Source organism: Microbacterium ureisolvens (assembly GCF_019511645.1).
GTDB classification, from domain to species: domain Bacteria; phylum Actinomycetota; class Actinomycetes; order Actinomycetales; family Microbacteriaceae; genus Microbacterium; species Microbacterium ureisolvens_A.
Genome location: NZ_JAEUAX010000006.1, coordinates 227,142 through 327,755 on the forward strand (window position 1 = coordinate 227,142; position 100,614 = coordinate 327,755).

Below are 100,614 nucleotides of genomic sequence, written 5' to 3' on the forward strand. Positions count from 1 at the left end.
GCGCGAAGATCATCGCGAGTGAGGACTCCTGCATGGTCACCGCCGTCGGAATGCCGGTGCGGGCGGCCCAGGAACTCGACGGTCGCTTCGGCGACGAAGCCGTCCCGCCACTCGCCGAGCACGGCGTCGATCCGTGCCTCCCGCGTAGCGCCCCGCTGCGAGGCCGCCACCAGGCGCTCGAGCGCGCTACCCCAGACAGGATTCCGGAACGGCTCTCCCACTGAGGGCGCCCGGCCCGCCGGCATCCAGATCGCCGCGGAGGTAGGCCAATGCTCGCGGAACAGACCTCCGACGGTTCGGACGACGCCCGCCCATCGCTCCGAGACCGGCACCCCTCGGTAGGCGTAGTCGATCGCATACGCCACGACGTCGGAGAACTCCCACGTGCCCAGATCGCGCAGCAGTTTCAAGAGCGCGGGGACCGCCCCCGGGACTGCGGCAGCCAATCCGCCTGCCCCAGGCACGGCATCCAGACCCTGTTCGAGGAAATGATCGATCGTCGCGCCGGCTGGCGCCGGCCCTTGACCAGAGAGCACGAGTGGTCGCTCGCCTCGCAACGAGACCAGCCCGACCAGGTCACCACCAGGTCCATTGAGGTGGGGTTCCGCTATGTGCAGGACGAAGCATCCCGCCACCGCCGCGTCGAACGCGTTACCCCCGCGTTCGAGCACGCTCTGAGCGGCCCCCGTCGCCAGCCAATGCGTCGACGCACTCATGGCGAACCCGCCGACGAGGGTAGGGCGCGTGGTGAAGTTCGCCGGGCGTGACCAGATTGAATGCAACATGAAGGTATTGTATGCATACCGCCAGAAAGGATTTCCACGTGGCACGAGTATGGGGAATGGTTGCGACGGTCTTCACGCCGGATGGAGAACTCATCGATCACGACTCGCAGGGGCGGCTCGTGAAGCATCTGGTCGCTGCGGGCTGTACCGCGCTCGGCGTGTTCGGTCCGATCGCGGAAGCGGAGACGCTCTCCCGCGCGGAGAGGCAGGCGATCATCGCCACGGTACGTCGCGCCGCACCATCCGTTCCTCTGGTCATCGCGATCCCTCCGACCCGGCTCGACGCCCCCGCCGCGCCGGAGTTCGATACGGAGTCGCTGCCTCCCGGGAGCGCCCTGCTGTTGCCCTGCGCACGCAGATCCGCCCGCGAGCTCATCGCGGACGCCGAACGCTGGCGCGCCTCATGGGGCCTGGACATCGCCTTGGAGGATCGTCCCGGTCCCGACCGCCAGGTGCTGCCGGTGCCGGAACTCGTCGCGGCGGTGAGCAATGGACGGATAATCGCCGTGAAGGAGGAGGCGCCGGTCAGCGTCGAGCGGGTGCGGGCGCTCCGCGAAGAGACGGCCGCCGTCGTCCTGGCTGGCAACGGTGGTGCCGCGGCGCTGGACGAGCTGCTCGCGGGCGCCCAGGGTCTCGTCGCAGGAATCTCACGTCCTCACGAGATCGTCGCGCTCGCACACGCGTGGGAGCAGGGCGATGTCGACCGTGCAGCGCTGATCCACGCTCGCATCGCGGCCCTCATCGCGTTTGAGTCCCACTCCGCCCGCAGTGTCGGCATCCGGAAGGAGACCTGGGCGCGCCAGGGAGTGATCGCATCGGCAACGGTTCGGCGTCCGGGCGCGGACTGGATACCGCATCTCGAACCACACCTCGAGATGCACCACCGTCTTGGGGGGACCCTGCCCAGATCGACCAGGTGACCCGTCAGCGCAGATGTGCCGCGATCACTCCGAGAACGGGATCCGGATACTCGAACGCGAGTGCATGCCGAGCCCCAGGCACGGGCACGAGAGCCGCTCCGGGGATCGCCTCGGCGATCTCCACCCCCGCGGAGTACGGGATCACGGGGTCGTCCGTCCCATGGATGACCGTCGTCGGGACGTGGATCTTCGACAGTGCCGGGAGTGTGTCATGAGCCGACAACGCCCCCATGCGGCGAGCCCGCTGCTCAGGCGTCCGCGCGACGATCGTCGCTCGGACCGCTGCGACGATCTCTGATTCAGCGGCCGCCGAGTCGCTGAGAGCCCCACTGAGCGCCCACCGCTCGCGCTCGCCCGCGGGAACCGCCCGTGACCGCTCAATGTAATCGAGAACCGGTTCCGGTGAGGCCGTCGTAGCGACGAGGATGAGTGAACGGACCCGGTGGGGGTGCCGAAGCGCCAGATGCTGGGCGAGCGCGCCACCGAACGACGTTCCGACGACGTGGACGGCGTCGAGCCCGAGCGCGTCGAGCAGGTGGGCCGCGTCGTCAGCGAGATCACCCATCTCGTAGGCCAGGTCGACGCCCTCGGGCGCGGCGGTCGCCGGCTCGAGGTCCCGCTGGTCGTACGAGATGGCTCGAACGCCAGGCGGCAGCCGCCTGATCAGGTCGACATACTGCGTGCGGTCGCTTTCCGCACCGTGCAGCATCAGCAGCGGCTCACCCGCGTCGGTGTCGATCACTCGGGGCTTGAGGCCGTTTGCGAGGGGGACGATCCGGTCGATCATGAAAGCTCCTTGAGGATTCGAACGCGTGCATCGCGGTGATGCTCGCCGACGGCCGCCACTGTTGCAGTGACGACGCAGGCGAGCGCAACGCTCCACGCGAAGTGGATGGAAAGCAGCAGCGCGCCCGCGATCGCGCCGGCGCCGATGAGGGACACCGCCAGGAGACGGCGCCGCCAGGGGTGCGCGTTGGCTGCAGCGAAGCGCGAGTCGTAGGCGAGCCCCACCAGAGTCGACGTGACCACTACGGTCGTGACGTCTTTCGCGGCAACCGCTCGGGCAGCTCCAGCCTGGATCCCCATTGCGAGCCCCAGCGCGCCGGTCACCACCTCGGCGATGGGGTGCGCCCGCAGCGGGATGGCCGACGACAGCACGGCGACGAGCAGCAGCAGACCCGTCACCGCCGCTAGCAGACGCGTCGTGGTCGAACTCCACCCGCCGGACTCGCTGCGGGCGATCCGTCCGGCGATTGCCGCGCCGACGACGAACGCCAGCAGAGCGACGATCGGGCCGATTATCGGAAGATCGTCGGCGCCCGCCAGGGCCATCCCGAGGATCGCCACGTTGCCGGTCATGTTTCCGGTGAACACCCGGTCGAGGCCGAGATAACCTGCGGCGTCGATCACGCCGGTGGAGAAAGTAAGGGCAAGCATGAGCGCGACATGGATACCCTCGGCATCCACCCGCTGGTAGAGCCGGTTCACGCTGCGCGCAGGGGGAAACGGAGATTCCGCTCGGCCAGAGCGGAGGCGGTGTCCGGCACCATGATGTCCCGCGCCTCCGGCACGCCTTCCTGCGCGCGGAGGACGTGGCCGCGGTGTGCGGCCTCGTAGGCGGCATAGGCAGACGACAGCTCGGCGGCGCCGGGCGCGACGAGCGCCTCGCCGAGGGCCCTCGCGCCCATCATGGCGAGCGACGTGCCGCGGCCGGAGAACAGCGCGGCAGCATGAGCCGCGTCGCCGACGAGCACCACACGCTCGTGGGACCACGTCGTCATCCGGACCTGGCTCACGGAATCGAAGTAGAGATCGGGGGCGTTTCGCACAGCGTCCGTCAGTTCCTGCACGCGCCATCCGTGCTCGCCCTCGAACGCGTCGAGGATCAGCTGTTTCTGTGCGTTGAGGTCGTGGTAGTCGTATTCAATCTCCGGACTGCGAAACGCGAGGAACCCCAAGGTGCGGGACCCGAAGTCGGTGATTCCGGCGAGGAGACCCGGAACGTTGTAGGTGAAGCTCTCGCCGTGAGCACTCGTTCCGAGCGGTAGCTCCACGATGGAGAAGTAGACGCCGAGATGGCGACGAAAGTTCAGCTCCGGCCCGAAGACAGCCCGCCGGACGCTGGAGTGGATGCCATCAGCGCCGATGACGATGTCGAACGGCTTCACCTTGCCGCTCGCGAAGACCACCGTCACAGCGTCCGGGGACTCTGTCACACCGACCACAGACTCGTCGTACACGAACGTGACCCGGTCGGCGATCAGTCCGTGCAGGATGTCGATCAGACTGTCCCGCGCGATCTCGATGTCCTCGTCGGAGTCGCTGGCCTCGGAGTTCGGCAGCGCTGCGACCGGATCGCCGTTGTGGTCCACGAAAGTCGTGAAGTGCTCCCGGCCGCTGTTGACCACGCGTCGCGCGTAGATCTGGTCCAGAATTCCCATCTCCCGTGCGATGTTGAGCGCCTCACCCCGCACATCAATGGGCGAACCGGTGCGCCGCAGTGCCGGTGCACGCTCGACGACGGTCACCGTGAACCCGCGGTCAGCGAGCTGGGCAGCCGCGCAGAGGCCAGCGATAGAGGCTCCAGAGACAAGTACCGACGACATCGCGCCTTCCCTTCCGTTCGGATGCTATCCCTGGAAAATAGCATGCAATTGTTTCGGGAGGGTTTCCAGCCGACGGCCCACGTCCCACGGCCGGTGTCCGCTGAGGGCATCGCGTGATGGCGGTTCGACGCCGACGACTGCTTTCCCAGTACCCCTATCTCAGGCCTCGCGTGCGTGCCATGCTCGTCACCTGTCAACCCCGGAACACAGGTGGGCCGCCTGAACCTGAGCTGGTCGTGCGCCGGCGAGTACCGGAGAAACGGGAGGAGCCGTCGATGCACGATTCGATTGTCCTGCTGACGGAGCGGCTGCGTTCGGCAGGGATCACCGACGTCATCTCGATCGAGCCTGTGACCGGTGGGCTCGCTGCGACGGCGGGGATCGCGCAGCGTTCGGACGGCGGATCGATCTTCGTCAAGGCGTTCGCCGCACCATCGGGCGACGCTTTCGCTGCCGAGGCGGAGGGTCTCGAAGCTTTGCGAGCGCTCGCCGGCGTCGTCACCCCCGAGGTGTTGCTGGCCGGCAGCGACGTGCTCGTCCTCTCGGTGTTGATGCGCAGGCCCGACTCTGAAGAATTCTGGGAGCAGCTCGCGCACGCGCTGGCCCGCTTGCACACCAACACCTCCCACCCGAGGTTCGGCTGGCACCGCGACAATTGGCTGGGTCGCCGTCGACAGGTCAACACCTGGGACGACAACGGATTCGAGTTCTTCGCTCAGCACCGGCTGCTGCGGTGGCTCGACGAACCCCGCGTGGAGGCAGCGCTCTCCCCCGCGGATCGGGCTGCGCTGGAGCACCTGTGCGCACGACTGCCCGAGCTGCTCCCCGACAAGCCTGCCTGTCTGACGCACGGCGACCTGTGGGCGCAGAACGTGCTGAGCTCGTCGGACGGGCAGCCCGCGCTGATCGACCCCGCGGTCTCGTACCTGTGGGCAGAGGTGGACCTCGCGCATCTGTGGACGACCGCGCCACCCCCCGAGGCACGGGTTTTCTTCGACCGCTACGCGGAGTTGACCTCCCTCGATCGAGACTGGCGACTGCGCATGCCGATCCTCCAATTGCGACAGCACCTCGCGGTCATCGCTCAGTTCGACGACGACTGGGGCGCAGCCGACGCGGTGCGGACGACATTGGCGCCGTTCCGGCGGATCGCCCCGAACTGATCAGGGCATTCAACCCGCGAAGCGCTGAGGGCGGCTACCAGCAGACTCCGTACCAGCTCGCGGTCGAAGCGATGAGCGCCGCCCCCTGGGCGGGCGATGCCGATCAGACTCCGCAGGGCCACGGCTCGAACCGTCGCGTCCCGCCAGTCAGCCGAGAATAATCGCGCTCGGCGACCCGCTACCGATCGGCTGATTCCCTGCGGGCGAGCGCGTATCGTCGCGCGTGTCAGGTCGATGGGTAGACGTTCACGCTGTCGGCGCGCGTGCGGGCAGCGAGCACGAGGGCGAGAATGCCCAGGCCGAGCGTGCGCGCGAGGAACCCCACCGCGCCCAGGAGGATCGCCACCTCCGCCGTGATCTGCGCGCCCGTAGCCCCGGCGACAGCAAACAGCAGCTGCGGCAGGACTACCGCGGCGGCGGAGAGCACCAGCGCCCACAGCGGCGCCCACCGCCACGGCCCGGGGACGACCTTCGCTCGAGCGATCTGAACCGCCGCTATCGATCCCGCAGCGAAGGAGACGAGCAAGTTCACCAAGAAGACCGTCGTCAGCACGCTCTCCGCCGCGCGGTACGCCTCGAGCCCGGCGTCGAACGTCGCGGCGTCCATGGTCGGCAGGAACGGCTGCGCGACGCGCATGACAAGGGGCCAAAGGGCGACGACAGCGAGCGCCGTCGTCCCGAGTGGACGTCGCGCGACGACGCTTGCCTCCTGCGACAGCCCGATCGCGAACAGCAGCACCGCGCCTGCGAACACGATATCCATCGCGACCGCGATGGCCGACGCGAGACCGAAGACGGAGTATTGAAACATCCCCATCACGCCGCACAGCACGAGTCCCACGCCGCCGGTCGTCCAGGTCAAGCGAACTCGTCCCATCCTGTGACCATAGCCGGTGACCGATCGGGCCTCTCGCCGGCGCACCCGTGATCACTGTTCGCGGGCCGTCTCACCCTCGGCGACGACGGCGCCAGCAGCGTCATTCGACTCCCGTTCGTCGCACGGCTCGTGTGCTGCCTGCCTCTCAACGGCGCACCACGTCGCCCGACCCCGACACCCGCACATCGGTGCTCGGGTCACCCGAGTACGTCACTCGGCCGCTGCCCGAAAGGTCGACCGAGAGGCTGTCGCTCGCCGAGACATCCACCTCGCCCGACCCGGAGAGGGTGACGACGGCATCCTGCGCCTCGAGCTGTTCGGCGTCGACGTTGCCGCTGCCCTCCAGGTCGACGGAGATCTCGGCTGCCGAGCCGGTCAGGGTGACGTCCCCCGACCCCGAGATGCTCACCTCGACACGATCGGCCGCGAGGCCCGACCAGTCGACGTCGCCCGAGCCGTCGATGTCGAGCTGAACGGTGCCGTCCGCCGAGACGGTCGCTTCGACATCACCGGAGCCGTTCAGCTCGATCCGCTCCAACTGCGGCAGGGTCAGGTCGTACCGCACGTCGCCGAAGCCCATCGTGAAGCCGGGAGTGGTCGCCAGCACGAGGGTGTCGCCGTCCACATCGGACGTGAGACGGTCCATCATCCCGCCCGGCGCGTGCACCGTGAGCGCCGGTTCCCCCTCCGACACGACGAGATCACCGGATGTCTCGAGCATCACCTGCGACACCTCGCCGATGTCGCGCTCCTCGGAGGTCATCGGGCCGACGGGGATCATCAACGAGCACCCCGACAGCGCGAGGATCGACGCCGCGATCGCGAGGACGCTCGGCAACCGGCATCCGTTTCCGTTCATCGGTTGCTCCTCCTCGACCGCAGTTGTGCCGACAGGTCCAGGGCGAGCTCGACAGCCCTCGCCGGATAAGGGCGAGGCCGCGGAGAGCCTGAGCGCTCCCCGTCGCGCCCATCGTCACCATGATGGAACTCCGAGCGCGCTCGTGCCACCCCTCCGAGTTCAGGCAAGGTGCTGACGGGCGAAGTCGCCGCATTCCGCGAGCGCGGCGCGCGCCGCGAGGTGGTGCCTCGACCAGGCCTACCTGCGCGCGCGGCGAGTCGAGGCTTCCGCAGAGCGGTGGGTGGCGGCATCCGTCTACTTCCGTCGATCGCGAACCGCCCCACCGACCGACACCGCGGCGTAGAGGAAGAGGGAGCCGGCGACGACCGCCAGGACGATGGCGCGATTCGAGCCGTTCAGCACGTTGTTCACCCAGCCGAGCAGCGGCAGGCTGTACCAGAGCGTGCCGCGGATCTGCACGGGCTTCACCGGCGCAGGATCGACCGCGTCGTTGTTGTCGCCCTTCGTGACGAAGGTCAGCTCGCCGTCGGCGTAGGTCTTCGACACCACGCGGTGGCTGACGACGGCCGACTCGCCCGAGCTGATCTGATACGTGACGACGTCGCCGACGCGGATCTCGTCGACCGGCGTCGGGCGGATGACGACGAGAGTTCCGGGCGGCAGGCCGGGCTCCATCGACTGGGTGAGCACCGTCATCGCACTGCCGCCGATGACGGCGGGCAGGCCCACCACGGCGACCGCCACTGCGAGCAGCAGCACGAGGATCGACGCGCTGAGCGAGACGGCGAGGTAGTGCAGCAGGCTCTGTCCCTCGTCACGGCGACGGGCGTCGGCGCGGCGCGTTCGGCGCGACGACGGTTCGGCGGCGCCTGGCGTCGGGAGAGTGGTCGTGGGCACGGGAGTGGTGAGGGTCATGGCATCACGCATTCGTACTTGATGTTGGAGTTGCCGACGGCGGTGCGCCGCACCAGGAGGGTCGGGCTGTCGGACGAGACGGTGCCCGCGGCGGTCTTCTCGGTGGCGACGATGCGGAGCTCATGAACGCCGTCCGCCGTGATGTCGGTGCCGCCAAGCACCACCGAGAGGGTGGCGGCGCTGGAGCTCAGTTCCTTCACGACGACGTTCGCCTTGTCGACCAGGCGGTACTGCAGAGTCGCACCCGCGCTCCGGTTGGTAGGCGCGGCCCAGCTCAGCTGCACCCCGTGCGGCGGAGCCTGCACGCAGGCCGGGGCGCCCGCAGCGGCGAGACCGTGAACCGACTGGGTGAAGGCGGCGGTGGTCGCGGTGGTGGTCCAGCTCGTGCCGACGAGACCCGTCACGGCGAAGGTCGCTGTGACGGCCTGCCCTGCCAGCGGAGAAGCGCTCTGCGCGTCGAGCTGCGTGGCGACACACACCACGACGGATGCCCCCGGGGCGAGCGTGCGCGCCGCGGTCGGCAGGGCCGGAGCGGCGTTGGCCAGGGTGGTGTTCTCTGCCGTGCTCGGCGCGGTGGTGCCGCAGCCGCTCCCGGTCCACAGGCGCAGCGCGATCTTCTCGGCGAGGGCGGCACTGCTGCCCGCGCCCAGCTGCGTGGCCAGCGTGTACGACAGCGGCGCCCCACCGGTGTTGGCGATGGTCAGCTGGCCGGTCGCCGGGGCGCTCGTGTCGGCACGGTAGGTCGTGGTGAGCCCGCCCGTGAGCTGCGCCGTGGTCGCAACGGTGGCGGACGAGACGGATGCCGCCATCGACGCGCTCGCCATCCACGCGGCGGTCGCGCCGCCCGCGCCGCCGAGCACCGCGAGGGTGACGATCGCGGCGATCGGGCCGAGCAGGCGGCGGATCATCGGCGCACCTGCGTTCCCGAGATGGTGATCGTGAGAACGGATGCTGCTTCCCCGGCCGCTGCGGCAGGCGCGGTCTGCGGCAGGCCGACGCCGATGCAGAGCAGCTGCGACGCGCCGGGGGCGAGAGTGAGGCCCAGGTCCGACGCCGCAGCGGCGCCGACACCGGTGGTCGCCGAGGCGGCGATGCGGCCTGCGGTGCAGTCTGCGACCGAAGCGGCGGGGCCGACGGTGACCGCCACCGCGCTCGTGAACGGCGTGGCTGCCGTGGAACTCGTCACCCGGTCGATTGTGAGAGCGAGCGGTGTGGTGCCGGTGTTGCGCACCGTCGTCGCCCCGGAGATCGTGCGTCCCGGGTACAGGCCCGTGGCCGACAGGTCGACGGGCGTGGCGGTGAGGCCGGACGACCCGGCCTGCAGGGTGACCGCCGCAGCCGCGGGTGCCGCCGCCGTCCAGAGCGCGAAGGTGCCGCCGCCGGCGAGGACGCCGAGCACGATCGCGCCCGCCGTGCCGAGTGCGCCCAGCAGCAGGCGCCGCGGAGCCGCCGCACGGCGGGCGACGCGCCGTGCGGCGTGGCGGCGAGTGCGGCGGCTCATCGCGGCTCCTACTCGGTGTGACGGACGTGGAACCGGAGACCCGCCTCTCGGGTGGAGACGGGCCCCCGGGGCTTACTTGGTGTTCTGCGTCAGGCTGACCGTGAGCTCGTCGAGCGTGACGGCGCCGTTCATCGCGTCGTTGTTGCCGCCCACGACATCGCCGTACGGGAAGGCGATGGTGACTGTGACGGTGACGTCCTGGCTGACGACGTCGCCAGCCGGGGTGACGGTGAACGTGGGTCCGGAGCCGGTGATGCCGGCACCCGAGGCCGTCAGGACCGCGGAGTCGGTGAGGTAGCTCGCGAGGGCGATGTCAGCCTGCTTCGTCGGGTCGGCGGGCGCGATCGACGAGTCGGTCAGGGCGAGGGTCGCGCTCAGGCTGTCGCCCTCGGCGCCGACGCTCATCGTCTTCGTGTAGGTGAGCACGTCGCCCGGGACGATCGCGTAGTCCGCGATGTCGATGGCAGAGCCGTTGGCGGTCCAGGTGCCGGCTTCCTGCGACGCCTCGACGACCAGGTTGCCCGAGACGATGGATGCGCCCTCGGCCGTGGCCGACGAGTTCCAGGTGGCGAAGGTGCCCGCGCCGCCGAGCAGCAGAACGACACCGGCGGTGGTGGCGATGGAGGCCTTGACGATCTTCTTCATGGGAGTGTCCTTTCGCGGGCGGCGCCCGCTTGTTCTGGTGAGGAGCGAAAGGTGCGGGTGGGCAGTCGGTGAGATTCCGATCGCTCCTCGAGCACGACTTCAGTCTTCGGCCGGCACCGCAAGGCGCCGCCGAGCAAGCGCCAGCAGTACCGCAAGATCGCGCGAAGGATTCAGCGAGCCCGGGAGCGGTTCCGCAAGAAGCGCAAGGCCAGCGCAAGACTCCGCTGAGACGCGCGGCATCGGTGCTCCGTCACCGGAGTCGGAGTACGTCCGTCGGAGGCCTCAGGATTCGACGCGCACGAGCTCCGCGACACCGATCGACGAGTCGGCCATGCCATAGAACACGAAATGCCGGTCGCCGATCTTCTCGATCGCGGTGGGGAAGACGACGTTGCTCATCGTGCCGTGGATCTCCCGGGGAAGCTCGGGCTCGAGAAGCGGCTCGGTCGTGCGCGCGATCACGCGCCGGGGGTCGTCGGGGTCGAGCAGGATCGCGCCGACGGCATAACGCGATCCGGGTGCGAGCGAGAAGCCCGTGGGGAGCTGACCGGCGACCCCGTGGTGCAGCAGCAGCCACCCCTCGGGCACGCGGAGCGGGGGTGGGCCGGCGCCGATCTTGGCGGATTCGAATGCCGCGACCGGACCGGCGACCGGGGCCGAGTCCTCGACGTAGGTGAGTGCGGCGGGGTCGCGCTTCGCGGCGGCGAGGTCGATGTATCCGATCCAGATCGACGCGCGCACGTCGTCGACGCCGGCGGGCGGGCGCACGCCCTCGCCGGGTCGCAGCCAGTCGAGGTCCCACATGGGTCGATGCAGCAGCGCGAGCTTCGGCTCGCCGTCCGGGACGGGCACCGCCTGGGGGAAGAAGACGATGTCTTTGTTCGTGTACAGATTCAGATCGGTGTCGAGCTCGGGCTGATAGGCGAATAGCAGCGGGCCGAGGCGTTGCCACGAGACGGTGTCGTGCGACACGGCGAGCGCGGGTTTCGGGCCGAACGGGCCGAACGCGATGTACGACATGACGTGGATGCCCAGCGGTTCGACGAAGGTGATGCGCGGGTCCTCGACCCCCGCGTTGCGACGGCCGTACTCCCAGCCCTCGTCGGGTGCGAGCACCACGCCGAGCCGTTCGACGCCGACCGGCACCCCGTCCTCGATGACGACGCGAGCACGGCCGATGCGCGAGACGTTCGCCAGGGCGACGATGCGCGGGTACAGGTACAGCTCGCCGTCGCTCCCCCACGCGGTCGCGGGGTTGAGCACGCCTTCCACTTCGAGCGGGTCGCTCACGTCTGCGGTCATGAGCGTCCCCACCCGCCGCAGCGCGTAGGGCACCCTCTGCGTGGTGGCGATGTCGGGTTCGGTCATTCGGACCCCGTATCGTGTCGGTCACTGCCCCGTCGTCGGCACAGGATGAACGGATGCCGCGTTCCGCGGCCGCACCGCGGTGAACAACAGGATCGCCCACCCCGCCGCCTTACGCCAGGGCGACATCCCTCGTGCTCTGCGCGCACGCCGCGCCGCGGCATCCGTTGTCGTTCTCGACTCGGGTCCTGCGCAGCGCTCAGAGCGCGGCTGCGGGTCCCAGTTCGGTCAGGAGCGGGTTCATCGTCGTCCACGTCGTCGGTGCGGCGAGGAACGGAGCGACCCTGCGGTCCAGCTCGGCGAGCCCCGGCGACTCGTTGTGGCGGTCGAGGTGCGCATGCGAACTCCACTTCTCGATCAGCACGATCGTCCCGTTCTCGGCGTCGTGGATCGCGTACAGGAGGCAACCCTCCTCGCGATGCACCTCAGGAAGGTACTCGCGCAGCGCCTCGATGAGTTCGCCCTTGCCCTCCGGCCGCGGAGTGAACACCGTGACGACCACCGCCGCCTCCGTGTTCTCGGCCATGCCTCCTCACCACCACCATGAGCGCCCGTGCAGCATGTCGCCGAAGTCCTCCGGCGTCCCGCGCCCGGTGTGCCGCGCCCCGAGGTAGCTGTCGACCACCGCGCGCCCCAGGTCGTCCAGTTCCGGCGCCACGACCTGTCCGCCCGCGCGACGCGCGAGCGCATCGATGAACCGTGCCAGCCCCGGATCCTCGCCCAGCCGGAAGAACGTCGTCTGCGCGCCCAGCCGCTGGACGTTGTCGAGCTCGCGCACCGTGACGGCGACCGTCCGCGAGTCCGGCGGGTACGAGAAGAACACGCTTCCATCGGGACGCAGGTGCGACGTCGGCTCGCCGTCCGTCACGATCAGCAGCACCGGCTGCGCGGTCGGATTCTTGCGGAAGTGCCGCTGCGCGAGCAGCAGCGCGTGCTGCAGGTTCGTGCCCTTGTCCCACACGGCGTCCTTCGCGGTGAGCTGCTCGATGTCGATCACCTCGGCGTGGCGCGCGAACGCGATCAGCTGCAGCTTGTCGCCGCGGAACCGCGTCGAGATCAGGTGGTGCAGCGCCAGCGCCGTGCGCTTCATCGGCACCCAGCGGCCGTCCATCGCCATCGAGAACGACGTGTCCACCAGCAGCGCGACGGCGGCCTGCGTGCGCTCCTCGGTCTCGACCACCTCGACATCCCGCGTGTCGAGCCGCACGCCGGCCGACACATCTCCCCCGTCGAGCACGGTGCGCAGCACCGCATTCGAGACCGTACGCGGGATGTCCCACGGCTCGGTGTCGCCGAACGCCCACTCGCGCGTCGAACCGGTGCGGTCGCCGGCGGCGCCGACGTTACGCGTCTCGCGACGCCCGGTGCGACCCGACTGGCGCGTCGCGATGTCACGCAGCAGCGCTCGGCCCAGCTGCCGCATCGCCCGCGGGGTCAGCCTGAGCTGCCCGTCCGACGCCCGCTGCAGCATCCCGGTATCCCTCAGCTCCTGCTCGAGCTCCTGCAGCGTGCGCGCGCTGACGGCGGCGTCCTCGCCGATGAGCCGCTCGAGCGCGTCGAGATCGATGTCGTCCATGCGCGCGCCCGGATACATCTGGCCGAGCTGGTCGGTCAGCGAGTCGAGGTCGGAGAGGTCCTGCATGATGCCGGTCGCCTCGCCGAGCCCCGTCGGCTGATCACCGGAGAAGGATGCCGAACCCGACCAGTCCTCGCCGGGCCGAAGAGAGCGCAGATTGTCGTCGAGACGCGACAGCGACTGCATGAGGTCGGGCGAGCCGAACGCCTGCTCGGCGAGGCTCATCAGCTCTTCCCGCTGCTCGGGGGTCATCGAGTTGAGCATCCGCTGGGCCGCGGCGGAGCGCTCGGCGAGGGTGTCGAGCAGCTCGTCGAGGTTCTGCGGATTCTCGGGGAACTGATCGCCGTGCTTGCGCATGAACTCGTCGAAGTCCTCCTGGGTGTCCTCCCCCATCCGGCGCTTCTCGAGCAGGTCGTTGAGATCGTTGAGCATGTCGCGGATCGCCTGGCGGTCAGCATCCGTCGCGTTCTCGAGCGCGTTCTTCATGCCGGCGAAGCGCTGATCCAGGAGCTCCCGCCCGAGCAGCTCGCGGATGCGGTCGTAGTCGGCCCGCGCGGTCGGACTCTGCCACTCGTAGTCGGCGAGATCGTTGATGGCCGCGGCGGTGCTGGCGGGGAGGTTCTCGAGGCGCATCTCGGCGAAGGCCCGCACGTCGTCGTCGTCGAGGTTCACGTCGCGGACGAGGTGCTTGCGCTCCTCGAGCACGGCGTGGTCGAGCAGCCGGCGGACCTCCTCGAGCGTGCCGTCGAGGCGATGGCGCTGGGTGAGCTGGGCGCGGCGCTCGCGCACCCGCCGGGCGAGCTCGTCGAGGCCGAGGCGGTTCTGGTCGCCGCGGCGGAGGTACTCGCGCATCGCGCGCTCGGCGGAGGTTCCCTCCATGACGTCGCGCCCGATCGCCTCGAGCGCCGACTGGATGGGAACCGGAGGCGCGAGGGGATCGCCGCCGGCGTAACGGCCGTAGCGGGAGGTGTGCGCGGGCGTGCGGTGGAAGGAGCGGGGCATTACAGGATGCCTCCCCCCGACGTGTCAGCCATAGACAGTCTCACCGCCCGCGCTGTCTTTGCCGATCTTCTTCTCGAGGTACAGCGACTCCAGGAGCAGCTCCAACGCCCCCGCGCGCTCTCCCGGCGTCACGGCCTCGAGCCGCTCGGCCACCTGGTCGTACAGGTCCGACTCGCCGAGCACCGGCATCGCGGCCAGCACCTCGGCCGCGGGCACCTGCTCCCCCGTCATCACGGTCGCACCCGTGTGCAGCGCGTCCGCGAGGGCCCGCGAATCCAGTCCGCGCAGATGCGCCCGAGCGGTATCCGCCACCGCGGTCCGCAAGAGATGCTCGAGGATCGCTCGCTCGCGGCCCTCCTCCCCCGTCTCGAACTCGATCTTGCCGCCGAGCACATCGACGGCGGTCTCGAGATCCACCGGACGAGCCACCGCCACCGCCTCATGCTGGCGCGTCGCGCGGTGCAGGGCCGCCGCGGCGATCGTCTCGGCGCCCGCGATGGCGAACCTGGCGGATACGCCCGCGCGCTGGTCCACAGCATCCGATTCCCGAAGATTCCGCGTGAAGCGCGCGAGGATCTCCAGGAGGTGCGAAGGCACCTCGGCGACGAGGTCGGCCTCCTGGCGGATGACCGCGATCTCCTCGTCGATCGTCTGGGGGTAGTGCGTGCGGATCTCGGCGCCGAAGCGGTCCTGCAGCGGCGTGATGATGCGGCCGCGGTTCGTGTAGTCCTCGGGGTTCGCGGTGGCGACGACGAGCACGTCGAGGTCGAGGCGCAGCACATAGCCGCGGATCTGGATGTCGCGTTCCTCCATGACGTTCAGCAGCGACACCTGGATGCGCTCGGCGAGATCGGGCAGCTCGTTGATCGCGACGATGCCACCGTTGCTGCGAGGAACGAGCCCGTAGTGGATGGTCTCCGGATCCCCGAGCGAGCGGCCCTCGGCGACCTTGATGGGGTCGACGTCGCCGATGAGATCGGCCACCGAGGTGTCGGGGGTGGCCAGCTTCTCGGCGTACCGCTCGCTGCGGTGGCGCCACTTCACGGGCAGGTCGTCGCCGAGCTCGCCGGCGCGGCGGATGGATGCCGGGGCGATGGGGTGGAACGGATGCTCGCCGAGTTCCGACCCCTCGATGACCGGGCTGTACTCGTCGAGGAGCCCGTTGAGGCTGCGGAGCAGGCGGGTCTTGCCTTGGCCCCGCTCGCCGAGGAGCACGATGTCGTGGCCCGCGAGGATCGCGCGCTCCAGCTGCGGGATGACAGTGGTGTCGAAGCCGTGGATGCCCGGCCACGGATCGTCGCCGTTCGCGAGCGCGGCGAGGAGGTTCTCGCGCATCTCGATGCGGACCGGGCGGTACGTGTGACCCGACGCGCGCAGCTGGCCGGCCGTGGTGATCGCGGGTGAAGGCGTCATGTCGGCACGCTACGCCTGGTGCGCGGGGGTGTGGGCCGGATCGGAGGATTTGCTCAGCGTCGGTGGCGTATTCATCTGAGCAGCTCGTGCACTCCTGGGAAGGGGCCGGCCCGCACGGGAGCGTGAGCCGGCCCGGAGGGAGACCGTCAGTCGTCGCTGTCGGCCGCCGTCGCGACCACGGCGAAGTCGGCGTCGAGGTCGATCTCGACGAACTCGCCCGCGCCGGTCAAGACGGTGACGTCCCACGGGGACGTGGTGTCGTCGTCGGCCTCGATCTCGACGATGCGACCGTCGGTCTCGGCAAGCGCGGCGTCCACGATCGCGGCGATCGACGCGGCGTCGAGGACGTACTGCGGGGCGCCGTCGTCGGCGGCGGACTCCGTGGAGACGACGGATGCCTCGCCGGCGGCGTCGACGCGCACCTCGGTCTCGGCGCCGTCCTCGGCCTCGAGGGTCACCTCGGCGCCGCCATCCCGCTTCAGGTCGATCGACGTGGGCTCGCCGTCACCCGCGGCGGACGCGGCGTCGATCATCGCGACGAGGTCGTCGGCGGAGTCGGTGCCGAGGTTCGACACGTCGCCGGCGGCGCTGTCGTCGCCGGCGCCCTCGTCGTCGCTCGAACCGTCGTCGTCGCTCGACCCGTCGTCGTCGCGGTCATCCGAGACCGACGATGCGTCTTCATCGGCCGCGTCGGCGATCTCGGCGCCGAGGGCGATGCCGCCGCCGGCGAGGAGCGCCGCGGCGAGCACCGCGCCGCCACCGATCAACCAGCCGCGGGTGCGGCTGCGCTTCGGGGCCGGAGCGGACGAGGGGGCGGTAGCGGGCGTCGCCGCCACCGCCTCGGTCTGAGCGAGGTCGGCGGGCTGAGCGGCGGGGGAGGTCTCGGGGGTGCTGTTCTTGTCATCCATGCTTCGATGGTGCCGAGCGGTCGCTGAAGCAGGCCTGAAGCATCCTGAAGCGGCCTTCAGACTGCCGCGGGGAGTGCGACGACGAACCGTGCGCCTCCGAGCGGCGAGTCCTCGACACGCACGCTGCCGCCCTCGGCCTCCGCGATCGCGCGGACGATCGCCAGTCCCAGGCCGCTGCCGCCGGCGTCGCGCGCCCGGGCCTCGTCGAGCCGCACGAAGCGCTCGAAGATGCGCTCACGCTCCCCCGGCGGAACGCCCGCCCCGTCGTCATCGACGGTCAGCAGCACCTGGCCGTCGCGCTCCGCCACGCCGAACGCGACGGCGCTGCGCGCATGGCGGGCGGCGTTGTCGGCGAGGTTGCGCACCAGCTGGCCGAGCAGGCGGACATCGCCGCGCACCCGCGCCGCGTGGACGCCCGATGCGTCGACGGCCGCACCCCCGGCGCGGAGCCGTTTCGCCTCGGCCAGAGCAAGGTCGTCCACATCGACGTCGTCCCGCTGCAGCACCGCCCGCTCGTCGAGCCGGGTGAGGAGCAGCAGCGCGTCGACGAGCTCCTGCATCCGAAGGCCCTCGTCGTGGACGACCTCGGCGAGGTCGTCCACCGAGGTCGCCTCGGGGTGCAGCTGTGCCAGCTCGGCGTGCTGGCGGATGGTCGCCAGGGGCGAGCGCAGCTCGTGGGATGCATCGGACACGAACCGGCGCTGCGCGGTGGCGGCAGCATCCAACCGGTCCAGCATGCGATTCATCGTTCCCGCGAGCGCGGCGATCTCATCGCCCGACGGCGGCACCGCCAGCCGCCGGTCGAGGCGGTCGGCCGTGATGTCGTCGACCTCGGCGCGGATGCGCGCGACCGGCCGGAGCGCCCGCCCGACAACCCACCACGTGATGCCGGCGACGAGTGCGGTGACGACGATCACGGCGACCGCCAGCAGCACCGCCACCGTCGTGAGCGTCTGCTGGTCGTCCTCGACCGGTACGGCGAGGACCAGGGTGCCGTCGTCGAGATCTTCCCGCACGACGAGCATCGGCTCGTCGTCGTAGGCAACGGTTCCCTCGGTGTTGGGCAGGTCGCCGCCCTCGGCCTCCTCGGAGGCGGCGACGACGCGTCCGTCGTCGTCGAGCACCTGCACGATGTCGTCGTCGAGCTCGGCCACCACCGAGGGGCCCTCAGCGTCGATGCGGGAGGCCAGCTGCTCGGCGCGCGTCTCGGCCGCGCGGACGGCGGCGTCGTGGATGCTCAGCGACAGGATTGCGTAGAACGCCAGCGCCCCGACCACGAGCGCCGCGGCCACGACGAGCGTCGCGGCGGCGGTGATGCGCGTGCGCAGCGAGCTGCGCCGCGGCTCAGCCACCGTCGGCCGCCAGTCGGTAGCCGGCACCGCGGATGGTCTCGATCGCCTCTCGCCCGAAGGGCCGGTCGACCTTGCGCCGCAGGTGCCCGACGTACACCTCGACGATGTTCGGGTCGCCCTCGAAGTCGTCGTTCCACACGCCGGCGATGAGATCGCGCTTGGAGAGCACCTGCCCGCGGTGGCGGATGAGGTGCTCGAGCACGGAGAACTCCCGCGATGTGAGGTCGATCTCGGCCTCCCCGCGCCAGACCTTTCGCGCTCCCGGGTCGAGCCGGAGGTCTCCCGCTTCGAGCACCGTCGGCCGCTCGATTCCGCCCCGGCGGATCAGCGCACGCAGCCGTGCGACGAGCACGGCGAACGAGAACGGCTTGGTGACGTAGTCGTCGGCGCCGGTCTCGAGCGCCTCGACCTGATCCCACTCGCCGTCCTTCGCCGTGAGCATGAGCACCGGTGTCCAGTTCTCCTCCGCGCGCAGCGCCTCGCAGACCTTCCAGCCGCTCATGCCCGGCATCATGAGGTCGAGCACGATGGCGTCGTACGTCGTCTCGCGTGCCCGCCACAGCCCGTCCACGCCGTTGTGCGCGACATCCACCCCGAAGCCCTCGGCCTCGAGTCCGCGACGGATGCCGTCGGCCAGGCGCACCTCGTCATCCACCACCAGAATCCGCATCCGCTCCAGTCTGGCCCGCTGCGGCTGAATCCACCCTGAAGCGCGCGCTGCGGCAGCGGTGCGCGAGACTGGGCAGATGGTCACCGTCACCGCCGTTCACGGCGACATCACCCGGCAGCAGGTCGATGCGATCGTGAACGCGGCCAACAACCGGATGCGGGGCGGAGGCGGCGTCGACGGCGCCATCCATCGCGCGGGCGGACCGGCGATCCTCGACGACTGCATCGCGCGGTTCCCCGACGGGCTGGCCACGGGCGACGCCGGATGGACCACGGCCGGAGACCTTCCTGCCACCTGGGTGATCCACACCGTCGGCCCCAACTATGCCGCCGGCGAGCGGGATAGAGCGCTCCTCGAGTCCTGCTATCGGCGAGCGCTGGAGGTGGCCGACGAGATCGGCGCCCGCACCGTCAGCTTCCCGCTCATCAGCGCCGGGATCTACGCGTGGCCGCTGAACGACGCCATCGACGCGGCGGTCACCACGATCGCGACGACGCCGACCCGCGTCGACGAGGCCGTGCTCGTCTCGTTCAGCGAAGACACGCATCGGCGGGTGCAGGCACAGGTGCAGCGCCGGTTCCCGCCGCCCACGGATGAAGGGTCGGTGGGACGACTGTTCGAGCGCGCGCCCGCGCAGATGGGCATGCGGGGAGACGCGTACCTGTGGCTCGCGCTCCGTGCCGAGTTCGCGACGACGCCGCTGCCGCCCACCTGGTTCGACCTCCGCCCGATGGTTCTGCAGGCAGCGGAAGCGATCATCGGCGCTCCTCTCGAGCACACCGATGATCCGATCCATGTGCCCGAGTTCGATCCCGGCCACGGCATGTCGGCCGGCAACGTGCTGCCGTCGTGGTGGCACGACACCGGCATCCCGATCCTCATCGACCGGTACGAGGCGGCGCATCACGAGGGCAGGTCACAGCCTGCCACGGACTGACCGCCGGTCCTCTTGCGAGGGCCGCCTGCCGGGAGTCGCTGTGAGGTGGTCGCTGCTGTCCGAGATCGGCGACCCCGTCGCGGTCACGATGGGGAGCGCCCCGCGGTGATCGGGGCGGTGTGACGGAATGCCATCGACCGATCCGAAGTCACCGGTCATGCGAGCCGCGTTCGGGGTGGCGCCCCCGCACCGCCCCCGGAACCGCGTGGTCAGTGGTTGTCGCCGGTGACGTCGATGAGCACCTTTCCGACGGCATTCTGCTCGACGGCGTCGTGGGCTGCGGCGGTCTCCTCCAGCGGGAACCACGTGAGCGGAAGCCCTGCTTCCTCGCCGACCGGGAGGGCACCGGCGCGGAGCGCCCCGGTGATGTCTTCGGCGGCCGCACTCAGCGCGGCCTCGCCCACCGTGTACAGAAGAAGGCCCTGAACGCGCACGTTCTTCGCGAACGTGGGCCGCACCGGCAGCAACGCCTGCTCACCGCCGTTGTCGGCGTAGTACGCGATCGAACCGTGGTTGGCGATGACCTGCCCGTCGAGACCGGCGTTCTGGGCGAGGGACACCTCGACGATCTGATCGACGCCCTGGGGAGCGAGCACGCTGATCTGCTCGGCGGCGTCGCCGCTTCGATAGTTGACCACGTGGTGCGCTCCCGCGGCGAGCGCGAGGGCTGCCTTCGCGTGGCTGGAGATGGTGGCGATCACCGTGGCGCCCGCCCACACGGCGAGCTGGATCGCCGCATGCCCGACGGCCCCGGCTCCGCCCGCGACGAGCACGACCCGGTCATCGAGCGCCCCCGGGGACAGTCGTGCCGGCCCGAGCTCATGAACGGTGAGCGCCCGGTGTGCCGTCATGGCGGGAACGCCGAGGCTCGCCGCGACGTCGAAACCGATCCCGCCGGGAAGCTTCACCGCTCGCGCGGCGGGCACCACCGTGTACTCCTGCGCGGTTCCGGTCGGACGCTGGTGCTGGGCGAGATAGAGCCACACGCGGTCACCGGCCACGAGCTCCGTCACACCATCGCCGACCGCGTCGACCACGCCCGCGCCGTCCTGATTCGGCACGATCTCATCGAACGCCAGGCGTGCGCCGCCTCCCGCGCGCGCCTTCCAGTCCGTCGGGTTGACGCCCGAGACGGCGACCTTCACCCGCACCTCCCCCGGGCCGGGCTGCGCGGGCTCGCGCTGCGCGAGCGAGAGGACGGACGACGTTCCACTGCGGGAGTACACGATCGATCGCATGCGAAAGGCCAACGCACGCGGGGCGACGTGCATTTCCCGCGAACGGGGCGGCACGGCCGCCGCCCGGTCGCGAGGAGAGGCCCAGACGAACGGATCCCGCGTCAGGCGGGCTGCGCGGGCTTCGTGCGCACCGGTCCCATCCACGTCGCCACCAGCACCGACGTGATCGCGCCCGCGGCCATGATCGCGGCGAGCACCACGATCTGGAAGCGACCGGCCTCGATCGGCGAGATGCCCCCGAAGATCGCGCCCACGAAGGCGCCGGGCAGCACGACGAGCCCGGTGGTCTTCGTCTGGTCGATCGCCGGCACCAGCGCGTCGCGCACGGCGCGGCGAGCGAGCTGCAGCGTCGATGTGCGCGGCCTTGCTCCGAGTGCGAGCCAGCCCTCGACCTCGTCCCAGTGATCCGCGATCGCGGTCGTGAACATGCGGCCGGTCAGGGTCGCGATGCTCATCGCGTTGCCGATGACGATCGCCCCGATGGCGAGCGCGTAGCGCGTCGTCAGCTCCAGCGCGCCCGTCGCGAATACCGCCGTCGTCGCGACGAGAACGCCCGCCGCGATCGAGGATCCCATCATGAGGGCAGCGCGGCCGGACCAGCCGACGCGACCCGTCGCGACGGAGGTCGCGATCGTGAACATGACCACGAGCGCGACGGCGATCCACATCGGGCTGGTGATGACGCCGGTGAGGATGACGCTGATGACGGCGAGCTGCACGGCGCCGCGCAGGATCGCCACCACCGGCGCCCACAGGCCGGGGATGCGGAACGCCGCGAGCACGGCGGTCGTGATGACCGCGAGCACGAGCACGCCGACGAGCGTCGGACCGAGGTCGGCGGGCAGGCTCACGGTCGGAGCCTACCGAGACGCGCTCGGCGCCGAATCGAGTGACTTCTGCCAGGCTCATCGTGTCCGACACGCCTCGAGACGGATGGAATGACATGGCCGAGCTGCGCTTCTCCTGGGTGGACGTCTTCGCCGAGACGCCTGTGACCGGCAATCCGCTCGCGCTGGTGCCCGGTGCCGACGGGCTGAGGGAACGGGAGATGCGCGCCATCGCGCGGGAGTTCAACCAGTCCGAGACGACGTTCCTCGTCACACCGACAGCCCCCGGCGCGGACTACCGCCTGCGCTCGTTCACGGCGGCCGGAGTGGAGGTGCTGGGCGCCGGCCACAACGCGATGGGCGCGGTCCGTCGAGCTCGGCCACCATCGCGGAGGCACGCCCGGACTTCAGTGCTGCGCACGCCGGCGCATCGTGACCGCGGCGGTCACCGTCGCCACCGCCACCAGCGCGGTGAACACGAGCAGCACGGTCGTCTGCGGGACGAAGGCCAGAGCGACCCCGATCACCAGCACCGGCAGCGCGAGGCCGCAGTACGCGATGAGGAACATGAGGGCGAGCGTCTCGCCGCGTCGTCCCGGCTCGGCGAGGTCCGCCGCCGTGGCGATCGCCGACTTGAAGAGCACCCCGACCCCGACGCCGGCGACGACCGCTCCGGCGATGAACAGCGGCAGCGCGACCAGCACCGCCCCCACCGCGATGGCGACGAGCCCCACCGCGCAGCACACCGCCGCGAGCCCGAGCTGAGTCGCACGGCCCAGGCGCCCGAGCACGATCTGCGCCACCGCCGCCGAGCCGAAGACGGTGCACACCAGAGCTCCCGCGAGCAGGTGCCCCCGCTCCCCGAAGGTGACCCCGAGGATGGTCGGCGCGAGCGACGTGAAGAGCCCGAAGACGGCGAAGCCGGCGAATGCTCCGAAGCCGGCGGCGACGAACGTCGCGCGCGACCGCGGCGGCGCCGACACGCGCTGCGGGCGGTAGCGGCGGCGCGTCGCCACGACCGTCTCGGGCACGAGGGTCACCGCGATCGCCAGCACCAGCAGCACGATCAGGAACACCGCATGCGGGAGGTGCAGCGGCTCGGGGAGGAACTGGGCGAACAGCCCGCCGATGAGCGGCCCCAGCGCGAGCCCGCCCAGGTTCGCCGCGCCCGACACGGAGGCGGCGACGATGGTGTTCTCGTCGGGCCGCGCGCGGGAGCGGAGCTCGCCGAGGTGCGCGGTGGCGGTCGCCGTGAGGATGCCGATGCTCACACCGTTCACGAACCGGGCTGTGATGAGTCCGGCGACGTCGGTGAAGAACAGGAAGAGCGCGGCCGACAGCGCGGACACGAGAATCGCGATGACCAGCATCCGCCGCCGTCCGGCCCAGTCGCTGACATGCCCGAGGAGGAAGAGGCTCGCAACCACGCCGACCGCGTAGGCGGCGAAGATCACGGTCACCACCGCGACCGGAAAGCCGTCCAGCTGCTGATACAGCGGATACAGCGGGGTGGGCACCGTGGAGTACGCCATGACGAGCAGAAAGGCGATCGCCACGAGCCAGAAGCCCGCACCTTCGCCGCGCGCACCGCGCGCAAGACCGATGGGGGCGTCATCCAGTCGGGTCATGCTCTTCTCCTCTGCGCGGGCCCCCGGGGTGCAGGCGCGGTACCGGCAGCCCCAGGCAGTGTTCGACGGTGGGCGGACGGATGCTGAGCCCCTTCGCCCGCGCGAGGTTCGCGGCATCCCATTCCGTATGACGGATGCGCACCTGGGCGACGTGCTCGCGCCAGCTGCCGAGTTCATAGGCCTCGATGATGGTGACCGGATCCTCGGCGGCCTCGTACAGGTGCCAGTCGCGCGCCCCGGTGCGGTAGCGCGTCTGCGCGACGGCGGCCATCGCGCGGCGGAACTCCTCGCGGTGGGACGCCTCCACCTGGTAGCGCACCAGGACCAGCACGCGGCGCTCGTCATCGTCGGCGACGGCCACGGGCGAGGCGTCCTCGAGCGGCACTGACCTGCGGCCCATCCCCTCGGTGCGCGGCAGCGGCCGTGCGAACTGGGCGAGACCCACGAGCGAGACGATCAGCCCGGCGGCCAGGAGCACCTCGGTCACGCCGAACACCGATGCGAGCGCGCCGTCGACCGCGGAGCCGATCGCCGTGCCGCCGAGCAGGACGAGCTGATAGATCGACAGCCCGCGGGTGCGCACCCAGGCCGGCAGGAACGCCTGGATGACCCCGCCGATGGTCGCGATGACGCCGATCCAGCCGAACCCGGCGGCCACGAGGAGCTCCAGCGCGATCCACAGCGAAGGCGTCACGGCGAGCGCCGCGATGGCGGCGCCGAAGAGCACCGCACAGGTCGACACCACGATGTTGACGCCGATCTTCGCGCGGACGACGGGGAGCACGAGGGCGCCCGCGATGGAACCGGCGCCGAGGGCGGCCAGGAGCAGGCCGTAGCCGGCGGCGCCGAGCCCGAGCGACTGCTGGGCGAGGACGGGCAGCAGTGCCCACAGCGCCACGGCGGGAAGGAGGAAGATCGCGAGCCGCAGGCAGATCGTGCGCACGACGCCGGCGTGCCGCACGTAGCGCAGGCCCGCGCGCGAGGCGTCCAGGAAGGGTTCGGGGTGGCTCGCGGGGCGCCGGTAGCCGCGCCAGCAGACGAGCACGACGAGGAACAGCGCGAACGACAGCGCGTTCACCGCGAACACGGCGGGCACGCCCAGCTGCGCCACGACCAGTCCCGCTGCGGCAGGACCGACGGCGCGCGCGATGTTGACGCTGATCGACACCAGTGAGGCGGCGTCGCCGAGCATCGGCGTCGGCACGACGTCGGCGGTGAGCGCCTGGTACGCCGGAAGCTGCACGGCGCTCGCGGCGCCGAGGGCGAAGGTGAGCGCGATGAGGGAGGCCGCGCCCAGCTGCCCGGTAGCCGCGAGGACCGTGAGCGCCGCGGCGACCGCGAACTGCACGGCCTGCGCGGCGATGAGGATGCGGCGCCGGTCGAGGAACTCGCCGATCACACCGGCGGGGATGGCGAGGAGCAGCACGGGGGCTGCGGCTGCGCTCTGCACGAGTGCGACGACCGCCGGCGAGCTGCCGCCCTCGACCAGCGACCACTGCGCGCCGACGCTCTGCATCCAGCTGCCCACGTTGCTCGCGAGGCCCGCGAGCCACAGCATCCGGAACGCGCCGACGGTCAGCGGAGCGAACGCCCCGGAACGCACGGCGCCGCCCCCGCCGACAGCGGAGCGGATGTCGGCGGAGGGCGGCGCCGTGGTCATCATGGGGTCACTCGGCGAGGAACGCGAGGATGTCGCGGTCGAGCTCTTCCTGGTACGCGCCGTAGATCCCGTGCGGAGCCCCGTCGTAGACCTTCAGCGTGCCCTTGCTGACCAGGGTGATGGTCTTCTCGGCCGCCGCCGCGATCGGGACGATCTGGTCGTCGCCGCCGTGCGCGATGAGGATCGGCACGTCGAGCGCCTTGAGGTCTTCGGTGAAGTCCGTCTCGGAGAACGCCTTGATGCAGTCGTACGCGCCCTTGAGGCCCACCAGCATGCCCTGGCGCCAGAAGTCGTACTTGGCGCCGGCCGACACCTGCGAGCCAGGACGGTTGGCGCCGAAGAACGACTCGGCGAGGTCGAGGTAGAACTGCGAGCGGTCCTTCAGCACGCCCTCCCGGATGCCGTCGAACACCTCGATCGGGGTGCCCTCGGGGTTCGAGTCCGACTTGACCATGACCGGGGGCACCGCGCCCGCCGTGATGATCTTGCGCACCCGCCCCTTGCCGTGCTGGGCGGCGAACCGCACGACCTCGCCACCGCCCGTCGAGTGACCGATCAGCGACAGGTCGTTGAGCTCGAGCGCGTCCACGAGCGCCGCGAGGTCGGCGGCGTAGGTGTCCATGTCGTTGCCGTTCCACGGCTGCGACGAACGGCCGTGGCCGCGGCGGTCGTGGGCGATCGCGCGGTAGCCGGCGTCGGCGAGCAGCTTCAGCTCGACCTGCCACGCATCGGAGTTCAGCGGCCAGCCGTGGCTCAGCACGACCGGCTTCCCCTCGCCGAGGTCGGTGTAGTAGATCTCGGTGCCGTCGGGGGTGGTGATGTAGGGCATGTCCATCTCTTTCTGTGGGTTACCGGGTTGGGGCTCAGGAGAAGTCGTCCAGCACAGCGAGGATCGCCGCGGCGACCTCGGCGGGGTGCGTGTGCATCAGCAGATGAGGCCCGTCGACGGTGACGAGTCCGCGGACGCCGGCGCGCTGGTAGCCGTAGCGCACGGCGTCGGGGTTGATGAGGCGGTCCTGTGCGGCGACGATCCCCCACGATGGGATGCTGCGCCACGCCGCCACGGTGGCGGGCTCCTCGAGGACACCCGCGTCGACCGGGCGCTGGGTGACCGCGAGAACGGCAGCCTCGTCGCTGGGAACGCCCAGGGCCGCCAGCAGCGGGAACTCCTCGGCCGCGACGAAGACCTCCTCGCGCGAGGTGCCGTCGGGCGAGGGGTACGGGAAGTGCTCGAAGAACGGCACGGCCTCGGCATCGGGGAACCGGGCGTGCAGGTCGCGGGCGCTCTCACCCTCCTCGAGGACGTAGCCGCTCACGAACACCAGCCCGACGACGTTCTCGGCGTCGCCGGCGACGCCGACCACGGTTGCGCCGTACGAGTGGCCGACGAGCACCACGGGGCCGTCGACGCGCTCGACGAAGGCGCGCACATAGGCGGCGTCGTCGGCGAGGCCGCGGTTCGAGATCGCGGCGACCCGCACGTCGACTCCCGCTCCCTGCAGCCGCAGCGCGACCGGCGACCAGCCGGCCCCGTCGGTGAACGCCCCGTGGGTCAGCACGACCGTGGGGGCGGTGCGCGATGCAGTGGTCATGACGATCCTCTTCCGGTGATTCCTGACGCCTCCGACGCTATGAGCGACGGGCGCCATCGCTCTCCGACAAGGTGTCGGCACTTCGCTGGACGGATGTCGCAACCGCTGCCTGTTCGTCGAGGAACGCCTCGACCACCGCGTTGAACGCGGCCGGGTTCTCGAGGAAGGGGAAGTGCGACGATGCCACCTCGCGGGGGAAGACGTGCAGCCGGGCACCCGGGATGCGCTCGGCGACGGCCTGCTGCGAGGCCGGCGACACGTGGCTGCCCTCACAGCCGACGACGAGTGTCGGCAGAGTGATTCCGGGCAGCACGTCGCGCCAGTCCTGCGTGCCGTGATCGAACAGCAGCGGCACGGCAGCGGCCCGCGGCGTCCGGGCGATCTGCTCTGTGACGAACTCCCACAGGTCGTCGTCCACCTCCCCGGTGAACATGCTGCGCACGAACGCGCGCACGACCTCGCCGGAGTCGTCCTCGTGGACGGCCTTCGCGAGCGCGGTCAGGCCGTCGACGGGGAGGATGCTGCCTGCCGCGGCCTGTTCGGCCTCCGTCATCCACGGCACCGCGACGACCGCGGCAGGCTGGTCGACGAGCAGCAGGCTGCGCACACGACTCCCTCCGAACAGCTCGAGGTAAGACCAGATCACCGAGGCGCCCATCGACCAGCCGAGCAGGTCGGCTCGCTCGATCCGCAGGGCGTCGAGCACATCGCGCAGGTCTGCGGCGAGCCGGGCGATGCGGTACCCGTGGTCGGGTCGCGAGGAGGTGCCGTGCCCGCGCATGTCGAAGGTCACGATGCGTCGCCGGTGCGCCAGACCCGCTGCCTGGCCGCGGAACATCGCCTGGGTCTGCCCCCAGCCGTGAAGGAGTATGAGCACGGCGCCGTCGCCGCCGGTGTCGCGCACCGACAGCTCGACACCATCGCTCGTGACCACAGTCCGTTCGCGCACGATGGTCACATCCGCCCCGAGTGTTCCCAGTAGACCGCGAGTTTCAGTGCGAGGTGGAGGACGCTCCGGGCGAACCCGTCGTCGAGCGCGTCACGCACGGCCTGCGGCATGTTCTCGAGGCGGTAGTACAGCGTGGTGCGATGGATGTGCAGCGCCTCGCACACCTCGCGCACGTGGCCGGCGCCGTCGAGGAACACCTCGATCGTCTGCCGCTGCAGGGGATCGCCCCCGTGGATGAGACTGTGCGCGGCCGGCGAGTACCACTGCAGCCGCGCCGGGTCGGAGACGATGTCGGCGACGAGCAGCCACGGCGCCACCTGCTCGGACGACGCGTGGCCGCCGAACTCCGGCAGGAGCTCAGCGATCGCCGCCGTGGCGATCGCACGGTCCGCGACGGGCCGGAGGTCATCGTCGGTCCGCGAAAGGGCGGCGGCGCCCACCGCGCGCACCAGCACCCCTGCCTGCGCGGCCTGCGCTGCGATCGCGGCGTGCACCTCGGCCTCTTCTCCTCCGCGGCCGAGGAACAGCAGGGCCGCCCCATCCTCGCCGAGGAACGACAGACGCAGTCGCTCGACGCCCTCGAGCGCGCGGCCGAAAGCCGCGCGCTGCACCACGCCGGTGTCGTAGCCGATCGCGACCGCGCGGACTACGCTCTCGGGCCCGCGCTCGACGCCGTAACTGCGCACCGCCGTGCCGAGCGCGGTGCGGCGGGCCGCAGCATCCGTGGCCAGCAGCCCCCGCATCACGGTGCTGCGGGCCGTCGATCCATCCGTGGTGTCGCGCTCGGCGAGGACGCTGCGGGCGACCTCGACGGCGGCGTCGACGGCGCGGAAGTGGTGGTCCTGCAGCGGCGGAAGGTTGCCGGTGATGAGCCACAGCACCCCGAGCGGGGTGTCGTCGTGCCAGATCGGCACCGCGAGGCGTTCGTGCGCGCCGAACTGGGCGAGGTCGATCGTGAGCGGGCGCCGCGACTGCGTCACCCGCAGGGTCTCGAGGTAGGCGCGTTCGCGCGGGGGCGTGACGCGCCGCAGGAGAGCCCGGGCGCGAACCTCGTCGATCTCGTCGCCCTGGGCGCTCGCCACGATGGGCCGGTAGGCCAAGTCGTTGATGACCACCGACCGACCGAGCGTCTCTGCGAGCTCGTCGACCAGGTCCTGCAGGTTCATCGCGTCTCTCCTCGCCGCGGGGGCATCGTTCTCGAGGATTAGACGGTAGGTTCCGGATGCTGCGCCGTGGGAGGCCCGCGTTGTACCAGTCAGCCGGCTCGGCGTCTCAGGCCGGCGCTGCGGTCAGCGCCGTCGACATTCGGGAGAACACGGCCTCGGTGATGCTTCCCGGAGGAGCCGCCATCACCGTGAGCTGGTACCCGGGGAGGCTGCGCACGCCGAAGTTCTGGCCCTCCACCGCGATCTCCCCCAGGCCGTCGACAGCGATGTGGAACACGGCGTCCTCCGGTCCCGACACGTCGTGGCGGGCCCAGATGCGCACGAAGTCGGGGTCGGACGAGAGCTCGTCGACGATCTCGCGCAGGCGCGGCGAGTCGGGGTGCGCGTCACGGCGCAGGGTCGCGACGGCGGATCGCGTCATGCTCTCCCACTCGACGAGGGTGGCCTTCATGCGGTCGTTGAAGAGGTTCACGACCTGGTTCGATCCCGCCGAGAGCCCGCCGTGGCCGAACGCCGCCGCCATCGGATTGGCCGCGACGATGTCGCGATGCGGGTCGGACATGTACGCCGGGGTGTGGGTCCAGCGGCTCAACACGCGCGCGATCTGCTCGGCCACGCGATCGGCGACGGGCGCGGCCGGCGGTGGGCTCCCCGTCGCGAGACGGAAGAGGTACAGCCGCGACTCCTGGTCGAGGAGCAGGGCGCGGGCGATCGCATTCAGCACCTGGTCGGACGGCCGCGCCCCGCGCCCCTGTTCCAGGCGCAGGTAGTACTCGGGGCTGATCCCCGCGAGCATCGCCACCTCGTCGCGGCGCAGGCCCGGCACCCGCCGGCCCGCTTCGCGTGGCAGGCCGGCGTCCTCCGGCGCCGTCACGTCGCGCCGGGCACGCAGGTATTCCCCGAGGGCGATCAGGTGCCTGCTCATGTGCGCTCCTTCCGCGGCCGGCCAGGCCGGCGTCGGAACGACGCTAGGTGATGGAGACACCGCTCCACATCCCCCGCGCGCCCCGCCGACATCGCATGTTCGGTCCGCGCATCGCGTTTCGTCGCACGCGCTTTCGTCACGGGTCGGATGCGCCCGTCGTCGGGCCCCGCCACAATGAGCCGAGACCCGAAGGAGGACGCATGTCAGGATTCCCGCCGTACGCGCCCGTGGTCGGCGGTGCGACCCAGGCGTTCGGCGCGCCGCTCACGGCGAACGCCGTGTTCCTTGTCGCGACGGTGCGCGAGGGCGGTATCGACACCGCGCGCTCCGTGCTCGGCGGGATCTCCGACACCATCAAGGCCGTCGCGTTCCGGGACCCCACCTCGACGCTCACGTGCACGGCGGGCATCGGCGCGCGGGTGTGGCCAGAGCTGGCCCGATTGCCCCTTCCCGCTGAGCTGCGGCCCTTCACGCCGGTCACGGGCGCTGTGCACACCGCCCCGGCGACTGCCGGCGACCTGCTGTTCCACATCCGTGCCGAGCGCGCCGACATCGTCTTCGAGTTCGAGCGCCAGCTGGTCGACGCGCTGGGCGATGCGGTCACCGTCGACGATGAGACGGCCGGGTTCCGCTCGTTCGATCGGCGCGATCTGCTCGGATTCGTGGACGGCACCGCCAACCCCGTCGGCATCGAGATCGCCGAGGCGTGTCTGGTGGGAGACGAAGACCCCGTGCATGCCGGCGGCAGCTACGTGATGACGCAGAAGTACGTGCACCCGATCGCCGCGTGGAGCGCGTTGTCGACCGAGGCACAGGAGGCCGTGATGGGTCGCACGAAGGCCGACAACATCGAGCTCGACGACGCGGAGGACGGCCAGAAGGCGCACAAGACCCTCGCCACGATCGTCGACGACGCCGGCGCGGAGCACGCCATCCAGCGCGACAACATGCCGTTCGGCCGGCCCGGCGCCGGGGAGTTCGGCACCTACTTCCTCGGCTACTCCCGCCATCTCTGGGTCATGCAGCGCATGCTGGAGCGCATGTTCATCGGCAACCCGCCGGGCCTGCACGACCGGCTGCTCGACTTCTCGACGCCGCTCACCGGTTCGGTGTTCTTCGCTCCGAGCGCGGAGGCGCTCGACGCCCTCGCGGACTGAGGCTGCCCGACGCGAACGGCGGATCAGGCCGCGCGCAGCGACTGCGCCAGCGTCGAGGCGCCATGGCGGGCGATCGCCCGCACCTCGGCCTCGGGCCGCCCGACGCGGTCGAGCTGGATGAGCGCCTGCGACAGGGCGATGGCATGCGCCGCGGCGTCCGCGACCTCGGCCGCGTCGGGCGACTGCCCCGTCAGCCGCGCGAGCTCGCGGGCCACCCCCGCCTCCATCGCGGCGGTCGTCGACCGAGCGATCTCGGCGACGTCGGGGTCGGTGCCGAGCTCGGAGACCGTGTTGACGAGGAGGCAGCCGCGGCGATCGGGCCGGGACCGGCAATCGTCGACGATCGCGTCGAACAGCTGCCGCAGCATCCGTTCGGGGTCGCGCTCCCCTGAGAGGGCGTCTTCGACGAGCACCACCCGCCGGTCGCAGTACCGCCGGAAGGCGGCGAGGAACAGCGCCCATTTGCTCCCCCACGCCTGATACAGGCTGCCGTTGGCCACCCCCGTGGCCGCGGAGAGGTCGACGAGCGACGACGCACGATAGCCGCCGGCCCAGAACAGCTCGATGGCGGCATCGAGCAGTTCGTCTTCGTCGAACGAGCGGGAACGGGGCATCCCCTCACGCTATCCGCGTCGCGCGGGGGTCACATCCCCTGTTGCGCGGGAATTCCCCGCGCCCACCTCCCCCGGAGTTTGTTCTGGAGGCACGGCTCCATCACAATGGCGGTATGCCGGACACCCTCCGCCCACAGATGCGGTCGTCCGGATCCGACCGAGCCCTGCTCGCCGGCGGCGCACCGCGGCTGCCGCTGCGTGGGCGATCGCAAGCCCTCGCCCGCGTTCTCGCGACCCTCGATGCCGCCGCCTCCGCGGGCACGCAGCCCAGCGCGCCGGTCCTGCTGCGGGGCTCGCCGGGTATCGGCAAGACGAGGCTCCTGGCCGAGGCGATCGCCGACGCCGAGCGACGGGGCTGGTGCACCATCACGGTCACCCCCGACGTCGACTCGGCCGGCGTGCCGCTGGGCGCTCTGACCGAGGCCGCGCTGCGCGGCACCCCGTCGCTCTTGAGCGAGGCCGATCTGCGTCCGGTGCTGGCGGGCGGCGAACCGCAGTACTGGGTCACCCGCATGCTCGCCGACGCGCTCGAGAGGGCGGCGTCCGATCGCGGCGTGCTCGTCGTGATCGACGATCTGCACTGGCTCGACGCGGCCTCGCTGGTCGCGGTGTCGTCGCTCATCCGGTCCCTGCGCGATCACCCGGTCGCCTGGGTGCTCGCCACGCGCACCGGTCCGGCGCGCGCTGCGCTCGGACGCCTGGTCGACGAGGTGATCGGCAACGGCGGCGTGGTCGATCTCGCTCCGATCGACAGGGATGCCGTGGCCGACCTCGCGACGGATCTCCTGGGTTCTCCGCCCGGGCCGGGCATCGAGGCGGCGCTCGAGCGCACCGGGGCGATCCCGCTCCTCGTCGTCGAACTCGTGCGGGGGCTTCGCGAAGAGCACCTGCTCGCCCCGCGCGCCGGCCGCGTCGACGCCATCGACCAGGCGGTGCCGGCCCGGTTCGGCGCCTCGTCGAGGGAACGACTCGCCCACGTGAGCCCGGAGGCGCTGCTGCTGGCGCAGGTCGGCAGCCTTTTCGGCCGGCGATTCCGACTGGCGGACGCCTTGCGCGTGCTGGACCGGTCCGCGGGAGCGATGGCTCCGGCCCTCAGCGAGCTGCTCGCGGTCGAGATCCTCGCCGACGACGGCTCGTCACTCGCCTTCGTGCACGACACGCTGCGCGAGGCCGCCGACGCGACGCTGAGCGGCTCGCTGCGGCGGCTGCTGCAGCGCGACGTCGTGCGCGTGCGGCTGGAGTCGGGCGAGCCCGCGTCGGCCGTCGCGGCGGCGGTGGTCGCCAGCGCCGAGCCCGGCGACGAGACCTCGTTCCGCCTCGTGCGCGAGGCCGCCCTCCAGCTCGCGGGCGCCGATGCGGTGGAGGCGGCGACGCTCGGATCCGCGGCGATCCGCCTGGCTCGGCACGTGCCGCGGTTCGCCGGCGAGGCCGCCGACCTGCTCCCTGTGCTGTGGGCGGCGGGGCGCGGCGACGAGGCAGAGGCAGCAGCCGCAGACCTCGCGCCGTACCTGCAGCCCGAAGAGCGCGCGCGAAGCCTGCTGGCCGTGGCGAGGCAGCAGACCGAATCGTCGTTCGACCGCGCGATCACCACCTGTGACGAGGCGCTCGCCATCGCCGATGTGTCCCGCGCGACGCGGACAGACCTGCTCGCGGTGCGCGCGCTCAGCTGCGCGAACAAGGCCGACTTCGCCGAGCTCGAGCGCACCCTCGCCGAGGCGCGCGCCATCGCCGATCCGACCGCCGACGGCGCCGCCCTCGCCACGGTCGATGCGACCGAATCCGTGTACGAGTTCAACAGCAACCGATTCGAGCACGCCGTCGAGCTCATCGACTCCGCTGTCGCCCGCGTGGAGGCGAGTGGTCAGCGCTCCGCGCTGTGGATGCCCGAGGGCCTGTGGGCGGCGTTCATGCACAGCTCGATGGGCGAGCCCGCCACCGCGCTGCGGCTCGTCGACGACGGTCTCGCCGCGGCGCGCGCCGCGCGCAGCGTGAACGCGGAGGCGCTCTGGATGATGGTGCGCTGCCGCGCGCTCTACGACGCCGGCAGGCTCGAGGACGCCCGCATCCAGGCCGAGACGGTGCTCACCCTCGCGGAGGACCTGCCGCTCGGCGACTTCGCGGCGGCGACCGCCGGAGTGGTCGCGTTCCGGGTCGCGCTGCACCTCGGCGACGGCGAGGCCCTTCGCGCGGTGCGACCGATCATCTCCGATCTCGCTCAGGGCACCTCGGTCACCAAGGCGGGGCGCTGGACTCTGGCGCTCGAGGCGATCGACGAGAACCGGCTCGACGATGCGATGGCGCTCAGCGAGATCTCGCGAGCGTCGCTCGGGGATCCGATCCCGCCCATGACGACGCCGTCCGACTTCGCCGACGACCTCACGCTCGCAGACCTGCTCGTGCGCGTCGGCGACACGGCGGGCGCGGCGAGCGTGGTGACCCGTGCCGCGCGGCGCGCAGCATCCAACCCCTCCCACTCCTTCGCGCGCGCCATCCACGATGCCGTCCGCGGGCGGGTCGACGGCGACACCGGCGCGCTCGAGTCCGCCGCCGCGGCGCTGCGCGACGCCGGGCGCCGGCCCCTCGTGCACGCGCAGGTGCTGGAGGCCCTCGAGCGCTCGGGCGCCGACGACCGGAGGTCGCGGACCGCCCTCGAGGAAGCGCTCGCGGTGTACGAGTCCCTGGGTGCGGTGCGCGACGCCAGCCGCGTGCTGCACCGTCTGCGCGAGCGCGGCGTGCGGCGGCGGCCGCGCGTCACGAGTGATGACGAGGTGCTCTCGACCCGCGAGCGGCAGGTGCTCGACAGGCTCGTGACGGGCGCGACCACGCAGCAGATCGCCGATGCGCTGTTCATCTCGCCGCACACGGTGATCTCGCACACCCGGCGGATCTACGCCAAGCTCGGCGTCAACTCGCGGCGTCAGCTGATCGAGCGGCAGCGCGCAGCGGAGTGACGCCCTGCGCCGTGCGCGGGAAGGTCGCCAGCACCGAGGGATCGATGTCGAGGTGCGCGGCCACGAGCTGCGGCGGCACGTGCGCCAGCCAGTTCGCGAGCGAGACCTCCTCGTACTTGTCGGTGCGGAACACCTCGAGGAACTGGAGGACGTCGTCGCCGGTGTTCTCGATGTAGTGCCCGTAGTTCGCGCGCACGACCCCCACGTCGCCGGCCCGGAAGTCGGTCGTGTTCGCGTGCGGGCCGGTGTTGAATACCGTCATGCGCGCCGATCCGCGCAGGTAGTACTGCCACTCGTCGGCATTCGGGTGCCAGTGCAGCTCGCGCATCGACCCCGGGTTCACCGTGACCAGTGCTGCGGCGACCGTGTTCGAGTAGGTGAAGATCGTGGAATCGGCGATCCGGATGCTGCCGCCGGAGTTCTCGAAGCGGGGCTGAGTGCGCGAGAGCCGGAAGATCACCGGTTCGGCTCCCCACTCCACACCCGCGGCGGCCTGGTCGTCGGCCAGCGGTCCGGGCTCCTTCCCCGGGAAGATCCAGAGGTTGTGCAGCGGAATTTCGGAGAAGACCTCCTGTGCGACGCCGAAGTTCTTGGCCAGCACCTCCGGCGGCGTGTGCGCGAACCAGTCGGTGAGCAGCAGGGTGTTCGACTCGGACTGGTCGCCGTCGTCGAACGCGAGCACGAACTCGGCCCCGTCGGGGCCGAGGCCCTGCAGCGAGTGCGGCGTTCCCGCAGGGAAGAACCACAGGTCGCCCTCCTCCACGTCCTCGACGGCGGGCAGCCCGCTGCGGCCGAGCGTCGTGATGCGACACCTGCCGCGCGTCATCACGGCCCACTCGGCGGTCCGATGCCAATGGAGCTCGCGGATGCCGCCGGGCTCGAGGTACATGTTGACGCCGGCGATCTCGTCCGAGATGTGAAAGTCCTCGCGGGTCAGCTCACGGGCCCACCCACCGCGCTGCACGCGCCGGGGCGAGATGTTGAAGGACGACCAGAAGAACGGCTGCGTGGAGATGTCGGTCGCGGGCGCGTCGATCTGATTCGGGAACTGGGACTCGATCACCTCGTTCTGCGGACCGGTCATCCGGGTGCTGGAAGGACGGTCCGCGGTGTTCACCTCGCCTTCGGGCGGCAGGTCCGGGTTGCCGAAGGCGGGGACCTCGTGCTGGGGGGCGGCGTTGCTCGTCGATTCCATGTCGGCTCCTTCCGAGGACGGCGGGCGTCACGCCAGCATGGCGAGGCGGGCCGCCCGGGTCGAGCGTCAATCGACGCAAGGCGTTCGGACGGATGTCGAGATCCCACGCGCCCGCTGATCCAGCCGGGACCGTTTGCGGTTCTGGCGAATCCATCGAGCACGCCCCGCCGTTTCGATTCTGTTTTCCGGCTCCCCAGCGTCGCTCAGCGACCGGAGGAAGGGGCGGGCTCGACGGCCGCCGCGAACCGGGTCCGGCCCGCCACGATCGTCTCCATCACCTGCGCCTCCAGCAGCGCATCCGCCCCGGCCGTGAACGGGTCGCTGTCGAGCACCGCGAAGTCGGCGGCGAAGCCGGGGGCGATGCGTCCGCGCCACTCGCCGTCGCCGACCGAGGCGGCGGCGTCACGCGTCGCATGGCCGATCGCGCGGCTGAGCGGCAGCGCGTACTGCGGGTGCGTGGCGGGTAGGCCGGGGTCGAGCGCAGAAGCGCGCGTCGCGGCGATGTACATGTTGGCGAGAGAGCTGTGCGGCGCAGTCGGCGCATCGGTGGAGAAGGCCAGCAGCGCCCCCGCCTCTTCGTACTCCGGCCACGCGAAGGCGCGTTCGACGCGCTCATCGCCGAGCATCGCGGCCCAGTTCGCGAAGATCGCCGGGTCGGAGTGCACCGGCTGCATCGAGGCGGTGACGCCGAGAGCGGCCATCCGCGCCGCGGTCTCGGGGGCGGCGTACTCCAGGTGCTCGATGCGGTGCCGCCGGTCGCGCGGGCCGTTGAGCGCGATCGCGTGCTCGATCGCGTCGAGGGCGATGTCGCTCGCCAGGTCGCCGATCGCGTGCTGGGCGACCTGCAGGCCCGCCGCGTCGGCGGCCGCGACGACAGGCGCGAGCTGCGCGAGCGGCCAGATGGGCCCCGCGTGGGACCCGTCGGCATACGGATGCCGCATCGCGGCCGTGCATGCGTCGATGACGCCGTCGAGGATGAGCTTGATGCCGACGACGCGCAGCCACGGGGACGACGGACGCGCGGCGAGCTCGGCCGCGCGCGCCACCTGTGCGAGGTTCCTCGCGTCGTCGCCGGTGTTCTCGATGAGCCAGTGCGCGGCCACGCGAATCGGCAGCTCGCCGCCGCGGCGCTCGCGGGCGCGCTCGAAGGCGGCCAGTCCGAACTCGTCGAAGGCCATGTCGACCACCCCGGTCACCCCCGTCGCCAAGTAGGCGTCGATCGCCCGCTCGACGGCCGCGTCGCGGTCGGCATCGGTCGTGCTCGCGTCACGGTGGGCCCATGCGAACTGCACGGCCGCAGTCTCAAGCAGCATGCCGGTCGGCTCGCCGTCGGCGTCGCGGGCGATCTCGCCGCCGATCGGGTCCGGGGTGTCGCGCGTGATGCCCAGTTCGGTCAACGCGGCACGGTTGACCCAGCACGAGTGGTAGTCGTTGGCATCGAGATAGACGGGGATGTCGGAGACCACCGCGTCGATCATCGCCGCCGTCGGCGCCCCGCCGGGAATCGAGTCGAAGAGCCAGCCGCGCCCTCGCAGGACCGCAGCATCCGGATCCTGCTCCCGTGCGGCGCGCAGCCGCGACTGGATCTCGTCCAGCGACCGGGCGTCTGTCAGGTGCACCTGCCCGAGCGCCGCTCCCATCATGAGGAGGTGGGTGTGGGCGTCGGTGAAGCCGGGGAGCACGAGCCGGCCCTCGAGGTCGACGGTCTCGTCGGCCTCGGGCGCCTGGGCGCTGTCGCCCACGAAGGCGATGACGTCACCCTGGACGGCGAACGCCTCGGCCCATGCATTCTCGGGGTCGGGGTCCGCGGTGAAGACGCGACCGTTGACGTAGTTGGTGATCATGGGCGTCCCTTCTTACCCAGCGGTGTGCGCTGCAGGCCGGCGTAGAGAGCGGCGGCGACGAGCATGCCGGCCGGCACCGAGAGGTCGATGTACCCCGTGGCCACGGCGAACGGTCCCGACCAGACGGTCGTCGACAGGCACAGCGCGGTCGCGAGGCCGCCGACCAGCAGCGCCGTCACACCGGGGATGCTCCACCCGGCCGAGTACCAGAAGCGGCCGCCGGGGTGAACGTCGAACAGCTCCAAGCCGTCGTAGGCGTACCGGCGCAGCAGCACGTCGACGACGAAGATGGCCATCGCCGGCCCCGACACGATGACGAGGAACTGCAGCATGAGGTTCGCGGCCTCGAGGAGGCTGGACGACAGCACCAGGTAGATCGTCAGCGCCGTGCCCACCACGCCCACGATGATGGCGGCGGGGATGCGGCGCAGCCGGAAGCCGATCGCCTGCAGCGCCATGCTCGAGGTGTACGTGGTCATCGCGTTCAGGGCGATCGTGTTGATGACCACGCCGATCACGAGGATCGGAGCGAGCCACGCCGGAAGCAGATCGAGCAGGGCGACGTCGAGGCCGGCAGCGAAGGCGGCTTCGTCGAGCCCGGTGGCCAGGAGCACTCCGACGATCGTGAAGACGACGAACGGGACGGCTCCACCGAGCGCCGTCGCGAGGGCGATGTGCGAGTGCTTCGTGGAGCGGGGCAGGTAGCGCGCGATGTCGGGGCTGTTGATGAACGACAGCGGGGTCGACGCGAGGATCGTGAACCCGATGGCCATCGCCGACCACAGCGCGGGACCCTCGAGCGCCACGGGCGCGGTGTACTGCCAGTCGACGGTCGGCAGGATGAAGGCCGTCACCAGCAGGAAGATGACGAACAGCGCCGCCGCCATGTAGGAGTACGTCCGCAGGATCAGGCCGTGGCCGAAGATCGCGACGAGGATCGTGATCGCCGCCACCACCAGCGTCACGCCGATGGGCACCCAGACCGGGTCCTCGAGTCCCATGCGCCGCAGCAGGTCGGCGCCCATGAACGACGAGGCGAGCCACGTCAGCGACAGGAACACGGCGCCGATGAACCACCCGACGAAGGCGACGAAGAGCCGGTTGCCGAGCACGCCGTACATGGCCCGCGTCACGACGGAGCCCGACGTTCCCGACGCGGGTCCGCTGCCCGCGATGATTCCGGGGAGGACCCACAGCAGCGAAGCCGCGAGGATGACCGCGATCGCCTGCCAGAGCTCCAGCCCCAGCAGGATGAGCGTCGCGCCGATGGTCAGGTTCAGGATGCTGACGCTCGGCGCCGCCCAGATGAAGAAGAGGTCGCGCGCGCGGCCGTGGCGCTCGGCATCGCCGATCAGCTCGATCCCGCGCGTCTCGGGACGGGACGCGGTGTCGACGAACTCGTCATCGAGCTCGGTCTGTGAATGGGTCACGGTGTTCCTTCCGGGAGAAGCATCGTTGCTATTGGTCACATGCCCAATGGACTATTGGTCACACATTCAATAGCATGATCACCGTGACGTCAAGCGAGATTTCGGTTCGTACGCGCAAGCGCCCCGAGGAACGCCGGGAAGAGATCCTCGAGCACGCAACGGCGATCGCGCTCGACGAAGGGCTCGAGCGCATCACGCTGCGCGCCGTCGCCGACCGCCTCGGGGTGCGCCCGGGCCTGATCACGCACTACTTCCCCGCCGCAGAGGCTCTCGTGATCGAGGCGTTCACGCGCGCCGCCGTGCAAGAGCGCGAGCGGTTCTTCACGGCGTCGGGCACGCCCGTCGAGCGCGTGGCGCACTTCGTCGCGCACATCGAACGCGGCGCCTCACTGCCGCTCGCGCGCATGTGGCTCAACGCACGCCACCTCGCCCGCTTCAGCCCCGCGCTCGACACCGCGCTGCAGCGGCAGGACGAGCTCGACCGCGAGCGCCTGACCGCGATCATCGAGGACGGCATCGCCTCGGGCGACTTCAAGATCACGGATGCCGAGACCGCCTGCATCCGGATCCTCATCGCCGTCGACGGCGGCGGCTCGTACGTGAACACCGCGAACCCGCCCATGCACCGCGCACAGCGTCAGGTCGTCGCCGACGTGAGCGACTGGGCGCTGGGACTCGAGCCCGGCGCGCTGCGCACGGCGATCGCCGGGTCGGCTCCCGCGGAGACCGCAGCCGACGGCTCCGAGGACTGACCTTCAGTCGCCCTTCACGGCACGGACCTCCTCCGGCGAGCGCCCCTTCGGCTGCGACGGACGGGGTCCGGGGTCGGGCGCAGGCGGGATCGGCAGCGGCGTCGGCTTTCCCGCGTGGAGCTCGACGGCCGCCCCGAAGTGGCGGATCGGCAGCGGCGGGCCCCCGCTGAGCGTGTACGACGCCGTGTGGCCGGAGACCTCGACGCGCAGCATCCGTCCGCCCGTCCGGATGCCGAACGAGAGCCGCGTGATCGGCGCAGCCAGGCGCGGGCAGAACTCGAGGCCGTCCGGCCCGTTCTTCATGCCGCCCAGGCCCGACACCACCGCCGTCCACACACCGCCCAGCGCGGCGATGTGAAGTCCGTCGTCGACATCGTCCCGCAGGTCGTTGAGGTCGATCGTCGAGGCCTCGGTGAGGTATTCGATGGCGAGCTCGCTCTGGCCCACCCAGGCCGCCACCACCGCCTGGGTCGACGCCGAGAGCGACGAGTCCCGGACGGTGAGCCCCTCGTAGTAGGCGAAGGCGCGCGCCGTCTCTTCGGCGGTGAAGGCCTCGTGGAACAGCTGCAGCGCGAGCACGAGGTCGGCCTGCTTCAGCACCTGCTTGCGGTAGAGGTCGAAGTACGGGAAGTGGTTCTGCAGGGGGTACTGATCGGGCGATGTGGCCTCGAAGTCCCAGCGCTCGAGATCGGTGTAGCCGGCGGCCTGCTGGTGCACGCGACGCACCTCGTCGTAGGGCACCGCCATCGCGTCGGCGATGACCTCCCACTCCCCGACCTCGTCGTCGCGCACGCCGAGCTCACGCGCCCGGGCGCTGTGGCGCCTCGCGGCCTGGGCGGCGCCGCGGAGATTGCGCTGCGCCGCCAGGTTCGTGAACGTGTTGTCGTCGACGAGCGCGGAGTACTCGTCCGGGCCGGTGATCCCGTCGAGGTGGAAGACGCCGTGCGCGTCGCGGTAGCCGAGCGACACCCACAGCCGCGCCGTCTCGACGAGGACCTCGAGCCCCACCTCCCGCTCGAACTCCTCATCACCGGTCGTGCGCACGTGACGCATCACCGCCCCGGCGATGTCGGCGTTGATGTGGAAGGCGACCGTGCCCGCGGGCCAGTACCCCGAGCACTCGCGTCCGCTGATCGTGCGCCACGGGAACGCGGCCCCCGCGAGGTGAAGCTGCCCCGCCCGCTCGCGGGCGGTGTCGAGCGTCGAGTGCCGCCATCGCAGGGCGTGCGCCGCCGCGCCGGGCGCGGTGTACGTCAGCACCGGCAGCACGAACGTCTCGGCATCCCAGAATGTGTGCCCCTCGTAGCCGGGGCCGGTGAGGCCTTTCCCCGGAATCGAGCGCACGTCGGCCCGCGCGGCGGACTGCAGCACCTGGAAGAGCGCGAAGCGCACGGCCTGCTGCAGCCGCGTGTCACCGTCGAGCTCGACGTCCGCGGCCTCCCAGAAGTCGTCGAGGCAGTCCCGCTGCTCGCGCGCCAGTGCGTCCCAGCCGAGACGCGCTGCGGTCGCGACGGCGGCGTCGACGCGGTCGCGCAGCGCGGCATCCGTCAGATCACCAGACCATTCGTGACCGACCATCTTCACGACACGGATGCTGCCGCCCTCCGTCAGCCGAGCGGTCACCGTGGTGCGCGCCACGTCGTCCGAGGCCTCGGTGTCGATGGACGACGGGGCCTCCGAGACCACGTGGTCCATCGCCACGGCGACGCCGATGCGGCTGCGCTTGGTGCGATGAAGCAGCGTCGCTCCGCTCGCGGTGACGGCGCGGTCGACCGGCTCGTAGGGGTGGCGGAGCGGATCCATCACCCGCTCGTCGGGATGCACCTCGGGAAGCGGCTCGTTCGCGACGATCTCGGAGAGCACCGTGACCTCCAGCGGCCCGCTGAGCGCCGTGACGCGGTAGTCGATCGCGGCGATCGCGCGATGCGTCAGCGAGACCAGCCGGGTCGACTCGACCCGCACCGTGGCGCCGGACGGCGAGGTCCAGCGGACCTCGCGCCGGAGGGTTCCGGCGCGGAAGTCGAGGTGCTGCTCGTGGGACTCGAGCCGCCCCTCCCGGATGTCGAACGGCTCGTCGTCGACGAGGAGCCGGATGACCTTGCCGTCGGGGGCGTTGACCATGGTCTCGCCGCGCTCAGGGTAGCCGTAGCCGTCCTCGGCGTACGGCATCGGGTGGTGCTCGAAGAGGCCGTTGAGGTACGAGCCCGGCGTCTCACACGGGTCGCCCTCATCGAGGGTCCCCCGCCAGCCGATGTGCCCGTTCGACAGCGAGAAGACGGATTCGCGGCGAGCCTGGCGCGACGGCTCCCAGCCGCTCCAGCCGATTCCCCAGGGTGAGACGTCGAAGGGCGAGATCTCAGGCATGCCGCCATTGTGCGGGCGGCGGGACGAACCCCGCGAAGGTCTTGCAATCCGGGCGACGCCCCGGTAACGGGTGTGCGGGAGGCCGCGGATCCGGCCTCCCGCACGACGCTGCGGCGCAGCCGTCAGGCGGGCTGCTCCTCCAGGACGTAGCCCGTCTCGCCGTGCTCGGCGAGGTCGACGCCGGCGACCTCGTCCTCGCTCTTGACGCGGAAGCCGAGGGTCTTCTCGATCGCGAAGCCGATCACGAGCGTGAGGATCAGCGAGTAACCCAGCACCGCGAACGCGGCGATCGCCTGCACGAGCAGCTGCGTGCCGTTGCCGCCCATGAACAGGCCGGTGCCGTTGGCGAAGAAGCCGAGGTACAGCGTGCCGATGAGACCGCCCACGAGGTGGATGCCCACCACGTCGAGCGAGTCGTCGAAGCCCCACTTGAACTTCAGCTCGATCGCCAGGGCGCAGACCGCACCGGCGACGACACCGAGCACGATCGCCCAGACCGGGTTCAGCGCCGCACACGCGGGAGTGATGGCGACGAGACCGGCGATCGCGCCCGAGGCGGCGCCCACCGACGTGGGCTTGCCGTCCTTGAGCTTCTCGACGACGAGCCACGCGAGCAGTGCGGCCGCAGTCGCGGCGAGGGTGTTGACGTAGACGAGGGCCGCGGTGCCGTCGGCGGCCAGCTCGGAGCCGCCGTTGAACCCGAACCATCCGAACCACAGCAGGCCCGCGCCGAGGAGCACGAACGGCGGGTTGTGGGGCACGTGCACGCCCTTCTTGAACCCGACGCGCTTGCCGAGCACGAGGGCGAGAGCGAGCGCCGCCGCACCCGCGTTGATGTGCACCGCCGTGCCGCCGGCGAAGTCGATGACCCCGACGCCGAAGACCTCCTGCAGACCGTAGGTGATCCAGCCGCCGTAGGCGAAGCTGCCATCATCGGCGAGGCCGAAGTTGAAGACCCAGCTGGCGACCGGGAAGTACACGACCGTCGCCCACACGCCGGCGAACAGCATCCATGATCCGAACTTCGCACGGTCTGCGATCGCGCCCGAGATCAGGGCGACCGTGATGATCGCGAACGTCGCCTGGAAGGCGACGAAGGCCATGGGCGGGTATGCCGCGCCCTCCGGCACCTCGATGAGGCTCTCGAGCCCGATCGCCGACCAGTCGATCGCCCACGGCGCGACGAGTCCGTCGGAGCCCGGGAACGCGATCGCGTAGCCGTAGATCACCCACAGCACGCCGATGAGCCCGGCTGCGCCGAACGTCATCATCATCATGCTGATGACGCTCTTCGCTTTGACGAGACCTCCGTAGAAGAAGGCCAGACCGGGTGCCATCAGCAGCACCAGTGCCGCCGACAGCAGGATGAATGTGGTGTTTCCCTGATCCATGACGCGAGCCTTTCTGCAGGCCGCCGCGGGAGGGACCGCCGGGTTGCGGTGCACCTGTGATCTGCGCCTGCAGGCAGATCACTGCCGTGCAACCCATTTTCTTAGCGAGCAACTCTGTGGCTATTTCTGCCGCGTGAACCTTGCGTGACATCGAGTGAGACCGGTTTTACGCGCTCGAAACATGGACGATACCTCTCTGACGTGGCCATCTTGTTACTGTCAATCAACACACTTCACCAACAGTCAACTTGACCGAGGAGATCCGCTATGACCGTTCCCGCCTTCGCCGGGGGTGACCTCGTCACGCTTCCCACCGCACCGCAGTCGCTGCGCGCACGCGCACTGGCGGACGACGTCCGCTTCATCCTCGCGGTGTTCGTCGACCTCAACGGCAAGCCCTGCGCCAAGCTCGTGCCCGTCTCGGCCGCAGACGAACTGGAGGCCGGCGAGCTCGGCTTCGCAGGCTTCGCCGCCGGGCTGATCGGCCAACGCCCGCACGACGCCGACCTCATCGCCGTGCCCGACCTCGACTCGTACGCGCCCATCCCCTTCGTGCGCGAAGGCCTCGCGATCGTCCACTGCGACCCCCACGTCGACGGCGAGCCGTGGCCCTACGCCCCGCGCGTCATCCTGAAGCGCGCGCTCGCGCGCCTCGCCGAGCGCGGCCTGTCCGCCAAGGTCGGCGCCGAAGTCGAGTACTTCCTCGTCGACCGCTCCGAAGACGGCACGCTGACGGCGGCCGACGCCAAGGACGAGGGGCTGCGCTCCTGTTACGACGCCCGCGGCGTGACACGCATGTACGACCACCTCGCGGCGGTCAGCGACGCGATGAACGCGCTCGGCTGGGGCAACTACGCCAACGACCACGAGGACGCCCCCGGCCAGTTCGAGCAGAACTTCGCGTACGAGGAGGCGCTCGTCACGGCGGACCGCGTGATCACGCTGCGCTACCTCATCGGCATGCTCGCCGAGCAGCGCGACATGACCGCGACGTTCATGCCGAAGCCCTTCAGCGACCGTGCCGGCAACGGCCTGCACTTCCACCTGTCGCTGTGGCACGACGACGCGCCGGTGTTCCCTGACGCGACCGACGAGCGCGGCCTCGGACTCTCGGACGTCGCGTACTCGTTCGTCGCCGGCTTGCTCGACCACGCTCCCGGGCTGCAGCTGTTCCTTGCGCCGAGCGTCAACTCCTACAAGCGCCGCGGCGCGACGACGAGCGCCTCGGGCGCCACCTGGTCGCCCAAGCACGCCACGTACGGCGGCAACGACCGCACCCACTTCATCCGCGTGCCCGACGCCAACCGCATCGAGCTGCGCGCAGCGGACGGCTCGGCGAATCCCTACCTCGCCCTGGCCGCCGTGGTGCACGCGGGCCTCGACGGCATCGAGCGGGCGGCCGACCCGGGCGCCCCGTGCGGCCCCGGCGAATTCCGCGAGACGTCGGCCGTACTCCCCCGCACGCTCCTGCATGCCGTGCAGTCGCTCCGTGACGACGCCGTGCTGCGCGAAGCGCTCGACGACGGCGGCCGCGGCGTCGGCGAGTACTTCGCCGACGCCAAGGAAGACGAGTTCCTCAGCTGGCACAACACCGTCACCGAGTGGGAGCTGGACCGCTATCTGACGGCGTACTGAACGCCGCGGCATCCGCTTCTCGAACGAAAGGAAACCCCATGTGCGGAATCGCTGCACTGCAGATTCGCAACCCGGCGCTGCGCGGCGAGCTCGGCGGCCTCATGCACGGCATGCTGTGCGAGATCGTCGAGCGCGGCCCCGACTCTGCAGGGCTGGCCCTCTACGGCTCGGACCGGCTCACGCCCGAAGGATCGTCGGCGATAACCGTGATCACGGATGCCGACCCCGCCGCGCTGGCGGAGACCCTGCGTGCGTCGCTGCCGGAGGGAGCTGAACCGACGGTGGTCGCGTACGCCGAGTCCGTGCTCGTGAATGCGGAGGTCGAGGCGTCCGTCCTGGAAGAGGCGGTGCGCGCGGCGCTTCCCGGCGAGAGCATCATCGGCCGCGGATCGAACGTGGCCGTGCTGAAGGGCGTCGGCCACCCCGTCGAGCTCGCCGAGGTGTACGGGCTCACCGGGATCAGCGGCACGCAGGCGCTGTCGCACACCCGGATGGCCACGGAGTCGGCGGTCACCGCCGTCGGCGCACACCCGTTCACCGTCGCCGAGGATCTCTGCCTCGTTCACAACGGCTCGTTCAGCAACCACGCGTCGATCCGCCGCTGGCTGCGCGCCGAGGGCGTGGAGTTCGACAGCGAGAACGACTCCGAGGTCGCGGCCCGTTACATCGCGTGGCGCATGGGCCACGGCGACGACCTCAAGACCGCGCTCGAGGCGCTGCAGGGCGTGTTCGACGGGTTCTACACGCTCGTCGTCACCACCGCCGACAGCATGGCGGTCGTCCGCGACCCCATCGCGTGCAAGCCGGCGATCATCGCCGAGACCGACGACTGGATCGCGATGGCATCCGAATACCGCGCCCTCGCGGGCCTGCCGGGTGTCGAGGACGCCCGCGTCTTCGAGCCGTCGCCCGGCGTCGTCTACACCTGGGCGCTCGCGCCCGTCCTGGAAGGAGCCTCTTGATGACCCTCATGGCCCCCGCAGCCGTGACCACCGTCGACCTCGCTGACTCGAGCGTCCGTGAGCTCAACCAGCTGCTGCACGACGCCGTCGACGGCGCCTCGTTCGTCGTCGAGTCGCCGGTCGGCGGCCACAACATCGCCGTCGGCATCACCGCCGACCTCGACGTGACCGTCGAGGGCAATGTCGGCTACTACTTCGCCGGCATGCACCAGACCGGCACCGCGACCGTGCACGGCAGCGCCGGCGTGGGACTGGCCGAGAACATCATGTCGGGCGTCGTGCACGTGACCGGCGACGCCTCGCAGTCGACCGGGGCGACCGGCCACGGCGGTCTGGTCATCGTCGACGGAAACACCGGCGCCCGCTGCGGCATCTCGATGAAGGGCGTCGACATCGTCGTGGGCGGCAGCATCGGCCACGCGTCGGCCTTCATGGCGCAGGCCGGCCGCCTCGTCGTCTGCGGCGACGCGGGCGAGGCCCTCGGCGATTCGATCTACGAGGCGCGCATCTACGTGCGCGGCCAGGTCGCCTCGCTCGGCGCCGACTGCGTCGAGAAGGAGATGCGCCCGGAGCACCTCGCCGAACTCCAAGAGCTGCTCGAGCGCGCGGGCCGCACGGAGCGGGCCGAGGAGTTCCGCCGCTACGGCTCGGCGCGGGGCCTCTACCACTTCAAGGTCGACAACGCCGGCGCGTACTGACCGCACCACGACACGCACCACAGGGAGCAACACATGACCACCGATCTCGCCGCCCTCGGCCTCCGCGAGTCCGCGACCTTCGACCGCGCCACCATCGCTGACATCCAGCGCGCAGCATCCACCGGCATCTACGACATCCGCGGCTGGGGTGCCAAGCGATCGCTGCCTCACTTCGACGACCTCCTCTTCCTCGGGGCGAGCATGTCGCGCTACCCGCTCGAGGGGTACCGCGAGAAGTGCGCGACCGATGTGACGCTCGGCGCCCGCAACGCGCTCGAGCCCATCCACCTCGACATCCCGGTGACGATCGCGGGCATGAGCTTCGGGGCGCTGTCCGCCAATGCCAAGGAGGCCCTTGGCCGCGGCGCAAGCGAGGCGGGCACCTCGACCACGACCGGCGACGGCGGCATGACGCCGGAAGAGCGCGGCCAGTCCAAGACCCTCGTCTACCAGTACCTCCCATCGCGCTACGGCATGAACCCCGACGACCTGCGCAAGGCCGACGCCATCGAGATCGTGCTCGGCCAGGGCGCCAAACCCGGCGGCGGCGGCATGCTGCTCGGCCAGAAGATCACCGAGCGCGTGGCGGGCATGCGCACCCTCCCCGTCGGGATCGACCAGCGCTCGGCGAGCCGTCACCCCGACTGGACCGGACCCGACGACCTCACCATCAAGATCGCCGAGCTCCGCGAGATCACCGACTGGCGCAAGCCCATCTACGTCAAGATCGGCGCCTCTCGTCCGTACTACGACACCGCGCTGGCGGTGAAGGCGGGCGCCGACGTCGTCGTGCTCGACGGCATGCAGGGCGGCACCGCCGCCACGCAGCAGGTGTTCATCGAGCACGTCGGCATCCCGACGCTCGCGGCCATCGGCCCCGCCGTCCAGGCTCTGCAGGAGCTCGGCGTGCACCGCACCGGCGTGCAGCTGATCGTGTCGGGCGGCATCCGAAACGGCGCCGACGTGGCGAAGGCTCTGGCGCTGGGGGCGGATGCGGTGGCCATCGGCACTGCGGCCCTGATCGCTCTGGGGGACAACGACCCGCGCTATGCCGACGAGTACGCCGCGCTCGGCTCTGCGGCGGGCTTCTATGACGATTTCCAGGACGGCCGCGACCCCGCCGGCATCTCCACGCAGGACCCGGAGCTGTCGGCCCGCCTCGACCCGGTCGCCGCTGGACGGCGGCTCGCGAACTACCTCCGCGTGCTCACGCTCGAGGCCCAGACGATCGCCCGCGCCTGCGGCAAGTCGCACGTGCGCAATCTCGAGCCCGAGGACCTCGTCGCACTGACGGTCGAGTCTGCCGCGATGGCCGGCGTGCCGCTGGCCGGCACGTCGTGGATTCCCGGACGCAGCTGACGCCATGCCCCTCGACCTGCGCGCACCGTCGCGGGCGTCGACCACGCCGCCGGAGATCGGCGAGAGGTCGGAGCCGCGCAGCGACACCCGTCCGGACGAACGCCGATCTCCGTCCTCGTGGCGGGCCACGACGCCTGTGAGCGAGCTCGCCGACCTCGACGTGGTCACGCCCACCGACGCCTCTCCGGAGTCGTGGGCGAACGGCCTCGGCGTGACGCGCGTGCTCGCGAAGCGGCTCGCGTGGCGGCTGAGCATCGCGGAACTGCGGGGGCGGATGCCGTTCTCGGCGTTCCCCGGCATCGACCGCGTGCTCATCCCGCTGAGCGCTGCCACTCTCGCGCTGACGGTCGACGGCGTCGAGCGGCGCGTGACGCGGGAACGCGGCATCCGTTTCCGCGGTGAAGCCCGCGTCGTCGCGACAGCTGATCGCGGGGGCGTGTCGGTCGTGAACCTCATGGTCAAACGCGGGCTCGCCGAGCCGACGTACCGCGTGGAGCTGCACCACGGCACGGTGCGGGTCGATCCGGCGGCGACTCTCACGGTGCTGCTGGCGGGGACGGCGACAGTCGACGACCTGCCCCTTCCGCCCGGCAGTGCGCTGCTGCAGGGCCCGCGCGAGCGCCGCATCAGCTGCGATCGCGCACTCATCGCGCGATTCGACCTCTCCCCGTCCGGCGACGCGCCGAACAACTGAAAGGCCCGGAATGTCCACACACCCCATCGCGATCATCGGCGCCGGCCTCGCAGGCGCAGCGACCGCATGGCAGCTCGCCCGCCGGGGGCACGACGTCGTCGTCCTCGAGCGCAGCACGCCCGCCAATGATCTCGGAAGCTCGCACGGCTCGGCCCGCATCCTGCGGTACACCTACCCCGACCCCTTCTACACGGACCTCATGGTCGAGGCGCGACGCGGGTGGGACGAGCTCGAAGATCTCCGCGGCGAGCGCCTCATCACGCCTACCGGCTCGCTGGACTACGGCGCGACTCGCGACCCCGCGGCCCTCGCAGCGGTGCTCGCCGGCGCGAGCGTTCCGCACGAGCTGCTCACCGCCGCCGAGGCCTCGGCCCGCTGGGCGGGCATCGCCTTCGACGGTCCGGTGCTGTGGCACGCGGATGCCGGCGTCATCGACGCGGAGGAGTCGGTGAAGGCCATGGTCGGGCTCGCCGTGGCCGCGGGCGCCGAGCTGCGGCAGGACTGGGCCGCGGCTCGCGTGCTCGCCCAGGCCGGCGACTACCTCGTCGAGTCGGAGGCGGGTGACACGGTCGTGGCGTCGCAGGTCGTCGTCGCCGCGGGCGGCTGGCTGCCCGCGCTGCTCGCCGGCCTCGGGCTGCCCCGGGAGGCGCTCGACGCGTTTCCGCGGATGGAGGTGCGGCAGGAGCAGGCGCTGCATTTCCCGTACCGCGACCCCGGGGCGGCGTGGCCGACCTTCATCAACAAGCGCGCCGACATCCAGGTGTACGGGCTGCCCGGCGGGCGCGACGCGGCCTTCCGCGGGCAGAAGGTCGCCGAGTACAACGGAGGCCGCGTCATCGGCTCCGCGCTGGAGCACGACCGCATCGTCGACCCGGCGCGGCGCGAGCGACTCGTCTCGTACGTCGCGGAGGCGCTGCCAGGGCTCGTGCCCGAGCCCTACGCCGAGACCACGTGCCTGTTCACGAACGCTCCGGCCGATGACTTCATCATCGACCGCGTGGGCGGTGTGACGATCCTGTCGCCGTGCTCCGGTCACGGCGCCAAGTTCGCGCCGTTGCTGGGCGAGCTCACCGCACGTCTCGTCACCGGCGCGGACTCCGGCGTCTCACGGTTCCGTCCCCTCGCCGCGATGGCCGGCGCATGAGCGTCGCGGGGATGCTGCGCGAGATCGCGGCGGTGGGAGCAGACGCCGCGCGCGGGGGCTTCAGCCGCGCGGGATACTCCGATGCCGATCGCGAGCTCCGCGAGTGGTTCGCGGGGCACGCCGAGGCCCGGGGCCTCGACGTGGAGCGCGACCGCAACGGCACGCTGTGGGCGTGGTGGAACCCGAGCGGCAGCACCGCGGACGCCGTGATCACCGGCAGCCACCTCGACTCCGTCCCCGGCGGGGGCGGTTATGACGGGCCGCTGGGCGTCGCATCCGGTCTCGTCGCCGTCGATCTGCTGCGCGAGCGGGCTGTCGTGCCGGAGCGCCCCATCGGAATCGCCGTCTTCCCCGAGGAGGAGGGCTCGCGCTTCGGCGTCGCGTGCCTGGGCTCGCGCCTGATGAGCGGCGCGCTCAGCCCCGACCGCGCGCTGGCGCTCGCCGACCGCGAAGGCGACACGTTCGCCGAGGCGCTGCGGCGCGACGGCCTGGACCCGGCGCACCTGGGCCCCGACCCCGAGCGGCTCGCCCGCATCTCGTCTTTCGTCGAACTCCACGTCGAGCAGGGGCGCGGACTGATCGACCTGGGCAAGCCCGTCGCGATCGCCTCGTCGATCCTCGGCCACGGCCGGTGGCGGGTGACCGTCGACGGACAGGGCAACCACGCCGGCACGACGCTCATGGAAGACCGCCGCGACCCCATGGTCGCCGCCGCGCGCATGATCGTCGAGATCCGCGACCTCGCCCGACGCACGCCCGACGCACGCGCGACCGTCGGTCGCCTCGAGCCGGTGCCCGGCGGAACGAACGTCATCGCGTCACAGGTTCGCTTCTGGATCGACATCCGCCACCCCGATGACCTCGTGACGGCCGCTCTCGTCTCGGAGGCCCGCGACCGGGTCGTCGCTGCCGCCCTCGACGAGGGCTGCCGCGCCGAGGTGCGGGAGGAGTCCCTGAGCACCACCGTCGACTTCGACCTCGGCCTGCGCGAGGCGCTGCGCACGACCCTCCCCGATGCCCCCGAGCTCGGAACGGGTGCCGGCCACGACGCGGGCGTGCTCGCAGCATCCGTCCCCACCGCGATGCTCTTCGTGCGCAACCCGACCGGCATCTCGCACTCGCCCGAAGAGCTCGTGGAGGACGCGGATGCCGAGCTCGGCGCCGTCGCACTGGCCGACGTGCTGCAGGAGCTGGCCGCGCCGGCCCCCGGGGCGGCGGTCGGGACCGACCATATGATGGCGAGGTGAGTGCCGCGATCCCGGGAGCCGACGCCGCAGGCGGCGTGCTGGAGCCGATCATCGCGCAGCAGGTGCGGCGCTACCGGGCCGAGCAGGGCATCTCGGCGGCCGACCTCGCGGCTCGCACTGGCCTGTCGAAGGCGATGATCTCGAAGATCGAGTCGGCGACGACCTCGTGCTCGCTGACGACGCTGCAGCGCTTGGCCGACGGCTTCGGCATCCCGGTCACAGCGCTGTTCCGCGGGTCGGCGAGCGACCGCGAGGCTTCGTTCACCAAGGCGGGGGCGGGGAGCGTCAGCGTCCGCAGCGGCACCCAGCACGGGCATCTGTACCAGATGCTCGGCGTGCTGAAAGACACCCCGAACGCTCTCGAGCCGACGCTCGTCACCCTGACCGACGCGTCGAACGTGTTCCCCCTCTTCCAGCACCCCGGCACCGAGTTCCTTTACATGCTCGAGGGGCGCATGAAGTACGGACACGGCGGCTACGAGTACGAGATGGCCCCGGGCGACGCGCTGCTGCTCGACGGCGAGGCCGCGCACGGACCCGTCGAGCTCATCGAGGTTCCGATCCGGTTCCTCGCGATCCGGTCGCGCTGAGCGCGGCGCTCAGTGGAGGTCGAACGGGTCGTCCGCCATCCGGGCGGGCGGAGGCGACATGATCAGGCGCGTCTGCTCCTGCATGTAGCCGACGACCTCGTCGTTCCTCGGGGCGCTGAGGGAATTCTGCGTCGTCTGCGTGACCAGCTCGGTGTTGGAGTTGAGCAGGAACGTCACGTCCACCTCGTTGCCGTCGAGCCCGATCGCGTGCAGCGAGATCGAATCGGTCATCCCGGCCACACCCAAGGCGCGCGCATACTCCATCAGCCAGTCGGCCGACTCGTCGTCGAGGAAGAGCGCCTTGTCTGCGTACGTCACGTGCTTCATGCCGAAAGCGTTCGCGCCCTCGGCCGCTCCGGTACACGTGGTTGACACGGATACCGATGGATGCATCGACGGGATGCTGCACCCTGTCGCATGTCGGACGCCCGTGGTTGGCTGGCGCCCATGAACACCGTGACTTCTGCCGACGGCACCGCCATCGCCTATGACAAGACCGGCGAGGGGCCTGTCATCGTGATCGTGAACGGCGCCATGTCCACGGCCGCCGATGCAGCGGGACTGGCCGGGGCATTGGCGGACGCAGGATTCCGGGCCATCACGTGGGACCGCCGAGCGCGCGGTGCGAGCGGAGACGCCCGCGATTCGACGCCCGAACGGGAGGTGGAGGACCTCGCAGCGGTGATCTCCGCGTCGGGAGGGGAGGCCGCGGTGCTCGGCCACTCGTCGGGCGCGGTGCTGGCGCTGTTCGCGGCGTCGCGCGCAGTGCCCGTGAGGGCGCTGTTCCTGTCGGAACCGCCGCTGCGCTTCGGCGTCGACGAGCCGGCCGATGACCTCGCCGAGCGGCTGCAGGCGCTCGTGGACGGCGGTCAGCCCGACGAGGCGATCGTGACGTTCCAGCTCGAAGGCGTCGGCCTGCCGCGCGAGATGGTCGACGGCATGCGCGCGAGCGACCAGTTCGCCGCGCTCGTCCCACTCGCGCAGTCGACCGTGTACGACACGAACCTGGTTCGGTTCGCGTCGACGCCGAGCCCCGAGATGCTCTCGGTCGCCGCCCCGGTCACCGTGCTCCGCGGCGCGCAGACCTTCCCGATGCTGGTCACCGCCGCCGACCGCCTGGCCGACGAGATCGACGGCGCCGAGCTGGTCGTCGTCCCCGAGTCGGTGATGCACCGCCCTGACCCCGACGCGACGGCGCGGGTCGTGAAGGAGCGCCTCGGGTAGACCCCGCTTCCCGCCCTGCCCTGAGCCGCGACCACCCCGATCAGGCGGCGAGGCGGCGGCGCTCGGCCAGACCCTCGATCGCGGCGCGATACTCGTCGATCATCCGGCCGCGCGACAGGCCGGCGCGGGCGGCGAGCGCGGCCTCCCGCAACCGGCCGCGCTCGCTCAGCACGCTCTCCCAGACGGCGGCGATGGCGTGCGGCTCGCGCGGGGTCACGAGACCGAACCCCGCCACGCTGCTCGCCGCGTCGCCGACGTCGGTGGTGACGGGCGTCGCGCCCGACGCCGCGCCCTCGAGCAGGCACAGCGGCGAGGCCTCCCCGAACGCGCTGGTCAGCGCGACGATGTCGGCGATCCGGTAGAGGTCCGGCATGTCGCCGCGGATGCCCAGAGCGTGCACGCGGTCGGCGGGGACCGCAGCATCCGTCATCAGCGAAGCGAACGCGGCGTTGTCAGGCCTCATGCCCGCGCCGCACAGCACGAAGTGCGCATCGGGTCGGCGTGCGGACAGACGCGCGGTCGCGCGAAGGAACAGCCCCGGGTCTTTCATGGCGTCGAACCGGGCGGCGAGCAGCACCACGGGCGCGTCGAGCGGAATGCCCAGGCGTACGCGCAGCGCGGCGCCGTCGGCGGGGTCGGCCTCCGGGGTGAACACGTCGATGTCGATGCCGTTGCGCACGACGCGGCGATCGAGGCCGAACGGCAGGTGCTGCGCGTACGCCGCGTCGGTCGATTCGGCGCACGAGATGGTGGCGGTGAGCAGCCCCGTCTCGGCGGCCTCGCGCAGCCAACCGAGCGCCGGACCGGAGTGGCCCGGATCCGAGCGGTGCAGGCACGCGGCGACGGGCACCGAGGGCATGAGTCCGTGCGCCCGCAGAGCCAGGAGCAGGCCGAGCGGCTGCTCTTTGAGCGACAGCACGACGTCCGCCTGGGCGATCGCCTCGGCGGCGCGGTACAGGTCGAGCTCGCCGAACGATGACGGGTCCATCGGCTTCGCCCCTGCTGTACCGCCGAGCGCGGTGATCTCGACGCCCGCGCCGGCGAGCCGCCGGTAGCGCGGATCGTCGTGGGCGAACTGGACGGTCGCATCGCGGCGCGCCTGTGCCGACAGCGACAGGACACCGTGGGACTGCTCGCCGGCGGCGTGGAGGCCGGCGACGACGTCGGAGTGGAGGATCCGCGCCCCACCGGCGAAGAAGCCTTCGTAGAGCGACAGCACGCGAAGGGTCATGTGGCACCTCTCGGGTGGAGGGACGACGGACGAATCGGATGCCGGAACGTCGTTCCGGCCGGTGACTGTCGGCGCCGGTGCCGGTCGATCCATCGTCGGGGGCCGCGCGCCCCGATGTCGATGAACGGACGGGGTGCATCCGGTGAACGCTCGTCGAGCGGCGACGCCGTCGCGCGGCACCCCCGCAGGATCTCAGCGAGGGCGGCTCGCCGCCATCCGCCCGTCGGGGTCGAGGCGAGCGAGCACGGCGGCGGTGATCTCCCGCAACTGCTCCGCCTGCTCGGGCGTGATCACGTCGAGCAGAACGCTGCGCACGGTCTGGACGTGCCCGGGGGTCGCCTGCAGCACCTTGCGCCGGCCGTCCGCGGTGATGACCGCGTCGGTGGCTCGCGCGTCGGCGGCGTTGCGCTCTCGACGCACGAGGCCGCGCGCCTCGAGCCGCGAGATCACGTGCGACAGGCGCGGCAGCGTCGCGTTCGTCATCGAGGCGAGCTCCTTCATCTGCAGGCGGTGCTGGTCGGCGTTCGACAGCATCGAGAGCGCGAAGTAGTCGAAGTGCGTGAGGTCCTCATCGCGCAGCAGCTGGGCATCGAGCTCCCGTGGCAGCAGCTCGAGGAGTGCGGCGAACGGCACCCAGGTGTCCTGCTCGTCCGCCGTGTAGAACCTCGGCCTGCTCATTCTCCGATTCTAGGAATAGTTGTGGCGACAAGCGAGTTGATCCCAGACGAATGCTTGAAGCTACAAGCAACTCGCCTGATTGGAGAACAGCCATGACCACGATCACGATCTTCGGAAACGGCAGCATGGGCCAGGCCATCGGCGGCGTGCTCGCCCGCGGCGGTGCCGACATCCAGCACATCGGCAGCGCCGACACCGACACCACCGTGACCGGCGACATCGTCGTGCTGGCCGTGCCGTACCCGGCGCTCGCCCAGATCGCCGCCGCATACGGTGCGCAGCTCGCCGGCAAGACGGTCGTCGACATCACGAACCCGCTGGACTTCTCGACGTTCGACGCGCTCGTCGTGCCCGCCGGCAGCTCGGCGGCCGCGGAGCTGCAGTCGGCCCTTCCTGAGTCGAAGGTGCTCAAGGCCTTCAACACCAACTTCGCCGCGACGCTCGTGAGCGGCCGCGAGGGCGACGCCACGACCACCGTGCTCGTCGCGGGCGACGACGCCGACGCGAAGGCCGGCCTCATCGCTGCGATCACCGCCGGCGGACTCGAGGCCGTCGACGCGGGCTCCCTCGCCCGCGCTCACGAGCTCGAGTCGATCGGCTTCCTGCAGCTGACCCTGGCGGTCGGCGAGCAGATCGGCTGGACCGGCGGCCTCGCACTCGTGCGCTGAGTCCTCCGCGCCCGTCGCTGCATCGGGGCGGGCGTTTCCTTCGTTACGATCGGGACCAGGCAGCCCGAAGCCATCGTCATCGTCCGGAAACGCCCTCCTCGAAAGGACCACCGCCCGATGCTCGACGGTCTCCGCGCGGTCGCCCTCCGGACGGCCACGGCCGCCGCAGTCGTGGCCGGTCTGCTCGCCGCTCCCGCCTCCGCCGCCGTGGCAGGCCCCTCACCTTCGGCCTCGGCGGGCGTCCCCCTCAGCCCGGCGTCCGGTGCCTACTTCGGCACGACGATCGACTGGAGCGTCGACACCGCCGCACTGGAGGCCGAGCGCCTGGGGCGCACGCCCGCCGTCCTCGAGCACGTGACACCTCTCCCCCTCTCGGCGACCGAGCGCGGCTACCTCGATCAGTTCGTCGCACAGGCGGAGGAGGTCGGCGCGCTCCCCGCCGTCACGATCGCGCCCGAGGAGGGGCTCGCCGACTTCGACGAGACTGACGCCGACGAGATCGTCGAGGCCATCGCGCACGCCCGCGTCGACGCCGACGTGCCGCTGTACGTGCGGTTCGGACCGGGCATGAACGCCCCCTGGGTCTCGTGGGGCCAGCAGCCGAGCGCGTACATCGCCGCCTTCTGCGTGCTCGCCGACGCCGTGCACACGGGGCTCCCCGGTGCGGCGATGGTGTGGTCGCCGACCTCAGGCGCCGGATACCCCTTCGGCGCGGAGCCCGCGGCCGACGAGCTCGACACCGACGCCGACGGCGGCGTCTCCGCCGGGGACGATCCCTACGGCCCCTACTACCCCGGCGATCGGTACGTCGATTGGGTCGGGCTTCAGGCCTACCACGACCCGACCGGGGGCGAGTCGGCGGTCAACGCCGTACCGCAGCCCGATGCGCTCACCGCTCAGCTCGAGGGAGACGGCGACCTGGCGTTCGTCGACCGCTTCGCTTCGCCGGATCGCCCCCTCATGCTCGAGACCGCCGCCTTCTTCAGCCCCGGCGCCGGCGGTGCTGGGGAGCTCGAGCTCAAGCAGGCGTGGTGGCGGCAGGTCATCGCCGCCGTCGAGGACGTTCCCGCTCTCGACGCGGTCGTGTGGCGTGATGCGTCCTCGACGCGGGGCGTGGTGGGTCGGGCCCCGATCGAGTGGAGCATCAGCTCGTCGCCCGAGCTGGTCGAGGAATTCGTGACGGATGCTGAGGCCGGCGGTCTCGTGTTCGGCCCGCTGTATGCGCCCTCGGGGCAGCGATCCGCGAGCGCCGCGACCGGCGCCACCATCGGAGGCGTCGCCGGGTGGATCGTCGTCGCGGCGATCTTCGCGGGAACGATCGCGTTGCTGGTGTGGGGCTTCACCAAGGGTCCCCGCAGTGGGCTCGCGTACGACGGACCTGCTCGCCGGGACCTGCGCATCGACCTGCTGCGCGGCATCGCGATCGTGTTCGTCCTCGTCAATCACCTCGGCATGGTGTCACTGTTCCAGAACCTCTCACAGGAGACGATCGGCATCGTGTCGGGCGCCGAGTTGTTCGTGCTGCTGTCCGGCGTGGTCCTCGGCATGGTCTACCGCCCGAAGATCGAGCGGGACGGCATGGCCGAGACGACATCGCTGATCGAGCGCCGCGCGGGGAAGGTCTACGTGGCGGCCCTGGGCGTCGTGATCGTCGTGGGACTTCTGAGCCTTCTGCCCTTCCTGAACGCGACGCCGGCCACGACCTTCGTGGACGAGGGCACCGGTGCCGCGGGCGGTGAGGCGACGGGCCGCGTCTACGACCTGTACGCCGGATTCGGCCGGCTCTTCGAGTACCCCGTGGACGCGAGCGTCTTCGCCGACATCCTTCTGCTGCGGATGGGCCCGTGGCAGGTCAACGTGCTCGGCTTCTACGTCGTGATGCTGGTCGTCTCGCCGCTCATCCTGTGGGGGCTGTCGCGAGGCTGGTGGATCGTCGTGCTGGTCGCGAGCTGGGCGGTGTACAGCATCCAATCGTTCCTTCAGCTGCGGCTGCTGCCGTCGCAGTTCGAGGACTCGTTCCCGCTGCTGTCGTGGCAGGCGCTCTTCGTGACCGGGATGGTGGCCGGCTACCACCGGAGCGCGATCGTCGGCTGGTTCACCACGCGGTGGGGCCGCGCCGCCCTCGCGGTCTGCGTGCTGGCGACGGTGGGGCTGGCCCTGTTCTCGTGGAACAACCCGTATCTGTCCAGCCCGCTGGACGTGCGGCTCGGGGTCGTCCCGCAGAACACCTTCTCCGGCGTGTACTCGGCGTGGTTCGAGCGGACGTACCTCGACCCCGGCCGCGTGCTCAACGCGCTGCTTGTCACCATCACGATCTACGCCTTGTTCAGCGTGCTCTGGAAGCCGATCAACCGAGCGGTGGGCTGGTTCTTCATCCCGCTCGGGCAGACCACGCTCTATGTCTTCATCATGCAGCTGGTGTTCGTGCTCATCGTGGCGAACATCCCGTTCCTCCACGAAGGCAACCTGCTCGTGAACACCATCGCCTACGTCGTGATGCTCGGCCTGATGTGGGTGATGGTGAAGAAGCGCTTCCTGTTCCGCATCATCCCCCGCTGACGGCTCAGGCGCGCCGGGCGGCGAGGGCGGAGGCGAGAGCGGATGCCGAGCCCGGCGTGCTGTCGATCCTCCAGTCCACCTCCTTGTCGTGGTGGAACCAGACCAGTCCCGTCACATCGGGCTGGGCCGCCAGGTGGGCGACGAGGTCGGCGTTCCAGGTCGCTTTCGATCCACCCGCCTCCGCCGACGCGGTCTCGGCGACGATGATCGGCTTTCCCGGTGCCATCGCTCGCAGCTGGGCGAGTCCGTCTGCGAACAGCGCTTGCGGTGTCACCCAGCTGCTCCACGGCTGCGAGGTGCCCCAGTTGTAGCCGTCGAGGGCGACCGCGTCGACGTATGCCGACCCCGGGTAGACCGACGCGAGCGGCGTCGAGCCGGCATACGGCACGTTCGGGCTCCACACCCACTGCACGTTCGTGGCTCCTGCAGCGGTCACGACCTCGTGCACGTGGCGCCAAGCCGCCGCGTATGAGCCGGAGGCGTTCCCGTTGACGCCGTCGCTCCAGGGATACCAGTTCCCGTTCATCTCGTGGGCGTAGCGCACGTAGACGGGCTTGCCCCAGGCGGCGAGCGACGCACCCCACTGCTGCAGGTACGTGTCGTACGCACCCGCGATCACCTGCGCGTTGGAGTACGACGCCTGCGTCGCGCCACCTCCCCACCGCCACGGCTCCCAGGTCAGGATGCTGGTCGCGCCCCGCGCCGCGACGCTGTCGAGTCCTGCGATCGGCGGCGACTGAGCGAAGTCGTGGTACGAGAGCACGAGACCGGGGTTCTCGCCCGCCAACCGGGCGACGGCGTCCAGCTCGGCGTCGGCGGTCGCCCCACCCGGTGTCGTGACGCCGAACCGCAGCCGCGCGCTGCTGATCGTCGGGGCGGCGGGTGCCTGCTGGCTCACCGCGAACCACGCCGTCGCCGCCGCGTCGACCGTGGTCGCTGTCACCGCGAGCGCCGGCGCGGTGGTCGCCGGGATGATCACGGTGGCCCTGAACGTCCCGGACGCGGTGGTGGTGAAGGCGGCGGTCGCGGTACCCGCCATCACCGTTCCGGGGCGCTTTCTGCCGAATCCGGCCCCGGTCACGGTCACGCTGGTGCCGACAGGTCCCGCGCTGGGCGAGAGCGCGAGCGTACCGGTCGCCGCACTCGCGGGCGTGGGCACGGCGATCACCCCCATCAGGAGACCGAAGGCCACGGCCACTGCCGCTCCGGCCCTACGGATACGAGACATCGGAGTCCCCTCCTCGCGGTGCATCCCCCCCAGATTCACGGGGACGATCCCCCGGGCCGCGTGTGGACGAGGGTACTCGCGGGCCAAGACGAGGGCTTCATCAGAAGGCCGCGCGGCCAAGGTCTGAGCCGATGCTGAGGATCCGGGCGTCAGGCGATGCGCGTCCCCGACGGCAAGCGCCCCGCGGGGGTGCGCGTGCGTGCCCACGCCCACCACATCAGGCCCACGGCGAGCAGCAGCTGCAGCGTCATGCCGACGAACCAGCTCGGCGTCGAGCGGTCGATGATCTCCGCGGGGGTGGCTCGCTCCTCCTCCAGCCGAGGGGCGCAGTCGTCCCACCGCTGCTCGAGCTCGGGCGGCTGCTGAGCCGAGCGAACGCCGAACTTGATCTGGCCGAAGAGGTCGTTCGGGTTTCCGTACTCGTCGTACTGCGTCGGCGTCGCGTCGGCGAGGATCACGAACGGGTTCGCCGCGAGCAGCCACCACACTCGGTCGAACCGCGGCTGGTCGTAGGTCGACGTCTGCCACTGTCCGCACCGCACCTCGATGTCGTCGTCGCACGGATACTCGTCGCTGGGGGTCTCGCCGGGCATGCACGGGAAGCTGTCACCGGAGTACTGGTCGTACTCGATCGAGCGGTAGTGGTTCGTCACCTCGGAACGCATGGTCATGCCCACGAGCGCGAACGCGATCAGGGTGCCGACGACGAGTGCCGCGACCACCAGGTAGGTCGTGGCGACCGAGAACAGCGGTCGCGACAGGATGCCGCTCAGCGCGACGCCGATCGCCGAGATGATGCCGACCTCGAACACGAGCACGAGCAGCGACACCGTGATGGTCGCCGGCGCTCCCCCGCCCCCGAGTGTCGCGAGCACGAGGAACGGGAGGGCCACCGCGACGAAGGCGAGGCCGGTGATCCAGGCGGCGAGGAACTTGCCGATCAGGATCTCGAGCGTCGTCGCCAGTGTGACCTGCACGGGCGCGAGGGTCGCGGCATCCCGGTCGCCGTTGATCGCGTTGCCGCTCAACGTGGGCGACACGAGCACCACGAGCAGGAGCGTGATGTACACGATCGTGGAGTAGATCGCCCCGCCCGGCTGGAACGCCGAGCCCCACGCGAGGAACGACAGGCCGGTGACGATCGCGAGCAGCACCGCGAAGACGCCGATCAGCACATACCAGGCGATGCTTCTGGTGCGCTGGGTCAGTTCGAGGCCGACGATGGTTCCCAGTCGCTGACCGTTCACGCCGTCGCCCCGCTCTCATCCTCGCCCGGCGCCGGCGGTTCGCCGGGCGGTGACGTCTGCGGCGGCCGCCCGTCGCCGAGGTCGAGGAACGTGCGCTCGAGCGCGCCCTGCGCCGCCGCGAACTCCACCACCTCGAGCCCGGCACCGACGAGGTCGCGGAGCGCCGCGGCCGCGGCATCCTCCGATTCGAACGACACCACCACGTCACGACGGTCGACGCCCAGGCTCTCCACGGGGACCCTAAGGGCGCCCGCCACCCCTTCGAGGGCGACGGATGCCTCGGCCCCGGCGATCCGCACCCGCCACGGCCGCGCGCGGCGCGACGCCGCCTCGACCCGGGCCGGGTCGACGGTCACGCCGGCCATGAGGAAGACCGCGTCGTCGACGACCTCCTCGAGCTCCGAGAGGATGTGGCTCGACACGAGCACGGTGCGCCCCTCGGCGGCGAACCGCCGCAGCAGCACGCGCAGGTCGATGCGCGCCTGAGGGTCGAGACCCGACGCCGGCTCGTCGAGCAGCAGCACCCGCGGGTCGTGCACGAGGGCGCGCGCGAGTCCGAGACGCTGCTTCTGCCCCCGCGACAGCACGCGGGCGGGCGCATCGGCGAGATCGACCAGCCCGACTTCGGCGAGGAGGGCGTCGGCGCGGACGGATGCCTCGTCCCGCGGCATCCCGTACAGCCTCGCCGTCACCGCCAGCGTCTCGCGTGAGCTGAGCGCGTTCCAGGCGCCGAGGGCGTCGGGCATCCAGCCGAGCAGCGCACGGGCGGCCTGCGGGTCGGACACGGGGTCGACGCCGTCGATGCGGATCGCGCCGGCGTCGGGAGCCAGGAGCGATGCGAGCATCAGGAGCAGGGTCGTCTTGCCCGAGCCGTTCGGCCCGACGAGACCGGTGACCCGGCCGGCGTGCGCCCGAAGCGTCACGTTGCGGACCGCGTGCACCTCGCCGAACGAGCGCCGCACGCCCTGGACGACGATGCCGGGCTCGGCGGGGATTCCGGTGGCCGGAGGGGCCGTACTCGGCATGCTCACGGGCCCACCCTAGCGACCCGACGTCGACTTGCCCGGCCTTGAAGAGACTTCGAGTGTCAACACGCGCGGGATACCTCGGGCGATGCCGCGTGCTGCGCCAACCGAAGCCCGCCCCGGGCTCAGGAATGGAAGAATGCGACGCCGAGGTCGGGGTGGTCGACGAAGACGCCGTCGACGCCGGCGTCCCGGATCACCGCCCACTCGGCTTCCCAGTCGCCGAACGCCCCGGGGCCGCCGCGCGTACGGAACTGGCCGATGAGGAACCGGTTCTCGGGGCGGCACGTCCACGTGAACACGCGCAGGCCGCGGTCGTGCGCGTCGGCGACGACCCGCGAGGGGCCGGCGGTGCGCCCGAGGCGGTCGGGGCGGAGGATGGTGCGCTTGTCGACGCTGATCCCGTCGACGCGCCCGACGAGCGCGTCGAGCCCCGCAGGCGCGGCGGTCTGCCGGTACGTCAGCGAGGCCTTGCCGTGCGCGCTGAAGAGGTCGAACGGGCGCCCGGCGTCCTCGAGCAGATACACATAAGACCCTCGGATGCCGCGTTCCTGAAGCGCGTACAGCACGGTCGACTCGAACGACTCGATGGTGAGCGGCAGCGCGCCCGCCGCCCAGCCCGCCTCGCGCAGCTCGGCGTCGACGAGCGCGGCGACGTCCCACCCGATCGATGCGAAGTAGGTCGCGTGCTTGATCTCCAGCACGACGCCGATCTCGCGGCCGAACTCGAGCGAGGCGTCCCGCGCCGCGTCGAGCACGTCGCGCAGGCGCAGCACGGGCTGCTCGTCGTCGAAGCTCGCGCTCGTGGGCCGCACGTCCGAGATCCGCTCGCGACACCGCAGCGTCGCCAGCTCGTCCCACGTGAAGTCCTCCGTGAACCACCCGGTCAGCTCGGCCCCGTCGACGTACTTCGTCGTGCGCCGGTCGGCGAACTCCGGACGGTCGGCGACGTCCGTGGTCCCCGAGATCTCGTTCTCGTGCCGCACGACGAGCACGCCGTCCTTCGACACGACGACGTCGGGTTCGACGGCGTCCACGCCCATCTCGAACGCGAGGGCATACGACGAGCGCGAGTGCTCGGGGCGGTACCCGGGGGCACCGCGGTGTCCGATCACGAGGGGATGTCGGTGGGGCACCGTTTCAGCGTAACGACGGGCGTCCGCGAAAGCGGGGGACGCAGCATCCGTTCATAGTCCACTCACAGCACTCGTCGGTGCCGTCGAATCCCCCGTCGGCTAGTGTTGATCAACAGCATCGTGCTGGGATTCCCTTGACATTGGAGTGTGAGAGCAGTGGCCCTCAACAACCCCGCGTTCAACAACCCGGCCTTCCAGGACCCGAAGGCCGTGCAGACCTACCCCGGAGGTCCCCAGGCGGCGAACCTGGGCGGACAGTCGCAGTTCCAGGCGGCGCAGCACGCCGGGACGGATGCTGCGGCCCAGGCGCAGCTCGAGGGCATGTACGCGGCACCGTCCGCGGGTGCCGTCGAGACCGGCCGCATGTCGTACGAAGACACCATCTGGAAGACCGTCGGCCTGTTCGCGGTGCTCCTCATCACCGCGGCCGTCGGCTGGGTGTGGACGATGGCCGGCGTCAGCGCCGTGAACCCCCAGCCCTCGATCCTCCCCTGGATGATCGGCGCGCTCGGCGGTTTCGTGCTGGCGATGGTCGTCATCTTCACGTCGCGCAAGAAGATCCGCCCGGCGCTCATCTTCGCCTACGCCGCTTTCGAGGGCCTCTTCGTCGGCGCCATCTCGGCGTTCTTCGAGTTCCTCTGGCCCGGCATCGTCGTGCAGGCCACGCTCGCCACGCTCGCCGTCGTGGGCGTGACGCTCGCCCTGTTCGCCAGCGGCAAGATCCGCGCCTCGAAGCGCGCCACCAAGGTCTTCATGATCGCGATGATCGGCTACCTGGTGTTCTCGCTGGTGAACATCTTCCTGATGATCTTCAACGTCCCGATCGCGGGCGGCGCGTTCGGCCTGCTGAGCGAGCAGAGCCCGCTCTTCGGCATCCCGTGGGGTGTGCTCATCGGCGTCTTCGTCGTCATCATGGCGGCGTACTCGCTGGTGCTCGACTTCGACCAGATCCAGCAGGGCGTGCGCAACGGCGCTCCCCGCCAGTTCGGCTGGCTCGGCGCGTTCGGCATCATGGTGACGGTCGTCTGGCTGTACCTCGAGATCCTCCGCATCCTCGCGATCGCGCGCGGCAACAACTGACGCCCCGCGCTCCGCTTCGAACGGCCGCCCGGTTCTCCGGGCGGCCGTTCTGTTCTGTGCGCACCGCGCTTAGGCTGAAGGCGATTCGAGGAGCGGCATGTCTCCACGTCGTATGGCCTTCGGTGCGGTCGCGGTGCTGCTCGTCGCCCTGACCGCCTGCTCAGGAGGCCCCGTGACCGAGCCCACGCCGTTTTCCCCGACGCCCGCGCAGCCGACGCCGACGCGCACACCCTTCGAGACGACCCCGCGCAGCCCGATCGCACCGACGGGCGAGCCGGTCGCCGTGCCGCCCGCGCGCTGGGACGCCATCGTCGCCGACCTTGCCGAGCGCGGGGTCACCGGCACGCCCGAGCTCGTCTCGGCGCACGCCGTCACGTGGAACAACGGCGCACTCGGCTGCCCGTCGCCCGGCGTCTCCTACACACAGGCGCTCGTCGACGGCATGCGCATCGTCGTCGAGGTCGACGGCACCATCTACGACTACCGGTTCGGCACCACGAACACCCCGAAACTCTGCACCCGCTGATACGGAAACGGATGCTGCCGCCCTGGGCGGCAGCATCCGTTTCTCATTTCACGCAACGAGGTGGCGCCCCGCCCTGCGACGGGACGCCACCTCGCGTCGTGCGGCTTACTTGGCCTTGACCAGGAGCGCCTCGTCGGCGCCCGCCGCGTTGTCCTGCACGACGACCATCACACCGAGCGGCTTCTGCGCCGAGAACGCCGCCCCGTTCACGGTGACGGGAACGTCGATCGTGCCGCCGACCGGAACCGACTCGAACTGGCCGTTTCCGAGCGCGGGGGCCCACGGGTCGTAGCTCGCCAGGGCATCGATCGCGTCCGAGCCGTCGTTGACCGACGAGAAGCTCTGGACGGTGTATTCGAACCCGCCCTCGCTGATGCCGAGGTCGCTCGCGACCACCGGAAGCAGGATGGTGCTGCTGTCGGTGGGCGCCACCGCGTTGAAGCCCGCGGCGAACACCTCGCCCGTGGCCACCTCGTACTCGAACACCTGCGAGATGCCGTTCGCATCACCCGCGGTCACCAGGCCGCCGTCGGCGGAGAACACGATCCAGTCGGGCTCGCCGTCGCCGTTCGTGTCGATGACCACATCGAACTCGTTGGCTGCCGCGTTCGACCACCGGCTGTGGGTGTTGACCGCGAAGACGAGGAGCTGCTCGCCGTCGCCGATGTCGAACGACTGCACGCCCGCGGCCCGCAGGTCGTAACCGGTGTCGGTGAACGACTTCGGCGCGTCCTTCGCGTCTTCCAGGCCCCACGTGTAGAAGTCCGCCTGGCCCGCGAAGGCGCCCTGGTTGTTCTTCAGCGTGACCGCGACGTCACCGTCGACCGGCGTGTTCTTCTTCGTGACCTTGAGGTCGCCCACTGCCGAGACGGCGGTCGTGGAGCGCGGCACCAGCAGGTACGGCACCCGCAGAGTTCCGGCCGCCGACGTGAGCACCACGTCGCCGGAGAACTCGTAGAAGGCGAACCCGCCGACGCCCGAGCTTCCCACGGCAGTGGCCGGGGCGCTGAGGTTGACGGCGACCTTTTCGGAACCGCCCGGTTGCACAGTGACCTGGCCAGGGCTCGCCGTGACGGTCGCGGACTCCGACTGGGCTGACGCCTCGACGCCCACGCTGTAGGTCACCGGTTCACTGCCGTAGTTCGTCACCGTCACGGTCTTCTTGCCCTGGAAGGTCTTGGCGGTCTCCTGGAACCCGAAGCTGAGCGCCGTCTCACGGAGCTTGCCGTCCTCGGTGCGGAACGAGTCGCCCGTCGCCGTCACCTGCTCGGCGACGGCCTGCGCCGCGTCGACCAGACCCACGCCGCCGCGGACGAGGTTCTGGCCCACGACCTTCTCGGGGTCGGCGGTCGAGACCAGCACCGACGAGACCTCCGCGGCCGACCAGGCGGGGTGTGCTTCGACGGCGAGAGCCGCGACACCCGCCACATGCGGCGCGGCCATGGACGTTCCCGAGATGGTCGCCGGACCGTTGCCGGTGCCGACGCCGGTCGAGACGATCGAGACGCCCGGTGCCGCGACGTCCACTCCGAGCGCGCTGTCGCCGCTGCGGGGACCGCTCGAGCTGAACGAGGCGTACCCCCGGAAGCCCGGGTTCTCGAGCGGCGCCGGCGCCACAGTCGCCTCCGCGTCGTCGACGAGCTTCGGCCCGTCCGACATGCGAACGCCGAGGAACGGGATGGTGACCGTGTAATCGTCGCCGGTGTCAGGGTTCTCGGTGATCTCGCCCTCGAACGGCGGGTAGTCGTTCGTCGTGTTGATCATGACGGCCGCCGCCGCGCCCGCCTGCTGCGCGAAGATCGCCTTCGCGACGCGCGCGCAGACGCCGCGGGTCGAAACGGCGAGCTGGTTGCCGCCTACCGTGACCCCGGCGTAGTTGTAGGCCGCGACCGAGCAGCCGAGCGCCTCGTTCTCCTCCGGGGTGGCGGGGTTGTCGGTGAGACGCACCACGGTCATCGCGGGAAGCCCCGTGAGGACCGCCCCGTTCGCGTTGATGGCGGGCACCGCGACACCGTCGACGGTGATGAGGGCACCGGGGAACGTCTCCGTGCTGTCGACGGCCGCCACCGAGACCACCCCGTCACCGTTGCCGGCGAGGTACGGGCTCGGGCCCTCGTTGCCCGCGGACTTCACGACGACGACACCGGCGCCGATGGCGTTCGCCGCGGCCACCTCGTCGGGGTCGTCGCCGCGGCCGAAGGGCGAGCCGAGCGACATGTTGATGACGTCCATGCCGTTGTCGACCGCCCAGTCGATGGCCGGCACGACCACGTCGGTCGAACCGCCGCAGCCGAAGACGCGGAGTGCATAGAGGTCTGCCTGCGGCGCGACACCGGGTCCGATGGTCCACTCGGCGGACGCCGTGGACTCGTCGTACGGGCCCGCGTAGGTCTCGCCGTCGGCGGTGACGCCGCTGCCCGCCGCAGTGCCGGCGACGTGGCTGCCGTGCCCGTTGCAGTCGAGGGGGTTGGCGTCGGGCATCGGGACCGGCTGGTAGTCGTCCCCTGCGCCGGGGTCGGCGTTGTACGAGTCGCCGACGAAGTCCCAGCCGCCCTTGATGCGCGGGGCGTTCGGGCCGAACTGCGCCGGGTCGGCCGGCTGCGTCTCGGCCGCGTTGGCCGCCGCGTAGGCCTCGGGCGTGCCGATGCCGCCGAAGTTCGCGTGGGTGTAGTCGATGCCGGTGTCGATCACCGCCACCTTGATGTTCTCACCGGTGTACCCCGTGTTCTGCCACACCTGCGGCACACCGAGGAAGGGGACCGACACCGCATTGTCGAGCGTGTAGGTCTTCACCGCGTGGACCGCGACGACGTTGGGGAGGGCCGCGACGGCGTCGACCTGGTCTGCGGGGATGTTCAGCTGGATGCCGTTGTAGGCGGACTGCATCGTCGCTTCGATCCGGCCGTCCTTCGCCTTGATCGTGCCGGCGATGGCGTCCTGATTCTTCTTCAGCGAACTCTTGATGGCGCTGCGCTCGGCCGCCGTCAGGTCGCTGCCCTTCTTGGCTTGAGCCACGGCGACCGGATCGCCGGCCATTTCGACGATGACGGTCACCCGACCGTCGGCGCCGACGCTCAGGGGCCGCACGGTCGTGCCGACCGGGCCCTTGGTGTCCGATTTCTCGAATCGCGACGACGGCTCGTCGTCAGGGGTGGCGGCCATCGCCGCGGTGGGAGTGCCGATCGCGAGCGCGAGCGCGCTGACGACGGCCAGGGAACGTCGGAACAAAGGGGGAGCCTGCTTTCTCGTTCACGAAAACCGCGAGGGGTACGCCGCACGCTATGCGCGAACTCTCAAAACATCAACAGAGATCTCCCAGGTTGAGCAGACCGCTCAACAAGGCACCCCGGAGCCACGGCGTTCTGCGCATCACGCACTTCCGTCGAGGCGCTCCGCCCACCGTGCGCAGCCGGCGAGCGTTGTCCGTCGCGGTTCTGCTCAGAGCGGAACGGCCTCGGCTTCGCACGCCCTGGCGTCTTATCGTGAGCGCATGGCCGAGATCATCCCGCTGCCGGCGAAGGCCGCGCGCCCCGCTCGTGAGCCCGAGCCGCTCTGGCGCGATGCGCTGGGCGAGCGCCTGCGCAACCTGCGCCATGAACGCGGCGAGCGCCTCGCCGACACCGCCGACCGTGCCGGTGTCTCGCCCCAGTATCTCTCCGAGATCGAACGGGGACTCAAGGAGCCGTCCAGCGAGATGATCGCCGCGGTCGCCGGTGCGCTCGAGGTGACGCTGATCGAACTGACGGCGGGTGTGGTCGACGACCTCCGTTCGCGCGCGACCGAGCGGGCGGTCGTCGGATGCCGCGCCTCCTACGCCCTCGCCGCGTGACCGGCCGGTCGTGCCCCTGGTCGATGTCTCGGGCCGTCGCTAGCCTGGCCGAGTGACTCCCGCGAAGTCCGAAGCCGAGATCCTCGACATCGGCGGGAACGAGGTGCGAATCTCGAGCCCGGCCAAGATCGTGTTCCCCGAAGCGGGGATCACGAAGCTCGACGTCGTGCGGTACTACCTCGCCGTGGCCGACGGCGCGCTCCGGGGCGCAGGCGGCCGCCCGATGGTGCTCAAGCGCTTCCCGAAGGGCATCGACCAGGAGCCGTTCTTCCAGAAGCGCGTTCCCGAGAACCACCCCGACTTCATCGACACCGCGACGCTGCAGTACGCACGCGGAACGTCTGCCGAAGAGGCGGTGATCCGGGATGCTGCGGGCCTGGCCTGGGTCGTCAACCTCGGCTGCCTCGACCTGAACCCTCATCCTGTCCGCGCCGAAGACCTCGACCACCCCGACGAGCTCCGCATCGACCTCGACCCGATGCCGGGCGTGGACTGGTCGCAGATCGTCGACGTCGCCTTCGTCGCCCGCGATGTGCTCGACGAGGTCGGACTCGTGGGCTGGCCGAAGACGAGCGGCTCGCGCGGGATGCACATCCTGGTGCGCATCGCGCCCGAGTGGGACTACAAGCAGGTGCGCCTCGCCGCCGAGACCCTCGCCCGCGAGGTCGAGAACCGCGCACCCGGGCTCGCGACCGCACGCTGGTGGAAGGAGGAGCGCGGCGAGAGCGTGTTCGTCGACTTCAACCAGAACGCCAAGGACCGCACCGTGGCGTCCGCCTACTCCATCCGACCGCTTCCCGACGCGCGCGTGTCCGCCCCGCTCGACTGGGCCGAGGTGCGCGATCGGCGACCCGCGGAGTTCACCGTACTCACCGTACCCGCGAGGTACGCCGAGGTCGGCGACCCGCACGCCGGTATCGATGACGCGGTCGGCACGCTCGACGGGCTGCTCCGTCTCGCCGAGGAACTCGGGCCGGCCGAGAAGCCGCCGCGGGGCGGCGACGGGTCGGGGCGCCGCCAGTCGACGATGCCCCTCATCGAGATCGCCCGCACCAAGACCAAGCCCGAAGCGCTCGACGCCCTCGAGGAGTGGAAGAGCAGTCACGCGTCCGTCGTGGCGCAGCTGCATCCCGCCGACGTGCTCATCGACGGGATGCGCGGATCCAGCTCGCTCTGGTATCGCGTGCGCGTCAACCTGCAGCACGTCCCCGAGTCCGAGCGTCCGCCGCAGCAAGAGCTCCTCGTCGACTACGACCCGTGGGAGGGGAAGACCTGGCCCGGGGCACCGCCAGGGCGGTAGAGCACGGCATCCGCGAGGCCATAGGCGACGGCGTCGGCAGCGGTGAATACGCGGTCGCGGTCCGTGTCGGCCCGCAGCTTCGCAGCATCCTGTCCCGTATGCCTCGCGAGGATCTCCTCCACTTCGCCGCGCACCCGCACCAGTTCGTCAGCCTGGAGGATCAGGTCGGGGATGGCGCCCCTCCCCTGGCCCGCCGGCTGGTGCAGCACGATGCGCGCGTGCGGCAGCACGGACCGCTTTCCGGCCGCGCCCGCGGCGAGCATCACCGCACCGACGCCGATCGCCTGCCCGACGACGGTCGTGGCGACGTCAGGCCGCACGTGCTGCATCGTGTCGTACACCGCGAGCATCGCCGACGGGTCGCCGCCCTCGCAGTTGATGTAGAGCTGGATGTCGCGCTCCGGACTGTCGGCGTCGAGGTGCAGCAGCTGCGCGATGAGGGCGTTCGCGACGCCGGCGTCGATGCCCGTGCCGAGGTACACGACCCGCTCGGCGAGCAGGTGCGAGTAGACGTCCATGATGCGGTCGCCGCGCGGATGCTGCGCCACGACGTTGGGGATCGTGTACGAGCTCATGCCGCCACCTCCGCCGGTCCGAGTCCGAGCCCCGCCGGGCGTCGCCGCCGGGGAACCACCTGCGCGAACGAATCGACGATCCCGTCGATGAACCCGTAGTCGCGGGCTTCCGCGGCGGTGTACCAGCGGTCGTGCAGCGAGTCCTCGAAGATGCGCTCGACGCTCTGCCCGGTGTCGCGGGCGATGAGGCCGAGCACCGTGTCGCGCATGTGGCGCAGGTCGTCGGCCTGCACTTCGACGTCCACGGCCGAGCCGCCGATGCCCGCTGAGCCTTGGTGCATCAGGATCCGCGCGTGCGGCAGCGCGCGGCGCTTGCCCCGGGCGCCCGCCGAGAGCAGGAACTGCCCGGCGCTGCACGCGAGGCCGAGGGCGAGGGTCGCGACATCGTTGGGGATGAGGGTCATGACGTCGCGGATCGCGAGCATCGAGGGAACAGAGCCACCGGGCGAGTGGATCCAGAGCGCGATGTCGGACGCCTCGTCCTCCGCCGCCAGTGCCAGCAGCTGCGTCGCGATCAGGGTGCCGTTGTCGTCGTCGAGCGGGCCGTCGAGCACGAGCACGCGCTGGTGGAACAGCTCGCGCCGCGCTTCGGCCCCGAACTGGGGGATCTTGCCTTCTTCTGCCATGCCCTCAGCCTGCGCCGGCCCGCGGGTCGAGGCATCGGGTTCCGCTCCTGGCGGCTCTGCCGAGGGCGGATAGACCGCGCTGTCAGGCCATGGCGCGGATGCGCCATGTCGCACTCTGGGCAGGTCGCGCGGGGTCGCTCGTGGCGCCGGCGCATCAGACTCGGACCCATGCGTCCCCCACATCGCACTCGGATCGCGGCCGTCATGGCCATCGCCTCCGCGACCGCACTGGTCGCCGGACTCGTCGCTCCCGCCGCCTCCGGCGCGGAGCCCCCTGCCCCCATCCTGACCTCGCCGGTCGGTGAGACGCGAGCCCTCACGCTGATCACCGGTGACCGCGTCGAGATCACCGACACCGGCGACGGGCGCTACGCCGCCACCGTGACGCCCGGCCCCGGCCGCGAGCGGGTCACCTTCCAGACCCTCCAGGTCGACGGCGTGCTGAAGGTGCTGCCGAGCGACGCGGTGCCGTTCATCGCCTCCGGCCTCGTCGACGAGCGGCTGTTCGAGGTGAGCACCCTGCTCGACGACGGCTACGCCGACCTCGACGCGCTCCCGCTCATCGTCTCGTGGTCGCCGGGCACGCGCGCCGCGTCGATGGAGGTGGCCGGTGCCGAGCAGGTCCGCGCGCTCCCCAGCATCGACGGCGCGGCCCTGTCCGCCGACGCCGACGAGCTCGGCGCCGTCTGGGATTCCCTCACCCCGGGCACCACGATCGCCGAGGCGCCGAGCAAGAGCGCCGAGCAGCGCATGGCGGGCGGCATCCAGCGGGTCTGGCTCGACGGTCGCGCGAGCGCTTCGCTCGACCGGAGCGTGCCGCAGATCGGCGCCCCGGAGGCGTGGGATGCCGGCTACCGCGGCGCCGGCGTCACGGTCGCGGTGCTCGACACCGGCGTGGACGCCGAGCACCCCGACCTGACCGGTCAGCTCGACGAGGTCGTCGACTTCACCGGCAGCGAGTCGGGCGCGGCCGACCGCGTCGGCCACGGCACCCACGTCGCGGCCACGATCGCGGGCACGGGTGCGGGTGCGGAGGGCACCCGGCCGGGCGTCGCGCCCGAAGCCGACCTCATCATCGGCAAGGTGCTCGACGACACCGGCTCAGGGTACGACTCGTGGATCATCGCGGGCATGGAGTGGGCGGCAGAGAACGCCGACATCGTCAATATGAGCCTCGGCGGCGGTCCTACCGACGGCACCGACCCGCTGAGCCTGGCGCTGGACGCGCTCTCGGCACAGACCGACGCGCTCTTCGTCGTGGCGGCGGGCAACGACGGCATGGACGGCGCCGTCTCGACGCCCAGCACGGCGGACTCCGCGCTGTCGGTCGCCGCGGTCGACCGCGACGACGCGCTGGCGGAGTTCTCCAGCCGCGGGCCGCGCACGATCGACGGCGCCCTCAAGCCCGAGATCAGCGCCCCCGGGGTCGGAATCATCGCCGCACGCGCCGCCGGCACGTCGATGGGCTCGCCCGTCGACGCGCTGTACACGGCGGCCAGCGGCACCTCGATGGCGACGCCGCATGTCGCCGGTGCCGCCGCACTCCTCGCGCAGCAGAACCCGGACTGGACCGGTCAGCGGCTCAAGGATGCGCTGATCAGCACGGCGAACCCGAACCCCGGCCTCGGTGTGTACGCGCAGGGCGGCGGTCGCGTCGACGTCGCCCGCGCTGTCGCCCAGCAGGTCACCGCCACCGGAATCGCGGACTTCACGGTCGTGACCGATGACGAGAGCCAGGCGCAGGAGCGCACCGTGACGTTCCGCAACGAGGGCGCCGAAGAGGTGACGCTCGACCTCGCGATCGAGGCGGAGAACCTCGACGACAACGGCGCCGGCACCACCGCGTTCTTGGCGCCGGCCCAGGTCACCGTGCCCGCGCAGGGCACGGCAGATGTCGTGGTGACCCTGGATCCGTCGGGCCTCGACCGTGGGCGGTGGAGCGGTGCGCTCACCGCGACCGGAGCCGACGGCATCCTGGTCCGCACCGCCATCGGCGCCGTGCGCCGAGCTCCCAGCCACACCGTCACGATTCGCGCGATCGGCTTCGACGGCGGCGCCACATTCGTGCCGTCACTCTCGCTCATCGGCGACCAGCCGGGCACCGAGTATCTCGGCTATCTCGAGATCGCGGAGGACGGCACCGTAGAGGTGGAGGAGGGCACGTACATCGCGCAGGCGATCATCGAGGACTACACGAACGCGCAGGCCGAGCGCACGGGCACGATCATCCTGCCCGACATCGAGGTCACCTCCGACATGGAGGTCGTGCTGGACGCCCGCAAGGTCGTGCCCGTCACGATCACGACGCCCGAGCCGTCGGAGCAGGAGTCCGTGATCAGCTGGTACACGCACCGCACCTTCCCCAACGGCCGCGACATCCAGCACGGCGTCATGTCGTTCTCGCGCACGATGCCGTGGGTCACGCCCACCGACCCGGTGCGCGAGGGCGGGTTCGAGTTCGCGTCGCGCTGGCAGCTGGTGCGGCCCTCGGCGATCGTGACGGTGCCCGGCACCCAGCTGCAGCCGCAGACGGCGCTCCTCGGCGACTCCGCTGTGCTGCCGAAGCCATTGCGCGCGGAGCTCGTCGCCCCGGGCGCGGCGGACCTCGAGGGCGTGGGCGGCAGGGTGGCGATCGTGGACGCCCCGGACCAGGGGCTCGAAGGCGACCAGGTGCGGGCGGCCGCCGAGGCCGGCGCGAAGGCGGTGATCCTCGTTCGGCCGACGGCGAACAGCATCTTCACGGTGTTCGAACCGGGCGCGGAGACGACACCGATCCCCGCGATCGTCGTCACGGCTGAAGACGGCGCCGCGCTCATCCGCCACGCTCAGCAGCCCGGCCCGCAGCAGGTGACCGTCGAGGCGAGCCGGATCAGCCCGTACCTCTACGACGTGATCCAGGTGTCGCCCGGCGAGATCCCGGATGTCGTCCACCACACGGTGACGGAGAGGAACAGCCACCGCGTGACGACGACTTACGTCGAAAGCGGCGGCCTGCCGTTCGCGCGGGAACAGCGCTTCGGATGGCGCCCCTGGATGGAGTACGCCTGGAACGACCAGCAGCGCACCGTGGCCACCGGTCACGTGCGTGAGGAGTGGGTCTCGGCCGGCGACTCGCTTTGGCAGCACCAGGTGCTGCACACGTGGCAGAACTGGTTCGGCCGCGTCTCGGGCGGTATGACGGGCCCGGTGCGCAGCTACGACGCCGGACGCTCGGCCGAGCGCTGGTTCGATCCGGTGGTGCGTCCGGGAGCGGTCGCGGGTGCGCCTTCGACGCGGACCGGGGATCGTCTCGCCCTGCGGGTGGCCGACCTCCTCGACGCCGAAGGCCACGTCACGGTCGGCGATGTCGTCTCGGCCGCCCGGGTGTACCGCGACGGCGAGCTGCTCGCCGAGCTCCCGCACGCCCGGCAGGGCGTCGACGTCCCCGCCGGGGCGGGCACGTACCGGGTCGAGCTCGACGTCTCGCGTGAAGACCCCGAGTGGGAGCGGGCCGTCCGCTCGTCGACGGCGTGGACGTTCCCGTCCGCGCGTCCGGCTGAGGGCACGACCACCGAGCTGCCGCTGCTGCAAGTCGCCTACGACGTACCGACCGACGACGAGGGGCACGCCACGAAGCGCGCCCACCGGATCGGCCTGCAGGTCACCGACCAGGGCGGGAAGGTGCTCTCGGGCGCGACTCTGACCGCCGAGGTGTCGTTCGACGACGGGGCGACGTGGAGGGCGCTGCAGGTCGAGGACGGCAAGAAGGGGTTCTCGGCTCAGGTCCCGGCGGGCACCGCGCCCGTCACGCTGCGGGTGACGGCTACCGACGGCTCGGCCTCGCTGACGCAGGAGGTGGTGCGCGCCTACGCGCGGCGCTGAGCCGGGGTCGAAGCGGGGCGGTCAGAGCCACCCGCGCCGCGCCGCCTGATAGGCGAGCGCGGTGCGGGTGTCGACCCCGGCGAGGGACATCAGCCGGTCCAGGCGCCGCTGGACGGTGCGCCGGCTGATGCCCAGCTGGCTCGCGATCGACTTGTCGGGAAGGCCGGCGACCACGAGAGACAGCAGCAGGCGCTCAGCGTCGCCGATGCCATCGCCCGGGGCGCTCCGTCGCCCCGGGTCGTCCCCGCCCTCCGGCTCGTCGAGCAGCCCCGAGACCGGCAGCGGACTGGCGCGGTCCCAATGCCCCTCGAAGAGGTCGATGAGGGCGTCGAGCAACTGGCCGCCGCCGATGATCGCGGCGCTCGGCTGTCCGAGCTCGCGCTCCCGGTCGTGGGTGAGCGGGCAGATGGCGGTGCGCCGGTCGACGATCGCGAGCCGCACCGGGAGCACCGGGGCGACGCGGGCCTCCTCGCCCCACGAGATGCCTTCGCGCACGCTGTCGAGCTCGCCCGGTCCTTCCAGCAGCGCCCGCTCGTAGATCGCGCGGTAGCGAACGCCGCGGGCGAGCGCGTCGCGCTCCTCGGTGTTGTCGGCGCCCTGCATGGCGAGCGGGTTCGCGCGGCAGAACCAGAGGATCTCCTCGCGAGCGCCCTGCTGCAGGTCTCGCAGCCGCTCGCGGAGCGCGCCGGCGCCGATCACGACCTCCACGACGTGGTCGGCGTCGCGACGCCGGGCGACGGCGCGGAACTCCTCGCTGAGCGCTGCCACCAGCTGGCGGTCACCCTCGAGCGACTCCTGGCGCCGCAGCAGCGCCGTGCCGAGCGCGACGTCGGGCGGCTGCGGCCGGAAGACCGGGTCGTTGCCCTGGCGCACGACGAGGCCCTTGGCCTCGAGCCGCAGCAGCACGTCGCCGGCGACGCCCGGCGCGAGCCCGGCGACTTCGGCCAGCTGCTCGACCCGCGCACCGGCGAGGCCGACGAGCATGCGGTACGCGTTCTCCTCGACGGGTTCCAGCAGCGACTCCTGCATCGGCTCCTCCGGGTTCGCTGATCTCTCCTGGCGCCGGCTATGCGGCGGACCCCGTGGGCTTCGCGAACGCCGCGTCGATCAGGGTCTCCGCGGCGGCGCGCGCGACAGTCGCAGAATCTGGTGAGCCGAGGATCGCCGCAGTCGTCTGCGCTCCTTCGGCGAGGATCGCCAGCTGCGGGCCGAGAGCGGCGGGCGCACCGGCGTCGGCGACGAGGCGATCGACGTAGACCTCGAAGGAGAGCTTGTGCGCACGCACGGCCTCGGCGACCGCAGGGCTCGTCGCGCCGAGTTCGCCGAACGCGTTGATGAAGCCACAGCCGCGGAAGTCGTCTTCCTCGAACCACGCGGCCAGGTGGTCGTACACCGCGAGGAGGCGATCGCGGGGCGTGTCGGCACGCGCCACCGCGCTGTCGATGCCGCGCGTCCACATGTCGTGACGATGCTCCAGAACACCCAGTACCAGTTGTTCCTTCGAGGGGAACTGGCGGTAGATCGTTTTGAGGGACACCCCGGCCGCGTCTCGTACCACGTCCATTCCGACGCTGCCGATGCCCTGACCGTAGAACAGCCGGTCCGCTGCCTCGACGATCTGCGCACGCACCTGTTCATCCGTCATGTGGGCACCTCGTTTCCATCCTCATGCTACGGGGCGGAGAACCAGAGTTCTCCGCCCCGTTTCGCGCGACCGCTCAGCTCAAGCCTGGACGAACGCGAGGAGCGCGGCGTTCACCTCGTCGGCGTGCGTCCACAGCAGGCCGTGCGGCGCACCCTCGATCTCGACGTACTCGGCGGCAGGAACCGCCTCGTGGAAGCGACGGCCCGTCACGTCGATCGGCAGGATGTTGTCGGCCGTCCCGTGGAGGATCAGCGTGGGCAGGCCCGCCTCACGGACGGCGGCGACGTCGGGGCGGAAGTCTTCGATCCAGGCGTCGACGACCGCGTATGCCGCGACCGGCGCGCTGCCCACCGCGGTGATCCAGTTGGCGCGCACGACCTCCTCCGTGATCCGCGATCCGAGGTTCTCGTCGAGGTTGTAGAAGTCCTTGTAGAACTGCGTGAACCACGCGTATCGGTCGCTGCGGGCGGCGTCGATGATGCCGTCGAAGACCGCCTGCGGCACCGCACCCTCGTTGTCGTCACGCTCGACGAGGAACGGCTCGAGGGACGCCAGGAACGCGAGCTTCGCGACCCGCTCGGTGCCGAAGGTGCGCGTGTAGCGGGCGAGTTCGCCGGTGCCCATCGAGAACCCGACGAGGATGACGTCACGCAGATCGAGGGTTTCGAGGAGCGTGTTGAGGTCGGCGGCGAAGGTGTCGTAGTCGTAGCCGGTGCCGACCTTCGTCGACCCGCCGAACCCGCGGCGATCGTAGGTGATGACGCGGTAGCCGGCGGCGAGCAGCACGCGGGTCTGCTTCTCCCAGCTGTCGCCGTCGAGCGGGTAGCCGTGGATGAGCACGACCGGCTGCCCGGCCCCCTGGTCGCTGTAGTGCAGCTCGACGGTGGTCGAGTTCTCGGCGCCGACGGTGATGGAGCCCATGATGTCCCACTCTCTATTCGGGGAGAACGCGCGTTCTCCGATAGCTCGAGCATAGGGGAACGTGCGTTCTCCGCACAAGTCGCGGTGACCAGCGCGATGAAACGCGCCTTAACGAGAGGCCGGCGGGATCGCCCGCGATCCAGCGGGCCTCGCCGCGATCCGGCGGGGGCCGCCGCGTTCCGGCGAGGGTCTGCGCGATCCGGCGGGTCAGCCGGCGCGACGCGACGGCTTCTCGATCGCCGACGCGAGAGCCGCCACGAACGCAGGCCGCAGCGCCTCGGGCGTGAACGCCGCCGCGACCCGGCGGGCATGCGAGGCGAGCTCGGCGCGACGCCGGTCGTCGCGCAGCAGTTCGACCACGGCGCCCGAGAGGGCGTCGACATCGCCCGGCGGCACGAGCACACCGGCATCGCCGACGGCTTCCCGCGGTCCGTAACGGGCGTCGGTCGAGACCACGGGCAGCCCACGGGCGAGCGCCTCGGCGATCGACAGCCCCTGGCCCTCGAAGGCTGTTGAGGTGACGAACAGCGCGGCACGATCGAAGATGTCGTCGCGGTCGGCGGTGGCTCCGTGGAGCGTGACGGATGCCGCCACCCCGAGCTCGTCGATCAGCTCCTGCAGCTCGTCGCGCAGCGGGCCGTCGCCGTACACGTCGAGCCGGGCGTCGGGCACCGCCTGGATCACGCGCGGCCACGCGCGGATCGCGAGGTCGACACGCTTCTGCGGCGCGAGCCGGTTGAGCATCACCACCAGGTGCGGATCACGGGATGCCGCATTCGGGGGTTCTGCGCCGAGCTCGATCGTGTTCGGCACGACGTGGAACGTGCCGGGGTCGCCGAACCGGGCCGCCACCTCGTCGCGCTGCGCCGCGGTCGGCCAGAGCACCGCGTCATATGCGCCGAGGGTCCGGAGCCAGCGCTCCCACATCCCGGCGACGGGGGCGCCCGGATCGTCGTGCGGCGCGGGCAGGTGCGAGTTGTGAACCGTGTGCACGAGCCGCACCCCTGGAGCGCTCCATCCCACCAGCGCCTCGCCGATCTGCCGCGACTCGCACACCACCACGAACAGCCGCTCGGGGTCGCCCACGGCCGCCCGGCGCTCGCCGGCGATCGCCTCCAGCCACGCGATGTAGAGCCCGCGGAAGCCCCGGAGCACCCGATCGCCGTTCTCCGCGTGCACGACGACGGCCGCATCCCGCAGGTGCCACTCGGGGTCGTTCTCGAACACGGGAAGCGAGACGATCGGCCGGGACGCGGCATTTGTGATCGTCCGGTAAGAGATGCCGGGCGTGCGGCCCCCGGGTTCGCCGACGCGCTCGAGCCACTCCCCTCGGTCCAGGAGGTCGTCGAAGAGATTGCGCATGCGCGCGGCGTCGGGAAGGTGGCCGGCATCGACGAACGCCCGCCGTTGCGCCGCGTGCGCCTCAGGCGTCTGACCGTCGACGCTCAAGAGGAGCGGCCGGGAAGCGCCGGCCGCCTCGAGCAGACGCAGCCGCGCCGGCACCGCGACAGCGAACCCGCCGTCGAGCCCGAGAGCGACGCGGCTGGCGAGAACCACGTAGTCGGCGTCGGGCAGCGTGTCCGCGGGGTCAGTCACCCGTCCATCCTTGCGCACGACCCCCGGAACGCCGGATGCCCCGAACCGGCGAGGTCCGAGGCATCCGTCACACGATCACTCCCACTCGATGGTCCCCGGGGGCTTCGACGTGACGTCGAGCACGACCCGGTTGACCTCGCGCACCTCGTTGGTGATGCGGTTGGAGATCTTCGAGAGCACGTCGTAGGGCAGGCGCGTCCAGTCGGCGGTCATCGCGTCCTCCGACGAGACGGGACGCAGCACGATCGGGTGGCCGTAGGTGCGGCCGTCGCCCTGCACGCCCACCGAGCGCACGTCGGCGAGGAGCACGACCGGGCACTGCCAGATCTCGTCGTCGAGGCCCGCGCGTGTCAGCTCTTCGCGGGCGATCGCGTCGGCATCACGCAGAATCTCGAGACGGTCAGCGGTGACCTCACCCACGATCCGGATGCCGAGGCCGGGGCCCGGAAACGGCTGGCGGCCGACGATGACCTCGGGGAGTCCGAGCTCGCGTCCGATCGCCCGCACCTCGTCCTTGAACAGGGTGCGCAGCGGCTCGACGAGCTCGAACTGGAGGTCTTCGGGGAGGCCGCCGACGTTGTGGTGCGACTTGATGTTCGCGGTGCCGGTGCCGCCGCCCGACTCGACGACGTCGGGGTAGAGCGTGCCCTGCACCAGGAAGCGGATCGGCTCGCCGTCGGCCTCGGCCTCGGCGACGAGCGCCGCCTCGGCCTGCTCGAAGGTGCGGATGAACTCGCGGCCGATGATCTTGCGCTTCTGCTCCGGGTCGCTGACGCCGGCGAGCGCATTCAGGAACTGCTCGCGCGCATCTACCGTGACCAGGCGCACGCCGGTCGAGGCGACGTAGTCCTGCTCGACCTGCTCGCGCTCGCCCTTACGGAGCAGCCCGTGGTCGACGAAGATGCACACCAGCTGGTCGCCGACGGCCTTGTGCACCAGGGCCGCGGCCACGGCGGAGTCGACGCCGCCCGACAGACCGCAGATGACGCGGCCGGTGCCGACCTGGGCCTGGATCTTGGCGACCTGCTCGGCGATGACGTTGCCGCTGTTCCAGTCGGCCGCAAGCCCCGCCGCCTTGTGCAGGAAGTTCTCGATGACCCGCTGGCCGTGGTCGGAGTGCTTGACCTCGGGGTGCCACTGCACGCCGTAGAAGCGGCGCTCGTCGCTGCCGAAGGCGGCGACCGGGGTGGCAGCCGTGGCCGCGAGCACCTCGAAGCCCTCCGGAGCGCGCGACACCTGGTCGCCGTGACTCATCCACACGTTCTGCTCGACGGGCTGGCCGCCCAGCAGCACGCCGCCGTCGTTCGCGACGACGGCATCGGTCGCTCCGTATTCACGCAGTCCCGTGTTCGCGACCTCGCCGCCCAGCGCCTGCGCCATCACCTGGAAGCCGTAGCAGATCCCGAGCGTCGGCACGCCGAGGTCGAAGACGCCGGTGTCGAGCGCTGGGGCGCCGTCCTCGTAGACCGACGAGGGGCCGCCCGAGAGGATGATGCCGACCGGGTTCTTCGCCGCGATGTCGGCCGCGGTCGCGGTGTGCGGCACGATCTCGCTGTAGACCCCGGCTTCGCGCACGCGGCGGGCGATCAGCTGTGCATACTGGGCGCCGAAGTCGACGACGAGGACGGGACGCTGGGAGGTCTCGGTCTGCTGGGTCAACGCTTGTTCTCCGTCGGGATGGCGTGGGTGAGGGTGGAGTGCGGCGCCTGGGAGTGCAGCTCGGCTGCCTCACGCTCGGCCAGGTAGGTCTTGACCTCGCGGCCCACGCGCGCCTCCATGAAGAACGACAGGAGAGGCACGATGCCGCCCGCGGCGAGCATCGCGAGGCGCCCGAGGTTCCAGCGCATGAGGCTCCACACACGGAAGCACGAGATGAGGTACACGACGTAGAACCAGCCGTGGGCGACGAGGATGCCGAGCGACAGGTTGAAACCGTCGCCGGTCGACTCGAGGCCCGAGGCCGTCTCGACGACGGGGGCGAACCACAGGAACCCGCCGGAACCACCGAGGAACAGCTCGTAGCCGACCGCGTACTTGACGATCATCTCGGCGACGAGCAGCAGCAGCATGGTACCCGTGATGATCGAGCAGATCTGGTAGAACTTCAGGGCTCCGCGGATCGCCGGAAAGGAAGCGAGCTTCGGGGCGCGGGGCATGACCCCAGTCTACCTGCGGCCCTCCCGGCCGTTTCCCGCTCAGGATGCTGCGGGCTCAGGATGCCGCCGGCTCAGGGCCGGCGTCGGACTCCCGGCGGTCATCCTCGAAGTCCTCGACCTCCTTCTCCCACGCGTCCTTCGCGAGGCGGTACCAGAGGTAGAAGGCGAAGCCGGCGAAGACGGCCCACTCGACGGCGTAGAAGATGTTGAGCCAGTTGAGCCCCGAGCCCTCGACCGGCGCCGGAGACGAGATCGCGTCGAGCCCTGCGGAAGCCTCCGCAGACGCGATGTACGGGCGGTACACGAACAGGGCGTCGACGTCGTGCCACTGGCCGAGCAGCGCGGCCGGCGACATGCGGGTCAGCGTCTGCGGGTCCTCGCCACGGGGCGGGAGCACCGGCCCTTCGTCCGAGATCAGGCGGCCGGTCACCTCGACGGTCTCGGAGACGGATGCCGCCTCCTCGAGCTGCGCGATGGCCGCGCGCGCGTCCTCCTCGGTGGCGGCCCACCCGAGCGCCACCGCGACCGAAGTGGGTCCGACCGTCGCGCTCACGTCGGGGTCGATGCGCAGCTGCCCGGTCACCCAGTAGCCCAGGGCGCCGTCGTTGTAGCGCGACTCCACCACGATGAAGTCTTCGGGGACCCAGGTGCCGCGTGTGTGCACGCGCTGACCGACGAGCGGCTCCGGCAGATACTCGCCCGGCAGGGCGACATCCGCAAGCGGCTGCACTTCTTCGGTCGCCCCCGGCGGCACCGGATTCGTCTGCACCGCACGACCCAGCTGCCACTGCCCGAGCCAGGCGAACACACCCGCGACGACGAGGCAGAGCAGCAGCATCCCGATCCATCGCGGGCGCAGCATCACCTCACGCAGCGTCGGCGGGAAGGCCTCGGGGACGAGGTCGGCCGCTCCCGTCGGCTCGGCGTCGGTCATGGCATCCGTCATCCTGCGGCGTACGGCGAGACGACGACCTCGACCCGCTGGAACTCCTTGAGGTCGGAGTACCCGGTCGTCGCCATCGACTTGCGCAGGGCCCCGATGAGGTTCGCGGTGCCGTCCGCGACGGGCGCCGGCCCGTACAGCACCTCCTCGAGCGAGGCGACCTGGTCGACCCGCACCCGGCGGCCGCGCGGCAGCTTGGCGTGGTGCGCCTCGGGGCCCCAGTGGAAGCCCCTGCCCGGAGCATCCGTGGCACGCGCCAGCGCCACGCCCAGCATGACGGCGTCGGCGCCCATCGCGATCGCCTTGACGATGTCACCCGAGGTGCCCACACCGCCGTCGGCGATGACGTGCACGTAGCGCCCGCCGGACTCGTCGAGGTAGTCGCGGCGCGCGCCGGCGACGTCGGCCACGGCCGTCGCCATCGGAGCGTGCAGTCCCAGGGTCGCGCGGGTCGTCGACGCCGCTCCCCCGCCGAAGCCGACGAGCACGCCGGCCGCGCCCGTGCGCATCAGGTGAAGGGCTGCGGTGTAGGTGGACGCGCCGCCGACGATGACGGGAACGTCGAGGTCGTAGATGAACTTCTTGAGGTTGAGCGGCTGGTCCACCGACGAGACGTGCTCCGCCGACACGGTGGTGCCGCGGATGACGAACAGGTCGACGCCGGCCGCGACGACGGTCTCGTACAGCTCCTGCGTGCGCTGCGGGGTGAGGGCACCTGCCACGGTCACGCCGGCGGCGCGGATCTCGGCGAGCCGGTCGCGCACGAGTGCGGGCTGGATGGGCTCCGCGTACAGCTCTTGCATGCGGCGGGTCGCCGCGGCCTTCTCGAGGCCGGCGATCTCGGCGAGCAGCGGCTCGGGGTCGTCATAGCGGGTCCACAGGCCCTCGAGGTCCAGCACGCCCAGACCGCCGAGCTGACCGAGCATGATCGCGGTGCGCGGGCTCACGACCGAGTCCATCGGGGCGCCCATGACCGGGATGTCGAAGCTGAAGGCGTCGATCGTCCAGGTGGTCGAGACGTCCTCGGGGTTGCGCGTGCGCCGCGAGGGCACCACGGCGATGTCGTCGAACGAGTAGGCGCGGCGCGCGCGCTTGGCCCGGCCGAGTTCGATGTCCATGCTCACGCGTCCACCCTACCGGGCGGGGTTCTCACGACTCGAAAGCGTGAGCGCGTGCGCGTGACGCGCGACTCGTCCCAGACGGGCTCGGTGGACTCGAACACCCGGCCGTCGGAGCCGAAGACGAGGAAGCTGTCGAAGGACTTGGCCAGCCCGCCGTCGTGGCTCATCGAGCAGCAGCACCTGACCGGGGCCGCGCAGCAGGCTCAGGCGGCGGGCGCTGCGTAGCGGCCGGACCTGATCGCGCGCTCGCGCGCCTTGGCGGCCTCGACCTCGCGGTTCTTCGGCGGCGTCACCGCGACGAGATCGTCGAGCAGATGCTGTGTGATGTGCGCGATCTCGTGGACGGCGCGGTCGAAGACCTCCTGATTCGCCTTCGACGGCTTCGTGGTGCCCGCGATCTTGCGCACGTACTGGAGCGCGGCGGCGTGGACCTCTTCGGACGAGGCAGCGGGCTCGAAGTTGTGGAGCGTGTGGATGTTCCGGCACATGCCCCCGACCCTACGCCGCGCCCCGGACGCGGGCCAGGGCGCAGCATCCGTCCCGCTCCGCTGCTACCACCGGTCGGTGCCGCGCGGGAGCACCTCGAGCACGTGGGGAAGCTCGGTCGGGAAGCAGGAGCGGAAGAGCTCGGTGATCTGCGGGTCGGAGCCGTAGTCGTCGACGATGCGCAGGCCGATCATCGTCGAGATGAGCATGCCCTCTGCCATGAACGCCCGCGACTCGTCGGCGTCGAGCCCCATCTCGTCGCGGAAGAAGCGCCAGACCTTCGCGAATCCCTGGCGCGCGGCGGCGCCGATGGCGGGGTGGCTGCCCAGCAGGTAGGCGTGCGCGAGCGTCTGGTGCAGGCCCCGCACCTCAATGAGATCGACGTAGGCCTGCCCGATGCGCTGGGCGGTCGCCTTCTCGGGCGTCACCTCGGGGTCGTGCGGGGTCTGGTCGGCGAGCGCCGCGCGGAAGCCTGCGAGCATGCGCGCCAGGGCGTCGTCGAGCGCTGCGAGGAACAGGTTCTCCTTCGAGCCGAACAGCCGCACGACGTAGGGCTGGCTGACGCCGGCGGCCCGTGCCACCTCATCGGTGGTCGCGCCCTCGTAGCCGCGGGCCCCGAAGACGGCGAGCGCGGCCACCAGGATCTGGCGACGCCGCTCCTCCGACGACAGGCGCTTGCCCGTGTCGGGCGCGTCGTCGACCGCGACAGAGCCACTCGCTGCGGGAGGTGTCATGCCGACAGGTTATCAGCGAATGACTTGACTTTGTAATCAGTCGATTACTACATTGGCCTCGATCAAGTAATCATCCCATTACAACCGGAGCCTCCCATGACCGAATCACCCCTCACCGCGGCCCCGCGTCGCGCCCGGCCTTTCGCGCTCGTGGTGGCCGCGGCATCCCTCCCGATGTTCATGGCCACGCTCGACAACCTCGTCATGACGAACGCGCTTCCGGTGCTGCACCAGGAGATGGGCGCGAGCGTCGAGGAACTGCAGTGGTTCGTCAACGCGTACACGCTGGCGTTCGCCGGCGCGATCCTCATCGCCTCGGCGCTCGGCGACCGGTACGGGCGCCGCACCCTCTTCGCGATCGGCATCGCGGTGTTCGGCGTGGGGTCGGTGCTCGCGGCGCTCAGCACGGATCCGGCTCAGCTCATCGCCGCCCGCGCCGTGCAGGGTCTCGGCGCGGCCGGCGTGATGCCCCTGTCGCTGGCGCTGCTGAGCGGCGCCGTCGCCCCGGCCAGACGCGCCCTCGCGATCGGCATCTGGGGCGGCGTCTCGGGCCTCGGTGTCGCCGTCGGGCCGCTCGTCGGCGGCGCCATCATGGAGGGCTGGGACTGGCAGGCGATCTTCTGGATCAACGTGCCCGTCGCCATCGTCGCGATCCCGCTCACCCTGGTCGTGCTGAACAACGACTTCGGCGCCCGCGCGCGCATCGATGTGCCGGGTGCGCTGCTGGCCGCCGCCGGCGTGCTCGCCCTCGTGCACGCGATCGTGCGCGGCAACGACGACGGGTGGGACTCGGTCGGAGTCATCGCCGAGATCGTGCTCGGCGCCCTCCTCGTGGGGGCGTTCCTGTGGTGGCAGACGCGGGCGACCGCGCCCCTGATGCCGCTGCGACTGTTCCGCGACCGCTCGTTCTCGATCACGAACATCGTCGGATTCGCCTTCAGCTTCGGCACGTTCGGCGCCGTGTTCATCCTCATCCAATACCTGCAGGTCGTGCAGGGATCCACGCCGCTCGAGGCCGCCGTGCAGACCACCCCGTGGACGCTCGCACCCATGATCGTCGCCCCGATCGCCGGCATCCTCGCCCCGCGGGTCGGCACGCGGGTGCTGCTCGTCCTCGGCCTCGCCCTGCAGGGCGCCGCGCTCACCTGGATCGCCGCCATCATGTCGACCGACCTCGACTACCCGGCCCTGATCGCGCCGTTCATCATGGCGGGCGTCGGCATGGCGCTCGTGTTCGCCCCGTCGGCGACGGCGCTGCTGGCCACCCTCGGTCTCATCGACCACGCCAAGGCGTCGGGCGTGAACTCCACCGTCCGCGAGCTGGGCGTCGCTCTCGGCACCGCGGTGATGACCGCGATCTTCGTGAGCGCGGGCGGCGAGCTGCTCCCCGACATGTACGTCGACGCCGCACGCCCCGCCGTGTTCACGGGCGCGGCCGTGCTGTTCGCCGCGACGATCGTGGCGCTGTGGCTTCCTTCCGGGAAGGGGACGGATGCTGCCGCCCCGGCGCCGTCCGAGGCCCACGCCGCCGAGCCCGAGCTGGCAGCCGCTCCGTAGCCCGAGCGTCGGGAGCGTGCGCTCTCGCCGAGATGACACGACGCGTGCGCTGACGACGGGTCTGGTCGGCGAGAGCACAGGGCTGTCGACGGATGACTCGGCCCGAGGCATCCGTCGACAGCTCTGTGGTGCCGCGAGCGGGCTCAGTCGCCCTTGCCGCGCAGGGCGCGGGTCAGCAGGCCGTCGAGGAAGAAGAGGAGGAACGCCGCCGACCCGACCCACGGCGCCAGCACCACCACCGCGGCCGAGATGATCAGCGCGCTGAGCGAGCTGCGGCCGTAGGCCACGGCATCCGCCCTGCTCATGTCGGGCATGAGGGCCTCGCGCCGCCGCACCGCCCACGCCCACTGCAGCCAGCTGAACAGGATGGCGAGGAAGAACGTCACGGGCATGGCGAGCCGGCCCGCGAGCCACTCGGAGTACTCGGTCGTGAGGTTCGTCGCGAACGGCACGAGCACGATGAACAGCAGCCGCGCGTTGTTCAGCCACACCGTCGTCGCATCGACGCGGGCGAGGTGCTCGAACTGCTGGACGTGCACCATCCACATCAGGCACAGCAGCACGAAGCTCAGCACGAAGTTGAGGAACAGCTCGTACATGCCGCCGATCGCCGCCCACATCTCGGCGTCGGAGTCGACCTTGCCGAGCGAGTGCTGCGTGAGATCGAGCACGAGCAGCGTCGCCGCGATCGCGAAGACGCCGTCGGTGAACGCCTCGAGACGTGTGGTGCGCTGCGTCGCCAGAGGATGCCGCCGCTGCCTGATCATGGCGCCAGGGTAGCGACACCGTGCACCCCGGCGCCCGTCACACTCCGTCACCGCCCCGTCGGACGCGACGCGCGGTGCGATTGGATGGAGACGAGACGGATGCTGCGCCCCTCGGCATCCGAGACCTTGGAGGCCCCCGGTGACCGAGCGCATTCCCTATGTCGTCGTCGGCGCAGGGGCGATGGGCCTCGCGACGACGTGGCAGCTCGCGCGCCGTGGTCACCGGGTGGTCGCCCTGGAGCGATTCGAACGAGGGCACACCCGCGGTGCGTCACACGGCGCGACCCGCAACTTCAACAACGCCTACGCGGCAGCGCACTATCTCGACCTGCTCACGCTCGCCCGCACCGAGTGGGACGAGCTCTCGCGTGTGACCGGGGAACCGCTGCTGCGGCTCCACGGCCTCGTCACGCATGGCGACGACGCCGTCGTCGCCGGCGTGCACGACGCACTCGTCGCCCGCGGCGAGCGTGCCGAGGTGCTCGCCGCGCCGGACGCGGCGCGGCGCTGGAGCGGCATGCGGTTCACCGGCGACGCGCTGTTCACACCCGAGGCGGGTGTGGTGCGCGCCGCCGCCGCCCTCGAGGCGCTCGAGCGCGGCGCCCGCCGGCACGCGGCCGACGTCCGCTTCGGCCACCGCGTGGTCGCCCTCGACGAGGGAGGCGACGGTGTCACGCTCACGGTCGAGGCCGGCGACGAGCGCCACGACCTCGTCGCCGAGACCGTCGTGGTGACCGCGGGAGCCTGGAGCCGCGGCATCCTTCCGCCGTCGTTCCCCCTCCCCCGGCTGACGGTGACCGAGGAGAGCCCCGCGCACTTCACCCCGATCGCCGCCGACCCGGTGTGGCCGTCGTTCAACCACCTCCTGCCGCCCGAGCGGTACCCCGCGAACGTCTACGGCATGCCGACGCCCGGCGAGGGTGTCAAGGTCGGATTCCACCTCGTCGGGCCTGTCGTCGACCCCGACGCGCGCTCGTTCCGGCCGGTGCCGGCCCAAGCCGCGCAGCTGCGCGGCTACGTGGCCGAGTGGTTCCCCGGCCTCGACCCCGACTCGGCCGAGCCGATCAGCTGCACCTACACCTCGACGGACTCGCAGGACTTCATCCTCGACCGCCGCGGGCGCATCGTCGTCGGAGCCGGCTTCTCCGGCCACGGCTTCAAGTTCACCCCCGCCGTCGGTGCGGTCCTCGCCGACCTGGCGACCGACGACACCGCGCGGGCGGCGGCACCCTTCCGCCTTCTCTGACCGGCCCACAGACTCCGCAAGGTCGCGCACGCCCCGCAGGAAGCGTCCTCCCACCATTCGCTGCGGGCTTCGCGGAGTCGCACGAACCTCGCAGGATTGTCGACGGATCCTGCGAAGTAGCCGCGATTCTGCGAACTCTGAGAGGCGGAGCCTTCTCACGCGGCGCGGTGAAGGCCGGCGGCGACGGCGCGCCGGATGGTGCGCTCCACGCTCGCCCAGTCATGGACGACCTGCGAGTAGCTGACTCGAAGGACGGTATAGCCACGCAGCCTGAGCTCGGCGTCGTGCGCGATGTCGCTGGTGCGCTGCGCGCTCGAGGAGTGGAACTCGTACCCGTCGATCTGCACGACCAAGCGATCGCCGACGAGCAGGTCGACGGGGCGCCCCGCGAGGACCACCTGCTGCCGGACACGAAGGCCCAGACGCCGGAGCGGGATCACCACGAGGGTCTCCAGTCCCGAATCGGAAAGCCCCGTGACCGCGTCCGCGAGGTCCCGCGCCGCGCCCGACCGCCACTCGATCGCGCGCAGACTCTCGGGTGCGAGCTTCTCGATGCGGGCGGCGGATTCCCAGAGCACGAGCGCGGCGTCGCGGTCGACGCAGAGCGCGATGTGGAGGAGCGCATCCTCCACCGTCCCCAAGAGTGAGCGTGCAGCGGGAACCACCGGTTTGGTCCAGTGCGTGACGCCGGACCACGTTTCATCGAGCCGCGTCGGCCCCGAGCCGGGGAGCATGTGGAGGTGCAGCTCCGACCCGATACCCTCCGGCATCCACCATTTCCGCCGCCGCGCGAGCGAGATGCAGGACACTCGGCCCCCCGCACGAGCGGCGGTGCGAAGCTCGTCTGGCGCCTGCGGTGTGCACAACCACACACGACGAATGAGTTCGGCGTGGCCCTCGCGGACGAATGCACGGATGACCGCGATGACGAATCCCGCCCGGAGCGCATCGTCGCGGTGTGCGATGCCTCCCTGCGCCGAGACCCACGTCCCCAACTGCTCTGTCGTCTTCCGGATCACTCCCACGCCGCGAGTCTGGCCAAACCCTGAGACGCACGCGCCCGTTTCAAGCTCGATGGGGAAAGCCTGCTCCTCCCCTGCCCTGTGGAGGACGCGCCCTTCGTTAACAGACTTCGCAGAATCACGCGGATCTTGCAGGCGATCCCGCCAACCCTGCGATGATCGCGCGAATCTGCGAAGTCTGCGCGCGCACGCCCCGCAGGACTGTAGACGGATGCTGCGGCCCGGCGGAGTGCGCCGGGCCGCAGCATCCGTCTCGTGAAGGGTTACTTCTTGTAGTTGGGCGCCTCGACGACGATCTGCACGTCGTGGGGGTGCGATTCCTTGAGGCCGGCGGCGGTGATGCGGACGAACTTGCCCTTGGCCTTGAGCTCGTCGATCGTGCGGGCGCCGACGTAGAACATCGACTGGCGGAGGCCGCCGACCAGCTGGTACGCGACGGCCGATACGGGACCGCGGTAGGCGACCTGGCCCTCGATGCCCTCGGGGATGAGCTTGTCGTCGGTGGGGACGTCGGCCTGGAAGTAGCGGTCCTTCGAGTACGACGTCTTCTTGCCGCGCGTCTGCAGTGCGCCCAGCGACCCCATGCCGCGGTACTGCTTGAACTGCTTGCCGCCCTGGAAGACGATCTCGCCCGGCGACTCGTCGGTGCCGGCGAGGAGCGAGCCGAGCATGACGGTGTCGGCGCCGGCGACGAGCGCCTTCGCGATGTCGCCCGAGTACTGCAGGCCGCCGTCGGCGATCACGGGGATGCCGGACTCGCGGGCGGCGAGGTAGGCCTCGTACACGGCGGTGACCTGCGGCACGCCGACGCCGGCGACGACGCGGGTGGTGCAGATCGAGCCCGGTCCGACGCCGACCTTGACGGCGTCGACGCCGGCGTCGATGAGCGCCTGGGCGCCCTCGCGGGTCGCGACGTTGCCGCCGATGATGTCGATGTGCTCGAAGCTCGCGTCGGCCTTGAGGCGGCGCACGATGTCGATGACGCCTGCGGACTGGCCGTTGGCGGTGTCGACGACAAGGACGTCCACGCCCGCGTCGCGCAGCGCCTCGGCGCGCTGCCACGCGTCGCCGAAGAAGCCGATCGCGGCGCCGACGCGGAGACGGCCGTGCTCGTCCTTGGTGGCGAGCGGGTACTTCTCGCTCTTGTCGAAGTCCTTGATGGTGATGAGACCGGCGAGCTTGCCGTGCTCATCGATGAGCGGGAGCTTCTCCACGCGGTGCTGTGCGAAGAGGGCGATGACCTCGCCCGCGCTGATGCCGACGCGGCCGGTGACGAGGCCGTCGGTGGTCATGACGTCGCGCACCTTGGTGGTCTGGCGCTCGAAGCCCGAGACGAACCGCATATCGCGGTTGGTGACGATGCCGACGAGGTGGTTCTCGTCGTCGACGACCGGAAGGCCGGAGATGCGGTACTGCGCGCAGAGCGAGTCGACCTCTTCGATCGTGGCGTCGGGGGTGGTCGTGATCGGGTCGGTGATCATTCCGGACTCGCTCCGCTTGACGCGGTCGACCATCGCCGCCTGATCCTGGATCGAGAGGTTGCGGTGGATGATCCCGAGACCGCCTTCCCGGGCGATCGCGATCGCCATGCGCGACTCCGTCACCGTGTCCATCGCGCTCGAGATGAGCGGGGTCGCGACCGTGATGCGTCGCGTCACTCGGGACGAGGTGTCGGCTTCGCTGGGGATCACGTCGGTGTGGCCGGGCAGCAGCAGCACATCGTCGTAGGTCAGTCCGACGAAGCCGAAGGGGTCGTTGTGCTCCATGGGGTCTCCTCGCGCGGGCGCGCGCGTGCTCTCGGGGTTGGACGGCGGCGGCCGGTGCGCTCGTGACGCTCCGTACTCGATTCTAAGCGTCGGCGGGGGTCGTTTGTTCCCGGGAATAAGGCACGCGCGGGCGCGCGCGAGCCGGTGAGCCGGTGTCCGGTTGCGATCGGATCACTTATCCACAGGGGACCTTGGGCGAAACACCGGCGACACATTACAGTCGTAGCGTCGTCATCACGGCCGATGCGACCCGAGCTTCGGTGTCCGCGTGGTGTGCCGAACTGGAGGTTCTGTGGGTCCTACGACTGCGACCGCGATCAACAGCCGCCGCTGGATCCTCGTGATCTTCGGAGTGCTCTTGGCCGCGGGAATGGTGTTCCTGTCCGCACCCACGGGTGCGCGAGCGGATGCCCCAGACACCCCCGGTGGAGACCAGGAGCAGACCGACTTCTACTTCGGCGGCGTCATCACGTACGACGACCAGCCCGTCGAGGGCGTCACGATGTCGATCGAGGGCAACGGCTTCGAGGCCGAGACGGTGACGGACGCCGAGGGCAAGTGGCGTCTGTACGTGCCCGAGAAGGAGGAGTACGTCCTCACGGTGGATGAGGACACCCTCCCCGACGGCGTGATCGTCGACCCGGAGCAGCTGCCGGAGGGCATCCAGCCGAAGCAGGGCACGACGGCGTCGTTCGACGTGGCGTTCGGGCTCACCGGGTCGAAGATCGTCAACCTCTTCCTCGGTGAGGGCGAGAGGATCACGACGTCGTTCTGGGACCAGCTCATCGAGCGGCTCATGAACGGCATCAACTTCGGCCTGCTGCTCGCGCTCGCGGCCGTCGGCGTCTCGCTGATCTTCGGCACCACTGGTCTCAGCAACTTCGCCCACGGCGAGATGCTGACCTACGGCGCGGTCATGGCGCTCATCTTCGGTGTGTGGCTCAAGGTGCCGATGTACATCACGATCCCGATCGTGATCCTGCTCGGCGCGGCCCTCGGCTGGGCGCTCGACGCCGGTCTCTGGAAGCCGCTGCGCCGACGCGGCCTGGGCCTCGTCCAGCTCATGATCGTGAGCATCGGCCTCTCGCTCGCCGGCCGCTACGTCTTCCAGTTCTTCATCGGCGGCGGCACGTATCAGCTCCCCGGAGCCGGCGCCCCGCGCGACATCGTCTTCGGCCCGATCAAGCTGTCGTGGATCGACGTCGCGTCGATGGCGATCAGCATCGTGCTCCTGGTCGCGGTCGCCTACTGGCTGCTGCGCACCCGCATCGGCAAGGCGACGCGCGCCATCAGCGACAACCCGGGCCTGGCCGCCGCATCCGGCATCAACGTCGACCGTGTGATCCGCATCGTCTGGATCCTCGCGGCCGCTTTGGCCGCCATCGCGGGTGTGCTGTGGGCGTACTTCCGCCCGGGCGTGAAATGGGACATGGGCGTGCAGGTGCTGCTGCTGATCTTCGCCGCGGTGACCCTCGGCGGCCTCGGCACCGCCTTCGGCGCCCTCATCGGCGCGCTCATCGTCGGCATCCTCGTCGAGATCTCGACGCTGTGGATCCCGCCGGACATGAAGTACGTCGGCGCGCTGGCCGTGCTGATCCTGATTCTGCTGGTGAGACCCCAGGGCATCTTGGGCCGGAAAGAGAGGCTCGGTTAGTCATGGACTGGGGACAGATCTTCAACAACACCGCCTACTGGTTCTTCAGCCCGGAGACCATCGCGTACGCCCTCGCGGCGACCGGCCTGGCCGTGCAGTTCGGATTCGGCGGCCTGCTGAACTTCGGTATGGCCGGCTTCATGGCCCTCGGCGCCTACGGGTACGCGATCTCGATCCTGAGCTTCGGGTGGCCCTGGTGGGTCGGCATCCTCGTCGGATGCGTCGCGGCGGTCATCTTCGCGCTCATCCTCGGTATCCCGACGCTGCGGCTGCGAGCCGACTACCTCGCCATCGTGACCATCGCCGCAGCCGAGATCGTCCGGCTGCTGCTGACCACACAGCTCTTCGACGAGTGGACGAACTCCGCCGACGGCCTCGGCGGCTACCACGCGGGGTTCCGCGGGGCGAATCCGTTCCCGAAGACCGGAGCCGACGGCGAGCCGATCATCTACGGCTTCGGACCCTGGCAGTGGACGGCCGACCAGCTGTGGGTGCGCGTCTTCGGCATCATCCTGCTGGCCATCGCTGTCTACCTCGTGTGGGCGATCATGCGCAGCCCCTGGGGCCGCGTGCTCAAGGGCATCCGTGAGGACGAGGACGCCGTGCGCTCGCTCGGCAAGAACGTCTTCTCCTACAAGATGCAGGCGCTCATGATCGGTGGTGTCTTCGGTGCCCTGGGCGGCGTGGTGTTCGCACTTCCGTCGGCCGTCATCCCAGCGACCTACACGACCAGCCTCACGTTCTTCATCTGGACGATCCTGCTGCTGGGTGGTGCGGCCACCGTGTTCGGCCCGGTCGTAGGCTCGGTGATCTTCTGGGTGATCATGGGCTTCCTCGACAACGTGCTGCCCGTCCTCGCCCAGTCCGACATCCCGATCATCTCCCTGCTGTCGAGCCAGCAGGCGGCGACGCTGCGCTTCATCCTCGTCGGTGTCGCGCTCATGCTGATCGTGATCTTCCGCCCGCAGGGCATCTTCGGAAACAAGAGGGAGCTGACCTTTGTCAAGTAACCCGCCCAGCACCCCGCCGGCCGACGAGCCGGTGGTCCCCGCGAACTCGGCGGCACAGGCGGTGCCGCCCAGCACGGGCACGGTCACGACCCCGACCGGCAGCATCCGTCGCCCCAAGACCGGCGGTCTCGCGAAGGGCGACGCCGTCCCCGGCGTCGCCAAGAACGACCCGATCCTCGTCATCGACAACGTCACCCGGCGCTTCGGCGGCCTCACCGCCGTGGACGTCGAGCACCTCGAGATCCCGCGTCACGCGATCACCGCGCTCATCGGCCCCAACGGCGCCGGCAAGACGACGCTCTTCAACCTCCTGTGCGGCTTCGACAAGCCCAACTCGGGGACGTGGAGCTTCGACGGCAAGAACCTCTCGGGCATTCCGTCGTTCAAGGTGGCCCGCATGGGCCAGGTGCGCACCTTCCAGCTCACCAAGGCTCTGTCCCTGCTGACGGTGCTCGAGAACATGAAGCTCGGCGCCACCGCCCAGAAGGGTGAGAGCCTCTGGGCCAGCATCGTCCCGGCGATCTGGCGCAAGCAGGACAACGACATCGAGGCGAAGGCGATGGAGCTGCTCACGCGGTTCAAGCTCGACGCGAAGTCCGACGACTACGCGGCCTCGCTCTCGGGCGGTCAGCGCAAGCTCCTCGAGATGGCGCGCGCCCTCATGAGCGACCCGACGCTTGTGATGCTCGACGAGCCCATGGCCGGTGTCAACCCGGCGCTCACCGAGTCGCTGCTCGACCACATCCTCGACCTCAAGGACCTCGGCATGACGGTGCTCTTCGTCGAGCACGACATGCACATGGTGCGGCACATCGCCGACTGGGTCGTCGTCATGGCCGAAGGCAAGGTCGTGGCCGAAGGGCCGCCCGACACCGTCATGCAGGACCCGGCGGTGGTCGACGCCTATCTCGGCAGCCACCAGGACGTCGACCTCGGCGTCGTGACCGGGCGCGTGGCCGGTGAGCTCGACGCGTCCGCCGAAGAGCTGCTCGAAGAGATCAAGGAGGCCGAAGAGGCCTCGATCGCCGAAGCCGAGGAGGAGAACAAGTGACCGATCCTTCGACTGCGCCCGGCGCGGGCGCCGCGGTCAAGAGCGACGAGGTCGTCGTCGAGGTCAAGGACCTCACCGCGGGCTACCTGCCGGGCATCAACATCATCAACAGCGCGAACCTCATCGCCCGCAAGGGCGAGCTGATCGGCATCATCGGCCCGAACGGCGCCGGCAAGTCGACGCTGCTGAAGTCGATCTTCGGCATGGTCAAGGTGCGCGGCGGCGACATCACGGTCGACGGCGAGAGCGTCGTCGGCCTGAAGTCCGACAAGCTCGTCCAGCGCGGCGTCGGATTCGTGCCGCAGACCAACAACGTGTTCCCCTCGCTCAGCATCGAGGAGAACCTGCAGATGGGCCTGTACCAGCGCCCGAAGGTCTACGCCGAGCGCCTGGAGTTCGTGACGGGCATCTTCGCCGAGCTGGGCAAGCGCCTCAAGCAGCGTGCCGGGTCGCTCTCGGGCGGCGAGCGGCAGATGGTCGCGATGTCCCGTGCGCTGATGATGGACCCCTCGGTGCTCCTCCTCGACGAGCCCTCGGCCGGTCTGTCTCCGGTGCGCCAGGACGACGCCTTCATCCGGGTCTCCGACATCAACAAGGCCGGCGTAACGACGATCATGGTCGAGCAGAACGCCCGCCGCTGCCTGCAGATCTGCGACCGCGGCTACGTGCTCGACCAGGGCCGCGACGCCTACGAGGGCACCGGACGCGAGCTGCTCAGCGACCCGAAGGTCATCGGCCTGTACCTCGGCTCGCTCGGCGCCGACGGCGTCTGACACGGCGAACATATAAAGAGGAGGGGACCGGATGCTGCGGCATCCGGTCCCCTCCTCTTCGCTGTGCGTGCGAGCCCCCCTGTGCGTGCGAACCCGCCTGTGCGTGCCGGCCCGCGGGGCGCCGGGCCGGCGCCGTGCACCGAGGGCCGAGCCCGGCAACGCGAGAGGGCCCCGGATCGCTCCGGGGCCCTCGGCGGCGTCAGCCTGGTTTACAGGTCGATGCGGGTGTACAGGTTGTCGGCACCGTACTGGAAGACACCGATGGTGGCCTCGGTCGGGTCGCCGTGCTCGTCGAAGGTGATCGGGCCGGAGTAGCCGTCGTAGTCGGCCGTGCCGCCCCCGAGGATGATGTCGGCGCAGTCGGCGAAGTTGTCGCACTTCTCACCGTCGCCCGAACCGCCCGAGACCTCCTGCAGCTTCCCCGCGACGTCGGCGGCGTCGGTCGAGTTGGCCGCAAGCGAGGCGAGGGCGAGAAGGATGACCGCGTCGTACGCCTCGTTGGCGTAGGAGTAGTCGGTCAGCTCGGAGTTGCCGTCGGCGACCCACCAGTCGTTGAGGCGAGCCTGGAACTCGGTGTCGGGAGCCGGACCCGCGGGGGTCGTGCCCTTCGCACCCTCCATGCTCACGCCGGCCGGCCACTTCTCGTCGGAACCGAAGTTCTTCAGGTTGCCGTCGACGAGGTAGAGGTCCTCGGCGGGGTAGCCCGCGGCGATGAGCGCCGGGCCGATCGTGTAGATCTCGTCGAACGTGATCAGCGCGATGGCGTCCGGGTTCGAGGCGAGGATCGCGGAGATCTGCGCGTCGAAGTTGGTGTCACCGGTGTTGTACGACTGCTCCGCGACGATCTCGCCGCCGGTGCCCGTGAAGACCTCCTGGAAGACCTCGTTGAGGCCGGTGCCGTAGGAGTCGTTCTGGTAGAGCACCGCGACGTTCTTGTGGCCGTCCTCGGCGACGACGTTGCCGAGCACCTCGCCCTGGAGCGTGTCGGCCGGAGCCGTGCGCCAGTAGAGGCCGTTGTCGTCCCAGTTGGTGAAGTCGAGCGACGTGTTGGCCGGCGAGAACGTGATGATGCCCGCAGCGACGGCGTCGTCGAGGAAGAGCTTCGTCACACCCGACGACGCGGCGCCGATGGCGGCGGTCACGTCCTCGGAGATCAGCTTCTGGATGGTCGTCGCGTAGGCCTTGTTGTCGGTGTCGCCCGAGTCACCCCACACGATGTCGTCGATGGTGATCCCCTTGGCGGCCTCGTTGATGTCGGCTGCGGCGAGTCCGACGCCTGCCTCCTCGGGCGGGCCGAGGAAGGCGAGGGTACCCGTCTGCGGCAGAATCGTGCCGATCTTGAGGGTGAGGTCGCGCTCCTCCGTGGCCGGGGTGGTCTCGTCACCTCCGCCGGTGCCCCCGCCGGAGCAGCCGGCGAGAACGAGGGCGCTGGCGCCGATGAGCGCGAGGCCACCGAGGACGGTGGACTTGCGCGAGCGGGTGAAGACGCTCATGTTGCTCCTTGCTGTGCGATTACAACGGGAACGGCTCGGGCGCCGACCCAGTGCACTAAACCTAATCGTCGTCAAGCGTCGTCAATGTTGCCTTTCGTTAACGATCTGTAACAGCTTGAAAACCGTGATCGGACCGTGATTTCTCAGGGCACATCGATACCCGTTCCTGTGGATAACCCGCCCGCTCGCACGCCTGCCGCGCCGCAGTACGAGCCACACCCGCACCGCGGCCCCCATACCCCTCGAGGGTATAGACTGAAGCGACCCGGTACCCCTGAGGGGTATCCACCCCGACCTTGTGAAGGAGAAGTCATGGCTGAGGCGCAGTACACGGTGACAGGAATGAGCTGCGGGCACTGCGAGGCGTCGGTGCGCGGCGAGGTGTCGAAGCTCGCGGGCGTCCAGGACGTCCAGGTGAGCGCCGCCTCGGGCACGCTCAAGGTCGTCTCGGCCGCCGAGATCGCCGACGACGCCGTGATCGCGGCCGTCGACGAGGCCGGCTACAGCGCGGTCCGCGCATGAGCGGGGCCTCGGCTCCCGCCGCCCGGTTCGAACTCGAGATCGGCGGGATGACCTGCGCGTCATGCGCCGCGCGGATCGAGAAGCGGCTGAACCGGATGGACGGGGTCGAGGCATCCGTCAACTACGCCACGGAGAAGGCCTTCGTCACCGTTCCCGCGGGACTCGACCCGCAGGCGCTCATCGAGGAGGTCGAGAAGACCGGCTACACGGCCGCCCTCCCGGCCCCGCCGGCCACCGAGGCCGCCGCCGCTGAGGAACCCGCCGACCGGGAGCTCACGAGCCTCCGGCAGCGGCTCATCGGGTCGATCGTGCTGTCGGTTCCGGTGATCCTCGTGGCGATGATCCCGGCGCTGCAGTTCACGTACTGGCAGTGGGCGTCGCTGGCGCTCGCGGCCCCCGTGGTGGTGTGGGGCGCGTGGCCGTTCCACCGCGCCGCATGGATCAACCTGCGCCACGGCGCGGCCACGATGGACACGCTGATCTCGCTCGGCGTCTCGGCGGCGTTCCTGTGGTCGCTGTACGCACTGTTCTTCGGGCACGCGGGCATGCCGGGCATGACGCACGCGTTCGAGTGGTCGATCACCCCGACCGACGGCGCCGGCGACATCTATCTCGAGGTCGCCGCGGGGGTCACGACCTTCGTTCTCGCGGGCCGGTACTTCGAGCAGCGGTCGAAGCGCCGCGCCGGGGCGGCGCTGCGCGCCCTGCTCGAGATCGGGGCGAAGGACGTCGCGGTGCTGCGTCCCTCGGGCGCCCCTGTGGGTCAGGTCTCACTCGGCATGCCGGGGATCGGCTCCCCCGCCGCTCCCGCTCTCGTCGAGGTGCGCGTGCCGATCGCCGACCTCCGCGTCGGCGAGGAGTTCGTGGTGCGGCCGGGCGAGAAGATCGCGACCGACGGCGTCGTCACCTCCGGCACGTCGGCCATCGACGCCTCGATGGTGACCGGCGAATCGGTGCCCGTCGAGGTCGCGCCCGGTGACCCGGTCGTCGGCGCCACCGTCAACGCGGGCGGCCGCCTCGTCGTGCGCGCGACGCGTGTCGGCGACGACACGCAGCTCGCGCAGATGGCGCGGCTCGTCGAAGACGCCCAATCGGGCAAGGCCAAGGTTCAGCGGCTGGCCGATCGCATCTCGGGCGTCTTCGTTCCGATCGTGCTGCTGATCTCGCTCGGCACGCTGCTGGCCTGGCTGCTCGTGGGCGCCGCACCCGCCATGGCGTTCACCGCCGCGGTCGCCGTGCTCATCATCGCGTGCCCGTGCGCGCTCGGGCTCGCCACCCCGACCGCGCTGCTGGTCGGAACCGGCCGCGGCGCGCAGCTGGGCATCCTCATCAAGGGCCCCGAGGTGCTCGAGTCCACGCGCACGGTCGACACGGTCGTGCTCGACAAGACCGGCACCGTCACCAGCGGCCGCATGTCGCTGGTCGACGTCGTCGTTGCCGGATCCCTCGATCCGCACACGAATGAGGCTTCGGCCGCGCGCGCCGAACTGGTACGGCTCGCGGGAGCCCTGGAGCACGCCTCCGAGCACCCGATCGCGCAGGCGATCGCCCGCGCCGCCACGGCCGAGACGGGCGCCCTTCCCCACGTCGAATCGTTCCAGAACGTGCCCGGCAAGGGCGTCTCGGGCATCGTCGAGGGGCACGCCGTCCTCGTCGGGCGCGAGGCGCTGCTCGCGGACTGGGCGCTGACCCTCCCCGACGACCTCGCCGCGGCGAAGGCCGCCGCCGAGGCCCTCGGCCGTACCCCGGTGCTCGCCGCCTGGGACGGTGCGGTGCACGGGCTCCTCGTCGTTGCCGACCAGGTCAAGCCCACGAGCCGCGAGGCCGTCGACCAGCTGAAGGCCCTCGGTCTCACGCCGGTGCTGCTCACCGGCGACAACGCGGCGGCGGCGCGTGCGATCGCCGACGAGGTCGGCATCGAGCGTGTCATCGCCGAGGTGCTCCCCCACGACAAGGTCGCCGTCGTCACCGAACTCCAGGGTGAAGGGCGCGTGGTCGCCATGGTGGGCGACGGCGTGAACGACGCCGCCGCCCTCGCGCAGGCCGATCTGGGTCTCGCGATGGGTACGGGGACGGATGCTGCGATCGAGGCCTCCGACATCACCCTGGTCCGCGGCGACCTGCGAAGCGCTTCCGACGCGATCCGACTCTCGCGGGCGACCCTGGGCACGATCAAGGTGAACCTCTTCTGGGCGTTCGCCTACAACGTCGCCGCGATCCCGCTCGCAGCGCTGGGGCTGTTGAACCCTATGATCGCCGGAGCGGCTATGGCGTTCTCGAGCGTCTTCGTGGTGGGCAACAGCCTGCGCCTGCGGCGGTTCCGCAGCCTCTCGACCACTCACCGTTGAAGGAGTCCGACATGACCGACACCGCCCTCGAGCACTCCCCCTCGCACGCCGGCGACCACTCCCACCACGGCTACATCACCGACAAGGACAAGTACCTCAACCGCCTCAAGCGCATCGAGGGGCAGGCCCGCGGCATCCACAAGATGGTCGAGGACGAGAAGTACTGCATCGACATCCTCACGCAGATCAGCGCCCTGACCTCCGCCTTGGAGGCCGTCGCCGTGGGTCTGTTGGACGACCACCTGCGTCACTGTGTCGTGGATGCCGCGCGCCTGGGCGGCGCCGAGGCCGACGCCAAGATCACCGAGGCCAGTCAGGCCATCGCCCGCCTCGTCCGCTGAGGCCGCACCGGGCGGCAGCATCCGTCGCCCGTGCGTGAGACCGGGAATCCTCGCCGAGACCGGCATCGTCGTCAGGTTCGGCGAGGAGCCCCGGTTTCGCGTGCCCCGAGGCGACGACGCCTACGCGGCGACCCGGATGCGGCGTGCGTGGACGAGCGAGTCGACCGTGAGGACGACGAGCGCGACCCACACCAGGCCGAAGCCGATCCAGCGCTCGAGTGGCATGGGCTCCTGGAGCACGAGCCAGCCGACGAGGAACTGCAGGATCGGAGCCACGAACTGCAGCAGCCCGATCGTGGTGAGCGACACGCGGCGCGCGCCGGCGGCGAACAGCAGCAGCGGCACCGCGGTGATGACGCCGGTGAGGCTGAGGAGCACCGTGTGCTGCCATCCGTCGGCGCCGATCGTCAGGCCCTCGGTCGCGCCGACGATCACGAGCACGACCACCGCGATCGGGCTGAGCCACAGCGTCTCGAGGGTGAGGCCGCTCACGGCGTCGACCGACGGGCCGACCTTCTTCTTCACGAGGCCGTACAGGCCGAAGGATGCTGCGAGGGTGAGGGCGATCCACGGGAAGGCGCCGTAGCCGACCACGATCACGAGCACCGCCGCCGCCGCGATGCCGATGGCGACCCACTGCGTCGGCCGCAACCGCTCGCGCAGCACGAGCACGGCGAGCAGCACCGTCGCGATCGGGTTGATGAAGTAGCCGAGGCTGGTCTCGATGACGTGACCGCTCAAGGCGCCGTAGATGAACACCTGCCAGTTGACGTAGATCAAGAGGCCTGCGATCACGGTGAGGCCGAGCACCTTCGGCTGCCGGAAGATGGCCGTCAGCCGCGGCCACGTGCGGGTCACCGTGAGCAGCAGCGCGCAGAACACGAGCGACAGCAGGATGCGCCACGCCACGATCTCCCACGGCCCGGTGGGCGCGAGGAGCAGGAAGTACAGCGGCAGGAAGCCCCACAGCAGGTACGCCGAGAACGTGAAGATCCCGCCGACGCGGCGCTCCCGGATCGCGGCGGCGTCTGACACGACCCGGCGCGTGGCGGTCGTGACGCCGAGGTCGAGCGCCGTCGCGTCGTCGAGTCCGTCCGCCGCGGTGGGTTCCGACGAGGAGGACTGCATGTGGCTCACCGAGTCAGCCTACGCCCGCCCCACCC

General features: G+C 70.7%; 89 protein-coding genes and 1 pseudogene (1 of these 90 cut by a window edge). 32 read left to right on the forward strand and 58 right to left on the reverse strand.

Going from position 1 to position 100,614, the window contains the following annotated elements:
* Positions 1-785, reverse strand: partial view of a gamma-glutamyltransferase family protein gene (locus JNB61_RS12925; protein WP_220339880.1) — the 5' end (the start) only. Its footprint begins 1,012 nt before the window's first position; the window shows 785 of its 1,797 coding nt (coding positions 1-785); it begins with the start codon at positions 783-785; its stop codon lies beyond the left edge, outside the window.
* 38 nt (positions 786-823) lie between these two features.
* Here JNB61_RS12925 and JNB61_RS12930 point away from each other — a divergent pair, with 38 nt between their 5' ends.
* Positions 824-1,705, forward strand: coding sequence for a dihydrodipicolinate synthase family protein (locus JNB61_RS12930; protein WP_220339881.1), 882 nt, complete (start codon positions 824-826; stop codon positions 1,703-1,705).
* 4 nt (positions 1,706-1,709) lie between these two features.
* Here the strand turns inward: JNB61_RS12930 and JNB61_RS12935 are convergent, their stop codons facing one another.
* Genes JNB61_RS12935 through JNB61_RS12945 form a run of 3 tightly spaced genes read right to left on the reverse strand, consistent with a single transcriptional unit; the run spans position 1,710 to position 4,311 of the window.
* Positions 1,710-2,492, reverse strand: coding sequence for an alpha/beta fold hydrolase (locus tag JNB61_RS12935; protein WP_220339882.1), 783 nt, complete (start codon positions 2,490-2,492; stop codon positions 1,710-1,712).
* Positions 2,489-3,193, reverse strand: a complete 705-nt coding sequence (locus JNB61_RS12940) for a YoaK family protein (protein WP_308291264.1) — start codon at positions 3,191-3,193, stop codon at positions 2,489-2,491. The genes JNB61_RS12935 and JNB61_RS12940 overlap by 4 nt, the downstream gene beginning before the upstream one ends.
* Positions 3,190-4,311, reverse strand: a complete 1,122-nt coding sequence (locus JNB61_RS12945; RefSeq protein WP_220339883.1) for an FAD-dependent monooxygenase — start codon at positions 4,309-4,311, stop codon at positions 3,190-3,192. Before JNB61_RS12945 ends, JNB61_RS12940 begins: the two co-directional genes overlap by 4 nt.
* Positions 4,312-4,586: 275 nt before the next feature.
* Between JNB61_RS12945 and JNB61_RS12950 the strand changes: the two genes are divergently transcribed.
* A complete protein-coding gene (locus tag JNB61_RS12950) occupies positions 4,587-5,474 on the forward strand; it encodes a fructosamine kinase family protein (protein WP_220339884.1) in 888 nt (295 codons plus the stop codon).
* A 226-nt stretch (positions 5,475-5,700) separates the two neighbouring features.
* Here the strand turns inward: JNB61_RS12950 and JNB61_RS12955 are convergent, their stop codons facing one another.
* The 13 genes from JNB61_RS12955 to JNB61_RS13015 all read right to left on the reverse strand — a co-directional run bounded on the left by JNB61_RS12955 (position 5,701) and on the right by JNB61_RS13015 (position 18,557).
* Positions 5,701-6,351, reverse strand: a complete 651-nt coding sequence (locus tag JNB61_RS12955; RefSeq protein WP_220339885.1) for a hypothetical protein — start codon at positions 6,349-6,351, stop codon at positions 5,701-5,703.
* Between the two features lie 145 nt (positions 6,352-6,496).
* A complete protein-coding gene (locus JNB61_RS12960) occupies positions 6,497-7,210 on the reverse strand; it encodes a head GIN domain-containing protein (RefSeq protein ID WP_220339886.1) in 714 nt (237 codons plus the stop codon).
* Positions 7,211-7,504: 294 nt separating this feature from the next.
* Positions 7,505-8,125 carry a signal peptidase I gene (locus JNB61_RS12965; protein WP_220339887.1) on the reverse strand — a complete coding sequence of 207 codons (621 nt, stop codon included), beginning with the start codon at positions 8,123-8,125 and terminating at the stop codon, positions 7,505-7,507.
* Positions 8,122-9,033: a hypothetical protein gene (locus JNB61_RS12970; RefSeq protein ID WP_220339888.1), complete on the reverse strand. Its 912-nt coding sequence runs from the start codon at positions 9,031-9,033 to the stop codon at positions 8,122-8,124. The genes JNB61_RS12965 and JNB61_RS12970 overlap by 4 nt, the downstream gene beginning before the upstream one ends.
* A complete protein-coding gene (locus JNB61_RS12975; RefSeq protein WP_220339889.1) occupies positions 9,030-9,626 on the reverse strand; it encodes a hypothetical protein in 597 nt (198 codons plus the stop codon). Before JNB61_RS12975 ends, JNB61_RS12970 begins: the two co-directional genes overlap by 4 nt.
* A gap of 72 nt (positions 9,627-9,698) precedes the next feature.
* Positions 9,699-10,271, reverse strand: coding sequence for an alternate-type signal peptide domain-containing protein (locus tag JNB61_RS12980; protein WP_159846346.1), 573 nt, complete (start codon positions 10,269-10,271; stop codon positions 9,699-9,701).
* Between the two features lie 282 nt (positions 10,272-10,553).
* The gene (locus tag JNB61_RS12985; protein ID WP_220339890.1) at positions 10,554-11,639 is read right to left on the reverse strand and encodes a glycoside hydrolase family 130 protein; all 1,086 of its coding nucleotides are present in this window, start codon (positions 11,637-11,639) and stop codon (positions 10,554-10,556) included.
* A gap of 196 nt (positions 11,640-11,835) precedes the next feature.
* Positions 11,836-12,162, reverse strand: coding sequence for a putative quinol monooxygenase (locus tag JNB61_RS12990; RefSeq protein ID WP_220339891.1), 327 nt, complete (start codon positions 12,160-12,162; stop codon positions 11,836-11,838).
* A gap of 6 nt (positions 12,163-12,168) precedes the next feature.
* Positions 12,169-14,214, reverse strand: a complete 2,046-nt coding sequence (locus JNB61_RS12995; RefSeq protein ID WP_220339892.1) for a vWA domain-containing protein — start codon at positions 14,212-14,214, stop codon at positions 12,169-12,171.
* Between the two features lie 24 nt (positions 14,215-14,238).
* Positions 14,239-15,627, reverse strand: a complete 1,389-nt coding sequence (locus JNB61_RS13000) for an AAA family ATPase (protein ID WP_220288371.1) — start codon at positions 15,625-15,627, stop codon at positions 14,239-14,241.
* A gap of 146 nt (positions 15,628-15,773) precedes the next feature.
* The gene (locus JNB61_RS13005) at positions 15,774-16,535 is read right to left on the reverse strand and encodes a PepSY domain-containing protein (protein WP_220339893.1); all 762 of its coding nucleotides are present in this window, start codon (positions 16,533-16,535) and stop codon (positions 15,774-15,776) included.
* 56 nt (positions 16,536-16,591) lie between these two features.
* Entirely contained in the window at positions 16,592-17,914 is a 1,323-nt protein-coding gene (locus JNB61_RS13010; protein ID WP_308291265.1) for a sensor histidine kinase, read from the reverse strand.
* On the reverse strand, positions 17,880-18,557 hold the full coding sequence (locus JNB61_RS13015) for a response regulator transcription factor (protein WP_220339894.1): 678 nt from the start codon (positions 18,555-18,557) through the stop codon (positions 17,880-17,882). Before JNB61_RS13015 ends, JNB61_RS13010 begins: the two co-directional genes overlap by 35 nt.
* A gap of 76 nt (positions 18,558-18,633) precedes the next feature.
* Here JNB61_RS13015 and JNB61_RS20520 point away from each other — a divergent pair, with 76 nt between their 5' ends.
* The gene (locus tag JNB61_RS20520) at positions 18,634-19,494 is read left to right on the forward strand and encodes an O-acetyl-ADP-ribose deacetylase (RefSeq protein WP_220339895.1); all 861 of its coding nucleotides are present in this window, start codon (positions 18,634-18,636) and stop codon (positions 19,492-19,494) included.
* Positions 19,495-19,703: 209 nt separating this feature from the next.
* Here JNB61_RS20520 and JNB61_RS13025 read toward each other — a convergent pair whose 3' ends face one another.
* Both JNB61_RS13025 and JNB61_RS13030 read right to left on the reverse strand, forming a co-directional pair.
* Positions 19,704-20,732, reverse strand: a complete 1,029-nt coding sequence (locus JNB61_RS13025; protein ID WP_220339896.1) for an NADPH:quinone reductase — start codon at positions 20,730-20,732, stop codon at positions 19,704-19,706.
* Between the two features lie 101 nt (positions 20,733-20,833).
* Entirely contained in the window at positions 20,834-21,583 is a 750-nt protein-coding gene (locus JNB61_RS13030; RefSeq protein WP_220288368.1) for an ABC transporter permease, read from the reverse strand.
* Positions 21,584-21,675: 92 nt separating this feature from the next.
* Between JNB61_RS13030 and JNB61_RS13035 the strand changes: the two are divergent.
* A pseudogene (locus JNB61_RS13035) lies at positions 21,676-21,918 on the forward strand (PhzF family phenazine biosynthesis protein); the annotation flags it as partial.
* Between the two features lie 48 nt (positions 21,919-21,966).
* Here JNB61_RS13035 and JNB61_RS13040 read toward each other — a convergent pair.
* The 7 genes from JNB61_RS13040 to JNB61_RS13070 form a co-directional block, all read right to left on the reverse strand.
* On the reverse strand, positions 21,967-23,187 hold the full coding sequence (locus JNB61_RS13040; RefSeq protein WP_220288367.1) for an MFS transporter: 1,221 nt from the start codon (positions 23,185-23,187) through the stop codon (positions 21,967-21,969).
* Complete coding sequence (locus JNB61_RS13045; protein ID WP_220339897.1) at positions 23,171-24,850, reverse strand: MFS transporter; 1,680 nt, start codon at positions 24,848-24,850, stop codon at positions 23,171-23,173. The genes JNB61_RS13040 and JNB61_RS13045 overlap by 17 nt, the downstream gene beginning before the upstream one ends.
* Positions 24,851-24,854: 4 nt before the next feature.
* A complete protein-coding gene (locus JNB61_RS13050; protein WP_220339898.1) occupies positions 24,855-25,676 on the reverse strand; it encodes an alpha/beta fold hydrolase in 822 nt (273 codons plus the stop codon).
* 34 nt (positions 25,677-25,710) lie between these two features.
* Complete coding sequence (locus JNB61_RS13055) at positions 25,711-26,439, reverse strand: alpha/beta fold hydrolase (RefSeq protein WP_220339899.1); 729 nt, start codon at positions 26,437-26,439, stop codon at positions 25,711-25,713.
* A gap of 37 nt (positions 26,440-26,476) precedes the next feature.
* Complete coding sequence (locus tag JNB61_RS13060) at positions 26,477-27,388, reverse strand: alpha/beta fold hydrolase (RefSeq protein ID WP_308291266.1); 912 nt, start codon at positions 27,386-27,388, stop codon at positions 26,477-26,479.
* Between the two features lie 5 nt (positions 27,389-27,393).
* Entirely contained in the window at positions 27,394-28,554 is a 1,161-nt protein-coding gene (locus JNB61_RS13065) for a helix-turn-helix domain-containing protein (protein WP_220339900.1), read from the reverse strand.
* Between the two features lie 106 nt (positions 28,555-28,660).
* Positions 28,661-29,479, reverse strand: a complete 819-nt coding sequence (locus JNB61_RS13070) for a helix-turn-helix domain-containing protein (RefSeq protein ID WP_220288363.1) — start codon at positions 29,477-29,479, stop codon at positions 28,661-28,663.
* Between the two features lie 200 nt (positions 29,480-29,679).
* Here JNB61_RS13070 and JNB61_RS13075 point away from each other — a divergent pair, with 200 nt between their 5' ends.
* Positions 29,680-30,636: a Dyp-type peroxidase gene (locus tag JNB61_RS13075; RefSeq protein ID WP_220339901.1), complete on the forward strand. Its 957-nt coding sequence runs from the start codon at positions 29,680-29,682 to the stop codon at positions 30,634-30,636.
* A 23-nt stretch (positions 30,637-30,659) separates the two neighbouring features.
* Here the strand turns inward: JNB61_RS13075 and JNB61_RS13080 are convergent, their stop codons facing one another.
* Positions 30,660-31,250, reverse strand: a complete 591-nt coding sequence (locus JNB61_RS13080) for a TetR/AcrR family transcriptional regulator (RefSeq protein WP_220339902.1) — start codon at positions 31,248-31,250, stop codon at positions 30,660-30,662.
* Between the two features lie 113 nt (positions 31,251-31,363).
* Between JNB61_RS13080 and JNB61_RS13085 the strand changes: the two genes are divergently transcribed.
* The gene (locus tag JNB61_RS13085) at positions 31,364-34,201 is read left to right on the forward strand and encodes an ATP-binding protein (protein WP_220339903.1); all 2,838 of its coding nucleotides are present in this window, start codon (positions 31,364-31,366) and stop codon (positions 34,199-34,201) included.
* Here JNB61_RS13085 and JNB61_RS13090 read toward each other — a convergent pair.
* The 3 genes from JNB61_RS13090 to JNB61_RS13100 all read right to left on the reverse strand — a co-directional run bounded on the left by JNB61_RS13090 (position 34,155) and on the right by JNB61_RS13100 (position 38,670).
* On the reverse strand, positions 34,155-35,396 hold the full coding sequence (locus JNB61_RS13090; protein WP_220339904.1) for a cupin domain-containing protein: 1,242 nt from the start codon (positions 35,394-35,396) through the stop codon (positions 34,155-34,157). The genes JNB61_RS13085 and JNB61_RS13090 overlap by 47 nt on opposite strands.
* A 203-nt stretch (positions 35,397-35,599) precedes the next feature.
* Positions 35,600-37,240, reverse strand: coding sequence for an amidohydrolase (locus tag JNB61_RS13095; protein WP_220339905.1), 1,641 nt, complete (start codon positions 37,238-37,240; stop codon positions 35,600-35,602).
* A complete protein-coding gene (locus JNB61_RS13100) occupies positions 37,237-38,670 on the reverse strand; it encodes a purine-cytosine permease family protein (RefSeq protein ID WP_220339906.1) in 1,434 nt (477 codons plus the stop codon). Before JNB61_RS13100 ends, JNB61_RS13095 begins: the two co-directional genes overlap by 4 nt.
* An 83-nt stretch (positions 38,671-38,753) precedes the next feature.
* On the opposite strand from JNB61_RS13100, the gene JNB61_RS13105 reads away from it, so the two are divergent.
* The gene (locus JNB61_RS13105) at positions 38,754-39,422 is read left to right on the forward strand and encodes a TetR family transcriptional regulator (protein ID WP_374226641.1); all 669 of its coding nucleotides are present in this window, start codon (positions 38,754-38,756) and stop codon (positions 39,420-39,422) included.
* 3 nt (positions 39,423-39,425) lie between these two features.
* On the opposite strand, the gene JNB61_RS13110 is transcribed toward JNB61_RS13105, so the two are convergent.
* Both JNB61_RS13110 and JNB61_RS13115 read right to left on the reverse strand, forming a co-directional pair.
* Positions 39,426-41,786 carry a glycoside hydrolase family 65 protein gene (locus tag JNB61_RS13110; protein WP_220339908.1) on the reverse strand — a complete coding sequence of 787 codons (2,361 nt, stop codon included), beginning with the start codon at positions 41,784-41,786 and terminating at the stop codon, positions 39,426-39,428.
* Between the two features lie 122 nt (positions 41,787-41,908).
* Positions 41,909-43,177, reverse strand: a complete 1,269-nt coding sequence (locus tag JNB61_RS13115) for an ammonium transporter (RefSeq protein ID WP_220288354.1) — start codon at positions 43,175-43,177, stop codon at positions 41,909-41,911.
* A 267-nt stretch (positions 43,178-43,444) separates the two neighbouring features.
* Between JNB61_RS13115 and glnT the strand changes: the two genes are divergently transcribed.
* Genes glnT through JNB61_RS13155 form a run of 8 tightly spaced genes read left to right on the forward strand, consistent with a single transcriptional unit; the run spans position 43,445 to position 51,506 of the window.
* The gene (gene glnT / locus JNB61_RS13120; RefSeq protein WP_220339909.1) at positions 43,445-44,812 is read left to right on the forward strand and encodes a type III glutamate--ammonia ligase; all 1,368 of its coding nucleotides are present in this window, start codon (positions 43,445-43,447) and stop codon (positions 44,810-44,812) included.
* A 38-nt stretch (positions 44,813-44,850) separates the two neighbouring features.
* Positions 44,851-45,774 (forward strand): glutamine amidotransferase, encoded by a 924-nt coding sequence (locus JNB61_RS13125; RefSeq protein ID WP_220288352.1) that lies wholly within the window; start codon positions 44,851-44,853, stop codon positions 45,772-45,774.
* Positions 45,774-46,472: a protein glxC gene (locus JNB61_RS13130; RefSeq protein WP_220339910.1), complete on the forward strand. Its 699-nt coding sequence runs from the start codon at positions 45,774-45,776 to the stop codon at positions 46,470-46,472. The genes JNB61_RS13125 and JNB61_RS13130 overlap by 1 nt, the downstream gene beginning before the upstream one ends.
* 33 nt (positions 46,473-46,505) lie before the next feature.
* The gene (locus JNB61_RS13135; RefSeq protein WP_159846436.1) at positions 46,506-47,831 is read left to right on the forward strand and encodes an FMN-binding glutamate synthase family protein; all 1,326 of its coding nucleotides are present in this window, start codon (positions 46,506-46,508) and stop codon (positions 47,829-47,831) included.
* Positions 47,832-47,835: 4 nt separating this feature from the next.
* Positions 47,836-48,525, forward strand: coding sequence for a HutD family protein (locus tag JNB61_RS13140; protein ID WP_220339911.1), 690 nt, complete (start codon positions 47,836-47,838; stop codon positions 48,523-48,525).
* Positions 48,526-48,535: 10 nt separating this feature from the next.
* A complete protein-coding gene (locus tag JNB61_RS13145) occupies positions 48,536-49,669 on the forward strand; it encodes an FAD-dependent oxidoreductase (RefSeq protein ID WP_220339912.1) in 1,134 nt (377 codons plus the stop codon).
* Positions 49,666-50,916, forward strand: a complete 1,251-nt coding sequence (locus JNB61_RS13150; protein WP_223214815.1) for an allantoate amidohydrolase — start codon at positions 49,666-49,668, stop codon at positions 50,914-50,916. Before JNB61_RS13145 ends, JNB61_RS13150 begins: the two co-directional genes overlap by 4 nt.
* Positions 50,913-51,506, forward strand: a complete 594-nt coding sequence (locus tag JNB61_RS13155; RefSeq protein ID WP_159846448.1) for a helix-turn-helix domain-containing protein — start codon at positions 50,913-50,915, stop codon at positions 51,504-51,506. The genes JNB61_RS13150 and JNB61_RS13155 overlap by 4 nt, the downstream gene beginning before the upstream one ends.
* A 9-nt stretch (positions 51,507-51,515) precedes the next feature.
* Here JNB61_RS13155 and JNB61_RS13160 read toward each other — a convergent pair whose 3' ends face one another.
* Positions 51,516-51,833, reverse strand: a complete 318-nt coding sequence (locus JNB61_RS13160) for a hypothetical protein (RefSeq protein ID WP_220339913.1) — start codon at positions 51,831-51,833, stop codon at positions 51,516-51,518.
* Positions 51,834-51,953: 120 nt separating this feature from the next.
* Here JNB61_RS13160 and JNB61_RS13165 point away from each other — a divergent pair, with 120 nt between their 5' ends.
* Positions 51,954-52,730, forward strand: coding sequence for an alpha/beta fold hydrolase (locus JNB61_RS13165; RefSeq protein ID WP_220339914.1), 777 nt, complete (start codon positions 51,954-51,956; stop codon positions 52,728-52,730).
* 40 nt (positions 52,731-52,770) lie between these two features.
* Here JNB61_RS13165 and JNB61_RS13170 read toward each other — a convergent pair whose 3' ends face one another.
* Both JNB61_RS13170 and JNB61_RS13175 read right to left on the reverse strand, forming a co-directional pair.
* Complete coding sequence (locus JNB61_RS13170; protein WP_220339915.1) at positions 52,771-53,961, reverse strand: glycosyltransferase; 1,191 nt, start codon at positions 53,959-53,961, stop codon at positions 52,771-52,773.
* 192 nt (positions 53,962-54,153) lie between these two features.
* Complete coding sequence (locus JNB61_RS13175; protein WP_220288345.1) at positions 54,154-54,639, reverse strand: MarR family winged helix-turn-helix transcriptional regulator; 486 nt, start codon at positions 54,637-54,639, stop codon at positions 54,154-54,156.
* A gap of 92 nt (positions 54,640-54,731) precedes the next feature.
* Here JNB61_RS13175 and JNB61_RS13180 point away from each other — a divergent pair, with 92 nt between their 5' ends.
* Together JNB61_RS13180 and opgC are read left to right on the forward strand one after the other, a co-directional pair.
* Positions 54,732-55,307 carry an NADPH-dependent F420 reductase gene (locus JNB61_RS13180; RefSeq protein ID WP_220339916.1) on the forward strand — a complete coding sequence of 192 codons (576 nt, stop codon included), beginning with the start codon at positions 54,732-54,734 and terminating at the stop codon, positions 55,305-55,307.
* Between the two features lie 117 nt (positions 55,308-55,424).
* Positions 55,425-57,866 (forward strand): OpgC domain-containing protein, encoded by a 2,442-nt coding sequence (opgC, locus tag JNB61_RS13185; RefSeq protein ID WP_220339917.1) that lies wholly within the window; start codon positions 55,425-55,427, stop codon positions 57,864-57,866.
* 4 nt (positions 57,867-57,870) lie between these two features.
* On the opposite strand, the gene JNB61_RS13190 is transcribed toward opgC, so the two are convergent.
* From JNB61_RS13190 to JNB61_RS13205, 4 genes are all read right to left on the reverse strand, one after another.
* Positions 57,871-59,094, reverse strand: coding sequence for a glycoside hydrolase family 26 protein (locus JNB61_RS13190; RefSeq protein WP_220339918.1), 1,224 nt, complete (start codon positions 59,092-59,094; stop codon positions 57,871-57,873).
* Positions 59,095-59,243: 149 nt separating this feature from the next.
* Complete coding sequence (locus JNB61_RS13195; protein WP_220339919.1) at positions 59,244-60,341, reverse strand: ABC transporter permease; 1,098 nt, start codon at positions 60,339-60,341, stop codon at positions 59,244-59,246.
* Positions 60,338-61,366 (reverse strand): ABC transporter ATP-binding protein, encoded by a 1,029-nt coding sequence (locus JNB61_RS13200; protein ID WP_220339949.1) that lies wholly within the window; start codon positions 61,364-61,366, stop codon positions 60,338-60,340. Before JNB61_RS13200 ends, JNB61_RS13195 begins: the two co-directional genes overlap by 4 nt.
* A gap of 125 nt (positions 61,367-61,491) precedes the next feature.
* Positions 61,492-62,502: a glycerophosphodiester phosphodiesterase family protein gene (locus tag JNB61_RS13205; protein ID WP_220339920.1), complete on the reverse strand. Its 1,011-nt coding sequence runs from the start codon at positions 62,500-62,502 to the stop codon at positions 61,492-61,494.
* Positions 62,503-62,658: 156 nt separating this feature from the next.
* Between JNB61_RS13205 and JNB61_RS13210 the strand changes: the two genes are divergently transcribed.
* Entirely contained in the window at positions 62,659-63,582 is a 924-nt protein-coding gene (locus tag JNB61_RS13210) for a Bax inhibitor-1/YccA family protein (protein WP_220288482.1), read from the forward strand.
* Between the two features lie 97 nt (positions 63,583-63,679).
* On the forward strand, positions 63,680-64,108 hold the full coding sequence (locus JNB61_RS13215; RefSeq protein WP_220339921.1) for a hypothetical protein: 429 nt from the start codon (positions 63,680-63,682) through the stop codon (positions 64,106-64,108).
* 105 nt (positions 64,109-64,213) lie between these two features.
* Here the strand turns inward: JNB61_RS13215 and JNB61_RS20305 are convergent, their stop codons facing one another.
* Positions 64,214-67,336 carry a S8 family peptidase gene (locus JNB61_RS20305; protein ID WP_275952229.1) on the reverse strand — a complete coding sequence of 1,041 codons (3,123 nt, stop codon included), beginning with the start codon at positions 67,334-67,336 and terminating at the stop codon, positions 64,214-64,216.
* Between the two features lie 262 nt (positions 67,337-67,598).
* On the opposite strand from JNB61_RS20305, the gene JNB61_RS13225 reads away from it, so the two are divergent.
* Together JNB61_RS13225 and ligD are read left to right on the forward strand one after the other, a co-directional pair.
* Positions 67,599-67,937, forward strand: a complete 339-nt coding sequence (locus tag JNB61_RS13225; RefSeq protein ID WP_220339922.1) for a helix-turn-helix domain-containing protein — start codon at positions 67,599-67,601, stop codon at positions 67,935-67,937.
* 52 nt (positions 67,938-67,989) lie between these two features.
* A complete protein-coding gene (gene ligD, locus JNB61_RS13230) occupies positions 67,990-69,237 on the forward strand; it encodes a non-homologous end-joining DNA ligase (protein ID WP_220288338.1) in 1,248 nt (415 codons plus the stop codon).
* Here ligD and JNB61_RS13235 read toward each other — a convergent pair.
* On the reverse strand, positions 69,186-69,812 hold the full coding sequence (locus JNB61_RS13235; RefSeq protein ID WP_220288337.1) for a ClpP family protease: 627 nt from the start codon (positions 69,810-69,812) through the stop codon (positions 69,186-69,188). The genes ligD and JNB61_RS13235 overlap by 52 nt on opposite strands.
* Positions 69,809-70,438 (reverse strand): ClpP family protease, encoded by a 630-nt coding sequence (locus JNB61_RS13240; protein ID WP_220339923.1) that lies wholly within the window; start codon positions 70,436-70,438, stop codon positions 69,809-69,811. The genes JNB61_RS13235 and JNB61_RS13240 overlap by 4 nt, the downstream gene beginning before the upstream one ends.
* 168 nt (positions 70,439-70,606) lie before the next feature.
* Between JNB61_RS13240 and JNB61_RS13245 the strand changes: the two genes are divergently transcribed.
* On the forward strand, positions 70,607-74,299 hold the full coding sequence (locus JNB61_RS13245; protein WP_220339924.1) for a S8 family peptidase: 3,693 nt from the start codon (positions 70,607-70,609) through the stop codon (positions 74,297-74,299).
* 21 nt (positions 74,300-74,320) lie between these two features.
* Here the strand turns inward: JNB61_RS13245 and JNB61_RS13250 are convergent, their stop codons facing one another.
* The 11 genes from JNB61_RS13250 to JNB61_RS13300 all read right to left on the reverse strand — a co-directional run bounded on the left by JNB61_RS13250 (position 74,321) and on the right by JNB61_RS13300 (position 83,901).
* The gene (locus tag JNB61_RS13250; RefSeq protein WP_220339925.1) at positions 74,321-75,328 is read right to left on the reverse strand and encodes a helix-turn-helix domain-containing protein; all 1,008 of its coding nucleotides are present in this window, start codon (positions 75,326-75,328) and stop codon (positions 74,321-74,323) included.
* A 37-nt stretch (positions 75,329-75,365) separates the two neighbouring features.
* Positions 75,366-75,944 (reverse strand): TetR/AcrR family transcriptional regulator, encoded by a 579-nt coding sequence (locus JNB61_RS13255; RefSeq protein ID WP_220339926.1) that lies wholly within the window; start codon positions 75,942-75,944, stop codon positions 75,366-75,368.
* A gap of 78 nt (positions 75,945-76,022) precedes the next feature.
* A complete protein-coding gene (locus JNB61_RS13260; protein WP_159846493.1) occupies positions 76,023-76,865 on the reverse strand; it encodes an alpha/beta fold hydrolase in 843 nt (280 codons plus the stop codon).
* Between the two features lie 207 nt (positions 76,866-77,072).
* Complete coding sequence (locus JNB61_RS13265; RefSeq protein ID WP_220339927.1) at positions 77,073-78,461, reverse strand: glycosyltransferase; 1,389 nt, start codon at positions 78,459-78,461, stop codon at positions 77,073-77,075.
* A 75-nt stretch (positions 78,462-78,536) separates the two neighbouring features.
* The gene (gene guaA / locus JNB61_RS13270; RefSeq protein ID WP_220288331.1) at positions 78,537-80,120 is read right to left on the reverse strand and encodes a glutamine-hydrolyzing GMP synthase; all 1,584 of its coding nucleotides are present in this window, start codon (positions 80,118-80,120) and stop codon (positions 78,537-78,539) included.
* The gene (locus JNB61_RS13275) at positions 80,117-80,617 is read right to left on the reverse strand and encodes a DUF3817 domain-containing protein (RefSeq protein ID WP_220288330.1); all 501 of its coding nucleotides are present in this window, start codon (positions 80,615-80,617) and stop codon (positions 80,117-80,119) included. Before JNB61_RS13275 ends, guaA begins: the two co-directional genes overlap by 4 nt.
* Positions 80,618-80,672: 55 nt before the next feature.
* Positions 80,673-81,479 (reverse strand): SURF1 family protein, encoded by an 807-nt coding sequence (locus tag JNB61_RS13280; protein ID WP_220288480.1) that lies wholly within the window; start codon positions 81,477-81,479, stop codon positions 80,673-80,675.
* Positions 81,480-81,559: 80 nt separating this feature from the next.
* A complete protein-coding gene (locus JNB61_RS13285; RefSeq protein WP_220288479.1) occupies positions 81,560-82,678 on the reverse strand; it encodes a GuaB3 family IMP dehydrogenase-related protein in 1,119 nt (372 codons plus the stop codon).
* Between the two features lie 2 nt (positions 82,679-82,680).
* Positions 82,681-82,848, reverse strand: a complete 168-nt coding sequence (locus JNB61_RS13290) for a hypothetical protein (protein WP_220339928.1) — start codon at positions 82,846-82,848, stop codon at positions 82,681-82,683.
* A gap of 36 nt (positions 82,849-82,884) precedes the next feature.
* Positions 82,885-83,169 (reverse strand): DUF2277 domain-containing protein, encoded by a 285-nt coding sequence (locus JNB61_RS13295; protein ID WP_220339929.1) that lies wholly within the window; start codon positions 83,167-83,169, stop codon positions 82,885-82,887.
* A gap of 63 nt (positions 83,170-83,232) precedes the next feature.
* Positions 83,233-83,901, reverse strand: coding sequence for a TetR/AcrR family transcriptional regulator (locus tag JNB61_RS13300; RefSeq protein ID WP_220339930.1), 669 nt, complete (start codon positions 83,899-83,901; stop codon positions 83,233-83,235).
* Positions 83,902-83,997: 96 nt separating this feature from the next.
* Here JNB61_RS13300 and JNB61_RS13305 point away from each other — a divergent pair, with 96 nt between their 5' ends.
* Positions 83,998-85,458, forward strand: a complete 1,461-nt coding sequence (locus tag JNB61_RS13305; RefSeq protein WP_220339931.1) for an MFS transporter — start codon at positions 83,998-84,000, stop codon at positions 85,456-85,458.
* A 143-nt stretch (positions 85,459-85,601) separates the two neighbouring features.
* Here the strand turns inward: JNB61_RS13305 and JNB61_RS13310 are convergent, their stop codons facing one another.
* Positions 85,602-86,225: a TMEM175 family protein gene (locus JNB61_RS13310; RefSeq protein ID WP_220288325.1), complete on the reverse strand. Its 624-nt coding sequence runs from the start codon at positions 86,223-86,225 to the stop codon at positions 85,602-85,604.
* Between the two features lie 139 nt (positions 86,226-86,364).
* On the opposite strand from JNB61_RS13310, the gene JNB61_RS13315 reads away from it, so the two are divergent.
* Complete coding sequence (locus JNB61_RS13315) at positions 86,365-87,471, forward strand: FAD-dependent oxidoreductase (RefSeq protein WP_220339932.1); 1,107 nt, start codon at positions 86,365-86,367, stop codon at positions 87,469-87,471.
* Between the two features lie 155 nt (positions 87,472-87,626).
* Here the strand turns inward: JNB61_RS13315 and JNB61_RS13320 are convergent, their stop codons facing one another.
* Both JNB61_RS13320 and guaB read right to left on the reverse strand, forming a co-directional pair.
* Positions 87,627-88,241, reverse strand: coding sequence for an endonuclease domain-containing protein (locus JNB61_RS13320; RefSeq protein ID WP_223214816.1), 615 nt, complete (start codon positions 88,239-88,241; stop codon positions 87,627-87,629).
* Positions 88,242-88,756: 515 nt separating this feature from the next.
* Positions 88,757-90,259 carry an IMP dehydrogenase gene (gene guaB, locus JNB61_RS13325; RefSeq protein ID WP_159846517.1) on the reverse strand — a complete coding sequence of 501 codons (1,503 nt, stop codon included), beginning with the start codon at positions 90,257-90,259 and terminating at the stop codon, positions 88,757-88,759.
* A 370-nt stretch (positions 90,260-90,629) separates the two neighbouring features.
* Between guaB and JNB61_RS13330 the strand changes: the two genes are divergently transcribed.
* The 4 genes from JNB61_RS13330 (at position 90,630) to JNB61_RS13345 (ending at position 94,747) form a co-directional block, all read left to right on the forward strand.
* Positions 90,630-91,913, forward strand: a complete 1,284-nt coding sequence (locus tag JNB61_RS13330; RefSeq protein WP_220288477.1) for an ABC transporter permease subunit — start codon at positions 90,630-90,632, stop codon at positions 91,911-91,913.
* 2 nt (positions 91,914-91,915) lie between these two features.
* Complete coding sequence (locus tag JNB61_RS13335) at positions 91,916-92,923, forward strand: branched-chain amino acid ABC transporter permease (protein ID WP_159846520.1); 1,008 nt, start codon at positions 91,916-91,918, stop codon at positions 92,921-92,923.
* A 103-nt stretch (positions 92,924-93,026) separates the two neighbouring features.
* The gene (locus tag JNB61_RS13340; protein WP_159848965.1) at positions 93,027-93,974 is read left to right on the forward strand and encodes an ABC transporter ATP-binding protein; all 948 of its coding nucleotides are present in this window, start codon (positions 93,027-93,029) and stop codon (positions 93,972-93,974) included.
* Positions 93,971-94,747 (forward strand): ABC transporter ATP-binding protein, encoded by a 777-nt coding sequence (locus tag JNB61_RS13345; protein ID WP_220288323.1) that lies wholly within the window; start codon positions 93,971-93,973, stop codon positions 94,745-94,747. The genes JNB61_RS13340 and JNB61_RS13345 overlap by 4 nt, the downstream gene beginning before the upstream one ends.
* 209 nt (positions 94,748-94,956) lie before the next feature.
* Here JNB61_RS13345 and JNB61_RS13350 read toward each other — a convergent pair whose 3' ends face one another.
* Positions 94,957-96,240 carry an ABC transporter substrate-binding protein gene (locus JNB61_RS13350; protein ID WP_220288322.1) on the reverse strand — a complete coding sequence of 428 codons (1,284 nt, stop codon included), beginning with the start codon at positions 96,238-96,240 and terminating at the stop codon, positions 94,957-94,959.
* Positions 96,241-96,552: 312 nt separating this feature from the next.
* On the opposite strand from JNB61_RS13350, the gene JNB61_RS13355 reads away from it, so the two are divergent.
* The 3 genes from JNB61_RS13355 to JNB61_RS13365 are packed head-to-tail and all read left to right on the forward strand — an operon-like array spanning position 96,553 to position 99,451.
* Complete coding sequence (locus tag JNB61_RS13355) at positions 96,553-96,762, forward strand: heavy-metal-associated domain-containing protein (protein WP_159846529.1); 210 nt, start codon at positions 96,553-96,555, stop codon at positions 96,760-96,762.
* Complete coding sequence (locus tag JNB61_RS13360) at positions 96,759-99,110, forward strand: heavy metal translocating P-type ATPase (RefSeq protein ID WP_220339933.1); 2,352 nt, start codon at positions 96,759-96,761, stop codon at positions 99,108-99,110. The genes JNB61_RS13355 and JNB61_RS13360 overlap by 4 nt, the downstream gene beginning before the upstream one ends.
* Before the next feature lie 11 nt (positions 99,111-99,121).
* A complete protein-coding gene (locus JNB61_RS13365) occupies positions 99,122-99,451 on the forward strand; it encodes a metal-sensitive transcriptional regulator (protein WP_222855391.1) in 330 nt (109 codons plus the stop codon).
* A gap of 120 nt (positions 99,452-99,571) precedes the next feature.
* Here JNB61_RS13365 and rarD read toward each other — a convergent pair whose 3' ends face one another.
* Positions 99,572-100,486 (reverse strand): EamA family transporter RarD, encoded by a 915-nt coding sequence (gene rarD / locus JNB61_RS13370; RefSeq protein ID WP_308289115.1) that lies wholly within the window; start codon positions 100,484-100,486, stop codon positions 99,572-99,574.
* Positions 100,487-100,614 lie beyond the last annotated feature (128 nt).

Coding starts and splice junctions, on each gene's coding strand:
- JNB61_RS12935 (WP_220339882.1), bottom strand. CDS start 2,492: ATGATCGACCGGATCGTCCCCCTCGCAAACGGCCTCAAGCCCCGAGTG.
- JNB61_RS12945 (WP_220339883.1), bottom strand. CDS start 4,311: ATGTCGTCGGTACTTGTCTCTGGAGCCTCTATCGCTGGCCTCTGCGCG.
- JNB61_RS12950 (WP_220339884.1), top strand. CDS start 4,587: ATGCACGATTCGATTGTCCTGCTGACGGAGCGGCTGCGTTCGGCAGGG.
- JNB61_RS12955 (WP_220339885.1), bottom strand. CDS start 6,351: ATGGGACGAGTTCGCTTGACCTGGACGACCGGCGGCGTGGGACTCGTG.
- JNB61_RS12960 (WP_220339886.1), bottom strand. CDS start 7,210: ATGAACGGAAACGGATGCCGGTTGCCGAGCGTCCTCGCGATCGCGGCG.
- JNB61_RS12965 (WP_220339887.1), bottom strand. CDS start 8,125: ATGACCCTCACCACTCCCGTGCCCACGACCACTCTCCCGACGCCAGGC.
- JNB61_RS12970 (WP_220339888.1), bottom strand. CDS start 9,033: ATGATCCGCCGCCTGCTCGGCCCGATCGCCGCGATCGTCACCCTCGCG.
- JNB61_RS12975 (WP_220339889.1), bottom strand. CDS start 9,626: ATGAGCCGCCGCACTCGCCGCCACGCCGCACGGCGCGTCGCCCGCCGT.
- JNB61_RS12980 (WP_159846346.1), bottom strand. CDS start 10,271: ATGAAGAAGATCGTCAAGGCCTCCATCGCCACCACCGCCGGTGTCGTT.
- JNB61_RS12985 (WP_220339890.1), bottom strand. CDS start 11,639: ATGACCGAACCCGACATCGCCACCACGCAGAGGGTGCCCTACGCGCTG.
- JNB61_RS12990 (WP_220339891.1), bottom strand. CDS start 12,162: ATGGCCGAGAACACGGAGGCGGCGGTGGTCGTCACGGTGTTCACTCCG.
- JNB61_RS12995 (WP_220339892.1), bottom strand. CDS start 14,214: ATGCCCCGCTCCTTCCACCGCACGCCCGCGCACACCTCCCGCTACGGC.
- JNB61_RS13000 (WP_220288371.1), bottom strand. CDS start 15,627: ATGACGCCTTCACCCGCGATCACCACGGCCGGCCAGCTGCGCGCGTCG.
- JNB61_RS13005 (WP_220339893.1), bottom strand. CDS start 16,535: ATGGATGACAAGAACAGCACCCCCGAGACCTCCCCCGCCGCTCAGCCC.
- JNB61_RS13015 (WP_220339894.1), bottom strand. CDS start 18,557: ATGCGGATTCTGGTGGTGGATGACGAGGTGCGCCTGGCCGACGGCATC.
- JNB61_RS20520 (WP_220339895.1), top strand. CDS start 18,634: ATGGTCACCGTCACCGCCGTTCACGGCGACATCACCCGGCAGCAGGTC.
- JNB61_RS13025 (WP_220339896.1), bottom strand. CDS start 20,732: ATGCGATCGATCGTGTACTCCCGCAGTGGAACGTCGTCCGTCCTCTCG.
- JNB61_RS13040 (WP_220288367.1), bottom strand. CDS start 23,187: ATGACCCGACTGGATGACGCCCCCATCGGTCTTGCGCGCGGTGCGCGC.
- JNB61_RS13045 (WP_220339897.1), bottom strand. CDS start 24,850: ATGATGACCACGGCGCCGCCCTCCGCCGACATCCGCTCCGCTGTCGGC.
- JNB61_RS13050 (WP_220339898.1), bottom strand. CDS start 25,676: ATGCCCTACATCACCACCCCCGACGGCACCGAGATCTACTACACCGAC.
- JNB61_RS13055 (WP_220339899.1), bottom strand. CDS start 26,439: ATGACCACTGCATCGCGCACCGCCCCCACGGTCGTGCTGACCCACGGG.
- JNB61_RS13065 (WP_220339900.1), bottom strand. CDS start 28,554: ATGAACCTGCAGGACCTGGTCGACGAGCTCGCAGAGACGCTCGGTCGG.
- JNB61_RS13070 (WP_220288363.1), bottom strand. CDS start 29,479: ATGAGCAGGCACCTGATCGCCCTCGGGGAATACCTGCGTGCCCGGCGC.
- JNB61_RS13075 (WP_220339901.1), top strand. CDS start 29,680: ATGTCAGGATTCCCGCCGTACGCGCCCGTGGTCGGCGGTGCGACCCAG.
- JNB61_RS13080 (WP_220339902.1), bottom strand. CDS start 31,250: ATGCCCCGTTCCCGCTCGTTCGACGAAGACGAACTGCTCGATGCCGCC.
- JNB61_RS13085 (WP_220339903.1), top strand. CDS start 31,364: ATGCCGGACACCCTCCGCCCACAGATGCGGTCGTCCGGATCCGACCGA.
- JNB61_RS13090 (WP_220339904.1), bottom strand. CDS start 35,396: ATGGAATCGACGAGCAACGCCGCCCCCCAGCACGAGGTCCCCGCCTTC.
- JNB61_RS13095 (WP_220339905.1), bottom strand. CDS start 37,240: ATGATCACCAACTACGTCAACGGTCGCGTCTTCACCGCGGACCCCGAC.
- JNB61_RS13110 (WP_220339908.1), bottom strand. CDS start 41,786: ATGCCTGAGATCTCGCCCTTCGACGTCTCACCCTGGGGAATCGGCTGG.
- JNB61_RS13115 (WP_220288354.1), bottom strand. CDS start 43,177: ATGGATCAGGGAAACACCACATTCATCCTGCTGTCGGCGGCACTGGTG.
- glnT (WP_220339909.1), top strand. CDS start 43,445: ATGACCGTTCCCGCCTTCGCCGGGGGTGACCTCGTCACGCTTCCCACC.
- JNB61_RS13125 (WP_220288352.1), top strand. CDS start 44,851: ATGTGCGGAATCGCTGCACTGCAGATTCGCAACCCGGCGCTGCGCGGC.
- JNB61_RS13130 (WP_220339910.1), top strand. CDS start 45,774: ATGACCCTCATGGCCCCCGCAGCCGTGACCACCGTCGACCTCGCTGAC.
- JNB61_RS13135 (WP_159846436.1), top strand. CDS start 46,506: ATGACCACCGATCTCGCCGCCCTCGGCCTCCGCGAGTCCGCGACCTTC.
- JNB61_RS13140 (WP_220339911.1), top strand. CDS start 47,836: ATGCCCCTCGACCTGCGCGCACCGTCGCGGGCGTCGACCACGCCGCCG.
- JNB61_RS13145 (WP_220339912.1), top strand. CDS start 48,536: ATGTCCACACACCCCATCGCGATCATCGGCGCCGGCCTCGCAGGCGCA.
- JNB61_RS13150 (WP_223214815.1), top strand. CDS start 49,666: ATGAGCGTCGCGGGGATGCTGCGCGAGATCGCGGCGGTGGGAGCAGAC.
- JNB61_RS13160 (WP_220339913.1), bottom strand. CDS start 51,833: ATGAAGCACGTGACGTACGCAGACAAGGCGCTCTTCCTCGACGACGAG.
- JNB61_RS13165 (WP_220339914.1), top strand. CDS start 51,954: ATGAACACCGTGACTTCTGCCGACGGCACCGCCATCGCCTATGACAAG.
- JNB61_RS13170 (WP_220339915.1), bottom strand. CDS start 53,961: ATGACCCTTCGCGTGCTGTCGCTCTACGAAGGCTTCTTCGCCGGTGGG.
- JNB61_RS13175 (WP_220288345.1), bottom strand. CDS start 54,639: ATGAGCAGGCCGAGGTTCTACACGGCGGACGAGCAGGACACCTGGGTG.
- JNB61_RS13180 (WP_220339916.1), top strand. CDS start 54,732: ATGACCACGATCACGATCTTCGGAAACGGCAGCATGGGCCAGGCCATC.
- opgC (WP_220339917.1), top strand. CDS start 55,425: ATGCTCGACGGTCTCCGCGCGGTCGCCCTCCGGACGGCCACGGCCGCC.
- JNB61_RS13190 (WP_220339918.1), bottom strand. CDS start 59,094: ATGTCTCGTATCCGTAGGGCCGGAGCGGCAGTGGCCGTGGCCTTCGGT.
- JNB61_RS13200 (WP_220339949.1), bottom strand. CDS start 61,366: ATGCCGAGTACGGCCCCTCCGGCCACCGGAATCCCCGCCGAGCCCGGC.
- JNB61_RS13215 (WP_220339921.1), top strand. CDS start 63,680: ATGTCTCCACGTCGTATGGCCTTCGGTGCGGTCGCGGTGCTGCTCGTC.
- JNB61_RS13225 (WP_220339922.1), top strand. CDS start 67,599: ATGGCCGAGATCATCCCGCTGCCGGCGAAGGCCGCGCGCCCCGCTCGT.
- JNB61_RS13235 (WP_220288337.1), bottom strand. CDS start 69,812: ATGAGCTCGTACACGATCCCCAACGTCGTGGCGCAGCATCCGCGCGGC.
- JNB61_RS13240 (WP_220339923.1), bottom strand. CDS start 70,438: ATGGCAGAAGAAGGCAAGATCCCCCAGTTCGGGGCCGAAGCGCGGCGC.
- JNB61_RS13245 (WP_220339924.1), top strand. CDS start 70,607: ATGCGTCCCCCACATCGCACTCGGATCGCGGCCGTCATGGCCATCGCC.
- JNB61_RS13250 (WP_220339925.1), bottom strand. CDS start 75,328: ATGCAGGAGTCGCTGCTGGAACCCGTCGAGGAGAACGCGTACCGCATG.
- JNB61_RS13255 (WP_220339926.1), bottom strand. CDS start 75,944: ATGACGGATGAACAGGTGCGTGCGCAGATCGTCGAGGCAGCGGACCGG.
- JNB61_RS13260 (WP_159846493.1), bottom strand. CDS start 76,865: ATGGGCTCCATCACCGTCGGCGCCGAGAACTCGACCACCGTCGAGCTG.
- JNB61_RS13275 (WP_220288330.1), bottom strand. CDS start 80,617: ATGCCCCGCGCCCCGAAGCTCGCTTCCTTTCCGGCGATCCGCGGAGCC.
- JNB61_RS13280 (WP_220288480.1), bottom strand. CDS start 81,479: ATGCTGCGCCCGCGATGGATCGGGATGCTGCTGCTCTGCCTCGTCGTC.
- JNB61_RS13285 (WP_220288479.1), bottom strand. CDS start 82,678: ATGGACATCGAACTCGGCCGGGCCAAGCGCGCGCGCCGCGCCTACTCG.
- JNB61_RS13290 (WP_220339928.1), bottom strand. CDS start 82,848: ATGAGCCACGACGGCGGGCTGGCCAAGTCCTTCGACAGCTTCCTCGTC.
- JNB61_RS13295 (WP_220339929.1), bottom strand. CDS start 83,169: ATGTGCCGGAACATCCACACGCTCCACAACTTCGAGCCCGCTGCCTCG.
- JNB61_RS13300 (WP_220339930.1), bottom strand. CDS start 83,901: ATGACACCTCCCGCAGCGAGTGGCTCTGTCGCGGTCGACGACGCGCCC.
- JNB61_RS13305 (WP_220339931.1), top strand. CDS start 83,998: ATGACCGAATCACCCCTCACCGCGGCCCCGCGTCGCGCCCGGCCTTTC.
- JNB61_RS13310 (WP_220288325.1), bottom strand. CDS start 86,225: ATGATCAGGCAGCGGCGGCATCCTCTGGCGACGCAGCGCACCACACGT.
- JNB61_RS13320 (WP_223214816.1), bottom strand. CDS start 88,241: ATGCCGGAGGGTATCGGGTCGGAGCTGCACCTCCACATGCTCCCCGGC.
- guaB (WP_159846517.1), bottom strand. CDS start 90,259: ATGGAGCACAACGACCCCTTCGGCTTCGTCGGACTGACCTACGACGAT.
- JNB61_RS13330 (WP_220288477.1), top strand. CDS start 90,630: ATGGTGTTCCTGTCCGCACCCACGGGTGCGCGAGCGGATGCCCCAGAC.
- JNB61_RS13335 (WP_159846520.1), top strand. CDS start 91,916: ATGGACTGGGGACAGATCTTCAACAACACCGCCTACTGGTTCTTCAGC.
- JNB61_RS13350 (WP_220288322.1), bottom strand. CDS start 96,240: ATGAGCGTCTTCACCCGCTCGCGCAAGTCCACCGTCCTCGGTGGCCTC.
- JNB61_RS13355 (WP_159846529.1), top strand. CDS start 96,553: ATGGCTGAGGCGCAGTACACGGTGACAGGAATGAGCTGCGGGCACTGC.
- JNB61_RS13360 (WP_220339933.1), top strand. CDS start 96,759: ATGAGCGGGGCCTCGGCTCCCGCCGCCCGGTTCGAACTCGAGATCGGC.
- JNB61_RS13365 (WP_222855391.1), top strand. CDS start 99,122: ATGACCGACACCGCCCTCGAGCACTCCCCCTCGCACGCCGGCGACCAC.